This is a genomic window from Sedimentibacter sp. MB35-C1 (assembly GCF_030913635.1).
GTDB lineage: Bacteria > Bacillota > Clostridia > Tissierellales > Sedimentibacteraceae > Sedimentibacter.
This window is the reverse complement of the sequence record NZ_CP133188.1, coordinates 288,357-403,699: the sequence shown is the minus strand read 5'-3', so window position 1 is coordinate 403,699 and position 115,343 is coordinate 288,357. Positions and strand designations below refer to the sequence as shown.

The 115,343-nt window shown below is 36.1% G+C and carries 109 protein-coding genes, 2 pseudogenes and 1 riboswitch (2 of these 112 cut by a window edge); of the genes and pseudogenes, 62 read left to right on the top strand and 49 right to left on the bottom strand.

The annotated features are described in order from the left end of the window. A protein-coding gene (locus tag RBQ61_RS01930) for an acyl-protein synthetase (RefSeq protein ID WP_308138854.1) crosses the window boundary here: on the bottom strand, nt 1-187 show its 5' end (the start). 941 nt of this gene lie to the left of the window's left edge; only the first 187 of its 1,128 coding nucleotides appear in the window; its start codon is at nt 185-187; its stop codon lies off the left edge, out of view. A 220-nt stretch (nt 188-407) separates the two neighbouring features. On the opposite strand from RBQ61_RS01930, the gene RBQ61_RS01925 reads away from it, so the two are divergent. The 3 genes from RBQ61_RS01925 to RBQ61_RS01915 all read left to right on the top strand — a co-directional run bounded on the left by RBQ61_RS01925 (nt 408) and on the right by RBQ61_RS01915 (nt 2,309). Beyond that, nucleotides 408-983: an N-acetylmuramoyl-L-alanine amidase gene (locus RBQ61_RS01925; RefSeq protein WP_308138853.1), complete on the top strand. Its 576-nt coding sequence runs from the start codon at nt 408-410 to the stop codon at nt 981-983. Between the two features lie 240 nt (nt 984-1,223). Next, entirely contained in the window at nt 1,224-1,664 is a 441-nt protein-coding gene (locus RBQ61_RS01920; RefSeq protein WP_308138852.1) for an Lrp/AsnC family transcriptional regulator, read from the top strand. Between the two features lie 12 nt (nt 1,665-1,676). Continuing rightward, a complete protein-coding gene (locus RBQ61_RS01915; protein WP_308138851.1) occupies nt 1,677-2,309 on the top strand; it encodes a LysE family translocator in 633 nt (210 codons plus the stop codon). A 122-nt stretch (nt 2,310-2,431) separates the two neighbouring features. Here RBQ61_RS01915 and RBQ61_RS01910 read toward each other — a convergent pair whose 3' ends face one another. The 3 genes from RBQ61_RS01910 to RBQ61_RS01900 form a co-directional block, all read right to left on the bottom strand. Next, nucleotides 2,432-2,944 (bottom strand): GNAT family N-acetyltransferase, encoded by a 513-nt coding sequence (locus RBQ61_RS01910; RefSeq protein WP_308138850.1) that lies wholly within the window; start codon nt 2,942-2,944, stop codon nt 2,432-2,434. Beyond that, nucleotides 2,945-4,153 (bottom strand): MalY/PatB family protein, encoded by a 1,209-nt coding sequence (locus RBQ61_RS01905; protein ID WP_308138849.1) that lies wholly within the window; start codon nt 4,151-4,153, stop codon nt 2,945-2,947. A gap of 183 nt (nt 4,154-4,336) precedes the next feature. Next, nucleotides 4,337-6,406, bottom strand: coding sequence for a sigma-54-dependent Fis family transcriptional regulator (locus tag RBQ61_RS01900; protein WP_308138848.1), 2,070 nt, complete (start codon nt 6,404-6,406; stop codon nt 4,337-4,339). Between the two features lie 170 nt (nt 6,407-6,576). On the opposite strand from RBQ61_RS01900, the gene lysA reads away from it, so the two are divergent. The 3 genes from lysA (at nt 6,577) to RBQ61_RS01885 (ending at nt 10,077) form a co-directional block, all read left to right on the top strand. Continuing rightward, nucleotides 6,577-7,875 carry a diaminopimelate decarboxylase gene (lysA, locus tag RBQ61_RS01895; protein ID WP_308138847.1) on the top strand — a complete coding sequence of 433 codons (1,299 nt, stop codon included), beginning with the start codon at nt 6,577-6,579 and terminating at the stop codon, nt 7,873-7,875. Nucleotides 7,876-7,891: 16 nt separating this feature from the next. After that, entirely contained in the window at nt 7,892-8,731 is an 840-nt protein-coding gene (gene dapF, locus RBQ61_RS01890) for a diaminopimelate epimerase (RefSeq protein ID WP_308138846.1), read from the top strand. An 89-nt stretch (nt 8,732-8,820) separates the two neighbouring features. After that, complete coding sequence (locus tag RBQ61_RS01885) at nt 8,821-10,077, top strand: dicarboxylate/amino acid:cation symporter (RefSeq protein ID WP_308138845.1); 1,257 nt, start codon at nt 8,821-8,823, stop codon at nt 10,075-10,077. A 58-nt stretch (nt 10,078-10,135) separates the two neighbouring features. On the opposite strand, the gene RBQ61_RS01880 is transcribed toward RBQ61_RS01885, so the two are convergent. The 8 genes from RBQ61_RS01880 to RBQ61_RS01845 all read right to left on the bottom strand — a co-directional run bounded on the left by RBQ61_RS01880 (nt 10,136) and on the right by RBQ61_RS01845 (nt 19,157). Continuing rightward, complete coding sequence (locus RBQ61_RS01880; protein ID WP_308138844.1) at nt 10,136-11,071, bottom strand: EamA family transporter; 936 nt, start codon at nt 11,069-11,071, stop codon at nt 10,136-10,138. Continuing rightward, on the bottom strand, nt 11,072-12,433 hold the full coding sequence (locus RBQ61_RS01875; RefSeq protein ID WP_308138843.1) for a B12-binding domain-containing radical SAM protein: 1,362 nt from the start codon (nt 12,431-12,433) through the stop codon (nt 11,072-11,074). A gap of 9 nt (nt 12,434-12,442) precedes the next feature. Further along, on the bottom strand, nt 12,443-13,765 hold the full coding sequence (locus RBQ61_RS01870; RefSeq protein ID WP_308140084.1) for a radical SAM protein: 1,323 nt from the start codon (nt 13,763-13,765) through the stop codon (nt 12,443-12,445). Further along, the gene (locus RBQ61_RS01865) at nt 13,765-15,129 is read right to left on the bottom strand and encodes a B12-binding domain-containing radical SAM protein (protein WP_308138842.1); all 1,365 of its coding nucleotides are present in this window, start codon (nt 15,127-15,129) and stop codon (nt 13,765-13,767) included. The genes RBQ61_RS01870 and RBQ61_RS01865 overlap by 1 nt, the downstream gene beginning before the upstream one ends. Next, a complete protein-coding gene (locus tag RBQ61_RS01860; RefSeq protein ID WP_308138841.1) occupies nt 15,126-15,746 on the bottom strand; it encodes a class I SAM-dependent methyltransferase in 621 nt (206 codons plus the stop codon). Before RBQ61_RS01860 ends, RBQ61_RS01865 begins: the two co-directional genes overlap by 4 nt. Before the next feature lie 78 nt (nt 15,747-15,824). Beyond that, nucleotides 15,825-17,105 carry a radical SAM protein gene (locus RBQ61_RS01855; protein WP_308138840.1) on the bottom strand — a complete coding sequence of 427 codons (1,281 nt, stop codon included), beginning with the start codon at nt 17,103-17,105 and terminating at the stop codon, nt 15,825-15,827. Nucleotide 17,106: 1 nt separating this feature from the next. Beyond that, nucleotides 17,107-18,084: a hypothetical protein gene (locus RBQ61_RS01850; RefSeq protein ID WP_308138839.1), complete on the bottom strand. Its 978-nt coding sequence runs from the start codon at nt 18,082-18,084 to the stop codon at nt 17,107-17,109. Further along, nucleotides 18,081-19,157, bottom strand: coding sequence for a hypothetical protein (locus RBQ61_RS01845; RefSeq protein ID WP_308138838.1), 1,077 nt, complete (start codon nt 19,155-19,157; stop codon nt 18,081-18,083). Before RBQ61_RS01845 ends, RBQ61_RS01850 begins: the two co-directional genes overlap by 4 nt. Nucleotides 19,158-19,477: 320 nt before the next feature. Between RBQ61_RS01845 and RBQ61_RS01840 the strand changes: the two genes are divergently transcribed. Then, nucleotides 19,478-20,317 carry a potassium channel family protein gene (locus RBQ61_RS01840; protein WP_308138837.1) on the top strand — a complete coding sequence of 280 codons (840 nt, stop codon included), beginning with the start codon at nt 19,478-19,480 and terminating at the stop codon, nt 20,315-20,317. 90 nt (nt 20,318-20,407) lie between these two features. Further along, on the top strand, nt 20,408-21,409 hold the full coding sequence (locus RBQ61_RS01835; protein WP_308138836.1) for a zinc-dependent alcohol dehydrogenase family protein: 1,002 nt from the start codon (nt 20,408-20,410) through the stop codon (nt 21,407-21,409). A gap of 63 nt (nt 21,410-21,472) precedes the next feature. Here the strand turns inward: RBQ61_RS01835 and RBQ61_RS01830 are convergent, their stop codons facing one another. Both RBQ61_RS01830 and RBQ61_RS01825 read right to left on the bottom strand, forming a co-directional pair. Then, a complete protein-coding gene (locus tag RBQ61_RS01830; protein WP_308138835.1) occupies nt 21,473-21,943 on the bottom strand; it encodes an HAD family hydrolase in 471 nt (156 codons plus the stop codon). Between the two features lie 227 nt (nt 21,944-22,170). Then, complete coding sequence (locus RBQ61_RS01825) at nt 22,171-22,449, bottom strand: hypothetical protein (RefSeq protein ID WP_308138834.1); 279 nt, start codon at nt 22,447-22,449, stop codon at nt 22,171-22,173. A 329-nt stretch (nt 22,450-22,778) separates the two neighbouring features. Here RBQ61_RS01825 and RBQ61_RS01820 point away from each other — a divergent pair, with 329 nt between their 5' ends. The 5 genes from RBQ61_RS01820 to RBQ61_RS01800 all read left to right on the top strand — a co-directional run bounded on the left by RBQ61_RS01820 (nt 22,779) and on the right by RBQ61_RS01800 (nt 27,415). Further along, the gene (locus RBQ61_RS01820; protein WP_308138833.1) at nt 22,779-23,435 is read left to right on the top strand and encodes a Bax inhibitor-1/YccA family protein; all 657 of its coding nucleotides are present in this window, start codon (nt 22,779-22,781) and stop codon (nt 23,433-23,435) included. A 197-nt stretch (nt 23,436-23,632) separates the two neighbouring features. Then, a complete protein-coding gene (locus RBQ61_RS01815; RefSeq protein ID WP_308138832.1) occupies nt 23,633-24,667 on the top strand; it encodes a molybdopterin-binding protein in 1,035 nt (344 codons plus the stop codon). A 160-nt stretch (nt 24,668-24,827) separates the two neighbouring features. Further along, nucleotides 24,828-25,664 carry a molybdate ABC transporter substrate-binding protein gene (gene modA, locus RBQ61_RS01810; protein WP_308138831.1) on the top strand — a complete coding sequence of 279 codons (837 nt, stop codon included), beginning with the start codon at nt 24,828-24,830 and terminating at the stop codon, nt 25,662-25,664. Between the two features lie 9 nt (nt 25,665-25,673). Then, a complete protein-coding gene (modB, locus tag RBQ61_RS01805; protein ID WP_213925864.1) occupies nt 25,674-26,360 on the top strand; it encodes a molybdate ABC transporter permease subunit in 687 nt (228 codons plus the stop codon). Then, entirely contained in the window at nt 26,357-27,415 is a 1,059-nt protein-coding gene (locus tag RBQ61_RS01800) for a sulfate/molybdate ABC transporter ATP-binding protein (protein WP_308138830.1), read from the top strand. The genes modB and RBQ61_RS01800 overlap by 4 nt, the downstream gene beginning before the upstream one ends. Before the next feature lie 32 nt (nt 27,416-27,447). Here the strand turns inward: RBQ61_RS01800 and RBQ61_RS01795 are convergent, their stop codons facing one another. Beyond that, nucleotides 27,448-27,792 carry a winged helix-turn-helix domain-containing protein gene (locus RBQ61_RS01795; RefSeq protein WP_308138829.1) on the bottom strand — a complete coding sequence of 115 codons (345 nt, stop codon included), beginning with the start codon at nt 27,790-27,792 and terminating at the stop codon, nt 27,448-27,450. A gap of 301 nt (nt 27,793-28,093) precedes the next feature. On the opposite strand from RBQ61_RS01795, the gene RBQ61_RS01790 reads away from it, so the two are divergent. Further along, nucleotides 28,094-28,966: a hypothetical protein gene (locus tag RBQ61_RS01790; protein ID WP_308138828.1), complete on the top strand. Its 873-nt coding sequence runs from the start codon at nt 28,094-28,096 to the stop codon at nt 28,964-28,966. A gap of 50 nt (nt 28,967-29,016) precedes the next feature. Here RBQ61_RS01790 and RBQ61_RS01785 read toward each other — a convergent pair. From RBQ61_RS01785 to RBQ61_RS01770, 4 genes and pseudogenes are all read right to left on the bottom strand, one after another. Continuing rightward, nucleotides 29,017-29,831: pseudogene (locus tag RBQ61_RS01785) on the bottom strand (transposase). Between the two features lie 168 nt (nt 29,832-29,999). Next, entirely contained in the window at nt 30,000-30,671 is a 672-nt protein-coding gene (locus RBQ61_RS01780; RefSeq protein ID WP_308138827.1) for a hypothetical protein, read from the bottom strand. Nucleotides 30,672-30,770: 99 nt separating this feature from the next. Beyond that, nucleotides 30,771-30,998: a BhlA/UviB family holin-like peptide gene (locus RBQ61_RS01775; protein ID WP_308138826.1), complete on the bottom strand. Its 228-nt coding sequence runs from the start codon at nt 30,996-30,998 to the stop codon at nt 30,771-30,773. Then, on the bottom strand, nt 30,979-31,539 hold the full coding sequence (locus tag RBQ61_RS01770; RefSeq protein ID WP_308138825.1) for a hypothetical protein: 561 nt from the start codon (nt 31,537-31,539) through the stop codon (nt 30,979-30,981). Before RBQ61_RS01770 ends, RBQ61_RS01775 begins: the two co-directional genes overlap by 20 nt. Nucleotides 31,540-32,072: 533 nt before the next feature. Here RBQ61_RS01770 and RBQ61_RS01765 point away from each other — a divergent pair. Together RBQ61_RS01765 and RBQ61_RS01760 are read left to right on the top strand one after the other, a co-directional pair. Continuing rightward, nucleotides 32,073-32,414 (top strand): hypothetical protein, encoded by a 342-nt coding sequence (locus tag RBQ61_RS01765; protein ID WP_308138824.1) that lies wholly within the window; start codon nt 32,073-32,075, stop codon nt 32,412-32,414. Nucleotides 32,415-32,501: 87 nt separating this feature from the next. Continuing rightward, entirely contained in the window at nt 32,502-33,143 is a 642-nt protein-coding gene (locus RBQ61_RS01760; protein WP_308138823.1) for a hypothetical protein, read from the top strand. A gap of 495 nt (nt 33,144-33,638) precedes the next feature. Here the strand turns inward: RBQ61_RS01760 and RBQ61_RS01755 are convergent, their stop codons facing one another. Both RBQ61_RS01755 and RBQ61_RS01750 read right to left on the bottom strand, forming a co-directional pair. Next, nucleotides 33,639-33,815 (bottom strand): hypothetical protein, encoded by a 177-nt coding sequence (locus RBQ61_RS01755; protein ID WP_308138822.1) that lies wholly within the window; start codon nt 33,813-33,815, stop codon nt 33,639-33,641. A 156-nt stretch (nt 33,816-33,971) separates the two neighbouring features. Further along, nucleotides 33,972-34,367, bottom strand: a complete 396-nt coding sequence (locus tag RBQ61_RS01750; protein WP_308138821.1) for a hypothetical protein — start codon at nt 34,365-34,367, stop codon at nt 33,972-33,974. 398 nt (nt 34,368-34,765) lie between these two features. On the opposite strand from RBQ61_RS01750, the gene RBQ61_RS01745 reads away from it, so the two are divergent. Beyond that, on the top strand, nt 34,766-35,143 hold the full coding sequence (locus RBQ61_RS01745; RefSeq protein WP_308138820.1) for a hypothetical protein: 378 nt from the start codon (nt 34,766-34,768) through the stop codon (nt 35,141-35,143). A gap of 212 nt (nt 35,144-35,355) precedes the next feature. Continuing rightward, on the top strand, nt 35,356-36,249 hold the full coding sequence (locus RBQ61_RS01740; RefSeq protein WP_308138819.1) for an MBL fold metallo-hydrolase: 894 nt from the start codon (nt 35,356-35,358) through the stop codon (nt 36,247-36,249). Nucleotides 36,250-36,354: 105 nt separating this feature from the next. Here RBQ61_RS01740 and nudC read toward each other — a convergent pair whose 3' ends face one another. Next, nucleotides 36,355-37,197, bottom strand: a complete 843-nt coding sequence (nudC, locus tag RBQ61_RS01735) for an NAD(+) diphosphatase (RefSeq protein ID WP_308138818.1) — start codon at nt 37,195-37,197, stop codon at nt 36,355-36,357. Nucleotides 37,198-37,444: 247 nt separating this feature from the next. Between nudC and RBQ61_RS01730 the strand changes: the two genes are divergently transcribed. From RBQ61_RS01730 to RBQ61_RS01720, 3 genes are all read left to right on the top strand, one after another. After that, nucleotides 37,445-38,269, top strand: a complete 825-nt coding sequence (locus tag RBQ61_RS01730) for an HAD family hydrolase (RefSeq protein ID WP_308138817.1) — start codon at nt 37,445-37,447, stop codon at nt 38,267-38,269. 54 nt (nt 38,270-38,323) lie between these two features. Continuing rightward, complete coding sequence (locus RBQ61_RS01725; RefSeq protein ID WP_308138816.1) at nt 38,324-38,650, top strand: DUF1904 family protein; 327 nt, start codon at nt 38,324-38,326, stop codon at nt 38,648-38,650. Between the two features lie 84 nt (nt 38,651-38,734). Continuing rightward, nucleotides 38,735-39,943, top strand: coding sequence for a MalY/PatB family protein (locus tag RBQ61_RS01720; protein ID WP_308138815.1), 1,209 nt, complete (start codon nt 38,735-38,737; stop codon nt 39,941-39,943). 73 nt (nt 39,944-40,016) lie between these two features. Here RBQ61_RS01720 and RBQ61_RS01715 read toward each other — a convergent pair whose 3' ends face one another. The 7 genes and pseudogenes from RBQ61_RS01715 to RBQ61_RS01685 all read right to left on the bottom strand — a co-directional run bounded on the left by RBQ61_RS01715 (nt 40,017) and on the right by RBQ61_RS01685 (nt 45,676). Next, on the bottom strand, nt 40,017-41,105 hold the full coding sequence (locus RBQ61_RS01715; RefSeq protein WP_308138814.1) for an NADH:ubiquinone reductase (Na(+)-transporting) subunit F: 1,089 nt from the start codon (nt 41,103-41,105) through the stop codon (nt 40,017-40,019). 9 nt (nt 41,106-41,114) lie between these two features. Continuing rightward, a complete protein-coding gene (locus tag RBQ61_RS01710) occupies nt 41,115-41,705 on the bottom strand; it encodes an NADH:ubiquinone reductase (Na(+)-transporting) subunit E (protein ID WP_308138813.1) in 591 nt (196 codons plus the stop codon). Next, the gene (locus tag RBQ61_RS01705; protein WP_213925872.1) at nt 41,702-42,328 is read right to left on the bottom strand and encodes an NADH:ubiquinone reductase (Na(+)-transporting) subunit D; all 627 of its coding nucleotides are present in this window, start codon (nt 42,326-42,328) and stop codon (nt 41,702-41,704) included. The genes RBQ61_RS01710 and RBQ61_RS01705 overlap by 4 nt, the downstream gene beginning before the upstream one ends. Next, complete coding sequence (locus tag RBQ61_RS01700; RefSeq protein ID WP_308138812.1) at nt 42,329-42,931, bottom strand: FMN-binding protein; 603 nt, start codon at nt 42,929-42,931, stop codon at nt 42,329-42,331. Further along, complete coding sequence (locus tag RBQ61_RS01695; protein WP_308138811.1) at nt 42,928-43,893, bottom strand: RnfABCDGE type electron transport complex subunit D; 966 nt, start codon at nt 43,891-43,893, stop codon at nt 42,928-42,930. Before RBQ61_RS01695 ends, RBQ61_RS01700 begins: the two co-directional genes overlap by 4 nt. A gap of 759 nt (nt 43,894-44,652) precedes the next feature. Continuing rightward, a pseudogene (locus RBQ61_RS01690) lies at nt 44,653-44,748 on the bottom strand (prevent-host-death protein); the annotation flags it as partial. 22 nt (nt 44,749-44,770) lie between these two features. Continuing rightward, nucleotides 44,771-45,676, bottom strand: a complete 906-nt coding sequence (locus RBQ61_RS01685) for a LysR family transcriptional regulator (protein WP_308138810.1) — start codon at nt 45,674-45,676, stop codon at nt 44,771-44,773. 345 nt (nt 45,677-46,021) lie between these two features. Between RBQ61_RS01685 and nhaC the strand changes: the two genes are divergently transcribed. The 3 genes from nhaC (at nt 46,022) to RBQ61_RS01670 (ending at nt 49,993) form a co-directional block, all read left to right on the top strand. After that, nucleotides 46,022-47,458, top strand: coding sequence for a Na+/H+ antiporter NhaC (gene nhaC, locus RBQ61_RS01680; RefSeq protein ID WP_308138809.1), 1,437 nt, complete (start codon nt 46,022-46,024; stop codon nt 47,456-47,458). A gap of 23 nt (nt 47,459-47,481) precedes the next feature. Continuing rightward, a complete protein-coding gene (locus tag RBQ61_RS01675) occupies nt 47,482-48,672 on the top strand; it encodes a MalY/PatB family protein (protein WP_308138808.1) in 1,191 nt (396 codons plus the stop codon). Between the two features lie 220 nt (nt 48,673-48,892). After that, on the top strand, nt 48,893-49,993 hold the full coding sequence (locus RBQ61_RS01670; protein ID WP_308138807.1) for a S8 family serine peptidase: 1,101 nt from the start codon (nt 48,893-48,895) through the stop codon (nt 49,991-49,993). 502 nt (nt 49,994-50,495) lie between these two features. Here RBQ61_RS01670 and RBQ61_RS01665 read toward each other — a convergent pair. Then, complete coding sequence (locus tag RBQ61_RS01665) at nt 50,496-51,206, bottom strand: phosphatase PAP2 family protein (RefSeq protein ID WP_308138806.1); 711 nt, start codon at nt 51,204-51,206, stop codon at nt 50,496-50,498. 285 nt (nt 51,207-51,491) lie between these two features. Between RBQ61_RS01665 and RBQ61_RS01660 the strand changes: the two genes are divergently transcribed. The 9 genes from RBQ61_RS01660 (at nt 51,492) to RBQ61_RS01620 (ending at nt 58,040) form a co-directional block, all read left to right on the top strand. Beyond that, nucleotides 51,492-51,971, top strand: a complete 480-nt coding sequence (locus tag RBQ61_RS01660) for a GNAT family N-acetyltransferase (protein WP_308138805.1) — start codon at nt 51,492-51,494, stop codon at nt 51,969-51,971. A 194-nt stretch (nt 51,972-52,165) separates the two neighbouring features. Then, nucleotides 52,166-52,618 carry a DUF2975 domain-containing protein gene (locus RBQ61_RS01655; RefSeq protein ID WP_308138804.1) on the top strand — a complete coding sequence of 151 codons (453 nt, stop codon included), beginning with the start codon at nt 52,166-52,168 and terminating at the stop codon, nt 52,616-52,618. Nucleotides 52,619-52,630: 12 nt separating this feature from the next. After that, nucleotides 52,631-52,843 carry a helix-turn-helix transcriptional regulator gene (locus RBQ61_RS01650; protein WP_308138803.1) on the top strand — a complete coding sequence of 71 codons (213 nt, stop codon included), beginning with the start codon at nt 52,631-52,633 and terminating at the stop codon, nt 52,841-52,843. 4 nt (nt 52,844-52,847) lie between these two features. Beyond that, on the top strand, nt 52,848-54,347 hold the full coding sequence (locus RBQ61_RS01645; RefSeq protein WP_308138802.1) for a DUF4153 domain-containing protein: 1,500 nt from the start codon (nt 52,848-52,850) through the stop codon (nt 54,345-54,347). A 54-nt stretch (nt 54,348-54,401) separates the two neighbouring features. Next, nucleotides 54,402-54,623: a hypothetical protein gene (locus RBQ61_RS01640; RefSeq protein WP_308138801.1), complete on the top strand. Its 222-nt coding sequence runs from the start codon at nt 54,402-54,404 to the stop codon at nt 54,621-54,623. A gap of 258 nt (nt 54,624-54,881) precedes the next feature. Then, nucleotides 54,882-56,003 (top strand): aminotransferase, encoded by a 1,122-nt coding sequence (locus RBQ61_RS01635; protein WP_308138800.1) that lies wholly within the window; start codon nt 54,882-54,884, stop codon nt 56,001-56,003. Between the two features lie 10 nt (nt 56,004-56,013). After that, nucleotides 56,014-57,204 carry a pyridoxal phosphate-dependent aminotransferase gene (locus RBQ61_RS01630; RefSeq protein ID WP_308138799.1) on the top strand — a complete coding sequence of 397 codons (1,191 nt, stop codon included), beginning with the start codon at nt 56,014-56,016 and terminating at the stop codon, nt 57,202-57,204. Nucleotides 57,205-57,284: 80 nt separating this feature from the next. Next, nucleotides 57,285-57,806, top strand: a complete 522-nt coding sequence (locus RBQ61_RS01625) for an O-acetyl-ADP-ribose deacetylase (protein WP_308140083.1) — start codon at nt 57,285-57,287, stop codon at nt 57,804-57,806. Between the two features lie 12 nt (nt 57,807-57,818). Further along, nucleotides 57,819-58,040 carry a YdbC family protein gene (locus RBQ61_RS01620; protein ID WP_213927242.1) on the top strand — a complete coding sequence of 74 codons (222 nt, stop codon included), beginning with the start codon at nt 57,819-57,821 and terminating at the stop codon, nt 58,038-58,040. 41 nt (nt 58,041-58,081) lie between these two features. Here RBQ61_RS01620 and RBQ61_RS01615 read toward each other — a convergent pair whose 3' ends face one another. The 3 genes from RBQ61_RS01615 to hflK are packed head-to-tail and all read right to left on the bottom strand — an operon-like array spanning nt 58,082 to nt 60,421. Then, nucleotides 58,082-58,441: a hypothetical protein gene (locus tag RBQ61_RS01615; RefSeq protein ID WP_308138798.1), complete on the bottom strand. Its 360-nt coding sequence runs from the start codon at nt 58,439-58,441 to the stop codon at nt 58,082-58,084. Nucleotides 58,442-58,469: 28 nt separating this feature from the next. Next, entirely contained in the window at nt 58,470-59,360 is an 891-nt protein-coding gene (gene hflC, locus RBQ61_RS01610) for a protease modulator HflC (protein ID WP_308138797.1), read from the bottom strand. Beyond that, entirely contained in the window at nt 59,360-60,421 is a 1,062-nt protein-coding gene (gene hflK / locus RBQ61_RS01605) for an FtsH protease activity modulator HflK (protein WP_308138796.1), read from the bottom strand. Before hflK ends, hflC begins: the two co-directional genes overlap by 1 nt. Before the next feature lie 378 nt (nt 60,422-60,799). On the opposite strand from hflK, the gene RBQ61_RS01600 reads away from it, so the two are divergent. From RBQ61_RS01600 to rocF, 5 genes are all read left to right on the top strand, one after another. Further along, nucleotides 60,800-62,245 carry a peptidoglycan-binding protein gene (locus tag RBQ61_RS01600; protein ID WP_308138795.1) on the top strand — a complete coding sequence of 482 codons (1,446 nt, stop codon included), beginning with the start codon at nt 60,800-60,802 and terminating at the stop codon, nt 62,243-62,245. Between the two features lie 119 nt (nt 62,246-62,364). Further along, on the top strand, nt 62,365-63,396 hold the full coding sequence (gene namA / locus RBQ61_RS01595; protein WP_308138794.1) for an NADPH dehydrogenase NamA: 1,032 nt from the start codon (nt 62,365-62,367) through the stop codon (nt 63,394-63,396). A gap of 188 nt (nt 63,397-63,584) precedes the next feature. Further along, the gene (locus tag RBQ61_RS01590; RefSeq protein WP_308138793.1) at nt 63,585-63,869 is read left to right on the top strand and encodes a hypothetical protein; all 285 of its coding nucleotides are present in this window, start codon (nt 63,585-63,587) and stop codon (nt 63,867-63,869) included. A 293-nt stretch (nt 63,870-64,162) separates the two neighbouring features. Then, nucleotides 64,163-64,609, top strand: coding sequence for a hypothetical protein (locus RBQ61_RS01585; RefSeq protein WP_308138792.1), 447 nt, complete (start codon nt 64,163-64,165; stop codon nt 64,607-64,609). A gap of 207 nt (nt 64,610-64,816) precedes the next feature. Then, entirely contained in the window at nt 64,817-65,752 is a 936-nt protein-coding gene (rocF, locus tag RBQ61_RS01580) for an arginase (RefSeq protein ID WP_308138791.1), read from the top strand. 128 nt (nt 65,753-65,880) lie between these two features. Here the strand turns inward: rocF and RBQ61_RS01575 are convergent, their stop codons facing one another. Next, nucleotides 65,881-66,828 carry a 2-hydroxyacid dehydrogenase gene (locus tag RBQ61_RS01575; protein ID WP_308138790.1) on the bottom strand — a complete coding sequence of 316 codons (948 nt, stop codon included), beginning with the start codon at nt 66,826-66,828 and terminating at the stop codon, nt 65,881-65,883. 218 nt (nt 66,829-67,046) lie between these two features. On the opposite strand from RBQ61_RS01575, the gene RBQ61_RS01570 reads away from it, so the two are divergent. After that, nucleotides 67,047-67,703, top strand: coding sequence for an HDIG domain-containing metalloprotein (locus tag RBQ61_RS01570; RefSeq protein WP_308138789.1), 657 nt, complete (start codon nt 67,047-67,049; stop codon nt 67,701-67,703). 34 nt (nt 67,704-67,737) lie between these two features. Here RBQ61_RS01570 and RBQ61_RS01565 read toward each other — a convergent pair whose 3' ends face one another. Then, on the bottom strand, nt 67,738-68,397 hold the full coding sequence (locus tag RBQ61_RS01565; RefSeq protein WP_308138788.1) for a YitT family protein: 660 nt from the start codon (nt 68,395-68,397) through the stop codon (nt 67,738-67,740). A gap of 161 nt (nt 68,398-68,558) precedes the next feature. Here RBQ61_RS01565 and RBQ61_RS01560 point away from each other — a divergent pair, with 161 nt between their 5' ends. Both RBQ61_RS01560 and yyaC read left to right on the top strand, forming a co-directional pair. Continuing rightward, a complete protein-coding gene (locus RBQ61_RS01560) occupies nt 68,559-69,347 on the top strand; it encodes a DUF975 family protein (protein ID WP_308138787.1) in 789 nt (262 codons plus the stop codon). 56 nt (nt 69,348-69,403) lie between these two features. Further along, a complete protein-coding gene (yyaC, locus tag RBQ61_RS01555; protein ID WP_308138786.1) occupies nt 69,404-69,967 on the top strand; it encodes a spore protease YyaC in 564 nt (187 codons plus the stop codon). 81 nt (nt 69,968-70,048) lie between these two features. Here the strand turns inward: yyaC and RBQ61_RS01550 are convergent, their stop codons facing one another. After that, a complete protein-coding gene (locus RBQ61_RS01550) occupies nt 70,049-75,874 on the bottom strand; it encodes an S-layer homology domain-containing protein (protein ID WP_308138785.1) in 5,826 nt (1,941 codons plus the stop codon). 189 nt (nt 75,875-76,063) lie between these two features. Between RBQ61_RS01550 and RBQ61_RS01545 the strand changes: the two genes are divergently transcribed. Beyond that, a complete protein-coding gene (locus tag RBQ61_RS01545; protein ID WP_308138784.1) occupies nt 76,064-76,690 on the top strand; it encodes a TetR/AcrR family transcriptional regulator in 627 nt (208 codons plus the stop codon). Nucleotides 76,691-76,790: 100 nt separating this feature from the next. Here the strand turns inward: RBQ61_RS01545 and RBQ61_RS01540 are convergent, their stop codons facing one another. The 5 genes from RBQ61_RS01540 to RBQ61_RS01520 form a co-directional block, all read right to left on the bottom strand. Next, on the bottom strand, nt 76,791-78,164 hold the full coding sequence (locus RBQ61_RS01540) for a S41 family peptidase (protein ID WP_308138783.1): 1,374 nt from the start codon (nt 78,162-78,164) through the stop codon (nt 76,791-76,793). Nucleotides 78,165-78,323: 159 nt separating this feature from the next. Next, on the bottom strand, nt 78,324-79,496 hold the full coding sequence (locus RBQ61_RS01535) for an amidohydrolase (RefSeq protein WP_308138782.1): 1,173 nt from the start codon (nt 79,494-79,496) through the stop codon (nt 78,324-78,326). Between the two features lie 20 nt (nt 79,497-79,516). Beyond that, nucleotides 79,517-80,686, bottom strand: coding sequence for an amidohydrolase (locus RBQ61_RS01530; RefSeq protein WP_308138781.1), 1,170 nt, complete (start codon nt 80,684-80,686; stop codon nt 79,517-79,519). A 51-nt stretch (nt 80,687-80,737) separates the two neighbouring features. Continuing rightward, nucleotides 80,738-81,937: a hypothetical protein gene (locus RBQ61_RS01525; protein WP_308138780.1), complete on the bottom strand. Its 1,200-nt coding sequence runs from the start codon at nt 81,935-81,937 to the stop codon at nt 80,738-80,740. Nucleotides 81,938-82,106: 169 nt separating this feature from the next. Further along, nucleotides 82,107-83,390 (bottom strand): serine dehydratase subunit alpha family protein, encoded by a 1,284-nt coding sequence (locus RBQ61_RS01520; protein WP_308138779.1) that lies wholly within the window; start codon nt 83,388-83,390, stop codon nt 82,107-82,109. 339 nt (nt 83,391-83,729) lie between these two features. Here RBQ61_RS01520 and RBQ61_RS01515 point away from each other — a divergent pair, with 339 nt between their 5' ends. The 6 genes from RBQ61_RS01515 (at nt 83,730) to RBQ61_RS01490 (ending at nt 91,059) form a co-directional block, all read left to right on the top strand. Next, on the top strand, nt 83,730-85,463 hold the full coding sequence (locus tag RBQ61_RS01515; protein ID WP_308138778.1) for a sigma-54-dependent Fis family transcriptional regulator: 1,734 nt from the start codon (nt 83,730-83,732) through the stop codon (nt 85,461-85,463). A gap of 69 nt (nt 85,464-85,532) precedes the next feature. Further along, nucleotides 85,533-86,495 carry a YybS family protein gene (locus RBQ61_RS01510; protein ID WP_308138777.1) on the top strand — a complete coding sequence of 321 codons (963 nt, stop codon included), beginning with the start codon at nt 85,533-85,535 and terminating at the stop codon, nt 86,493-86,495. Nucleotides 86,496-86,517: 22 nt separating this feature from the next. Further along, entirely contained in the window at nt 86,518-88,530 is a 2,013-nt protein-coding gene (locus tag RBQ61_RS01505) for a DHH family phosphoesterase (protein WP_308138776.1), read from the top strand. After that, nucleotides 88,527-88,973, top strand: a complete 447-nt coding sequence (gene rplI, locus RBQ61_RS01500; protein ID WP_308138775.1) for a 50S ribosomal protein L9 — start codon at nt 88,527-88,529, stop codon at nt 88,971-88,973. Before RBQ61_RS01505 ends, rplI begins: the two co-directional genes overlap by 4 nt. A 22-nt stretch (nt 88,974-88,995) precedes the next feature. After that, entirely contained in the window at nt 88,996-90,315 is a 1,320-nt protein-coding gene (gene dnaB, locus RBQ61_RS01495) for a replicative DNA helicase (protein WP_308140082.1), read from the top strand. A gap of 90 nt (nt 90,316-90,405) precedes the next feature. Continuing rightward, nucleotides 90,406-91,059 carry a hypothetical protein gene (locus RBQ61_RS01490; protein ID WP_308138774.1) on the top strand — a complete coding sequence of 218 codons (654 nt, stop codon included), beginning with the start codon at nt 90,406-90,408 and terminating at the stop codon, nt 91,057-91,059. A gap of 67 nt (nt 91,060-91,126) precedes the next feature. Here the strand turns inward: RBQ61_RS01490 and RBQ61_RS01485 are convergent, their stop codons facing one another. Then, on the bottom strand, nt 91,127-92,674 hold the full coding sequence (locus RBQ61_RS01485; RefSeq protein ID WP_308138773.1) for an SPOCS domain-containing protein: 1,548 nt from the start codon (nt 92,672-92,674) through the stop codon (nt 91,127-91,129). A gap of 352 nt (nt 92,675-93,026) precedes the next feature. On the opposite strand from RBQ61_RS01485, the gene RBQ61_RS01480 reads away from it, so the two are divergent. Continuing rightward, nucleotides 93,027-94,631: a CTP synthase gene (locus tag RBQ61_RS01480; protein ID WP_308138772.1), complete on the top strand. Its 1,605-nt coding sequence runs from the start codon at nt 93,027-93,029 to the stop codon at nt 94,629-94,631. Nucleotides 94,632-94,685: 54 nt separating this feature from the next. On the opposite strand, the gene kynU is transcribed toward RBQ61_RS01480, so the two are convergent. Next, nucleotides 94,686-95,969: a kynureninase gene (gene kynU, locus RBQ61_RS01475; RefSeq protein WP_308138771.1), complete on the bottom strand. Its 1,284-nt coding sequence runs from the start codon at nt 95,967-95,969 to the stop codon at nt 94,686-94,688. Nucleotides 95,970-96,003: 34 nt separating this feature from the next. Next, nucleotides 96,004-97,125, bottom strand: a complete 1,122-nt coding sequence (locus tag RBQ61_RS01470; RefSeq protein ID WP_308138770.1) for a hypothetical protein — start codon at nt 97,123-97,125, stop codon at nt 96,004-96,006. A gap of 407 nt (nt 97,126-97,532) precedes the next feature. Here RBQ61_RS01470 and RBQ61_RS01465 point away from each other — a divergent pair, with 407 nt between their 5' ends. Next, complete coding sequence (locus RBQ61_RS01465; protein ID WP_308138769.1) at nt 97,533-98,906, top strand: helix-turn-helix transcriptional regulator; 1,374 nt, start codon at nt 97,533-97,535, stop codon at nt 98,904-98,906. Between the two features lie 7 nt (nt 98,907-98,913). Here RBQ61_RS01465 and RBQ61_RS01460 read toward each other — a convergent pair whose 3' ends face one another. Together RBQ61_RS01460 and RBQ61_RS01455 are read right to left on the bottom strand one after the other, a co-directional pair. Further along, nucleotides 98,914-100,104 (bottom strand): O-antigen ligase, encoded by a 1,191-nt coding sequence (locus tag RBQ61_RS01460; protein ID WP_308138768.1) that lies wholly within the window; start codon nt 100,102-100,104, stop codon nt 98,914-98,916. Nucleotides 100,105-100,117: 13 nt separating this feature from the next. Continuing rightward, the gene (locus RBQ61_RS01455; protein ID WP_308138767.1) at nt 100,118-101,005 is read right to left on the bottom strand and encodes a DMT family transporter; all 888 of its coding nucleotides are present in this window, start codon (nt 101,003-101,005) and stop codon (nt 100,118-100,120) included. A gap of 183 nt (nt 101,006-101,188) precedes the next feature. Between RBQ61_RS01455 and cls the strand changes: the two genes are divergently transcribed. Continuing rightward, nucleotides 101,189-102,634 carry a cardiolipin synthase gene (gene cls, locus RBQ61_RS01450; protein ID WP_308138766.1) on the top strand — a complete coding sequence of 482 codons (1,446 nt, stop codon included), beginning with the start codon at nt 101,189-101,191 and terminating at the stop codon, nt 102,632-102,634. Between the two features lie 67 nt (nt 102,635-102,701). Next, nucleotides 102,702-103,592, top strand: a complete 891-nt coding sequence (locus tag RBQ61_RS01445; RefSeq protein ID WP_308138765.1) for a diacylglycerol kinase family protein — start codon at nt 102,702-102,704, stop codon at nt 103,590-103,592. Between the two features lie 110 nt (nt 103,593-103,702). On the opposite strand, the gene RBQ61_RS01440 is transcribed toward RBQ61_RS01445, so the two are convergent. Then, nucleotides 103,703-104,398: a 5'-methylthioadenosine/adenosylhomocysteine nucleosidase gene (locus RBQ61_RS01440; protein ID WP_308138764.1), complete on the bottom strand. Its 696-nt coding sequence runs from the start codon at nt 104,396-104,398 to the stop codon at nt 103,703-103,705. A gap of 194 nt (nt 104,399-104,592) precedes the next feature. Between RBQ61_RS01440 and RBQ61_RS01435 the strand changes: the two genes are divergently transcribed. From RBQ61_RS01435 to RBQ61_RS01415, 5 genes are all read left to right on the top strand, one after another. Further along, a complete protein-coding gene (locus RBQ61_RS01435; RefSeq protein ID WP_213927208.1) occupies nt 104,593-104,841 on the top strand; it encodes a GIY-YIG nuclease family protein in 249 nt (82 codons plus the stop codon). Nucleotides 104,842-104,899: 58 nt separating this feature from the next. Then, nucleotides 104,900-105,724 (top strand): DegV family protein, encoded by an 825-nt coding sequence (locus tag RBQ61_RS01430; RefSeq protein WP_308138763.1) that lies wholly within the window; start codon nt 104,900-104,902, stop codon nt 105,722-105,724. 81 nt (nt 105,725-105,805) lie between these two features. After that, the gene (locus RBQ61_RS01425) at nt 105,806-106,669 is read left to right on the top strand and encodes a nitroreductase family protein (protein ID WP_308138762.1); all 864 of its coding nucleotides are present in this window, start codon (nt 105,806-105,808) and stop codon (nt 106,667-106,669) included. A gap of 89 nt (nt 106,670-106,758) precedes the next feature. After that, nucleotides 106,759-107,667, top strand: a complete 909-nt coding sequence (locus RBQ61_RS01420; RefSeq protein ID WP_308138761.1) for a D-2-hydroxyacid dehydrogenase — start codon at nt 106,759-106,761, stop codon at nt 107,665-107,667. Between the two features lie 36 nt (nt 107,668-107,703). Beyond that, nucleotides 107,704-108,726: a P1 family peptidase gene (locus RBQ61_RS01415; protein ID WP_308138760.1), complete on the top strand. Its 1,023-nt coding sequence runs from the start codon at nt 107,704-107,706 to the stop codon at nt 108,724-108,726. A 95-nt stretch (nt 108,727-108,821) separates the two neighbouring features. On the opposite strand, the gene RBQ61_RS01410 is transcribed toward RBQ61_RS01415, so the two are convergent. Then, on the bottom strand, nt 108,822-109,730 hold the full coding sequence (locus RBQ61_RS01410) for a hypothetical protein (protein ID WP_308138759.1): 909 nt from the start codon (nt 109,728-109,730) through the stop codon (nt 108,822-108,824). 114 nt (nt 109,731-109,844) lie between these two features. On the opposite strand from RBQ61_RS01410, the gene RBQ61_RS01405 reads away from it, so the two are divergent. Beyond that, nucleotides 109,845-110,069, top strand: coding sequence for a glutaredoxin family protein (locus RBQ61_RS01405; protein ID WP_308138758.1), 225 nt, complete (start codon nt 109,845-109,847; stop codon nt 110,067-110,069). A 56-nt stretch (nt 110,070-110,125) separates the two neighbouring features. Then, on the top strand, nt 110,126-111,193 hold the full coding sequence (locus RBQ61_RS01400; protein WP_308138757.1) for a 1-aminocyclopropane-1-carboxylate deaminase/D-cysteine desulfhydrase: 1,068 nt from the start codon (nt 110,126-110,128) through the stop codon (nt 111,191-111,193). A gap of 293 nt (nt 111,194-111,486) precedes the next feature. Here the strand turns inward: RBQ61_RS01400 and RBQ61_RS01395 are convergent, their stop codons facing one another. Beyond that, on the bottom strand, nt 111,487-111,672 hold the full coding sequence (locus tag RBQ61_RS01395) for a DUF1858 domain-containing protein (RefSeq protein ID WP_308138756.1): 186 nt from the start codon (nt 111,670-111,672) through the stop codon (nt 111,487-111,489). Between the two features lie 204 nt (nt 111,673-111,876). Here RBQ61_RS01395 and RBQ61_RS01390 point away from each other — a divergent pair, with 204 nt between their 5' ends. From RBQ61_RS01390 to pflA, 3 genes are all read left to right on the top strand, one after another. Then, the gene (locus RBQ61_RS01390; RefSeq protein ID WP_308138755.1) at nt 111,877-112,815 is read left to right on the top strand and encodes a hypothetical protein; all 939 of its coding nucleotides are present in this window, start codon (nt 111,877-111,879) and stop codon (nt 112,813-112,815) included. Between the two features lie 51 nt (nt 112,816-112,866). Continuing rightward, nucleotides 112,867-112,946, top strand: a riboswitch (ZMP/ZTP riboswitch). 44 nt (nt 112,947-112,990) lie between these two features. Further along, entirely contained in the window at nt 112,991-115,216 is a 2,226-nt protein-coding gene (gene pflB, locus RBQ61_RS01385; RefSeq protein ID WP_308138754.1) for a formate C-acetyltransferase, read from the top strand. 1 nt (nt 115,217) lies between these two features. Further along, nucleotides 115,218-115,343: the start of a pyruvate formate-lyase-activating protein gene (gene pflA, locus RBQ61_RS01380; RefSeq protein WP_308138753.1), read on the top strand. The gene runs 603 nt beyond the window's last position; 126 of the gene's 729 nt are visible here — the first part of the coding sequence; it begins with the start codon at nt 115,218-115,220; its stop codon lies beyond the right edge, outside the window.

Here is a 115,343-nt window from a genome sequence, read left to right as displayed (position 1 = left end):
TATATATATCTTCTATGGTTTTAACATCTTTAATTGAAAAACCTTGTTGAGACAATATTTTTGCATAGTCAGTACAATTATTCGTGTGGTGATTTATATTTTCTAAAATTGCATTATGAAACAGACTGTCTGTATCTTTTAAATTATAAATATTTTTTTGAAAGAAAAGTCTGTGACCGAAGCTCATTTTACACCGCCTTTTTTCATGCTTTTATTGAGGCTCTTTATATTGCTTTCATAGTACCATATCAAAGTATTAAAGTCAAAGAGCACACAGGCGCATCAGTGTAAAAGGGTGGAAAATAAACACAGGATTTTTTACAGATGTAAAGCAAAAAACAATTGTGGAACTTATATATAATAACATGAATAATATATTAGCAGTACAATTGTGAGGGAGTGATTTTTTGGCTATTAAAATTTTTGTAGATCAGGGGCATAATCCAACTGGACATCATAACACAGGTGCAAGAGGAAACGGGCTTGTAGAGGAGGATATAACCTACCAAGTCGGACTGTATCTGGCTTATTTGCTGGAAAATGACCCGAGGTTTGAAGTTATGCTGTCAAGACCTACACCCACTACGGTTTTAGGTTATAATAATACGACAAGTTTAGCGGAGCGTGTTCGAATGGCAAACAGTTGGCCTGCTGATTATTTTATTAGTATTCATGCAAATGCAAATGAAAATCCAAACATTAACGGAGCGGAAATGTATATTTATCAGTATGGTACACAGGCGAACTGGCTTGCTCAAAACATTTTGAATGCAATTACTTACTATACAGATTTAAGGAACAACGGAATAAGAGAAAATCGGTCATTGTACGTTTTGCGCAGAACAAGCATGCCGGCTGTTCTTGTGGAAATGGGATATCTGACCAATTATCATGATGCACAGATAATAAGAGATGAGCAGTGGAGAATTGCTTATAGTATCTATGTAGGTATTCTGAACTATTTCGGTTTTGAATCCGTTTAAAATACGTTTCATCATAATCATAAAAATAAGTAGTATATAAGGCACAAGTTAATTGTTTATATCTTTTTATGAAATATCTGCAGGCAGCTTTCTGATTTGAAGGTGCAGGCAAAAAACGGGGGTATAAACTTTTTTATTTTTAAGATATAATTTAAATAACTTAATAATTTATTGTATTTATGTAAAATATATACTTTATATTAAAAATTTGATAAAATATCTTAAAAAGGAGTGTTGAATATGGATTCGATTGATTATGCTATTCTTAATAATCTTAAAGAAAACGGAAGGGCGTCTGCCTCTGAAATTAGCAAAAAAGTAAACCTATCTATACCCGCTGTCGCTGAACGGATTAGAAAGTTGGAGCAATCAGGAATAATACAACAATATACTATTAAGATAAATCGAAATAAAATAGGCAAATATCTTTTAGCGTTTGTATTTGTTAATATAGATAAAACGGAAAATATTGATGGTTTTAGAAATGAAATTGTAAAGCATAATTGTGTTTTAGAATGTCATCATGTTGCAGGTGGATATGACTATTTGTTAAAGGTTGCCGTAGAAGATACACAGGCTTTGGAAAATTTTTTGTCGAAGACTCTAAAGAAAATTAAAGGTATTTCAGGTTCAAACACCATTATTACACTTATTACTTTAAAAGAAGAAATTAATTTTTAGTGAGGCTGCGCTATGATTATGATTATTAAGGGTCTTAAATTTGGAATGTTGCTGCAATTTGCTGTTGGTCCAATGTGCTTGATGGTATTTAATACGTCAGCTTTATATGGAGTTTTTTACAGTTTGTACCTTGTTTTTGCAATAACGCTTATTGATGCTTTATACATCGCATTATCCTGTGTAGGTGTTGCCGCTGTTATCAATAGAGAAAAGGTAAATGCAGTTGTAAAGATGGTAGGATGCTCCGTGCTGGTTTTGTTTGGAGCAAATACAATAGCGAGTGCTTTTGATTTATCTCTACTGCCCAATATTAGATTATTCTCAAGTGCATCAAGCGGAAATTTGTTTATTCAAGGATTACTGCTGACAGCATCAAATCCATTAACCATTGTTTTTTGGAGCAGTATGTTTTCAACACAAATGATGGAAAACAAATGGAACAAAAAACAGCTCTTTTTGTTTGCTGTAGGCTGTATTATGGCTACAATAATTTTCTTAACAGTAATAGCTGTCATGGGAAGTATGTTGAGCAGCTTTTTGCCATCGGCGGTTGTTAGAATTTTGAATGTGACTGTAGGAATATTCTTAATATTTTTTGGAATAAGGCTTTTGCGAAAAAAGCGTAAAGACGAGGTTGCTCTATAAGTCTATATTTAATATAGACTAAGCATTGATGATTTTAAAATACGGGCAGGATAGTTTTATAATGACTTTCCTGTCCGCATTAAGTAGCATACTATTATGTGTTAAAAAATGACTTGATATTTCTATAATTCTAGGTACATATCATACCATACGGCACCGCCGTGACTGGATTCAGACTTACCTTTGTTTATGAATCCAAATTTTTCGTAGTAGCGAATTAGTTTGTCCTTGCATGTAAGAATGACGGCTTTCTTTCCTCTTTTTCTTGATATATCAATCATGTGGTTCATCAATAATGCTGCTATTCCTCTTCGCTGATAATCTGGGTGGACCAAGAGTCCAAATATGGTTTGAATGCTTCCGTCGCTTATATGTTCATTGTCGTCGTGGAACATGGCATCGTAAATTACATCGCTGTTTGTTACACACCCGTTTACTATTCCTATTATTTTGCCGTCAATCCTCGCAACAAAAAAGCTATCAGGAAACCTGGCAATCCTTTTTTTAAAGGAATCTCTCGATGCGGCTTCCGCAGCAGGGAAACATACGGCTTCCAGAGCTGTGATTGAATCGATATCATCTGGAACAGCATTATTTACTTCAATTTTTAAATTATCAATACAGTATTCTTTCATTTATTCTCCTCTTGTATATTTGCTTTTTATGCCTCCGTTTAAATTATTTACAGCTGAATCAAGCTGTTTCATAGCTTTTTCTAATACAGAGCGGGGACATGCTATGTTCATCCTCATATATCCTGACAGGCTTCTGGAGAAATTATTTCCAGAATTAAGCCCTAAGTGTGCCTTGTTTATCATGAAATCATTTAACTCTTCGTTACTCAATCCCAAATCTCTGCAGTCCAGCCAAACTAGGTATGTGCTTTCAGGTTTTGACGGCTTTATTTGTGGAATGTTAGCTTTGCAGAATTCTCTTACATAGTTTATATTATTCTCCAGATATGGTATGAGCTGTTTCAGCCATTCCTCACCTTCGCTATAGGCTGTTTCCATTGCGACAATGCTGAAACAGTTGTTGCGGTGTATCTCTAAATTTTTCCAGAACTTATCAAATTTGTCTTTTAAATTTTTGTCTGGAAATACTGCAAAGGATGCCTGAAGCCCTGCAAGATTAAAAGTTTTTGAGCAGGAGGTGCAGGTAATTGTAATTTTACCGGCTTTTTCTGAAACTGTAGCTGTGGGTATGTGCCTGTTTCCCCAAAGCATTAGGTCGGCATGTATTTCATCTGACGCGATGAGCACATTATATTTGTTGCACAGGTCGGTCATTTTTTGAAGCTCTTTCATTGACCACACCCTTCCTACAGGATTTTGGGGGTTACAAAGTATGAACAGTTTTGTTCCATGCTTCAATTTGTTTTCGAAATCTTCAAAGTCCACTGAGTATACTCCGTCTTTTTCAAGGAGCTTATTTTCAAGCACAATTCTGTCCCATGCTTCAACTACATCATAAAATTCGGGATATACGGGTGTCTGGATCAACACTTTGTCATTTATGTCCGTAAACTCATTGACTATGACAGACAGGGAAGGGACAACTCCCGGGCTGAAGCTTACCAGGTTTCTGTCTATGTCCCAGTTGTTTCTTCTGCTCTGCCAATTGCAGAATGCTTGAAAAAAAGAATCAGGTTTTGAAACATATCCGTAAATACCGTGTGCGGCCCTTTTCTTAATTGCTTCGGTTATAGGCTTAGCTGTTTCAAAATCCATATCCGCAATCCACAGTGGGATTAAGTCGTTAGTTCCAAAATTCCTAATTCTTTCTTCATATTTTACTGAAAATGTGTTGTCTCTGTTTATTATTTTATCAAAATCATACTTCATGGCACTTTCCTTTCAATATTTTTATGCTTAATTGCGTAAATATTGATTGCATAAACCATGCCAGCCGAACAATATATTTTTTGTCCGTTAGTGTTTGAAGGTAACATTATTATAATAATGCTCACCGGTTAATTGGTTAAAGTGAATTAAGCTTTAACCAATTAACCGGTGATTAGACATAGGTTACAAGTTATTATATGCCCTTATACCTTTATCATTGATTTTACTTCCGCCTCTTCCTTGAGATATTTTAACAAGGCCGAGATTGCTTAAATCATACAATATGCTTCGAACCTCCTGTTGGGTCAGGTAGTGCCCGGAGTTCTGGGCTTTTTCTGCTATGGACAGCCTTCCCAGGCTTTTTTTGCTTTTATATCCATCGTAAAGTATGCCCAATACAAGTGTGTAGTCATCCAGTTTATTGCCTGCTATTTTTTTAAGGAGACTTACATCTAAGTCTTTATCATGCCCTCTGCTTTTAAGCGGGGTAATTCTTTTGTGGAAGCTTTTAGGCAGGTCTTCATAGCTGATATAAGGTTTATCAAGATATGTTAAGTATTCAACATAGTTATGAAGCTCCCGTACATTTCCCTTCCAGTCATGTGCCATGAAGGCATTTTTGACCTCTGCCGAAAGCGTAAAACGCCCGTTCAATTCTTTTTTAATGTTTTCAAATAAAAGCATGATATCTCCGCCCCGTTCCCTCAACGGAGGTATTTCTATGGGAAGAGTGTTGAGTCTGTAATATAAATCGCTTCTGAAGATTCCGTCTGCTACGAGATCTTCCAAAGTTTCATTTGACGCAGCAATTATTCTTACGTCGACACTTATAATTCTGTCTCCGCCGACGCGCATGATTTCTCTCTCCTGAAGAACTCTCAGAAGCTTGATTTGAAGCGCCGGGCTCATACCTTCAACCTCGTCCAGGAATATGGAACCCTTGTGTGCAAATTCAAAAAGTCCCAGCTTTCCACCTCGACGGGCGCCTGTAAAGGCTCCCTCCTCATAACCGAAAAGCTCGCTTTCCAGCAGATTATCAGGCATGGCTGCGCAGTTAATTGCTATGAACGGGTTGTTGTTTCTATCAGATTCATTATGTATTGCTTGAGCGAAAAGCTCTTTTCCTGTTCCGCTCTCACCAGTAATAAGCACGGCGGAATTATTTTTTGCCATTTTTTTTGCTATGGCACAGGCTCTTTTTATTGAGTCGCTTTCCCCTGTAATATCATTAAAGGTATATTTTGCCGTATGTCCCTTACTTAACAACTGCATTCGAAAATTATGCTGCTTATATTCTTCTTCTGTAAATTTTTGTATAGTTGCAAATGCGCCTATGTACTTATTTCCCCTAATCACAGGAGCGATGGTGGCATTGATGTCAACATCCTTAAATTTAACCAGCCTGTTTGTGATTTTCCTTTCTGTTGTTTTACATTCTGCGAATGGCAGGAAATGCAGGCAGGATCTTGCGGATTTGTTTATCACTTGTTTTTGGTTTATTCCCGTTATTTCGGCTGCTTTTGAATTATACGATATAACTGTACCGCTTTCATTTACTCCAATTATTCCTGCGTCTATTATTTCCATCAGTATTTCAAATTGGCTTTCCATGTTGAGGGAGCGCCCAAAAATTTGATTGAAGTTATAATTGCTGGTTGCTATGGAATTAAAATATTCTTTGAAATGTTCCTTTTCCAATAGATAGTCCAGCTTAAGCCGTAGCGCGGTTTCTACTATTGTATTAGTATCCGGAATACGATCTCCCAAATCTATTATGTTTTCAGCCTCATCCGGAGCATATCGACCTTCTCCGGCAGTTATTGCAAGGTTGCAGCTTTTGCCCGGTATTGACCCGGGAAAGCATGGAATAAAATTGATGTGGTTTACACCAAGCTGCGAAAGCCTGGCTATGCATTCCCGCACCATTATTTCGCTCAGATTTACAAAATAGGCGCAGGTTCCCTTAGGGATTTTCATTAATGTATCAATGTTTTGAATTGTAAATTCAACATTCAGCTCAATTTTAGGAACATTTTGGGGAATAAATTTTTCACAGTCGTTTATGCTGTCAAAGGCATCGGTTGATACGATAAATATGTCTGCTTTATCTATCTTGTTGACGGAACCGTCCAGTACGCTGTAACAGCTTATACTGATTAAATTGCCAAATAGCTTCTTAAATATGCTTTTGTAAAACAATGAAGCATTTTTGCTTAATGTAATAATGGCTGCTTTCCTTACTATGGCTATCACCCTTTCTTAACTGTGCTTTAATGTTAAAGCTTTTTTAAATATATGTCAAGATTATGGTTAAAAATATAAATTATATCAAAATATTTTGTTTGGCATAATAATTGCAATAAAATTAATTATATATTATATTTAATAAAAAAATATTTTTTTAATAAATTTGAGGAGAAGACATGATAGAAGACATTAAATATAACACGCTTTATTTTGACGGGTGCAATACGGTTGAGTTGGCAAAAAAATACGGTACGCCTTTGTATGTAATGAGTGAAAATGCAATTGAAAATAAGTGCAGAGAAATAAGAGAAACATTTTTGGGCAGATATAAAAGAACAAGAGCCGCCTATGCTGCTAAGGCTTTTTTGACCTTGGCAATGTGCAAAATAATCGAAAAAGAGGGACTTTGCATGGATGTTGTTTCCGGGGGGGAATTGTATACGGCAATCAAGGCTGATTTTCCGCCAGAAAAAATAGAATTTAATGGAAATAATAAATCCGAAGAAGAATTGGAGCTTGCGATTGAATACAATATAGGAAGAATAATAGTCGATGGACTTGATGAGTTGAGCCTTATAGAAGAGATATGCAGCAAAAAAGGCAAAAAAATGAATATATTGTATAGAATAACTCCTGGCGTTAAGAGTGACTCTCATGATTATATAGTTACAGGTAAAAAAGACTCGAAATTCGGCATACCGCTTGATGACGAGGTTATATTTCCCGCAATTGAACAAGCAATAAATTCAAGATATGTTAACTTTATGGGATTTCATTTTCATGTAGGGTCTCAGCTTCATAACAATGAGTCTCATTTAAAAGCTCTTGATGTTGCATTAAAGTTAATAAAAGATACTAAAGAAAAATATAGTTATACTACACCGGAAATAAATATCGGCGGTGGTTTTGGAATAAAATACACAGATGCTGACGATAAAAAGTCCTATGAGTATTTTCTTGACCCTATGATGAAAAAAATTGAAGAATTTTCAAAGAATATGGAGATTGTAAGACCTGAGGTTGTAATTGAACCGGGCAGGAGCATTGTGGGTGAAGCAGGTATAACATTGTACACAATAGGTACCGTTAAGGATATAAAAGGTATAAGAAAATATGTTTCTGTTGACGGAGGTATGACGGATAATATCAGACCTGCTCTCTACCAGGCTAAGTATGAGGGAATAGTAGCGAATAAAGCGGAAGAGGCAAAGACTGACGTGGTTACAATATGCGGCAAATGCTGTGAATCAGGAGATATACTCATAAAGGATGCAAAAATAGCTCCTGCTGAAAGAGGAGATATATTTGCAGTGTTTTCAACAGGGGCATACGGATATACCATGTCAAGCAATTATAACAAGAATCCATTTTTGGCAACGGTGCTCGTTAAAAACGGAAAATCCTGCATAATAGTAAAAAGGCAAAGTTACGACCATATGATAGCTAATGAAGTGATTCCAGAATCACTAAACTAAAAAGAGGAGTGAGATTATGAATTTCACAAAGATGCACGGCGCAGGCAATGACTTTATAATTATAAACAATATGGAGCTGAAGCTTCCTGCTGACAAACTTTCTGTAATTGCAAAAACATTGTGTCAGAGAAAGGTATCAATAGGGGCTGACGGTCTCATGGCTGTTGATTTTCCTGAAGGCGATACGGACTTCAGGATGCGTTTTTACAATCAGGACGGCAGTATAGGCGAGATGTGCGGTAATGGAGCAAGGTGCATTTCCCGCTATGCTTATATAAACAATATAGCCGGAAAGAAAATGTCCTTTGAAACCGGAGCAGGAATTGTAAAATCGGAAGTACTTGAGGGAAGGCTTGTAAAAGTACAATTAAATAGCCCTGAAGTAATTAAGCTGGAAAATGATATTGAAATAGATGGCAAAAAATATGAGTGCTCGTACATAGAGCTGGGAAATCCGGGACTTCCTCACGCGGTAGTCAGGTATGAATTTAAAAATGCCGATGAATTAGAAATGTTTGATATCGGCAGAAAGATCAGATATTATGATGGCTTTCCAAAAGGAGCAAATGTTAACTTTTTTGATGTTATAGATGAAAACACGGCAATTGTAAAAACTTATGAAAGGGGGGTTGAGGATTTTACGCTGGCTTGCGGTACCGGCTCGGCATCAGCGGCAGTTGCGCTTATGCTTAAAGGATATCTGAAGGGCGGCAAAAGGGTTAAAATAATAGTTCCGGGAGGAGAGTTATTTATTGAGGTTGAAAGTAACGGCGAAAAAGTTGAAAAACTGTATCTTATAGGAGATACAAATATAGTTGCAGAAGGTAAAGTTATGGATGAGGATTTGAGGTATTAAGAATTGAAATATTGGAACGACGTGGTATATTTGAAAAAACTGATTAATAAAATATAATTAACATTTCAAATTAAAAAAGGAGTGCTAAAATGAGCCAAACAAAAGGAACTTTTTGGGAAAATTATCGGTTTTCGGTTACATTAATTATTTCTATTGCAATTGGAAGTATAATAGGTCTTTTATTCGGTGAAAAGGCAACAGTGCTTAAACCATTCGGAGATATATTTTTAAACCTGATGTTTACTGCGGTTACTCCGTTAGTATTTATCACAATTGCAAGTGCGGTGGGCAGTATGGTAAATATGAAGCGCCTCGGGAAAATACTAGGAAATATGTTTCTCACGTTTGTTGTTACAGGATTGATTGCGGCAGTTTTAATTATTGTTGTTGTTAATATCTTTCCCCCTGCTGCGGGAGCTAATATAGAGCTCGGTGCGGCAGAAACAGAACTTGAAAAATTGTCTTTTGCAGATCAAGTAGTTCAGGCGGTTACTGTCAATGATTTCAGTAAAATACTGTCTCGTTCCAATATGCTTCCATTGATAGTGTTTTCAATTTTGTTCGGATATTGCGTAAGTGCGGTGGGAGGAGAAGACAATATTGTAGCAAGAGCACTTGAAGCATTGTCAAAAGTTATGATGAAATTAATAGGTGTTATAATGCTGTACGCACCAATAGGATTAGGTGCTTATTTTGCCAGCCTCATAGGAGAATTCGGGCCTCAGCTGCTTGGTGCATACGCGAGGGCCATGGCCGTTTATTATCCTCTGTGTATATTGTATTTTGCCGTTGCATTTACTGCGTATACATATTATGCCGGCGGAATGCGGGGAGTCAAAACATTCTTTAAAAATATAATTGAGCCTGCTGTAACATCAATAGCAACACAAAGTTCCATAGCTACTATGCCTGTAAATCTTAAGGCTGCGTCGCGTATAGGAGTTCCAAAAGATATTCGCGAAATTATACTTCCTATTGGAGCTACTATGCACATGGATGGTACAGTGCTGTCATCCATATTAAAAATATCATTTCTGTTCGGAATTTTCGGGCAGGAATTTACCGGGATAGGTACGTATTTTACCGCAATTCTGCTGTCTATTCTGGGTGGTGTGGTAATGTCCGGAGTACCCGGTGGAGGATTGATAGGAGAGATGCTCATAGTAAATATGTACGGATTCCCTCCCGAGGCATTTCCAATTATTGCAACTATAGGATTCCTGGTAGATCCTCCCGCAACATGCTTGAATGCAACAGGAGATACGGTGGCGTCAATGATAGTTACACGCATGATTGAAGGAAAGGATTGGATGGAGAAAAAACTTACTGCACACGAGGAGCTTTAACTGTGGATGGTTTGAATTTAATATTAGAGACGCTGTGGATAACCACAGCGTTCTTTTATTACAGATCAGTTTTTGCTTCGCTTTTTTTAAAGCGCATGAATATGCTGCCAATATTGAGATTTGTTATTAAAAGTCCCAGCAAAATAATTGATGCACCAATCCACTGCATTGCGGAAAGCTGTTCATTAAGTACTATCATAGCAGAGAAGAGAGTTACAACGGGAACTGCCAGAGGAATTGGTGCAACTTTTCCCATTGGATATTTTCCAATAAGTATGTTCCATATCCCGTAACCCATCAATGTTGCTCCAAAGGCCAGATAGAAAATCGAAAAAATTGAAATTCCACTTAAGTTCGCAACTGCATTAATCAGCGTCTGGGGTGTATCAAGCATTAAGGCTATGCCAAGCAGGGGAATTGGAGGAATCATGCCCGACCACACTACCATGCTTATCATATCAAGTTTTTCTCCTTTAGCAGAAGCTTTGTCAGAGGCAATTCTCGCAACTATATTTGAAGCAGCCCAGAAAAAAGGAGCAAGTATATTCAGAAGTAAAGCTGCAATGGGAACTGAATGTTCTCCACCGCTGCTGTTTTCCATTGCTATGATGGCAAGGCCGACAGCTGCTGTCATAAAGCCTGCAATTTGCTTGGGTTTCAGCTTTTCGTGCAGGAAAATCATAGCCAGTATAGGTGATATAAATGCCTGAATCTGCAGCACTATAGAAGCGATGCCGGCAGGCATACCTATTTCCATGGCATAAAACAGGCATGCAAACTGTCCTACACCTACAAACAGGCCGTACATCACTATATATTTCCATTCGGTTTGAGGTTTTTTAATAAAAAACACAGCAGGAAAAGCAGTGAGCACGTATCTTAGTGCAACAAGCAGCATGGAAGGAACTCCCTCCAGCCCAAGTTTTATAAATATAAAGTTGATGCCCCATATGGTTACAAGAAGCAGCGCAAGTATAATATCTTTCTTTTTCATTTAACTCTCCATCATCAGCGTAATGTATTTTTTAACAGCTTTCAATGAGCCTGCTAAAATTCTTAAAATATTTATAACTCCAAACTTTTTAATCATCTCGGTGTTCTTATTTATAAAAAGGTTTACATACAAATTCGTCTTCAGCAGCTCCCAATAATAATTTCTTAATGATATAACCGAGGGCATTATCATGACTTGACCGAAACTCCATTTTTCAAAATCATCAGCTTCGTATAAAAGCCTGCCTCTATATTTTTCATACATCGAAAGATTTGGAAAAGGAGTCAGCGGACTGATTGAGGTAATTTGAGGCATGAGATTTTTAATGTACTTTCTAAAAGTCTTAAAGTCGTTTTTGCCCCAGTCGGGATGAGCCATAAATGAAGCCCATACATCTATTCCCAAGTTGCTTAGTATTTTGGCGGCCTCAAGGTTATCGGAAGTGCTTGATTTTTTATGGTATTTATGCATTTCATCGTCGCTGAATGTTTCATATCCAACCAGCAGAGCCTTAAGCCCAAGCTGTTTAAGCTCCTTCAAATAATCCCTGTATTCCAGTATACCTTTGACTGAACCGTACATTATAAAATTTTTATTCAGTTTTAAATCATTTACCAATTTTATAAATGCTTCAAGCTTTTCCTCACTTGAAAGAAAATCGTTGTCTATAAACATTATAGTTTGTTCTTCTATGCTTAACAAATCTTTTTTTGTAAGTTCCGGATTAATTAATTTTTCTCTTACTCCTTCTATTCTCCATCTAAGACAGAAATCACATACCTTTTCGCAGCCTGTGCCGAATTCCATAATTGCAGCCGGTCTGTATCCAAAGTAAGAATACTGATTACGATATTTAGCAGTGGATTTTCTGTCAGGGAGCATGTATTCATTTCTTCCTTCTGTGTTAGAAGATTTGTACCCCAGCTCCTTAGATCTGATGCCGTCTACTAGCTCAATTTCACCTGATGATAGTAAGTTGTATAACTTATTGAGATTCTCTGAATTTGTGTATTCAAATATATGATCAACGTCAGCGTGGCAAAAAGCATTCGGGTTTAAATAGGTCTGTGTTCCTCCAACGACGGTTATTATTGAATTGTCTGATTTTTTAATTTGCGAACAAAGCTCAAGAACCTTCTTCACGTCAATGCACAGGCTTGTAAACCCCACAACATCGGCAAGATATTCAGCAGCTTTTTCGGAAAGGTTTTTGCTTTCAATCATCATGTCAAAAATTTCTACTTCATGCTCGGATTTCAAAACATTATAAACCATTTCAAGCCCCAGAGGTTCTGAAAACATAAAATCACTTAGTGTTATGGCCTGCTTGATTCTAGGTGGTCTTACCAAAAGGATTCTCATAAATACCTCTCAAAATATATTTGGTGTAATTCTTTTCTTTATCTGATACCTGTAAAAAAGGTTAACTAAACAGTAAAATAAATATTTTCCTGGATTCTTTAAAAATTCTTTTCTTACAATGTTTCTTTTAACAATTGATTTATAGGTGAACAGAGATTCGTATAAGTCCCAGTATGCTTGAGTCAGTTCTTCGGGAGTCATATTTTTCGGAACGTGAACCGCCTCAGTACCATCAAAGGAATATATATTTTTGTTTATAAGCCTTCCTTCGAATTTAATCTCATCAAAAAATTTAGTGCCCGGTATGGGAGTAAGTATATAAAACCGCGGAACAGAGATTTTGTTATTCTCTATAAAATACTTTGTTGCCTTAATTGATTCAAGAGTATCGCCGTCGCCGCCCACAACCATCTCTGTTGATACATCAATGTTATGGGATTGTATGTTTGCAATGAGTTCGGGATACTTTGCGGGATTTGCCCAGCCTTTGTTCATACCGATTAAGCTTTCCCGGGAAATACTCTCAAGACCGAAACTCAGGGTTGTACACCCGCTTTCAGCCAATTTTGCCAAAAGAGAATTTTCACGCCCTATTCTTATATCACACTGGCTCATCCATTGCATGTTGAGATTTTTAATTTCAATCAGCAGTCTCTCAAGATATTCTCTGTCTGAAAAGATATTATCATCCAGCAGCAAAAATTTTTTGAATCCAAGATCTTTTACCTGCTTTATATCTCTTACGACTTCTTCCAGCGGTTTTTTGATATAGTGTCCCTTGTACAGACATGCTACCGAGCAGAAACTGCATGTATTGGGGCAGCCCCTGCCGGCTTGCACTGGAAGGAAATCTCCTATTTTTTTATTAACAATTAGGTCAAATCTTGGCAGTGGTGTGGACAGTGTTCCTTTTTCAAGATTTTTTTCATATATTTTCTTGAGCTTTCCGTTTTTGTAGTCACTCAGAAGCTCTTTCCACACAAGTTCTGCATCTCCAGCTACAACTGCATCGCAGTATTTTGTGGCTTCCTGTACCATTATGCTCACCATGTATCCGCCTAGAATTACGGTTTTTCCCATTTTTTTAAATTCTGCGGCAATATCCAGTGAACGTATTACGCCGTGCCCCATGGAACTTATACCAATGATGTCGGCATCCGTGTCCCATGGTATGTCTTCCAGTATTTCAAGCACAATTTCGGCTTCCCAGTCATCAGGCATCATGGCAGCCAGCAGGGGCATCGCCAGGTCTACAAAATAAAGACGGCTTTTCTTTATGGGCTTGTGGTCTCTGTCATAAGGGCTGGGTTGTATAAGTAAAATTTTCTTCATCATATACCTCTCAGTATTTTTCGAATGTACTGCCGGCTTACGAGGCTGCTACCACAAAGCATCTTTATATTTGCTTTCAGACCGTAGCGTTTGACTAAATACACAAGATGCTTGGGGCGCATAATTACCTTGTAATATGCCTTCAAAAGCTCGTAATAAAACCTTCGTATGCTCATAAATTCAGGCTTTAAAAGAACATGAGCCATATCCCACAGTTCGAACTTATCTCTTTCATATAACAATTCATTTGTATATAAATTAAAAATATCCGTTCCGGGAAGAGGAGTCAAAGGCTGGAGGTTTACAAATCTTACATCAAGCCTTCTAAGCCATTTTGTTAGTTCCTCAAAGTCACTGACAGTAAAATCCAACGGTATAATTAGCGTTGCATAAAGCTCTATATCCAAAGATTTTAATATTTTAATGCAATTTTCATTTATTTCCGCAGTTGTTTTTTTATTGTAGGATTTAAGATCCTTGGATCTCACAGATTCTATTCCTACAATTACGGCGTTCAAACCCACATTTTTGAGCTTGGCCATAATATCTGCATTCTCTGTAATAAAATCGGCTCTGCCATACACCAGAAATTTTTTCTTAATATTCTTCTTAATAAGCAAGTCAGCAAAATTATTAAGACGTTTTCTGTCAAACAAAAAATCATCATCGACTATATATATTTCTTCCTCCGGAATTGCTTCAAGTTCCTTGATAACATCATCCATATCCCTTGAGAAGTATTTTCCGTCCGTAATTTCTCTGCAAAAGCAGAATGAGCAGCTGTAAGGGCAGCCAAAGGATGTTTTGATCAATGCACAGGGGTTGTGAAACATGTAGTAGTAATACTTTCTGTATTTTGAAACAGATTCCCTGTCTGGATAGTTATAATCAAAGATAGTTTTTTTAGGAGCAGGCTTATCCAGTGCACGGCGAATTTCTTCCGTATTTCTTCCGTCCAGCAGCATTTTTACGGTTAAATTAAATCCGTCAATCCCGTTTCTATCATATACAAAGTCTATATGCTCTGACTTGAAATCTTCCGGTACAACTTCGGCGTGAACGCCTCCGGTTCCCGTCTTGACAGATGGAAGCAGTTCTTTTGAAGCCTTTGACAGCTCCTTTATTACTCCTGCATGAGTTATATATCCGGTAAACAGTATTAAATCTGGGTTTTCTTTTTTTACAAGGATTTCATATTTTTCTGTTTCAATTATCATGTCCAGAATTTTTATGTCAATTTGGTCTTTTATCTCTTCAGGTATATTTGATACAAGGTACTCAAGCTCCAGCGGTTCGCAAATCATAACATGCTGGAGACCTATGGTTTCGCTGTGAGGCCTTGGACGCACCAGTAGAATTTTCATTTTGTTGCCCCTTTCAGCTTGTATAGTGCAATTCTCGGCATAAAAAACTTTTCTTTAATAATTTGTAAATCATCTACGTGAAAGTACGGAGAAACAATTTCTCTGAATTCTCTGTCAGATGGGTAATATGCAGGGCCCGTAGTGAGCTTTACAAAAGACAGCGCAAATTTATCATATACATTGTTACCGCTGGCAAATGCCATCAGCAATATACCGTCATTTTTCAGCAACCTGTTTAATTCATGCATTACTTTTTCAGGACTATTGTAATACGGAAAAGAATGAGAGCATATTATCACATCAAAGTTCCCCTTTAATTTGTCAAGTTCATCTGCATTCAGCTGCATGTGAACCGCACCCGGATTTCTGGATTTTGAAATATCCAACATTTTTTCCGAGAAGTCAACTCCTGTTATTATCGGGCTGCTGAAAAATTCAGACATTTCACTTATTAACTGGCCGGTGCCGCATCCAAGATCCAATACCTTTATATTATTTATGTCCTTACTTTCAGACAGTGCATTCAATATATAATTTCTTGTAGGCTTTAAGGAGTATTTTTGAACCCACAGCCTGTCATACCGTGATGCCCAAAAATTCCATATGCTTGATTTCATAAATTCTCCTATTCTGTTTTTATCTTAAACACAGTATGTTTTTTTCAAAAGCGAGGGGCGTTTGATTTTATACAAAGATTACTTTCCGGTCAAATATTTACGAACCCTGTCTGATTTCACAAGGCGCAGTTGTATTCCGTAAAATATCAGAATATACATCCATTTGGGTAGTGAAGTTTTCAGTACCGGATGAAGGAAATCAAATTTTCTCGGGTCATCGGTCAGAAGCTCATCCTTCATTGATTCATAAAGAGTCGTTCCTTTTAAAGGGGTCAGCATGGATACGGTATATACTTCAATCCCTGTTTTTTTAATAAATTTGTATAGGTTCGTGAAGTCTTTTATTTTGTAGTCCGGTCTGACCATGAAAAGCGCAGTCAAATCAATATTATTTTTTTTAAGTAGAGATATGACTTTAGGATAATCAAGGGCGTTTGTGTTTTTTTCATAGTCATCAAGCTCATGGTTTGTAGTTGCTTCAAAGCCCACAATTGCCTCTACAAGACCCGCTGCTCTTAGAAGCGGAAGCAGGTCGCCGTGTTTTAAGATAAAATCCGCTCTTAAATACCCTATTATTTTAACCTTCAGGCGTTTTTCATTTATAATTTCAATAAATTGCAGCGCATCAGCTCTGCTAGAAAACAAAACATCATCAACAATCCAGAAATAATCAGCACTTATTTTTTCCATCTCATCAGTCATGGCTTCATAATCAGCTGGAATATAGTTTCCGCCGTTCAGCAGTTTGCAACAGCAGTAAGAGCAACCATACGGGCAGCCGGTGCTTCCTTTGATTAATGCAACATTTCTTTTTTCCATATAATGAAGTTTATGAGAAAGACTGCGAAACAAGCTTCTGTCAGGAATCACATTTTCTCTTTCCTTCAGAGCTTTTTGGGGAGATTTATGCCATGCTGAACCAGATGCTACGCCTTTTCTGAAATCAATGCCGTCAATTCGGGTTTCTGTGCCGTGCTTGATGCTTTTAATTAATTCACTGAAGGCGGCCATGCTTGGGGTGTGGCATACATAATCTACAAAATCAGAATGAAAGTCATCTGGATTGACCTGTATATGAACTCCTCCCGCAATAATTTTAGCATGGGGAAATTTCTGCCTGTATGATTTTGCATCGATTAAAATTTGGTTTTCAGCTACATTGTATCCGGTTAGAACAATGGCATCCGGTACGATATTTTGGGGAGGATTCAAGTTGAACAAATCATCGATTATATAGCTTTCAACACCTATATTATTTAAAACGGATTTTAAACAGCAGAGTTCCAGAGGTTCCACAACCACAGGATCAAATGCTGTAAAAATTGTTTTGACTCTTACTTTCTTTAAAAATACAACCATGTTATTTTTCACCTTTGTCTTTAAATACATGATGCTTTACAGGATACGGTCTGTATGAAAACAAAGGCAGCAACATACTGATAAAAGAATTTATCAAGGGGTTGCTGTGGTGGGCAGTCATGTATTTGTATTTTTCCCTGCATCCTATTTTTAATTTGCTCTCCTCCGCCGTCTGTCCAAATTCAATTTCTTCAACACGTTTTTCAATTCCGGTTTCGACTATTTTTAAAAGCATGTTGTAGTATATGTCGTAAGCGGGTATATCTTCTTTTTTGAATCCACCGAATAAAAAATATAGCTTGTTTTTTATTGCCTTCAACTGGATGAAACCTACAACATTATGAGTTTCCCTGTCAGAAAATTCAAAAAGTTCGGCATCATACTCCCGGAAAAACTCAATGGGAAGAGTTTCAAGAGGGTTTTCCGTCCTGCCCATGATACTTAGATACAGGTCGTAATGCACCTTATTAAAATCATACCTGCTCAGTGTTTTGATCACAAGCTTTTCTCTTTCTCTTAAAGCTTTGTTAATCCGCCTTCTATAAGGGCTTCTCAAGGAGCTTAGATATTGGTCGAAATCTTCAAACCTATTCTCGAACACGAATGTAGACAAGGTTTTTCCACCTCCCTTAAAGGGGTGGTCGCTGTTTAGTAAAATCTTAAGTCCCTTACGCTGTTTTATATTTTTTTCGGCTTCAATATAGTTGCCGAAAAAACCGCTCAAGCACACAGAAACAGGAAGTCCTATTATTTGAACATGTACATTTAACGGAAAAATTCTGCGGAAGTTAAATAAATTAAGAGACAAGCGGTAGGAAATAATTACGCTGCCATTTGATACTTCATACTCTTGACCGCAGGGATTTAATTTTTCAAGCAAAGTCAAAAGAGGCAGCAGACTTGCCAGAGTTTCATAACAGGGTAAATTTAATTTATTTATTTCCTTATCTAAGCTGACTGTTGATTTGTGTCTGCTCATGACAACTCCTTGATATATGCTCTGTAGCGTTTTGACTCACAGTCTGCCCACTTTACTCCAAAGTTTTTTGATTTAAAATTATCTGATAATATCCATCCGGATTCCATATAGTCATACCTGTCATTTATACATTCAAAGCAATAATCGAACAACGCAAGTATGGCTCCTCGATTTCTTTCCGAAGGAATCACTCCCATTTCGACTATTTTAAATGTGTTTATACGGTTTCCAAACATAATATTTTTCATTACCGTCCTTAGTCCCGCTGCTTCACCATTGCTCATCAGTTGACTGAAGTCGGGATACCAGAGCATAAAACCCACAGGAACACCATTCTTCTCTACGAAAAGAAGATTTTCCGGTTTCATGAGGTGCTTCATATCCTTAAGCAGTTCATAATCTTCTTCCTGCTCCCTAGGATAGTAAAATAAATGCTCGCTGAATGCCTTATTATTTACATCAGTATATATTCCGCAGTCTCTTTTAAAATTATTAAAATCCGCCATTCTTACAGAGTATCTTTTTTTGAGCCTTGCGATTATATCGCTGCTCATCATGCTGTCAATCGATCTCATATCTTTTTTATAGCTTACCATTTCAATTGTATTAAATCCCGTATTTGTAAAAAAATCGTGATAAAAGGATGGATTATGAGACATTCCGAAGCTCTGCGGTTTATCATAGCCGCTTGCCAAAAATCCTAAGCCGTAATTTACGTGGATATTTAAAGATGCGGTAATTTTAGATGCATTCTTTTCCTTAGCCAGCTGCGTGGCTCTGTTCAAAATCAGTTTAAATGCTTCCATATTCAATTCGGATGCTTCAAAAAAACCAATTTGCACACAGTCAGGCATTCTGTTGGCACATGCAAGCAGGCTTATCATAACTACTTCGTTATTTTCTACTACCATAAGAGGTTCCAGATATACCGACCTGCAAAGCTGAGAATTTCCATACAGAAGCCCTTTAAGTACCCCCGACATTGTGTCGTGTTTTAAGGGACTCGAATATTGTTTTTTATAGAAATTTAAAAAAATTTTTCTGTTTTTTTCGTCAATACTAACAAGTTTCATATAAGTCTCCATAGTATAATATCCCATTATAGTATAAGTGCAAGCCAATTATCGGCTTGCTTCACACCAGTACAAAAGCATCAAATCAGATAAAACTGTTGAGGATTTATTTCATATATTATATTTATTATATCATAGCAGTTCTTCTATAACAACTGTTAAGGAAATCGGTATTAACAAGGGAGAGAATGGCGCAATTTACCGTTACAAGTTCAGATAAAGTGGAGAAATTAATTGAAGGCATTTGTTTTCAGGCTCGGGCTGAATATTAAAAAGTTAAGTGCTTAGAATAAATATATAATTTTCAATCGGAGAGATGAATGAACTTAAAATATCCAAAAAAATCAGGACTTAGATGGTCTAGTAAAATAAGAAACAAGCATTTCGGGCTCGTGTTTCTGGAGTTATTTCTTTATTATCTTACGGTAAATTTAGTGTTTTCAGCAGCATATTTTGCATTTGGATCACTAAAAAATGCGGCGAGTTTTATAGATTATGTGTATTTTTCTTTTGTAACATCTCTGTCCATAGGCTATGGAGACGTGGTTCCTCTAAATACAGCAGGCAAGCTGCTTGTAATAATTCAATCTTCCATAACGGCCGTGTACTTTGCTTTGATGGTATCCGTGCTGTCAGTAAAAATGTTTTATCCGAGAGATCTTGTAAAATTTTCTAAAAAGATAATATATAACCCAAGTACGGATATGCTGATAATCAGGGTTATAAACACAAGCCGGGAAGCCCTTGTAAATCCCGATATAAGAATCAGCATTACGGAACATAATACGGGATGCAACAGTGCCGGCATGTTCGATATCCCTATAGATTACAGGCTTACATATTTGGGAAAATACGATTTTTCATATACATTTAAAAACAGCCACAAGAATTTAAATGTTATGAATGAGGCAGAGCTTGCCAAAAAATATAACAAGTCTTCAAATACTGTAAAAAGCAGATTTAGAATAAATGTATCGTTGACGGGTAGCTACGGATTCAGTCAAACTGCAATTTACAAAAAATATTATGCCGAAGACATACATTTAGGGAAAGCCTTCAAGCCTATTACCTACAACAAAGAGTTTTGCGGTATAAAGGGTAACGTCAGATACAATAAAGCAAAAGATTTTTGGACTGATTTCGAAGACACGGAAGATTAAATAAAAATTGGGAAATATATAATATTTTTTTGTTTATTAAAAATATTTTGGCTATAGGAACTATATAATAATTAAAAAGGGAGTGATGCTATGAAAGCAATGGTAATAAACAAATTTGGCGGACCCAAAGTATTTGAGCTTATGGACATTCCAAAGCCGGAGATAAAACCGGGATATGTCCTGGTCAAAATAGCGGCTAGCAGCCTTAATCCATTTGAGATTAAACTAAGATCCGGATTATTGCCTGAGATTACGCCGCCATTTCCAGCCGTGCTAAATTCTGATTTTTCAGGAGTTGTTGAGAAGGTTGGGGAAAACGTTGAAGTACTGAAACCCGGAGATGAAGTATTTGGGTTTGTGGGCGGAATGATGAACGAATGCGGAGCACTTGCAGAATACGCCCTGGTTGATGAAGAGCTCCTGTGTCTGAAGCCGGCTAATATTGATTTTAAAACGGCTGCGCTGTATCCTTTAGTTGGTATCTCTGCATACAGAGCCATTATGGAAAACTCACATATTAAATCCGGAGACAAAGTGCTGATTCACGGAGCTGCCGGAGGTGTGGGACATATTGCACTGCAATTTGCAAAATTGTTAAAAGCTGATGTTTATGCAACGGTATCAAACGATGAAAAGGCAGAAATAGCAGAGCACCTGGGAGCGAATCATGTAATTAACTACAGGACTACCGATGTAGATGATTATGTAAATATGTACACTGAAGGAAAAGGTTTTGACGTTGTATTTGATACGATCGGTACCACAAACTTGATAAACAGTTTTAAAGCTGTGAAAACAGAAGGACTTGTACTTACAACAAATTCAAGGGTTGAACTTGACATGACACTCATTCACCATAAGTCTATTTCATTCAAAACTATATACATGGTGCTACCGATTCTGACAAATACAAACCGCAATGAAATGGGAAATATACTGTATGAAATTAAAAAGCTTATAGAAGCTGGGAATTTAACTATATACAGGGACAAAAACGAATTTAAGTTTTCTGAAATTACGAAGGCACATGAATATTACGAAGAGGGGAAAACCACCGCTAAAATTTCTCTGATAAATGACCTGAAAACGTAAGAGGTGCTTTGTTTAACGCAAAAAAATCAAAGGCTGTTTCCGTACAGGCGCAGCCTTTGCATATTATCCCCTCAATGTAGCAATGAGAGCAGTTGTATTCAATAACAGGTCTATCCCGTCTTCAATTGATTTAACCAGAATATCAGCTTCGGCAAGCAATTTTGCACACATACCCTCTGATTCTAGGACAGCAATTGCAAGAGAAGATTTTTTAAACATTTTTATATCGTTGTTGCCGTTTCCAAAGCATACAGTTTTATCTTTTCCTAATTCCTCAACTATCTCAGCTTTAAAGTCTCCGCAGTTGTTTTTAGGAAAAGTCTTTAAAGTTAAACCGAGATCCCTGCATTCTTCGGAAGCCGATCCGTATGTGTCGGCAGTAAGCACATATACATTTGCCGAGCTGCACAGTCTGGATATTTTATCTTTTATATTATCAGTAACTTTTCCGTTTGCAGCAATTGTTCCGTTGTAGTCAAACACAATATTTTCTATTGAATAAGCTTTTCCGCCCGGTACTGTTATTTCTATCATATATTCACCTCTCTTAGTTATTCATATATATTATATATTCCTGACTGCGTAAATCAACAGGATTATTAAATATTTTACTGGGAGTTCCTGTTTTAATTACGCTTCCTTCTTCTATAAATACGACCATAACAAAAGAGCATCATTGAGATGCTCATAGACTTGTAAAAAAATAGCTTGTTACTTTGTTCAGGTGGCTAATTCTCATGTGTGTTCAAACATGTATATGTTTAATCTGTTTTAACCTCCATTATTTTTCTTTTAAGTTCTTCGATTTCTTTTTGAGAAGACATAATTTTATTGCAGATTTCTGCTACGGGGCTGTCTGGGTTATCCTTTTCTTTTTCAAATACATATCTGCCTAAATCCAGAAAATATTTGTTTATTTGCTTCTCTTCTGCGGATATAGCCTGATTAAGTTTTGTAGTTTCAGCAAAGTCCTTTGCTTTTTCAGTAGCGGTATCTGCCACCTCGCCGATTTTCTTTCCCAACTTATCTAAAAATGCCATAGTGTCTCCTTTCCATAAATGAATTTTATTAATTTATACCAACTAAAATCTATTTTTAAACAGTGAAATAAATGAACAGCATATAAAAATTTCAACTGCACTCCAGTATATTCTATATTAGAAATTCCGATTTAAAATAATTGCAAATTTTTTAAGATTAGTTAAGGATTACTGTAATAAATTATATTAAGGAAAAAAATCGGAATAATAAATTATATGCAGAAAATATCAAAATAAGAATTAAGATAACCATGCGCAAACCAGGAATTTTGTATCAGTATTACGGTGGATTTGAGCGGTGGTTATTATAATAGCGGAGGAGGATAACCTTGGAGAGATATTATTATGATGAACCTTATAAAAGAGGACTAATAAGCTTGGTGTTAAAAGAGTTTTTTGTGCTGCTGCTGATATGTACCATAGGAATGGTATTCGGTATGATGTTTGTACCGCCGCAATTTGCATTTCTTGCAGGAATAGGATCAATAATAGTGCTGATTGTCGCAGCTGTAACAAGGCGAAGAGAAAACAGATCTCTGTCGAGAGTGAACAGCTATTCTGTGGCGTTTTTACTTGGAATAAGTACATTTCCTACGATATTGTACTACGTGTCTGCCATGGGTTCAATGATGGTTCTTGTGTCATTGGGAATAACAACAACTATATTTGGCGGACTGGCGTTATATTCGTCGCAATCTAAAAGAGACTTTTCATTTCTTGGAGGAACATTATACGCAGGTTTGATTGCGCTGATTTTAATAGGAATAGTAGGGATATTCCTGAAATCAGAAGTGTATAATCTGGCTATAGCCTGGCTTGGAATATTAATATTCAGCGGATATGTGCTTTATGACCTTTCGATAATTAAAAACAATCCCTTTACGGAGGAGGATGTTCCGGGGCTGGCTTTAAATTTATTTCTTGATTTTATAAATATATTTATTTATGTTTTAAGAATAGTTTCAAGGTTCAGCAGCAGGGATTAAAACACTAAAAATGCAGATTAGTTGACTTTTTATTTATTAACATGAAACCCGCTTTTAGCGGGCTTTTTTTAGTTTGACAAAAATTTAATTTACAATAGCTATAATTTAGTATATAATAACATTAGTCGTTATTTTTAACAAAATATAACGAGAGCTGATTATGATATTTAATAGAGATGCATCAACGGGAGGAGCAAATGAAACAAATCAAGACAGTTGACGCAGTAGGGCATGTACTGTGTCATGATATTACGCAAATAATTAAAGATGTTAAAAAAGATGCAGTTTTTAAAAAGGGACATGTTATAAAAGAGGAAGACATACCTGTATTGCTTTCTGTCGGAAAAGAAAATTTGTACGTATGGGAAAAGCAGGAAGGTATTCTCCATGAAAACGAAGCTGCGGAAATACTTTACGGAATCTGCAAAAATGAATATATGAAACCGTCTCCTGTCAAGGAAGGTAAAATAGAGGTAATCGCCGATGCTGATGGATTGTTTAAACTGGATACTGAAAGGCTTTACAAGGTAAACAGTTTAGGAGAAATGATGATTGCAACAAGACACGGCAACACAACGGTGAAAAAAGGAGATAAGCTTGCAGGAACAAGGATAATTCCATTGGTTATTGAGGAAGAAAAAATGAAGGCAGCGCAGGAAATCGGCGCAGGAAAACCTATTATGGAAATAATTCCGTTCAAGCACAAAAAAGTCGGAATAGTTACAACAGGAAGCGAAGTTTTCCACGGAAGGATAAAAGATACCTTTGGTCCTGTAATAAAAGGGAAATTCAGCGAATTTGACACTGAAATTTTGGGACAAACAATTGTTGATGACAATAAAGAGGGAATTACGTCAGCAGTGATGGAATATATAGAAAAAGGTGCCGATATTGTTGTCTGTACAGGGGGTATGAGCGTCGATCCTGACGACTGTACGCCTGGTGCGATTAAAGATACCGGTGCGGAAATCATTACCTACGGTGCACCTGTGCTTCCGGGAGCAATGCTTTTAGTATCTTACTACGATTATAACGGTAAAAAAGTTCCTGTACTGGGACTTCCGGGATGCGTTATGTATGCAAAGCGAACTATATTTGATTTAATACTTCCGAGAATAATGGCTGATGACCCTATAAAAAAATCTGATATAGACAGGCTTGGCCAGGGAGGACTTTGTCTGAATTGTAAGATATGCACATATCCAAATTGCGGATTTGGAAAGGGACTCTAATGACTTTGTCTTAAGTATAATACTGCTGAGAAGTTCGTTCTGTAAAACTTAGAAATGCAGGCGGACTTTTCAGCAGTTTGAAGTATCTTAGTAGATGCTTTACATAGCGTTATATTTATAAAAATCTAACGAAAATAATTATTAAAGGGAGAAAAGAAAAATGAAAAAAATTTTAAGTTTACTTTTGGTTCTATGTATGGTATTTTCATTAGCAGGATGTGCTGAAAAAGCAGCTCCTGAAGATGAAGCAGCAAAATCAGAAGAACCGGCACAGGAAAATACTGAAAATGAAGCAAAAGAGCCTGAGACAACAATGTTACTTGCTGCCGCTGCAAGCTTGAAAAATTGTGTTGATAAGGAATTACTGCCTTTGTTTATGGAACAGAATCCAACTATTAAGGTAAATGCAACTTATGACAGCTCAGGAAAGCTTCAGGCACAGATAGAAGAAGGAGCTGACGCAGATGTATTTATGTCAGCGGCTATGAAACAGATGAACGCTCTGGATGAAAAAGGTCTAATTGCGGACGATTCAACAGTACAGCTTCTCCAAAACAAGATAGTTCTTATTGTGCCGGAAGGAAGCAACAAAGAAATGAGTACGTTTGAGGATATACTTAAGGCTGATACTATAGCAGTTGGAGATCCTGAAAGTGTTCCTGCAGGACAATATGCAAAAGAAGCATTAGATAATCTGGGAATATGGGATCAGGTTTCTGCTAAGGCAAGTTTGGGAACAAATGTAACTGAAGTTCTGAACTGGGTTGCAGAAGGAAGCGCAGATGCCGGTGTGGTATATGCAACTGATGCCGCAAGCAAGGACAACGTGGTTGTTGTTGCGGAAGCACCGGAAGGAAGTGTGTCAAAAATAGTTTATCCTGTTGGTATGGTTAAAGCTTCTAAAAATCAAGATGCTGCAAAATTATTTATAGAATTTCTTCAGAGTGAGGATGCATCAAAAATATTTGAAAAGTATGGTTTCACACCTAACAAATAGGAGATAAACATGGAATTATCACCGATATTGATATCAATGAAAACCGCATCAGTAGCAATAATCATTACTTTTTTTCTGGGGCTTGTTGTTGCAAGATGGGTTGTAAGTATTAAATCCGAAAAAATAAAAATGATTATAGACGGCATACTGACATTGCCGCTGGTATTGCCTCCAACGGTAATGGGTTTTTTCATTCTGCTGGTATTTGGTGTAAAAAGACCGATAGGTAGGTTCTTACTGGAATTTTTAAGTGTAAAAATAGTTTTTTCGTGGGCAGCCACTGTAATAGCGGCTGTCATAGTTTCATTTCCGCTTATGTACCGTTCTGCAAGAGGAGCATTTGAGCAGGTTGATCAGGAGCTTATCTCTGCGGGAAGGACATTGGGAATGACTGAACGCAAAATTTTTTGGACGGTTGTTATGCCGATTGCACTTCCGGGAGTTGCTTCCGGAGGAGTGCTGGCATTTGCCAGAGGGCTGGGAGAATTCGGCGCTACGGCCATGGTGGCAGGAAACATAGCAAACATAACCAGAACGCTTCCGCTGGCAATATATGCGGAGGTTGCTGCAGGGAATATGGACGAGGCTATGAAATATGTATTTGTCGTGCTCATAATATCATTTGTGGTTATAGTATTGATGAACTATTTCACTTTTAGGGGAAGAAAATATTTAAACAAGGATAATGTCAAATGAGCTTAAAAGTAGATATAAAGAAAAAATTTAAAGGATTTCATTTGGAGCTGTCATTTGAAACGGATAAAGAGTATCTTGGATTATTGGGCGCCTCTGGAAGCGGGAAAAGCATGACGCTGAAATGCATAGCGGGAATAGAGACGCCTGACGAAGGTATCATTGAGCTTAACGGCAGGGTTTTATTTGATTCCGAAAAAAAAATAAACTTGAAGCCTCAGGAAAGAAATATAGGATATTTGTTTCAAAACTATGCTCTTTTCCCAAATATGACTGTGGAAGAAAATATAGGAATAGGGCTTAAAATTTCCAAAAAAGAAAAGAAGGCTGCTGTTGAAGATATGCTCAACACCTTTCAGCTTCAAGGGCTGGAGAATAAGTATCCCTCACAGTTGTCAGGAGGGCAGCAGCAAAGAGTAGCTCTGGCAAGGTGCATTGCATATAATCCAGAAGTAATTATGTTGGATGAGCCATTTTCTGCCCTGGATGCGCATTTAAAATCACAGATTCAGACAGATATACTCGAGCTTCTGAAGCTATACAAGGGTGAAGTTTTAATTGTGACTCACAGCATGGAGGAAGCATATAAGTTCTGCAAGAATCTTGTAATAGTCGAGGACGGTAAAGCTGTTCTTTTTGGCGATGCAAAGGAAATATTCAAAAATCCGGAGCTTGCTTCAGTGGCAAGGCTTACAGGCTGTAAGAATATTTCGCGCTGCAGATTATTAACACCTAATAAGGTTTATGCTGAAGAATGGGGCATTGAAGTCAAGTTGAACAAAAGCGTCGATGATGTGAATTTTCTGGGAATACAATCATACAGCTTTGAGATGTCAGATAGTGATTCCTTTAAAAACGAAAGCAATATTATTGAATGCAAGATAATAGATATTATAGAAAAAATTCAAGGATATACAATTATTTTTGAGAATAAAAACAACATCAAGTCTGAAGAACACATATATTTTAATGTCAATAAAGAAAAATGGAACAGCAGAAAAGACAAAGAAAACCTGTTCCTAAGAGTTCAGGAAGATTCAGTGCTTCTGCTGAAATAAATGCTGAAGCCGAAAAGTTTACAGTTTAAAAACTACAGATATTTCTCGAAATATGTATCGAACATTTCTTCCGAAGTGCGTTCCAGCTCTTGGCTGAACTGTTCGTAGATATTTAGAAACTCACTGCATTCAGGTGTTAACGTAGAGCCCCCGCCGTTAGCACCTCCTATTTTTCTGTCCAGAAGTTTAAAACCAAGAGCATTCTCGGTTCCGTTAATCATTTTGTATGCCTTGGAATAAGAAAGATTCATGCTTTTAGCGGCGGCATTCAGAGATTCGTATTTTTCTGTAAGTCTCAATAAGTCTAAGACACCCGGTCCGAAGAATACGCCGTCCTTTGCCAGGCGTATTTTTAAAGAACAATTAAATTTATTCATTTTTATACCTCTGTAATATGCAATTATATAACAATTATATTATATCACAACATGTTCTGTATTAATAAACTTTTTGTAAAATTATCGACACTCCCACGAAACATTCTTTAATTTCTTAAAGATCGCTGTTTTATAAAGGAATTGACAAATGATTCTTCTTTATCTAGTTTTTCTTCCTGCACAAATAAAAAAATTACAAATAATGTTAAAATAAATGTATAATAAAAAAAGGGAAATATGATAGGAGGATATATTTATTATGAGGGGACTGTATAAATTTTTTTTAGTGATATTAATTTTTATGGCAGTTATACTGCAAAGATACTATTTCGAAAACAATAATTTAAAAACAAAAATTATAGAGACAGAAAACAAGTACCAAGATCTAAAGATAAAGAAAATCAACGAGAATTTTTCTAAGGCTACCATAACTGAAATGTCATTGATACGTGAGACATTTAACTGGATGTTTTCCGAAGATGTAAACAGTATAATTTTAGAAAATTATACTGGAAAAACAATAAATTTAAAAGAAAAGTCTCTTTTAAACGAGCAAATATTAGAAGGAATGTATCTAGAAAACAACTTAATTATGCCAAAAAATATAATTGCTATTAAAATACATAACAGTAACAGGTTTTACTATAAGTTGAAATATAACTTTAAGGACACTAGCAACGAAATTTTCATTTTTGATGATGGAACTATAAAATATAATGAGAATTATTACGAATCGCCACTTTTATTAAGCATATCTCAATCACTAATGCCTATTACAGAAAATGTCGAGAAAAATACTAACGGAGCATTGCAAATGATGTTCAATTCATCTTTGGCTACTAATCTATCCTCAGAAACAGGTAAATTAAAAGAAGTGATGTTATTTAATTTATGGGATAACGCAGTAAGATTAAGAGCATCAGCACATTTTATTAATAAAAATATGGTTAAAACAAAAGATATAATATTTGAGACTAGCGATATGAATGTTCTTAAGTCAACAGGATACTGCGAAGGCAAGTCAGTAGATATGTATATTTATACTAAAAACGGCGGAGAGCTAGACCACATAAAGTTAAAATATTATGATACCGAAGAGGTATATAAGCTGAAAGAAGAATTAAAAACGGACCAAAAAATTTTGCATTTTAATAATATATGGACTGCAGATTAAACAAAATAAAAAACCTCAATAGGGGATATCAGCTTGACGACAAAAGGCATTTAGAACGCAAATTCTAAATGCCCTTTTAAATTAATGACGAAATAATGCTTTATATTGAAAATGAAGCTCCAAAAATGAGAATAGATAGGCTTTAAGAGCCCATATTTTTTCTTCTTATTTACTAATTTCTTTAAATTATGATAAACTAATGTAGGCTCGACTTTTATTTCCATCAGGTGTTTACCGTTGTAATTTGTATATCTTAATCCGTAATTTTCCTTGGCATTTGCGAAAAGTCTTTCCATGGTTTCTTTTCTTAAATCATAGATTTTCTTCATACCATTTGTATGGCGTATATCTTCACAAGTCTCAATGTATTCTTCCCAGACGTGTCAAATACCAACTTTACATGTTCCTTGCTGTTTGTGCATTTACTTAGATATGGACAATTTTTACATATGTAGCATTTGCTTTTGTATTCATCTAATATTTTGGTAAATATCTGTTCAAACAAATCCGTACCCTTGAACCTTCTTGAGTAGTTCTTTCCGAATGTGCTAAAATGCGGTACAGGGTCGTACATTGTTAATCTGAGAAACCATCTGTACGCTACGGTTACCTCTATATCCTTAACCGTTTGACGCATGCTTTTTATTCCATACAAATATTGTATGAGTACTATTTTTATCAGTATGATTGGATCCAGGCTGGGCTTGCCTTTTTCTTCAGAGTATTTTTCTTTAACTAAATCATAGATAAATGAAAAATCTATTGCTCTTTCAATGTCTCTTAGAAGATGATTATGTGGAACAATTTCATCCATCGACATCATTTGTACCTGTTCTCGTTTTTTATCAGTTTCTTTGCTCATCATGGTAAACACAGCTCTAATTTTCTTGTTTTTATTTTACCATAAAATTACTTGAAAGCATATATTTTTCAACAATTTTTGAATATCTTTAACGCAACAAAGTCGTAAGATTTTATTCTAATCTTACGACTTTGTTTACAGTCGGGATCCCCTAAATAGGGGATTTTTTATTTATACTAGGCTTGCAAGACTTGACAATAAAATTGTTCTTACATAAATATCTTTTAATGCATAACCGTAATCATATGTGTCATTCCATGTTTGAGATGAACCATCCAAGTCTTGATTTTCATCACCTATGGTGATATAACCTGCATTAACCCCATCTTGTCCTCCAGGTTTTGTTGTTGTTTCTGAGTGATAGTAATTTATTTGAATTACACGTCCATCACTTCCTTTAATAACATTAGAAATGACCATAACATGTCCTGTTAAACCGATAGTACAGCCAGTAACTATGTCCTTGGCTTTTGTTTTAACAGTTCCGTTTTCAGATGATGTCATATTTGATGATGAAACCCCACTAGAATAAGAAGCACCAAATTGGTCCATGACAGCTCCATCAGAAGCTTCGTTAAGAACATAATAAGCGAAGCCGGAACAATCTACACCATAATTGCTCTTATTTGAATTTATAATGGATTGTATCTCGTCTGCTGTTTTTAATCCTCCAGTGGAAGTAAATACGGCAGGAGTACCCAATAATGCATTTTTTATTTGAGCAGGTGTTTTTTTCCCACCATAATAATATGGGACTTTTAACTCTCTAGTAACAGTATTGTAAGTAAGTTTCAAGGGTGTGTACTCTCTTATTTTTGACATTAATGTTGTTTGAAATGACATTTTTAATTCCTCCTAAAATTTATTGTACCAAGATTTAAATTTCCTAGGTTAATTTAAACTTTCATTAATAAGAAACAATTTTAATTTAAAAATGTAAACCTATTTATTAAAAATATTATTTTTAATTTCGCTAATATCAGATTTTATATCTTCTACAATATTTAATTTATCACTTAACATTGTAATTATATTTTGATAATTTTTCTCTCTCTCTTCCTGTCTTGTATCTCTTTTTTCCTGTGCTTTTAAAATATAAAAAATTAAAGAAATAGATAAAACTGCCCATATTCCTTGAGTTGCTGCAACTTCAAACAATTTTTCTTCCATATAATTCATCGCCTGCCTTTAGTATTTCTATTTTCAATAATGCAAATGCTTTCTTTTTTTGTTTATAAATAGCTTGTCTTGAAATGCGTAAAATTTGAGATAATTCAATATCAGAATAACCATAGTAAAATTTTCCTAATATTATTTTTTTTTGTATAGTACTTAAATTTTTTATTAAACTAAAAAGATTTGTTAGTTCAAGACTTGAATAGCAATCATAACAAACAAATTCAGTCTCGTAAGTAGAGATATCAATTTTTTTTCTAATATTGGTTTTTAAAATATTTATATATTTGCTATTAAATGCGGAGTAAATGTAATTAACTATTTCACCATCACCTCTATTTTTAAATTTATTAAGATCAATATTTTTAATAAATTCTAATAAAAAAATGGTTAAATCGCTTTCGGCTTCTTCTTCATAATTTAATTTTCTTCCAAATTTCTTTATCATTGGCAGAAACTTGTGATACAAATAAATTATATATTCTTCATTATTTTTTTGTGATAATTTAAAGTACTCGTATAAACTTCTTTTCATTAGTTATCCCCCCTAATAAATAAGAACAAAATTCGCAAGTAAAATGTTAACCGTTTTTTAAAATTTAAACGAACAAAAATTCGATACAATATATAAATCGACATTCACACGAAAAACTTAAAACAATAAAATCTGTTATCGGGGAAAGCAAAGCCTAACCCGAAAGGGTACGCTCCAAGAGAAAAAAGGACTTGCTAAAATGAAAAAGAAAAGTGTAATTTAAAAAAAACGAATCTTGGCAACTAAAGAAAAAATGAGATACACAAAAAACAACTTACTACAGTTCATAAAGAACAGTATCAGAGCTGGCACAAATAAAATCGAGTTACAAATAACGAGTGAATATATTATGAGTATAAAAGGCACTTAATTTATAAAATTCAAAATGTAATTTAAACAACACGATTTATAGAAAAATGACATCAATTTATAACAACCTGTCTGATTATAGAACCGACTTTATTTTGCTATTAACAAAAATATAACATATAATAAAAATAACCATTAACAATAATTGCCAAAGGGAAATTTAGATGATTATAAATATAACTTTAGAACTAAAAAAGCATATTTTTATAAGTGCAGTAATTATTTTTGTATTAGCAAATTCTATACTTTTAGCAGGGTGCAGTAACGTAGAGTCTAATTCAGATTTAGAATATTATAAAAGTGAAAATGAAGAGTTAAAATTAAAAATTACAGAATTAAAAGAGAGCATAAAAAACTATAATAGCAACAAAAATATGTTAAATAACAATCTAGAAGAAACAAATATAGAGATAAGTAAAATATTACATGTTAAGGAAATCGGTGAAATATACTATATAGTCTTAATGTTTAATAGCAATGATGTTAACGATGTTCAATTATGGTAGTATGCAGAAAATTCTTCTGCCAGGATATTAGCGGAAGGGATAGATATAAATATTGAAGTCAGGGATCAATATCTATATTACAGTGTATTGAAGAATGTAAGAAATGATGAATATGTAAAAGAAGTTTTGAAAATTGATAGCGAACATAATAAAAGCGTGATTTATAAAGGCAAAAATGTTGAAATTAGTTCAAGTCCAGATGGAGAACATTTTATCATTATTGAAAACCCGGGAAATTATATAGAACCAGATGATATGGATTCAAAGAATGTAAGAAACCTGAAAATACTTGACAGACAAGATAATATAGTTTATGACGAGATTATAAAATCTAATTTGCAAACAGAGCTAGAACCTTTAGGATGGAATAATTCTAAGTTTTGGGCTACATTTAATTACGCAGGAGGGCGGCCGGAGTTCTTGGTGTTGGATACTGAAAAATTGCAATATGAAGTAATAGAAAACAATGCTGACTATTTTAAATCTGAATTGAATATAAGAACTGGATGGATTTGCTATAGCGATTTTCCACAATTTCGGGATATTGATGCTTACAATGATTTTTTAGAAAGCACCAAAGAAGTTAATTTATTTTTGTATAATGTTTTTACCAATAAAAAAATAAAAATTGCAACATCTATTGCTAAAACATTTGGCCCAAAATGGATAGATGATTACACATCGAGTATAGCGACCCGAAAAATAATGAAAGAATATCATATAACATAAATTAAATAAAATACATGTAAAATGAAATTCTCTAATTTATTAAATGATCGCTGTTTTATTGAGTACAAATAATGCTGCTTTATTTAGTTATTTTTCCTACACAAAAAAATAATAAATTACTTTAGTTTGGAATAGAATAAAAAATCAAGAATTAGAGAAGATACAGAATTGTAAGAAAGCCATGCTAAGAAAATCAATAAAACTAGTATTAAAGCAGTTCCTATTTTAAAGCCTTTATACCTAAAAGAACAAGAGCAAATTGTTATTCCTATAAAAAGCAAAAGGAGGAGAATAGAGAATGTAATAAGTTCTATTGTTTTTTCTGAATTTATTTTCATCAAGATATGAAGAAGCATTGACATATTTTATACCTCTTTAAAATTAAAAATATAATAGAAAACTCTTAAAACATTATATCATACAAAAATGTAAAATAATAGAAAAATAGAAAGATGCATTTTGCTCCTATTTACTACTTACTACGATTTGTTAAATTTAAACTGTTTCAACCACAAGATGGGCTAGATTGTGGGACCCACAGACCACCATTTTTTTAGTATACTTATATTTCGCCATGATGGCAAGCTGCCTTCCTGATGCTAACGGAGCAATAGCTTCTAGATAATCAATAATTTGAGTTTTGCATTTTGTCTTAAATGAGCTAAGAATCATATTGATTACAGCTCCGCATAGCGAAGTAAAAAATGTAAACCTTATACTTAATACATACCGAGCAAAAGTTCCTTTAATTAACAAAAGTTTGTTAGAGGATTAAAAAAAGAGCTACTGCAATCTAGTATTTTGGCTGCAGTAGCTCCTTTATATTTTTTAATAATCTGTATAATGTCTTGTGAAAGTAGGCATTCCAGTTTGAATCCAACCACCGTCAGAGCCGTGAACAACATATTTAAAATTCTGTGCTACATCATAATATATTACTGGATAAGAACCAAGCATAGCATCTAACGCATCTTCATAAGCATCCTGTAAATCAGCGTTATATTGAGCAATTTTGCCGTTTCCATAATTTAGAACCTCTAATAAAATTGCCGTAGCCACAGCAAGGGGTGATTTTGCAAATGCAACAAATGCGGCACATACAGAAGTGATTCCAATAAATTCATTAGTGGCATCTACTGCATCTTCTGCTGCATTTCTCATTTTCTTAATTCCAGCTTGATACATCATAGTTGTAACTGTTTTTGTATCTCCACTACTAGGCATATTTTTGTCTCCTTTCTTTTATACTTTATAAGGCAAACTTTTAATTCCCGGGTCAATTTTGTCTTACACTATATAAAAACAACTTTCTTGAATTAAATGTAAACCTATTTTTGTAATTTTTTTAGTCTTTTGCCTGCACTAGACATACATACTGGATTATAACTCTTGTCGATCTTTGAATATTGGAAGTATAAAATGTCTTGACAGCCGATGCATTATGTGTAATCATATTGTTATATTTTAGGTAATTATTGGTAGAATGGCATTTTGTGCAAATTATTAAATTTACTAAGGATTTTTTTATTTGTAAAATCACTAAATTTAAAAACTTTCATAATTTATATAAGTGTTTGTAATTCCAGACATTTTAAATTATAAATAGGGGGGTAGAAAATATCGTGTTTAAGAAAAAAAAATTGCTTTTTATTTTAGTAATAATTATTATTTCTCTATGTATTTTATTTCAAAGATACCAGTATAGTATTATAGTTATGACCTCTGGAGGAGCAATAAGGACTGAAGAAAAAATAATGTATGGTGAAGAAGTAATAGAGAAGAAAGAACAGATCAGATATCTAATGGAAATTTTCAATGATAATCAAAAACTTAGAGATATTCGTAGAGAATATTCTAGAATAACAGATACAATGATTCCCGTTGAAGGGAAAGTTGCTTTTGACTATGCAATTGTTAAGCAGCAATATATTGTAGATAAAAAACTTGGCTGGATACCAATTGGATTGCCTGAAATCAAAATATTCGAAAAAAATGATTAGGATTAATAGGCTGATGGAAAAAAGCGAAATGAATTTTATTGAAGTTTTGACATATTTAGTAACTTTATTAAAAATATAATAGAAAACTCTTAAAACATTATATCATACAAAAAATTACTACGATTTCTTAAATGATCGCTGTTTTACAGATGAATGAATTGACAAATGTAGTATAATTAATATCAGCGAGAAAATTTGAATCGGAGAATAAAATGGAAATAATACATGTAAAGGGCGGAACGTACTGCATAGATTTGGAAGAGGCTTATGTACCGTTCTATAAAATAAATGACAGAGATATTGTTTTGATGGATACAGGATATATAGATGACAGAGATAGATTGGAATCGGTGATTGAAAAGCATGATTTTAATTTAAAAGGTATCATTACCAGCCACTGCCATCCGGACCATATTGCAAATAATCAATATTTTAAGGAAAAATACAACTGCATAATAGCCGCACCTGAGTTTGAGGCGCATCTATGCAGCTCATTTATAAATCTTAAGAGCTTGTGCAGCTTAATTACGCTTGCTGAAATTAAAGAGCAATACTGGTACATGTTTTTTGAGACAGATGTATATATATCGGACAAGCAAGAGAGTATAAACTTTTGTGGAGTCGATTTTAAAATAATGCATATTCCGGGACACAGTTCTGCTCAAATATGTATAATTACTCCGGATAATGTAGGTTATGTGGCAGATGCGTTGGTAAGCTATGAATTGATAGAATACACTAAAATTACCTACGGCTACATATTGACTGAGGATTTGAAGAGCAAGCTCAAGCTGCTGGATCTAAAATGCGACAAATACGTAGTTGCTCACAAAGGTATTTATGACGAAATAACGAATCTGACGGCAGATAACATAGAATTCTATAAGCGCAGGGCAGAAAAAATTTATGAGGGTATTAAAGGCAGAATGACAATGGAGGAGATTACTAAGGCCGCTTCGTCCAGTTTTGGCATAAAGCTGAGCAATATATACAAGTATGACTTGGTTTCAAGGATGATTGGGTCATACGTAGATTACCTTGATGAAACAGGAAAAATAAGAGCCGTCATTGACGACGGTTTTCGAAAATATGAAAGAAACGAATAGTGCAACGTTGTAGTGTAAGTTTATTTAAGCCTCAGGCTGCTGCTTCGTCAGCAGACAGTCAATATTCAATTGCGAATGTTGACTGCCTTTTATATTGCAAACTGTTTACAATTCAATAGTGCCTGTCCTGAATGCTTCCATCATTTCTCCGGTGAGGCTTATTTTTAAATCCGCCGGAGGGATGTCTTTTCTGTCAAGCCATTCTCCGACAGCAAGCTCATTTTTATCAAGTGTAATAGTGTCATCACCGTCAAGTTCTGCATAAAATCCTGAAAGGAGAGTATCAGTAAACGGCCATGGCTGGCTTTTATAGAACTTCAGGTTTTTAACCTTTAAACCTACTTCCTCCTGAACTTCCCTGTGAACGGTCTGTTCCAGACTTTCACCTATTTCGGCAAAGCCTGCAATCAATGCATATCTGCTGTAGCTGCGTCCTGCATACTTAGTGAGCAAAAGCTTGCTTCCGTTGTGCACGGCTACTATGACGCATGGAGAAATAGTAGGGTATGTATGAAATCCGCAGGATTCGCAATAAAGCATTCTTTCCATGTCTGATTTTTTAGTAGGATTGCCGCATTTGCTGCAGAATCGGTGGTTGGTATACCAACGGTTAAGTTGGCGTCCCACAGCGCCGGCAAATGAACGCCAGTACTTTGTTTCAGTTCTGAATTTATTTGTGCTTACATAGACCCAACCATCGACCGAATCCAGGCCCTTTTCATCTACCATGAAATAGTTGATATTGTCAATATTAAAAAGAAACTGTGACTTGTCTGCCAGATGTGGAAATTCTTTTTCATAATCAGAAAAAGAAGGATACCACAGCTTGTCTTTGTCCTCTCTGACAAGTACCATATCTTCGTCGTAGGAGAGAAACAAATATTGTGGCTCAGCCTTTTTATTTTTATAATTATTGTAAAAAACTTTTGGAGCTATATCCTGAATCATAATGTACCTCGTTAATTTATGTATATTGCCATTATAGCACAGTTAGTCAATATGTTTGTTATTTATTAAATTTAATTGTTAAATTTTTATGAATATTGAAGAAATATGATATGTTTGGTAAAATATATATAACAGTTTATAATAGACGTTACTTATGAGATAAAATTCAACAAAATGGTGTTTTAGAGTTATTTTTGTTACAATTCTTCCACGCATATAACTAGAATGAAAGGAGTCTTTTCACTGTATGAACAAAAAGCCGATTATTGCAATAATGTACGATTTTGATAAAACATTATCTCCAAAAGATATGCAGGAGTATGGCTTTATAAGCGGTCTTGGTATGAATTCTGAGGAATTTTGGGAAAAAAGCAGGATGAACATGGTTAATCACAACATGGATCAAATACTTGCATACATGCTTACAATACTGCAGGAAGCTGAGGGCAGAATGCTTCTGACAAGAGAGGTTTTCAATGAGCTGGGCAGAGATGTTAAGCTATTTGACGGTCTCGATACATGGTTTAAACGTGTTAATGAATACGGCAGGAGTCTGGGAGTTGTTGTAGAGCATTATATTATTTCCTCCGGATTGAAGGAGATAATTCAGGGAACAGAAATTGCCCGTGAATTTAAGGAAATATATGCTGCTGAATATTGCTACAATGAAAAAAATATACCCATATGGCCGGCAATGGCCGTAAACTACACCAGCAAGACTCAATTTTTGTTCAGAATAAACAAGGGAGTGCTTGATGTAACAGAGCACAAGGGATTAAACGAATCAACACCTGAGGAGAAAAAAAGAGTTCCTTTCAGAAACATGGTATATGTAGGAGACGGTCTGACGGATGTTCCTTGCATGAAACTGGTAAAAAGCAACGGAGGACATTCCATAGCGGTATATTCCCAAGAGAAAAATGTGGCTGACAGTTTAATGGCGCAGGGCAGGGTGGATTTTGCCGTGCCCGCGGACTATTCAAAAAACAGTCAAATTGAAAAAATTATTTTTGCAATACTGGACCAGGTAAGGGCAGTCCACAGGACTATACAGCTTCAGAAAAAGAAGTGAAAATAGAAAGCGGTTTAAAACAATATTAAAAAATATATTTAAAGGAGATATAAAATGCCAGCATTAAAACTAAATGCTATAGATGCAAAAAGAGCATTAACAATAAGTAAAGGGTTGATAGATGAGCTTCAAGAACTGCTTCAGTGCCCTAGAGACTATTTCAGCATAGAGGTTCCTCAGTCCAAGTATATAATGGACGGAAAATTTGTAGGAGGACCGCATATGGTGGAAGTTTATTGGTTTGACAGAGGCCAGGAGGTGCAGGATAAGGCTGCGGCAATAATTACTAAGCACATGAGTACAATAGGATATAAAAGTTTGGATATAATTTTTCATATGCTTGAAAAAAATAAATATTACGAGAACGGGGAACATTTCTAGAGCTTACTCAGTGTTTTTAATTTAGTAATTAACAGCAGATTCAATTGAAGCAACAGCAATATAAAAAGGAAGGGAAGGATTATTATGAAGTATGATTTTACCAGCATTATTGACAGACAGGGAAAGGACGCTATAGCTGTCGATTTGGCACATGGATTAGGCCCTGGACTGCCAAAGGAAGGATTCGATGTAATACCGATGTGGGTTGCAGATATGAATTTTCCTGCACTCCCTGCAATTCAGGAAGCAATAATTGAGCGTGTAAAACATCCGATGTTTGGATATTTTCTGCCGAGGCAGGAATATTTTGATTCAATTATTAATTGGCAGGAAAAACGAAACGGTGTAACCGGATTAGAGGCAAAGCACATAGGATATGAGAACGGAGTTCTTGGATGTGTTATGTCTGCCATCGATTCATTTTCTGCGCCGGGAGATTATGTGCTGCTTCATTCGCCTACATATATAGGATTTACTAAAACTTTGGAAAACAGCGGCCGAAGAATTATTCATTCAGATCTTGTACAGGATGAAGAAGGCGTATGGCGCATGGATTACGAGGACATGGAAGCTAAAATTAAGGCTTACAAGATTCATGCGGCAATATTCTGCTCACCACACAATCCATGCGGTCGGGTATGGGAACGTAAAGAAATCGAGATGGCAATGGAAATTTACAAAAGAAATGACTGCATAGTTATTTCCGATGAAATATGGAGTGATATTACACTTTACGGCAACAAGCATATTCCTACACAAAGTGTGAGCGAGGATGCAAAAAACCGTACTATTGCCGTGTATGCTCCGAGCAAGACATTTAACCTCGCCGGTCTGATAGGCGCATATCATATAATATACAGCAATTATCTTCGTGACCGGGTAAGATCACAGAGCGGCAAATCACACTACAACAGTATGAATGTTCTTTCGATGCATGCACTTATTGGAGCGTACAAACCTGAAGGGCATGAATGGGTTGAAGAACTGAGGGAAGTAATAGCTGAAAATGTTGATTATGCATACAAACATATAGTTGATAATTATAAGGGAGTTAAGCTGTTTAAGCCTCAGGGAACATATATGCTTTACCTTGAATGCGAGGAATGGTGCAGTGAGCATAACATGACATTGGACGAGCTTTACAAGGCCGGAACAGATGTTGGAGTAAGCTGGCAGGACGGACGTCCTTTTAACCACTCGTGCACATTGCGAATGAACCTGGCTCTGCCAAAATCACGAGTAATTGAAGCGTTTGATCGCCTTGATAAATATGTTTTTAATGTAAATAAATAGACTTCATATAAAGAAAAACCCCTGTTGCTAATCTGGCTTCAGGGGTTTTGTACTCAGAGACTACTGACGCAAATCAGAATTTATCGTAATAAATTTTCTCTGATGGTATATCCTTGAGAAGCAGAGCCTGAACTATTGAGTCAATCATTGCAGGACTTCCGCACAGATATGCAGAATAATTTTCGCCCTTCTCTATATATTTGTCAATGGCTGCAGGAACACGTCCTTTCTCACCATGCCACTCTTCGGATTCTTCTCGAGAAAGTGTAGGAACAAATTTAAAGTCATTAAGCTTTTCCTCAAAACCCTTAATTTTATCCAGCAGGAACAAATCCTTCATAGTCCTTGCTCCAAAGAAAAACAGTACTTTTCTGTTAATGTTATTGTCCGCCATAAACTGAAGAATTGACATAATCGGAGCCATGCCTGTTCCTGCTCCGGCAAGTATAATAGGTCCATCGTCCTCATGGTAATAAAAATCACCGTAAGGTCCGTTCACATGCACGTCATCACCTTCCTTCAGGTGGTGGTGTACATATGTTGTTGCAATTCCTCCGGTATAGCCTATCAGCAGTTCTACGGCATGCTTGTCGGTTACGGACGATGCTATTGAATAAGCTCTGTAAACCTCTTCGTCGTTACCCTCGTATGCAGGAGCTTTTAACTGAATATACTGTCCAGGTTTAAAGCTTATTTCTTCATTGCCAAAATTAAATCTCAGCAGTTTTATGGTAGGTGTAAGCTGTTCAGTTCTTTCAACAACCGCAGAATATTCCCTTACATTGAAAAGTTCTTCAGGTATGCTGATTTTTATATTCTGTTTTACCTTGCATTGGCAGGACAATCTTACGCTATCTTCAAGCTCTTCCTTTGTCAGCAAAGGCTTTTCAGTTGCAAGCACAGGGCCTCCGCCTTCGATAACTTTGACCTTGCAGTATCCGCAGGAGCCTTTTCCACCGCATGCGGACGGAATAAAAATTCTTTCTGAACGCAGAGTGTCTAAAAGACTGCTGCCTCCATTGACAACATACTCCTTATCATCATTTATGGTAAGCACTACTTCGCCGTAATTTCCTATTGTTCTGCTGGATATTGTAAGCAGTGCGGCAAGCACAGCGGTAATACAGCTTACAACAATTATAGTGGTTATTATTGTATTCATAGCCGCCTCCTACTGTATTTGTACCATGCCGCTGAAGCCGATAAATGCAAGCGCCATAATTCCTGTAATAACTAAAGTTATAGGCGTTCCTCTAAGGCCTTCGGGTATGGATTTTTCATTCAGTTTTGATCTTATTCCTGCCATAGCTGTTATTGCAAGAGCCCAGCCTAATCCCGAGCCGATTGAATACCCAACTGTCTGCATGAAATCATAGCTTCTTGTAACCATAAACAGTGATACACCAAGTATGGCGCAGTTAACGGTTATAAGCGGAAGAAATATTCCAAGGGAATAATACAGTGTTGGCAGATAACGTTCCAGAACCATTTCAAGGAGCTGGACAAAAGCAGCAATAACAAGGATAAATATTATATACATCAAATATTCCAAATTAAAAGGAACAAGGATTGTCCAATAAACCATGTAGTTTAAAATTGTAGTTGCGGTCATAACCATTGTTACGGAAATTCCAAGGCCTATGGCGGTAGGTATTTCTTTTGATACAGCTATGAATGAACACATTCCCAAGAAGTTTGAGAAAATCATGTTGCTGGTAAATATCGCTGCAAAAAATATTAATATAGGGTTAACTTCTATCATCTTTTCTCAACTCCTTTTCTTTCAAGCTTAAGCCTTCTGTTGTTTGCTGCCCACATAACACCTGCAAGTATGAAAAATGCCGACGGAGGCATTACCATCAGTGTCCATCTGGTTATAGTATCCGGAAGTATTTGCATTCCAAATACTGTGCCGAATCCCAAGGATTCACGCACAAATGAAATTATCATAAGAACTGCAGTATATCCAAGACCGGAAGCAAGCCCGTCCATAAAAGACAACATCGGAGGGTTTGACTGTGCAAAGCCTTCTGCCCTTCCCATAATTATGCAGTTGGTTATAATAAGGCCTACATATGGGCCCAATGCTTTACTCATTTCAGGCATAAGCGCCTTTAAAGAAATATCGACTATTATAACATAGGACGATATAATCAACACCTGAACCATCATACGTATGTGCTTTGGTGTATATTTTTTTAATATAGAAACCGTCAGGCACGAAAAAGCTGTTACCAATGTCAGTGCAATTCCCATTATCAGCGAGTTCATCATCAGATTTGTAACCGCCAGGGCTGAACAAATGCCTATTACCTGAACAAGTATTGGGTTTTCGGTAAGTATTCCCTTTTTAAATATCTTTCTTATTTCAGATTTTTTAGCCAATTATTTCACCCCCTGCATTTCTAAAAAATTATAGAGATCTTCGTTTACGAGTTTAACAACGGCTGCAGAGGTCAGTGTGGCACCTGTAATTGCATCAACATTACTTCCTTCCTTGGGAGAAGATATAATGTAATTTCCATCGGTTACGCCTTGGATTGAAATATTTCTGAACTGATTCTTATAGTCATACTCAGATATTCGACCTCCAAGTCCCGGAGTTTCAGACTGTGTAACAAACTCTATACCTATAATTTTGCTAAAGTCCTTGTTCAATCCTACATATCCGGATATTGTTCCCCAGAGTCCTGGACCATTAACAGGAACCGCATAGGCTGTTTCTGTATTGTTTTCAATCAGTGCATACACGGTAGTATCACCGATCTGTTTCTGTCTTATTTTCTCATCAAATACTTTCTTAATTTCATGTGCGTCATCATTTTCAGGCAAAACATCAAATATGTAAAGAATTTTCTGCCTCAGTTCACTTTCCTGATTAAAAGCAATGGTATCAGCAAGTATATGGTTAAAAGATGCCAGCACGGCAATAAACACAATTGTTATAACAACCATATAAATAATTGGATAGAAGAAGGAATTTTTCATGACAGTACCTCCAATTTTCTTTTTTTCCTGGCTGAATAGTCCTTAACGAAATAATCCATAATCGGAGCAAAAGTATTACCCATCAATATGGCAAACATCATTCCTCCGTTAAATAGAGAGAGAGACCGTATCAGCAGTGTAACCGAGCCTATAATTATCCCGTAAATCCACTTAGCCGTCTTAGTTTTCGGAGCACTTATGGGATCCGTAGCCATGAATACAGTACCGAACAGGAATCCTCCCATCATTATACCGTACAAAGGATTTATTACAGGGACACCAAAAAAATAAAGCACTGCACTTGCGGCAACATAACCCACAGTAGTTGCAGTCATTATCTCCCATGAAGCAACTTTTTTATAAATCAGGTATATGCCTGCCAGAATTATCAAGATTTTTGATGTTTCACCTATTGCGCCGGGTATGTTTCCGATTAAAAGTGATTGGAAATCCAAAAGCTTTGCCGTATTATTGAAAAGTATCATCGGAGTTGCTTCCGATACAGCATCTATTCCCGTTGTAAGGTATGTCCCAAATCCTCCCGGAAAAGAAGAAGCCGCTTGATTCCAAGAAATCGTAAGTGCTTCCGGAAAGTTAACATAGACAAAAACTCTTCCCACAATTGCCGGATTAAAAACATTTTTTCCAAAACCACCAAAAAAAAGCTTGCCGAATAAAAGGCCGAATACTATTCCCATCACAGCAATCCAGACAGGTATAGAAGCCGGCAAAGTCAATGTATACAGCACACATGAGACAAATACTGCCTCAGATGCTTTTTTTCCATAATGCTTTTCCCATAAATATTCCGTAATGACCCCTGCTGCAGTAACTGCCGCCAGCAGGGTAATAACCCTGAGTCCAAACAGATACACGGAAAAAACAGCAATCGGTATTAGAGAAAACAACACTTTTCGCATCATTTTCTGATTAGTAAAATTGCTTTTTAAAAATTGATTCAATATTGCACCTCCATTTATTACACAACTTACATTACTACTTTATACCACAGTTGTGAAATGTCAAAACATTTATATAGTAAGATTAAAATATTTTACATGGAGGTAAAAAAGAAACTTGAGTTCATTTGAAAAAAGGTGGGATGTAAAAGAAAGGCTTGTTTCAACATAAATATTAATTATTATGCATATATATTTATAAACTTTCGTCCTCTAATTGAAAATATGAAACTATGTAATTTCAATGAAAAATGATATTGTAAATTTTGAAAATTATTAAATTTTGCTTCTCGTGTATGTAAAGTGATAGTTTTTGATATTTTATTTTTCAAATTTTTGTATAATATTACATACGCCTTGCCGCAGCTTTATCCTGCGCAGTTATATTATGTCCGTATAATATTTTTGTTACAGAATTCCTGCTACCGGGGGAGAAAGCATAATTTGCGGATGGAGTTAATGATAGTATGGGGAGGTATATATGAAATAAGAAAAATACTGCAAAACAAACATTAATTATATACTCTAGATATTTTTAGACAATTATAATAAGTAAGCCTTTATAGAATAACGGCTAAATTTAGCCGAAAAAATGGGATTGATAATACCTATGAGGAATTGAAGCTTGCAATCATTGATTATTGAATCAAGTTTAGCTTCGATTTATGATCAAGGACGAAAATTAATAACACTAATAAATGCCCATCTGACACAGCTGTTGTATCAAATGGGCATTTATTTTAATAGACGCTATGTTATTGAGTCTTTTATGATAAAGATAGGTTCATTTTTTGTATGGCAAAGTTCAGAAATTTCAGTTGTATTTCTTAAATCTTTTATTGGACTAAGTTGATGAATTTTAAAAATGATTGCTGTAGAGTTATAAATCCGATATGTTCAATAGCGACTGTATGTTATCTTGTTTCAAAATTTCTTGATGTAAAATAGTAAGTAAGTTTTTTATATACTCATTCTCTTTTTGTGGATTAAAAATGGCGTATATGGTTCTTTCAGGCGGGGGAGAACTTAGTTTCTTAGTTGTTAAGTCATTATTCTTAAGAAGAAAGGTTGCAACGGAAACAGGTGCAATAGTCCATACATTTTTTTGTAACATAAACGTTTTGTACACTTCTATGTTTTCCAAATCTGCTTTGAATTTGGGGAAAGAACCAAACCAGTAATTAAACCAAGTGTCTGATTCGATATTCCATTGAATATGAACACAATTTTCTATGATTAAGTTTTCAGGAGATACAATATCCGGATAATCGGAATCCTTGCCACATATAAAAACCATATTTTCCTTGAAGATTGGAAGGATGGTCAGAAATTTTGAAAATTGACATTCGGCTATGAATGCAATGGCGTTAGGAGAATTTTCAACAAATTTATAGGATTCTGCAGAATGTTGATTGCGTAAGACTAGGGTAATCTGCTTGTTTTCGTCTAGAAAATTGTAGTATACATTAGGCATTATACAGGTGTTTATACTTTCCATAGCAGAAACAACAAATTTAATACGTTTATTTTTATTTGAAATATCATTAATTTTAGAGTATAATTCTAACCATTTTTCTGCAATAGATATGAAAGATTCACCTTTTTTGGTTAACTCGATCTTTTTTCTTCCTTTTTTTCGAATAATTAGTTCAAAGCCGAGTTCTTTTTCCAATGATTGAAGGCGCCTAGTCAGCGCAGGCTGAGTTATAAATAGCATTTCAGCAGCTTTAGTTAGATTATTACATTTAATTATTGCAAAAAATGCTTCAATTTCAAAACGAGTCATAATACTAACCTTGTATAATGAAAATACGTGGTTTTCATTACCCTTTCTTTAATGATTTAAAGTATATATATAAAGTAAACATTCGTATTTTAAAATATTTTACTAGCGTTTCAAAGACGTGTGCTAACCCGCCTGTTTTATCCTTGATAGATTCTGAAAAATAATGATACATGGATTTGAGAAAAATTTCTTGATTTTTATTTAATTTTATTAAAATATAAAGCTATATTTATAATTATATACGTTAATTATGCATTTTACAATAGTAAGATAGTAATCTATACTTTAAAAGTAATCGATTGCAGAAAAGTTTTTCTAGTTTATCTAAATTGAAGGAGTGTTAAGATGAAAAAAAGTGTTAAAGCTAAAAGAAAGCCCAAAATGTGGGAGGCGCTTTTACCACTGATAGCAATGCTTGTTATTGTTATTATAGGAAAGGGTGTCTATAATCTGCGAATAGAAATATTGATGCTTTTAGCAGCAGGAATAACTTCTATTATTGCAGTTCGTGTTGGAGTAACTTGGGATGAAATGTTGGAGGAAATAGCTAGCAAAATTCACAAGAGCATGGGTGCATTGCTACTTTTGATTATTGTAGGTACCATTATAGGTAGTTGGATGGCTAGCGGTACTATACCAATGCTTATTTACTACGGTGTACAGATTATAAGTCCACGTTGGCTACTAGTTACAGCTTTTCTGTTATGTGCCATCGTATCCGTTGCAACCGGTTCATCATGGAGTTCTGTAAGTACGGTAGGAGTTGCTATAATAGGTATAGCAACTGGCTTTGGAAGCAATCTTGCAGCGGTTGCAGGTGCAGTTGTAGCAGGTTCATACTTCGGTGATAAGATGTCTCCTTTATCAGATACAACAAATCTATCTCCATTGGTATCAGGAGGAGACCTATATGAACATATTAAGCATATGTTTTGGACAACAATACCTTCTAGTTTAATAGGACTTGTTATATATGCAGTTTTAGGACTTACAAGCCCTTCAGCAGGTAGTGCTACTTCTGAAACAGTAGTTAATATGATTAATAATTTAGATTCTATGTATAACTGGAATATCATTATTTTATTACCTATGATTATAGTTCTTGCTGGTTCTATAATGAAAATGCCGTCTATACCTGTTATGCTTTTATCTTCACTAGTAGCAAGCATTGAAGCAATTGTTATACAAGGAATATCTATAAGTAACGTATTTATTGCAAACGTTAGTGGTTTTAATACAGGTATGATAACAATGGAAACTTTCAACCCTGATTTGTTGATACCAGAAGTAATAAAGTTATTAAACAGAGGTGGTATGATGAGCATTATGGGTACAATTTTGCTTATTCTATGTGCATTTGGCTTCTCTGGTATTTTAAGTAGTGCAGGATGTCTAGAAGTGATCCTTAATAAACTAACATCTTCAGTAAAAACAGAGGGTGGTTTGATATTGTCCACTGTTATATCTACATTTACTTTGGCTCTTACAACAGGTTCTGTTCATCTTACAATTCTTATTCCTGGTGAACTTTTCAAAGATATTTATGCACAACGAGGCCTAGCACCTGAAAACTTGTCGAGAACACTGGAAGATGCGGGTACAGTTACCGTTCCTCTTATTCCTTGGTCTAGCTCTGGCGCATACATGACTGCTTGTTTGGGTGTAGCTACAATGGCATATTTGCCATGGGCATTTATGTGTTATTTGTGTATAGTATTTGCAATAATTTACGGATATACAGGAATAGGTATTAAACGCAACAAGACAGAAAAAATTTCATAATTAATAATAAGTGGGGTATATACATGAATAAATATAATTTTGAAACAGTAAAATCAAGATATAAAAAAGGTTCGGCAAAATGGGACGAGATGGAGAGAGTAAATCCTAATGTATCTAAAAACGTAATTCCATTCTCAGTTGCAGACATGGAAATAATGACAGCACCTGAAATTGTAAATGCATTAAAAGAGTTCTTGGATAATGAAATACTTGGTTATGCTAGTGCTAGTGATTCATATAAAGAAGCTGTTTGTGGCTGGTTAAGACGAAGACATAATTGGACTATTGAAGATGATTGGATTTGCAACACTCATGGTGTAGTTGATGCATTTTACACAGCCATTAAATCGTATACGAGTGAAGGTGAAGGCGTAATGCTAATGACACCGGTATACTACCCTATGTATCGTGCGATAGATGCAAATAAACGAGTTCTCGTTGAAAATAAGTTGAAACCAGTTGGAAATACATACGAGATAGATTTTGAAGATTTTGAAGCAAAAGCAAAAGATGAAAATACAAAGCTATTGATATTATGTAGCCCTCATAATCCATGCGGCAGAGTATGGACAAAGGATGAATTAATAAAGATAGGTGAAATATGTTTAGCAAACAATGTAATTGTTGTGTCGGATGAAATTCATTTTGACTTTGTGTCCCCTGGATACTGTCATACAGTTTTTGCTACACTCTCAAAAGACTTTGAACAGAATTGTTTAGTGTTAACAGCACCAAGCAAAACTTTTAATATAGCAGGTCTGCAGACATCAAATATCATTATCCCAAATGCAATGCTTAGAGAAAAATTCATTGCAGAGTTAAAGACAACATCTGTAAATCCAAAGTGTAATATTTTAGGATATGAGGCTTGTAAAGCTGCATACAATGAATGTGATGAGTGGCTTGAACAGTTGAAGGCACTAATTGAGAAAAACAGACAGACTATTGTCGATTTCTTTGCAAAAGAATTCCCTCAAATTAAAGTATATGATTTACAAGGTACATATTTGTTGTGGATGGATTTTGGTGCTTTAGGAATAGAATGTCATGAGCTTGAAAAAATTCTTCATATGGAGGCTGAAGTATTTTTCGATGAAGGCTACATATTTGGTGAGTGTGGAGAAGAATTTGAACGATGGAATTTGGCATGTCCTAATAAGTATATTGTAGAGGCTTTAGTGCGTATAAAAAAGGCATTAAATAAACATATATAGCAATAATTTTGAGATAGGATATTCTCTTTTTAAATTTAATATTTAGCTAACTAAGAAGCTTGGAAACATGCTTCTTTTTTAGTGCTAAAACTCATTCTTTAAATCAAATTAGCCAGATTACGGAAACAAATGCAAATGCGGCAGTTATTAGACAAGCATAAATAACAAGCATAAACTGCAGTATGGAGTAAATAAGTTTTTTCCAAAAGGAGAAATGATTATGAAGTTATTAGACGAATACATTGTTAAAAAGAAATTTGACGATGCAAACTTTGGAATAGATGATTTAAAATTTTTAGAATACAGTGGGCGTCAATCATTTTACTCACAGGGATACTACGGTCAGGGAACAATTTGTGCTGTAATTGATACAGGAGTATCAAAGCATGAAGAATTTGAAGAAAGGTTACTTGAGGGTAGAAACTTAAATAAAAGTTATAATGATGCATATAATTGGAAGGATGACGGAGGTCATGGTACGCATGTAGCATCAAGCATTGCAGGAAAAAATGTGGGAATTGCTCCACAGACCAAAATATTGCCGGTTAAGGCACTCGATGAAAATGGTTGTACAAATCGAATATTGGATGTAGTAGATGGTGTTAAATGGGCCAGAGAGTGGCGAAGTACAAAAGGTGAGAAAGTTGATGTTATATCAATGTCGCTAAGCGGGACTAAGAGTATTTTTGGAAGCTATCTAAGTCGCTTTGAAAGTGAAATAAACAAATGCGTTGAAGAGGGAATTCTCGTAGTTTGTTCAATGGGAAATACAGGAGAAGAAGAGAAAAGGTATCCTGCATATTTCGATGAAGTAGTAGCTGTAGGTGCTGTTGATGTAAATCAAAAACAAGCTAAATTTACAACTACCGGAAACCATGTTGATGTATGTCAAATAGGGGTAGACATAATCGGTGCAAATAATGGCGGAGGATATGTATCACTATCAGGAACAAGTATGGCAACTCCGTTAGTGTCCGGAATAGCTTGCTTGCTAGCCAGCAGGCATAAAATCAAGTTTGGAGAAAGAATATCAGAGCAAAAATTATATGAGCAAATTAAAATGAATACAAAAGACTTAGGAATTGAAGGCGCCGATAAAATATACGGCGTAGGATTTGCATCAGTACAGCCGCTGTCTATGGATATTGAGCTTACAATCGGATCGGATAAGATGACTGTTAATGAAAAAGAAATTGTTTTGGACTCACCTCCTATTTTATATAACGACAGGTTTTATGTTCCGCTTAGGTGGTTAATAACATTTTTGGGTGGATATATAAAATTTGATAAAAAGACCAGCAAAGCTGTGTTTAGAATGTAATGAGCGCACTTTATGTACAACGTAAATAGATATGCAATATATATTTATTGGCGTTAATAACAATTATGGCTAGAAGTATCGGGGAGCTTTTGTACTTATTCACTGAATTTCAGCACCTATGTTGTCAAGGTTATAAGTAAGGAGGCTCTCCCTGACAAGAAAGGATATAGCCATTATACTTATCATTTTTGCTTTCTAACTTATGTTTAAATGTTTTTTTGGTACAATCTTTTTACGACAATATTTAACATAATATTAAAAAATGGATATTTTGCAGTACATTAATAGTGAAACATAAAATAACCTATATCATTTATAGGTTATCCTAATCGTTAAAATATAGACTCCAATTCCTTTCTTATTTCTTCTCCTGCAGCATTTATACCATTATCAATATTTATATAGCATACTCCATTTAGGTCAGATTGAATATCGAGAGTACCTTTATACAAATGTAAATAATTTGTCATGGGTAAATTTGCATATGTGCATTTTCGGTGGTTCACTGCGCTCGCCCATATGCTTTCATGCTCGTAATATATGCTTTAAATTTCTCTCCGTAAACTGCCTTGTATGCTAAAAAGCAAACAGGCAATGCCGCAAAAACATCTATGACAGAATGTTGTTTAAGAAATACTGTGGATATGCTGATTAAAAGGGTGGCTGTGAGAAAAAGGGCGCGCCAGGCTGCGGTGCTGAAATGTCTGCTGTTCCACGCTGCAAGCATGACGGCAACGGAACCGATTACGTGGAGGGACGGACACACATTTGTGTTAGTATCCAATTCATAAAAGATCCCTATTAAATATGTGAATATATTAGTCCTTTCAAAAGATACCGGTCTGAGTTCCTGTGCTGTAGGGTATAAGAAATAAATAAGTATTGTTATGGAATATGTGATTATTGTATAGTACATAAAATTTTTAAACGCATCTATATCAAACAGAAGTGAATATATCATAATTCCCAAAATAAATATAAACCAAAACAGATATGGAATCAAAAAATATTCGCAGAATGGAATTATATCATCCAGTGCACAGTGTACGATGTGAAAATCAGATGTAATGCTTCCTCTCTCAACCAAGAAAAATAATATTCCAAAAATCGGCCAAAACAATAAAAGAATTAAATGCCTGTAGCTTTCTGATGTTAAATTGCTCCACCTTAGAGGTCTGTAATAGTTTAATCTTGAGTATATACTATTAATCATTATAATTATCTGTTCTCCTTAATGATGAAATAATGTGAGAGCGTATCAGTAGTGTAAAAATAAAGAAAGCTCACAGTAAAATTAATTGCCATAATAATAATATAAATCATAAATTTAATATGTCAACAAAGATTTAACTTCAAATTGACAAAAATTTATTTTGTATGGAGCGGATGGACGGTATGTGATATAATTATTATGACAACCATGTTGAAACAGCTTTGTGTAAGGGGATTTTGTACCATTCGGAACAATTCAAATATATTTATTAAATTGGAGGATGAAATGGCCGGCGTTGTAGAAATAAAATATGTTACGGGTACTAAGTTGGTTGAGGATGTCGGCAGATTATTTCTTGAATATGCCGGAACACTCGGTATAGATCTTTGTTTCCAGAATTTCAACGAAGAATTGGAGAATTTGCCAGGCAAATACAGCTATCCGGATGGAGCTCTGCTTATTGCACTGGTTGATGGAAAAGATGCCGGATGTGCCGCCCTACGCAAAATATCCAACGAAGTGTGCGAAATGAAGAGACTCTATGTTTCTGATAAATACAGAGGGTTCGGTATAGGCAAAATGTTGCTGTCTGAAATAATTGACAGAGCGGTCAAGCTGAGATATGAATTTATTAGGCTGGATACTCTGCCGGATATGAAATCTGCTCAGAAAATGTATGAAAGATTTGGTTTTTATGATATAGACCCATATGTGTATAATCCTGTAAAAGGAGCAAGATATATGGAGTTAAAGCTTGTAAAATAAACAGAAGGTTATTATTTATTAGAATATTTAGCTGTCTGCCATTATGCGGTTAATGGATGAAATATCATCTTGATGCTGTACAATGGCTTTTTATTAATATTCAACAATTATTTATCGTAAAACAATAAATAATTGTTGACATAGATAAAATATTTGTTATAATTATGATTATAAAAAGACAATCGGAGGAACTTATGTATCAAAAAAGTGTTGTTCATTATATTACTAAGGTTTGTGTGGATATTTTATTTTATATAGGAATTGCCTGCTGTATTTTGATTCCTTTTTCGTCATCGATATTGCTTAAGTATTTTAATGCGTCAGACAGTGCAGCTTTGTTTATTAAGGTTGTATTGGAGGCATCAGGGATTTGTTCTGTATATATTATGTGGCAGCTGAAAGTAATATTTAAAACATTGATGGACGGAAACCCGTTTATTCATGCTAATGTTGGTGCGTTGAGAAAAATAGCAATGTCCTGTCTCGTAATTGCGCTGATATATGTTTTAAAGCTTATTGTCATGCCTACTGTTTCAACTGTAGTAATTATTGCAATTTTTGTTATAGCATGTCTTTTGTGCCTTACACTGAAAGATTTGTTTAAACAGTCAATTTACTACAAGGATGAAAATGATTTAACGGTATAGGAGGTTGTGACCATGTCGATAATTATACAGCTTGATGTTATGATGGCCAAAAGAAAAATAGGGCTTATGGAACTGGCCGAAAAAATAAATATTACTCCTGCAAATCTTTCAATATTAAAGAATAACAAGGCAAAAGCCATAAGACTTTCAACTCTTGAAGAAATATGCAAGGCGTTAGAATGCCAGCCCGGCGATATTATTGAATATGTGGAGGACGAGAAATAAGATTATGGAAGGCAAAATAAAATTAAGATTATCATTGTACGGAATCATGTCCGCTGTTTCATATGTTTATTTAGTTATGACACCAGATCCGGGAATAAGTATTTTCTTATTCTTTGTATTGCAGCTTGCTGCTTTGGCCTTTATTTTAAAGGACAGAAGGGAAACTTTGAATTTCAAAGGCCTTATGCTGATGATACCAATACTTGTCATATCTCTTAACAGATTTATAAGTGCAAATCATATGCTTAAAGATACAAATTATTTGGCAATTATATTTTTATACAGTGCAATGATTTTGCTGTTGTCAGATCGCTTGAAATTAAGAATGCTTAATATTAGCGAGTTTATTAAAGTAATTGCTAATATTTTTAAGCCATTTACAAATTTCAAGGTTCCAATTAAATGGGCAGAGGAAAGAGCAAAAAATAAGGAAAAGAATATACTCGTCAAGAGAATACTGATTGGAATAGGTATATCAATTCCCAGTGTAATGTTTCTGACAATTATGCTTTCTTCTGCGGATATGATATTTTACAGAGGGTTTATCTCTATTAATAATTGGTTTGCAGAGCTTATTGATTTCTTCTTTATCTATAAAATGGCTATAGGGGTATTTGTGGGGCTATATTTGTTTGGACACTTGTTCTCTGTTTTTGACTGCGGAGATGCCAATGGATTCAAGAATATCAATAAGCTTGCTTCTAAAAAGATCAACGGAGATATAATTGTAATAAATATTTTTTTGGTATCTATACTTGCAATATACACGCTGTTTATGGCAATTCAGTTTAAATATCTGTTTTCTTCCGGAGAGATTCCGTATGGGCTTAATTATTCGGAATATGCAAGACGTGGATTCTTTGAACTTGTTTTTTTAAGTGTTTTGAACATAATTATTATATTGCTGATTACAAATCTTCTTAAAGATAAGATATATTTTGAAAAGAGCAAGTCTGCTGTTGTTTCAAAAATGTTTCTCATTTATCTGTGTTTGATAACTGGTGTATTGCTGGTGTCTTCTTTTTACAGGATGTCACTGTATGACAGCGCTTACGGGTTTACGAGATTAAGAATACTGGTGTATATTTTTCTGATATTTGAGGCTATAGGACTGTTGGCAACCATTGTATATATTATCAAGTATAATTTTAACATATTTGTTGTTTACGCATTAGTGATCCTGATGTTTTATATGACTCTAAACATTGTCAGAATCGATGAAATAGTTGCAGAGAGGAATATTGATATGTATTTTGCCGGGCAGACGGATCACCTGGACATTGAATATCTAATGAGCTTGTCGGCTGATGCGGTTCCTCAGATTATGAGGCTGTTAGATAATGATGTTGAAATTATAACCAGAAATAGGGCAAGAATATACATTGAGGATGTGAAAAAAATGTACAGTGATTCTGATTACAGCTGGAGAAGCATAAACTTGCCTGAGGAAAGCATAAAAAGACTGATATCGGAAAATAAGGATAAAATAGAATTTAATTATTAGAATTTCTCAAGAATTAATTAACTGTAAGGGTAATAAATAGATCGGAGGAAATTTATGTTCAATTTAGATAATGTGCTATTTATGGCTTTTATATATTTATCTCCGATATTATTTGCTTTATCAATTATACCATTTGTGATGAGTGTTATTCTTAGAATAAAGAGTGGAAGATATAAAAAAATACTGAAAGCAGGATTTATATTTCTAATAATATCTTTTTTTATTTTTATTATTCCTGCAGTTGTTATTGGAGTCGTCGGTGTTGTGCCTGAATAAAAGGAGATATATATAGGTTTTAAAATAAATTTGTTGTTTACAAAACTAAGTTTTGGTTTTAAACAAAAATAAAGCAAAGCCATAAGGAATGGGAATTTCTTTTGGCTTTTTCTAGTTTAAATATTATATTTCATAACATATAAAATGGATCAAAAAAGAAAACAGTAAGCTTTATTATAGTCTAACATACAAATATTTATAGATAAACAGCTAAAATTGTAATATAATTAGTAAAACTAAATGAGCAGGAGGGTAGATATGAAAATAAAGACATTTAAGGTCGAGCAGTGGATGAATGAATTTGAAAATGATGCAGTTTATAATTTAGGCGAAACATGTATTGATTCTTTGACGTTGGGTGAGCTTATTGAGCTGTCAGGGCGTGATCCGAGTGAATATCTTGCATCTCTTAAAGATACAAGAATGACATACAGCCATATTTACGGCTCGCCTGATTTTTTAAACGGGGTAGCCGGTCTGTACAAAAGTATTAAACCACAGCAGGTTATACCGACTCACGGGGCAATAGGCGCAAACAACATGGTCATTGTTTCCATGCTTGAACCCAGCGACAATATGGTGTCGGTAATGCCCACATACCAGCAGCATTATTCTATTCCGGAATCCATAGGAGCAGAAGTACGAATACTGCAATTGACTCCGGAAAACAAGTTCTTGCCGGACATAGAGCTTTTAAAAAGTCTGGTTGATAGTAATACGAAAATGATAACAATTAATAATCCTGACAATCCTACAGGATCTTGGATTCCTGAAAAGGAAATGAAGCAAATTGCAGAAATCGCCGAAAGTGTTGGTGCGTATATATTATCTGATGAAGTGTACAGAGGGATTTCTGAGGATGGAAGCTATATGACGTCAATTACGGATTTATATGAAAAAGGAATATCGGTGGGAAGTATGTCGAAAATTTTCTCCCTGGCAGGACTGCGCATGGGCTGGATAGCATCCAGAAGTAAGGAAGTAATAGATGCATGTTTGGAGAGAAGAGATTACGATACTATAAGCTGCGGAGTTCTTGATGACTTATTTGCTTCCATGGCTCTTACGAACAAGGAAAAAATATTTGAGAGAAATAGAAATATATTGTTCAAGAACAGAGAAATACTTGATCAATGGGTGCAGGATACACCGGAAGTTTACTATATAAAGCCTGTAGCCGGAACTACAGCTCTTGTATACTATAATAAGGAACTTCCGTCATATGAATTGTGTGTAAAATTGCTCAGGGAAAAAGGAGTTTTGTTTACTCCAGGTTCATGCTTTGAAATGGAAGGGTGTGTAAGGATAGGGTACGCTTTTGATTCGAAGACATTAAAAGATGGATTAGATAAATTTGCTGAATTTTTAAGAGAAATATAGCGGTGAAAAAATGAAGCGCAAATTTATTGCTAAGAGATATTGGAGTGAACAGTCAACTGCAATGGGACAGTCAGATGAATTATCTAAAACATTTGATGATTGCATTAATTTAAGTCTTGGTGACCCGGATCTGATTACTCATGATATAATTATTGACAATGCCTTTAAGGATGCAAAATCTGGACACACAAAGTACACTGACTTTAGAGGTGACGCTGAACTTCGCAGAGAAATATGCAAATTCTACATGGACGAATACAGCATGAAGGTGAAGGATGAGGAAGTGTTTGTATCAACGTCGGCGTGTCATGGCATGTACTTGGTTCTTGAAGCGGTAATTGATGACGGGGATGAGGTAATATTGCAGGCACCGTTTTTTACGCCGTATCCTCAGCAGGTAAAGCTAGCAAGAGGAATACCTGTTGAACTTCCCACATATGAAGAAGAGGATTTTCAGATAAATGAAAAGAGGCTGGAAAATCTGATTACTGCAAAAACTAAGGCGTTGATAATAAATACCCCGTCTAATCCTACAGGAAGCTGTCTGACAGATGCATCTATGAAAGCAATAGCAAGAATAGCTGAAAAGTACGATTTAATTGTTATAGCGGATGATATATATACTGCATTCAGCTATGATAGCCCGTTTATCCCTTTTGCATCACTGAACGGCATGAGGGAAAGAACCATAATCCTGAATTCATTTTCAAAGAATTTTACGATGACGGGATGGAGAGTTGGAAGTATAATTGCTCCGGACTATATAATAAATGTTATAAGCCAGATTAATGAAAACGTGGTTTTTACGGCGCCGTCTGTTTCGCAGAGAGCTGCGATTCATGCTCTCAGGAACAGAAATATAATTCAGCCTGAAATGATAGAGGAATACCGAAGCAGAACGTTGTATGCAGCTGAAAGGATTAACAAGATTAATAATATGCACGTTATTTATCCGCCGAAAGGAACTTTCTACTTATTTGTAAACATTAAGCAAACAGGACTTACATCGGAGGAAGCTGCCAAAGTAATTCTACAGCAGGCTCATGTTCTTGTTCTGCCGGGAAATGCCTTTGGAGAATGCGGCGAAGGGTATCTAAGAATTGCATGTACGGTAAACAAAGACATATTGAAAGAAGCATTTGACAGAATAGAAAATATTGGTGTTTTCAATAAACAGAGTACAGATATTGCATCAAAATAAATAGTGAAATAATTACAATATTGGGTTAAAATTATTGTGGATAAGAAACTCAGGAAAAAGTACAATTAATTGGAGGTGAGATTGTGGAACTGGAAATTTTGTCAGGAGATATTACAATGGTAGAGGCAGATGCTATTGTTAATGCAGCAAATAATTCATTGCTTGGAGGAGGCGGAGTTGACGGAGCCATACATCGCGCAGCGGGATCGGAGCTTCTGCACGAATGCCGGGCTCTTGGAGGCTGTGAAACCGGAATGGCAAAAATAACTAAAGGATACAGGCTGCCGGCAAAATATGTTATACATACTGTTGGACCTATATGGCATGGAGGAAGCGATAATGAGGAAAGTCTTCTGGCGTCCTGTTACAAGAACATCCTGCTTCTCGCCGAAAAATATAATTGCCGTTACGTTGCATTCCCTTCAATCAGTACGGGAGCATATGCATTTCCCTTAGAAATAGCATCAAAGATTGCTGTAAAAGCCATAATAGAATTTCAAAGCATTGAAAATTCAGTAGAAAAGGCATCAATTGTGTGCTTTGATAAAAAAACGAAAGAATATTATGATAAAGCATTAAAAGAATACTTAAAAATTGACTAGAAGGAGAAAATCATGGCAGGAATAAAATATGAAATAACAGAAGAATTAGCTATTCTTTCAGAATCATCAAGAGGATGGACTAAGGAGCTTAATATGGTAAGCTGGAATGACAGAGAACCTAAATTTGACATAAGGGAATGGTCGCCTGAACATGAAAGAATGGGCAAAGGAGTTACGCTGAGCAAGGAAGAAGCTAAGCTTCTCAGAGATATTTTGAATAAGATGGATATATAACTAGCTGGGACCGGTCTTTGACCGGTCCCAGTTTTGCTGTACTATTTTTTTCGTTTGAATGATTTACCTGTATATAGACCAAAGTCTGAAACAGTGATTATAAGAATTATATACGGAATGTAAAATACTTTGAACCCATCTCGGCTCATTGAGAATATAAGAACAAGAACACCTGGCAGGCTGAGCCATGGAAGGAATATAAAAGTTTTAACCGGTTTCCATATTCCTATGATTATTCCAAGCACACCATATATAATCAATACAACCAGTACCGTCACCAATCGTTCATAACCTGAGCCGTCGGAAAAAACAGATTTAAATACTCCGAATATTGCTATAAGTAAACCTGCCAGTGCTGTTACAAGATGAGGGAATGCCTTTTTTTTATATTCAAAATTCATTAAATCACCTCGGTTAGCTTAGTATATTTTAATTTCCGTTCAATACTTTCACTATGAAACTGTCTGCAGGAAGTATAACTGTTTTATCACCCCGCATAGTGGTTTTAAGAGCTTCAAGGCTTCTTATAAACTCATAATATTGTACCCTGTCTTCTGTTGAATATGCAGCGGCAATTATCTTCATATATTCGCTTTCGCCCTGGCCTTTCAATTCTTCGGCTGTCGCCTTTGCTTTTGATAGCAGTATTCCAACTTCTTTGTCGGTTTCATTTACAACCTTACTTGCTTCAAGGTTACCTTCGGCTCTGTAGCTTTCAGCCATTTGAGTTCTTTCCGAAATCATTCGGTTATAAACGGCTGTTTCGTTATCGTTTGGCAGATCCAGGCGTTTTATTTCAACTGCTATTGTGGAAACACCGTAGTTTTTGAGCTGACTGTTTACAGTATCAGTTATTTTTATATTTATGTCATCAATTGAGCTGTTATCGGAATTTATAATTTCAGTTTGGTTCATTGTACCTAAAGTATTTTTAACTGCATTGTAAACAACCGCATCTATTCGGTTTTCCATTTCAGAAATTCTGCTTACAGTTCTCATAAATGTTTGGGGATTATCAATTTGCCATACTGCGAAATTGTCGACTACCAGCGTTTTTTTATCTCCTGTCAGCACTTCTGACGGAGGTATGTCATACTTCATTCTGTACTGAGGAATTTTTTCGACTTTATCAAACACGGGAACTTTAAAGTGCAGTCCTGCAGTGTCTTGAATTTTGACGAATTTGGAGAAACGGGTTATATACGCGTATTCATTTTCTCGTACTATGTATGCCGTGCTGGCAAAAGCTGCAACAAGCAATAGAATTATCAAAACTCTTAAAAATGATCCTAGATTACTTTTTTTCTTAGTTTCCTGCATTATTGTTCACCTCCGGTAGTTTCCTCAGATTCGGAAAAGCTCTTAAGTGGCAGAAGTTTCTGCACTCCGCCTTCTGATGAGTCTATGTATACTGTTATGTCAGGCAAAATTTCCTCGATGGATTCCAAGTACATTCTTGTTCTGGTTATGCCCTTGTTCTTGGCATATTCCTCGTACATTGCATTAAACCTTGCAACCTCGCCGCTTGCTTGGTTAATTTTAGATTCTTTGTAAGATTCCGCGTCTCTTATTAATTTGTCTGCTTTGCTTTCAGCATCGGGCAATGTTTTATTTTTGTAAGCCAGAGCTTCATTAATTCGTGTTTCCTTTTCCTGCTTTGCGGTTTCAACCTCTTTAAACGCTTTGATAACATCGGCAGTAGGAGGTTCACTGTCCTGGATTTTCACATCAAGTATTTGGACTCCCAGGTCATAGCTTTCAAGTTTATTTATTATTTTTTCTTTTATTTCTGCCTGGATAATTGATTTTTCGGTTGTCAATACTCCGTCTACATTTTTAGAACCTATTATGCTTCTTGCAGAGGATTGAGATATCATTTTCAAGATGTGGGAAGGTTCATCAGAATTATAAAGAAATTTAACAGGATCTGAAATTTTCCATTCTATGAAAAAGTCAATATTAACAATATTAAAATCACCTGTTATCATTTTAGATTCTTCCGTAACAGTAGAACCATCAATTTTAGATTCGCTTCCGCTTGCATATCCTATTTGCAGTTTTTGTGTTTTGTTTACTGCTACCTTTGTAACATTCTGAACGGGATATGGAAGCTTAAAATGCAATCCGGCTGTCTCAACACTTGTAACTTTACCAAGAGTTGTTACAACAGCTTGTTCAGATTCTTCAACTGTATACTGGCAGGACATAACGGCGTAGACTACTAATATCAGAAGAGGAAGTATAAGCAGTGTCTTAGTGTTTTTTTTCTTTTTAGGAGGTTTTTCATTAAAGCCCTGATCTCCAAACTCAAACTGATTATTCGTTTTTTTTGAATTATCGATTAAGTTTATTAATTTTTCAATAAAATTATTCATTTTCATTTTTGCTCCTTTATAAAATTTGAGGAGTAGGTATACCCCTCAGATTGATGGCAAAGCCATCAAGATTGAAGGTTGTTTCTTTGAAATATAATACCAAATGCACAATCTTCTAATCAGTTTGCTTGGTATATATGCGAATACTAGATTGTGTAAACTAACAAGGTTTTGTTCTGTCCGCCACATTTATTATATCATAATGAATTAATGCAAACAAGACAGTTGTTGAATGCTAATTATTTGCCGAATGTAAATTCTTACTCCTTAAGGTAAAACTTTATGCTTAATTATAATCAAAGTCAAAATTTTAGCATATATTAAGTATTAGAATACAATGTGTTTTATTTTATATGTATTGATGTGACAGGAATGGGAGAAAATATGTTTAAAAATAATTTGAAAAATAATGCAATAAAGTATTTGAATCAAGCAGCACAAGACTTAGATAATTTATACAACATTACGATTCCAAACACTATAACTGTTCATTTGGGTAACCCTAATGAGGAAGCTGAGGATGTAACCGTTCCTTTTCTGTATTACATTAAAAATGTTGCATCCAGCGAGTTATATCCAACATGGCCGGAATCTGCTTTAAAAGCTAACGTGCACGCAATTACATCGTTTGCTCTAAACAGGATTTATACGGAATGGTACAGATCCAGGGGATATGATTTTGATATTACAAGCTCTCCCCAATACGATCAGGAGTTTATCCTAAACAGAGGATTGTTTGACACAATAAATGCTGTAGCTGATGAGGTTTTCACTCACTATATTGCCAGGGATGGCCAAATGCAGCCACTATATGCCAAGTTTTGCGATGGGAAAATATTACAGTGTGAAGGCTTGCAGCAATGGGGAACAGTTGACTTGTCAGCTGCAGGTTATTCGCCTATAGAAATATTAAGATACTATTATGGAGAAGATATAAATCTTGAAACTGGTACACCCATAGGAAATACCGAAAATTCTTTTCCCGGTGAAGTATTCCAGCTTGGAGATTCGAATATCTATGTTTTAAGAATGCAACTTTATTTGGACAGAATAAGGGTTAATTATCCTGGAATTCCTCAAATTAAGCCTATTACAGGGAGTTTTAACCAATCCACAGAGGATGCCGTAAGGGCTTTTCAAAGTATATTTAATCTTCCTGTTACCGGAGATATAGATAAAGCTACGTGGTATATGATAATGCAAAGATATACTTCGATTACAAGGCTTGCTGAGCTTACGACACAGGAAAATTTAATAAGCCAGATGGATGGAATAACAGAGGAGGCATATCTTGAGGGAGACATAAGGGCGGAAATAGAATTAATACAATATGCTTTAAATGTTTTATCGGCCTATTATCCATCCATACGCAGTGTTCCTATAACAGGGTTTTTTGATGAACGAACGAGAAACTCGGTTATGGATTTCCAAAGATCAATGGGCTTTGAACCGACAGGTGTTGTTAGCAGAGAAACTTTTGACACCTTGATGTCCAGCCTGTTTGGTATACTTGACTCATTACCTGAGGAAGCTGTATATCTTCCAAGATTTAGATGGCCCGGTGTTGAATTCAAACCAGGTGATGAAAGTCCTCTGATTTATATTATTCAGGAAATGCTGTATTATATTTCGCTGATCATTCCTGCAATTCCTCCATTTGAGCCAAGCGGAGTATATGATGAAAATACACGTCGTGCTGTGCAGGATTTCCAAGGGACACAAGGTATGGAACCCACAGGAATTTTAGACGCAGATACATGGAACACCATCGTGGAGGTATACAGAAGTCAAAGATACGGAGCATTGTCCGGGGGGCAGCCGATTATATAAGTGCGGAATACTTTTTTTACGGTATATCAGCCACGTTATATTTTTGCTGCCCGGATACCGTAATATAAGTGGTTTAGGTTGCTCTTTATTTGGTATAATATATATAAACGGAGGATAAAATGTCGAGATTATTTTCAAATTACATAATTAAAAATTTAGAATTAAAGAATCGGATTGTCATGGCGCCGATGTGTATGTATTCTTCAGAAAATGACGGTAAGGTAACTGAATGGCACGTTTTACACTACGCAACGAGAGCTGTGGGAGGAGCAGGGCTAATTATTCAGGAAGCAACAGCAGTTGAACCCGAGGGAAGAATTTCCTCATCTGATTTGGGAATTTGGGAGGATTCTCAAGTCGAAGGGCTAAAAAAGATTGTGGATGCATGTAAAAAATATGGCGCTAAAATCGGAATTCAGCTTAATCATGCAGGGAGAAAGTGCGAAGCTGAAAATGAAAGAATAATTGCTCCGAGTTCAATAGCATACAGTGACAGATACAGAATTCCAGCTGAAATGACGACGGAAGAAATACATGAAGTAATTAAATCATTCGGATATGCAGCAGAAAGGTGTGTTAGAGCAGGCTACGATGTAATAGAAATACACGGTGCCCACGGGTATTTAATAAACCAGTTCTTATCACCGTTAACAAATAAAAGAACTGACGAATATGGGGGAAGTAAAGAGAGAAGGGCAAGATTTCTTAAAGAGGTTATAAGAGAAGTAAGAAAAGTGTGGACTGAAGAAAAGGCGCTTTTACTGAGAGTTTCTGCTGAGGAATATGATGAAGAAGGCAATCGCCCGGAAGACCTTGCGGAGATGATAAATATGGTGAAAGACGAAGGAATCAATTTGATAGATGTAAGCTCCGGAGGGGTTGTGAACATCGTGCCCGAGAGATTTCAAGGCTACCAGATCAGGCTTGCGGAAAAAATAAAAGAAAAAACAGAACTTCCTGTAATAACTGGAGGTTTGATAATTGAGCCACAAATGGCCGAAGAAATATTGCGTAACAGAAGAGCTGATCTTGTATTTATAGGCCGCGCATTTTTAAAAAACCCGTATTGGCCTCTATATGCAGACGAAAAGTTAAGCAATATAGCAACATGGCCAAAACAATACGAAGCTGCCAGAACCGGAAAAATATAGAGGCTATGATTAGTAATCAGTAAAGATTACCTGGAAATAAGATCCCAACATATGTTTGGGATTTTATTGATTTATAAGAATATTTATTTGAATAACCGGCAATATTTTAGTAGATTTATAAATGTTTCTGTTATATAATGTTAAAGTATTTTGTTGATTATATAATCAACATCTATATTGGAGGGAATATGAGTATTTTTGAAACATTAATGCTTCTTTGTTTCGGATCAGCATGGCCATTTTCTATTTACAGATCCTACAAATCAAAATCAATAGAAGGAAAGAGTCCGGTATTTTTGGTAATCCTTCTAATGGGATATACTTTTGGAATTTTGCATAAACTTTTCTATTCTTACGATAGTGTTGTTTATTTATACGTCATTAACTTTATTATGATAACAATAGACTTTACGCTGTACTTGAGAAATTCTAGACTTAAGAAGCATGAAGAAGATTCGACTGTACATTGGTAATATGCCGATAAAAAAATATCGAGCACAATTATAAAAAAAATTCAATAGGGCACTCTAATAAGGGTGCTTTTTTTATTCATAATTTTGTTTGGACAGAATAATATAGTGGTATATATAGCATACCTCAGACTGCTGAAAAAGCCCGCTGCTGCATTAATGTTCAGTCAGGTACTATGCATGTTCGTGTGTGTTTTGGCTGCATTTATTCCGCATTGCAGGACGAAATTTTCAGATATCCTGTCATGAGTAAGACATATCTTTAACTTATAATGGCTGAAAGGAAGAAAAGACAAATGAAAAAATCAATTAAAATTCTGGTGAAATTGTCATGCTATCTTATGTTCTTTGCTGCCATATTCGGTGCTTCGGCTTACGGCGGATATTTATATATAACACCATCAAGCTATATAAGCTTAAACAGCAATCCTTCCGTTAAATATACGGTAAATAGGTTTAACAGAGTAATTGAAGCAGAGATCGGCAGCAGTTCTGAACTTAAACTGCGTAATTTAATGCATAGAGATATTACAGATGCAATAGCACTAACCATAGACGAATTTTATGATAACGGAGAAGTGAGTGAAATTCAGGACATTGATTTTGTTGTATCTGTCGTAAATTTAAAGGCTTCAGAAGATAAGGCCAATTCCTTGGCTGAGAAATTAAATAATGAAATTAGACTAAGATATGGGAAGTCTTTAGACGAAAAAACAAAAGGAATGTCTGTGTTAAAAGAATAAAGTTTAAAATTATACCATCATTGATAGAAGGTTCCGGCTGAAATAAAGCCGGGATTTTTTTGTATATAGAAACTTCTTTATATAATATATTTTATGCAATACTATGAAAAAACTAAGTGCAGGTGAAAATATCTTGTGTTGATGTTGACATAAATATACAAATAATTTATAATTATAAATGTAATTCAAATAAAGGGAGGGTGTTGCATGAAATTTAATTTAATTAGCGTACCGATAAACTACGGCTGTGATAGAGAGGGAGCCCAGTTTGGTCCGGAAACATTCAAAAAAAATGGAATTGTAGAATTAATTAAAGAGGAAGGCCATGATGTATGCGATAAGGGAGACATTGAAATACCTTTTGCCTCACCTGAAGAAAAATATTCAGGAAGCAGTAAATTAAAATACCTTAATCCGATTGCAGAATACAATAATAATCTTGCGGAGGCTGTGTACAGCTCAATAAGCGAAGGAGCAATTCCTTTTATAGTAGGCGGAGACCATTCGCTTGGAATGGGAAGCATTGCCGGAACAAGTAAGTACTTTAAAGAAATAGCAGTAATATGGGTTGATGCACATGGTGACATAAATACAGAAGACACATCGCCTTCAGGCAACATTCACGGAATGCCTCTTGCAGCGTCAATGAATTTTGGAAATCCTGCACTGACAAATATTTATTACAATGGACAGAAAGTTAAGCCGGAGAATGTTTATATTTTAGGGGCGAGAGATATAGACCCAGGTGAATATGAACTGGCAAAAAAATCTAAACTAAATTTGTATACAATGGATGATGTGCGCAAAAACGGGTTAGATAATACTCTTAAGGAAATTACAAACAAAATAAAGAATTCCGGTGTGGATGCAGTACATCTCAGCTTTGATATAGATGCGCTGGATAAATCATTGGTGCCCGGAACCGGAACAGCTGTTTCAGAAGGATTCAGCCTGGAGGAAGGCGAAAATATTTTTGCACAATTAATAGGCGGTGTACACATAGCTTCAATGGATTTTGTGGAATTGAACCCTCTAATTGATGATGAAGATAAAAAGACCGTAAAAAATTGTTTCAAGCTGCTTAAAAATATATTTAGGTTATTTAAGAACCAAGAAGAAAAATCTGTTGAATATGCTATTTAGTCTATATGAAATATGTCAGTAATCCCTCTAAAATTAATAAAATATAACCTATTGATTCTGATATATTCATATTTCATATAAAAAAGTTCCGAAATTTTTTTCGGAACTTTTTGCATTCAATGCCAAAATTATTTGTTCATTACATTTTGAGGCTTGCCGTTTAAGTATGCTTTTATATTTTCAAATACTATGACAGCTCTTTTTACAAGAGCTTCTTTTGTTGCAAAGGCAATATGAGGTGTGGCTACGAGATTTTTTGCCTGTAAAAGAGGATGACTCTCAGAAATTGGAGGTTCGGTTTCAAAAACATCTATACCTGCACCTGCAATTTTTTCGGTATTCAAAGCTTCTGCAAGGGCATCACTGTCAACAACAGGCCCTCTGGCAGTATTTATCAATATGGTGCTTTTCTTCATTAATGAGATTTTTTCTCTGTTTATTAAATGTTTTGTAGAATCGTTCAGAGGAACATGGAGTGAAATAATGTCGCAGGTTGACAGCAATGTGTCCAAATCAACATAGTGTACTCCGTCAACATTTTTTACTGTTCTTGAGTAAGCATATACCTGGCAGCCAAATGCCTTTGCTATTGCACATACTCTGCTTCCTATAGCGCCTGTTCCCACAACTCCGAATTTTTTGCCTTCAAGCTCAAAGCCTACCAGACCATCCTTTGTTCCTGATCTTCTTACGGCTTCGTTGCATTGAATTATATTTCTGTATATAGAAATTATCAGCCCGAATACCAAATCACTTACTGCGGCATTTGAATAACCGGCACAGTTGCAAACCGTAATATTTTTTTCTTTGCAGGTATCTATAGCAATATGATCCACACCTGTAAATGCTACTGCAAGCATTTTTAGATTGTTGCATCCGTTTATTACTTCACTGTTTAGAGGAAGGTTGGAAACGGCAATTATATCGGCATCTCTGCCTCTTTTAATCAGTTCATCGGTATCTGTTACTCTTGTGTCATAATAAACAATTTCAACCTTGTTGCCAAGTGTATCTTCTGCCATTTTGATAAGAACGTCTCTTTCTACACCCAATGGTTCAATTATTACTAATTTCAAATTTATCGTCCTTTCTGTTTTTATTATTTGCAAAACTCTACCTTATATAATAGAATTATTTTAATTGCACGTCAATCCCCGGTGTCATATAAAAAACATTTAACTTAATTTTTATTGAATCGGTGAAAACTTTCTGGTCTCACTGCCAATTTTAGAACCGTATATTTTAAAAGTGGGGTGGAAAGATAAAATATTATTAAAATTATCAGAGGTATTATATGCAACTTAAGCAAAGAAAAATTAATTATGATATTTATAATGTGGAAATCAAGGAACTGATGATGTTTGAAATAAACAACCATTTGCTGTTGGACAGCAAGCCGTCAGAATATTTTAACAGTATTTTTGATGCTCCTGCATTTGAAAACTATCCGTTTAACATGCTTTGGGATTTAAAAACTACAGAGCAGTCTCCTGTCCATCACCCGGAGGGTAATGTGTGGAACCACACAATGCTTGTAGTCGATTATGCCGCAAAAGAAAAACATAGAAGCAGTGACAGCAGAGTATTTATGTGGGCAGCTCTTTTGCATGACATTGGAAAGACGCCTACAACAAAAAACAGAAACGGAAAAATAACTTCGTATGATCACGAAAAAATAGGTGCTGCCATGGCAAGAGAATTCTTAAAAGAATTTACCACAGATGATAAATTTATTGACAAGGTGTGCTCGCTTATCAGATGGCATATGCAGATACTTCATGTTGTGAAGGATATGCCATTTGCTGATATAGAAAATATGAAGAAAGATACGGATGTGAATGAAGTTGCACTGTTGGGCTTATGCGACAGAATAGGAAGAAAAAAGCCTGATATTGAAAAAGAAAAACAGAATATATTATTATTTTTAAAGAAGTGCAAAGAGTATAAATAATAAAATGCTCCGGAAATTAAATCGGAGCATTATGCTATTCTGACTGCGAGGCCTGGAGGATTTTTTTCATATTGCCAAATGTTTTAAAAATACTTTCGTGGATTACGGATTTTATGTCGAACTTCAATAATTTAAATGTATATTGAAGTATAAACCCAATTCCGAACACCGCAATAACGGTTCCAAGTCCCACTTTTGCACCTAAAAGAAAACCTATGAGAAGTACTGTGCCTTCAATAGTTCCGCGTATTGCACCGATAGGTGCATTTGGAAGCAGCTTGCCTATTGCAACCATAAGAGTATCACGTGGACCGCAGCCCAAACCGGGGCTTATGTAGAAATATGTAGCGAAGCTTATTACTACTTGGCTCAGCAATAGCATAAGCGTTCCGAGAATAAAGTTGGTCATAAAAGGGATAAGCTTTACAGACTGCATTATATCTACCATTAAACCTATCAGAAGCGTGTTTAAAATTGTGCCTATGCCTATTTTTTCGCCCATAAATCCTGCAACAATTATTAATATAACAACTCCTGTCAATATGCTTACGTTGCCGTATGATATTCCTGTAACGTTTGAAATACCCATAGTGAATGCATCCCAAGGAGCGAGACCTACATTAGCCTGAATGCACATTGTAAGTCCCATCGAATAAAGAAACAATCCAAACAAAAGCCTGGCGACCTTTTTCAAGTAATTTTCCACCATAACACCTTACTTTCAAATATAATGGATTTATTATATTGGTTTTATTTGTCTGTGTCAATTATATAAATAATTTGTAAAAATAAACATATTATGGCATACAATGTAAGTGTGTGGTATAATGTTTAAAATACTATTGGAGGTATAATATGTGGACGAGAGCAGAGCTTAAGTCATCGGCAAGAGAATCGCTTAAAGGAAACTACTGGAAGGCGTTTTGGATAAGCATGGTTCTTGTGCTGGCTACAGGCGGAGACGGCGGAGGCGGAGGAAGTTCGGGGCCGGTGAGTGACCGAGTAGGAGAATATGTTTCAGGTTACCCGGATGCATTAATTATTGTTGGCGCGTTAGCTATATTAGCTATAGCGTACAGGCTCCTTCTGGGATACTCGCTGGAAGTGGGTTCTAGAAAATATTTTGTGCAGCTTGCCCAGGCAAAAAATACGGACGGTTGTTACAGCTATGCCTTTGATGGCTCAAATTACAAGGGAATTATAGCTACCATGCTGCTTAGAGGTATATATTCTTTTTTGTGGACTCTGTTGCTTTTAATTCCGGGAATTATAAAAGCATATTCATACAGAATGGTTCCTTACATTTTGGCGGACAATCCAAACATAGGAGCTGATAAAGCAATAACTCTGAGCAGAAAAATGATGGATGGAAATAAATTTGACAGCTTTGTATTGGACTTGTCATTTTTAGGGTGGTATTTGCTTGGAATACTTGCTTTTTTAATAGGTGTGTTTTTTGTAAACCCATATGCTTATACAACAGAAGCACATCTTTACCTAGTTCTAAGAAAGAATGCTCTTGAGTCTGAATTCTGTGATTATGAGGATTTGAATTTGAAGAGAGATACGAATTATTTCAATGACACCATTGACTATTATAATTACAATGATCATGATAATGATTTCGGAAATGATGACAATTAAATAAGGAATGAAACACCCCCTCTTTGTATATACTATTAAAAATGGGGGTGTTTCCTTTGAATCCAATAGAAGTTCATTACAAGAACAGTTTCGCCGCAATTAAGATAGGTCATTACCTGGGGGAACAGATTAACAATAATTCAGCAATAGTATGTATTGGTACAGATAAATGCATTGTTGACAGTTTAGGGCCGCTGACAGGAACATTGCTGTCAAAAAAAAATATATCAGCGGACATATACGGAACTCTTGACAAACCTGTTCATGCAGTGAATATAAATGATTATGTAAAAACAATAAAGAAGAAAAGATATGATAAAATCATTGCAATAGACGCATGCTTAAGCAATAAAAAAAATCAAGGAGTTATTGAGGTTAGAGAAGGGTCTATCACTCCGGGAAAGGGAATAGGAAAAATACTGCCTGAAATAGGTGATGTTTCAATTATAGGAGTTGTTGATTCCAGCGACAGGGATTTCCATGACCTTGTACAGGATACGAGGCTCTCACTTATTTATGAAATGGCAGAAATAATTTGTGAAGGAATAATAGCAGGTTTTAATATAAGGACGATGACAGAAGAAGGCTTCAGACAACAGGCTTCTATTAGCAGTATATAGTGTGAAAATTAAAAGTGAAAAATAACAGTGCACAGAATGGTGAAATTCAGTCTGTGCACTGTTTTATGTCTAATGACTATTTTATTTTCTGGCACCATTTTCGTCTACTTCATAGCTGCCAACCTTGGTGCTTTTGGCAAGGGAGCCGTCGTCGTAAAAGTAATACCATTTATCGTCTATATGCATCCACTTGCCTGATACCATATTGCCGTATGTATCGAAGTAATATGTCTTTTTCAAATTGTCGCTTTTAATGTTCTGCCAGCCTGTAAGCATTTTATTTCCGGAAAAATAAAGCCAGTTATCGCTGTATTTTACCCATCCGGTTTTTAGAGTGCCATCAGCTCTGAAGAAATACCTTGTTTTATCGATAGTTTTCGTTCCGGTGAGAGCTTTGCCATCCTTGTAGCAGAACCACTGTCCGGCATCGTTCAGTGACCAGCTGTTGGCAGTTGCAGGATTTACGGTCAGCTTTATGTAACGGTGAAGCATTGTAGAAACCTCCGCGCGCGTGGCACCGGATTTGGGATTAAAATTATTCCCGCTGCTGCCTGTCATGATTCCTGCTTGCCGCATAGCCGTCACTGCTGTTCTATACATGCTGTCGATGCTGGCAGTGTCCATATAGGACGCTGCTTCACGAATGACGGGCAGCTGGTAGTCGGTGGCCCTTGCATAGTTTGCAAAGATTGCTGAGATTTCCTCGCGGGTGATGGCGCGGTCAGGGGCGAACTGCTGATTGCCGATGCCCTGCACGATACCTTCGCTATATGCCCATTCGATGTATGGTCGGAATGGGCCGTCAGCCTTTACGTCGGAGAAACTGTTTGTATTGAAGGCTTTTGGATCTACACCTGCTAATCTGCCCAGGGATGTTACCAGCATTCCACGCGTCATGGTGCTCTTAGGATCGAATGTGGTTTCTGAGGTGCCGGATAGCAGTCCTCTGCCGGCTACATAGTCAATGGATTCCTTGCCCCAATGGGTGCTGATGTCGGTAAATTTAGCACTTGGTGCAGTATAGCCTATGCCGTAGATGGATAGGTGCCCTGAGAAAATTAACATCGCTTTTGTATCTGAATCATAAGCGGAATCGTAAATGCGTATGGCGTTACTGTTGTCATCTACATATACGCCATAGAGATAGCCTGCTGCTTCGTTGCTTTCCGGAATATAAGGAATTGCAATAGTTGCAATGCCGCCGTTTAGTGATGAAATTGTAATGGGGCTGCCGTTTTTAATATAACTGATTGTAATGTCATAAGCCGGCCTTGCATTTATCATGGTATGTGCGTGGGAAGAAAGGTTCCGTGCCGGGGTAATGCTGATAGTTATATCTCCGCTGGTTTGTATTTGAATTTCCTGTAATGCTTTTTGATCAAAACCTACCGATACAAGCTGGCTGTTGACGGTAAAGTTTTTTACAGCTGCGCTGACAAGACTATTCAAAGAACTTCGTGTCAGCTTTGCTGTCAGAGAGGTTGCGCTATTTTGCGTTGTGATATCCAATTCTACGGCAATGCCATTGGCAATTTTGCTTTGCATTTTTGCATTGGACTGTGCTTTGGCAATGGCGTGGAGTATAGCTCCATCTGTGATAGATGCAATTGCAGTGCCGTTTTGCCCATATATAGCTGTAATAGGGACCGCTGCCGTTACAGGCTGGCCGGGGCTTTTTTCCGGCATTATTTTAACCGGTGGGGTTTTTATGGTTTTTGACGTTACCAGAGGAATGTCCGTAGTAATTGTGAGCTTTTCGCTGAATGCAGAAGGCTCTATTATTTCTGTCCCTGCAATGCGTTGGTACAGATCGTAGGAGGTTCCCTCTGCCAGCTCGGTGAACAAAGGACTATTCTGGAACGCATCTGAAAGTCCAAGCAAAGCAGTATCGCTTCCTGCCGAAAGAATGGCGTATTCATATCCGGCTATTGATTTCAGCGCAATACTGGTTTCAGTTTTTGATTCAAGCTGAGGAGCACTGGGTATTGCTGAATTTTCTGACCGCAGTACCGTTTGTCCCGCAGATTGTATTTTATCTGTATAATTTTGTGCCGTAACAACTACAGACACAATTTTGCCGATATCTTCTGCTGTCAGTTCATAGTCCACATTGTTTGCTCCGATTATAGGAGCGCTGTCCATCATCCACTGATAGGATAGTTTTCCGGTGTCGGGTGATGTAATAGACGGCATAGCAATGAGCGTCTGTCCGTATCTGAACACACCGCTTACGTTTACTGTTCCCTCCAAATCACCGTTAACCTGTATTACTGCTTTTTTGCCCGGCAAAGAGGGAAACATGGATGGCTTTGCCGTTACCGTAATAGTGCCGGCAAAACCGGCAGGTACGGTAAGCTTTGATGAATATGTGTCCGCTGCCGTATTAAGGATTCCGTCTGAGGCTTCCCATACAAGATTTGGCCATGCCGTATCCTTGAAAGAGCCGGAGGCAGTTAAATCCACCGAATGACTTGAGGACGATTTTAGGAGCAGTGTAGGCTGAGCGTCCAGGGTAATATCACTTGAATCTGCTGCCGGAAAAGTATAGGCTTCCAAATAAAGGGTCGGAGCGTATTCGGGAAAAGCAGATAGATATGGCAGCCGGCCGTTTGAGATGTTCCATGCTGTTTCGTCAAAGCCTAGCGCATCCCGCCAAAATGAAGTTGTAAAAAGTAAAGCGGTACTTGCTCCCTCGCCGTCGTTATTATCTGGTGTTCCGTCAGATATTCTGCTGCCATTTACTTTCATATTTATAAAAGAATAGTTATTAGTTAGGTTGACCATCGAACCAGATATACGTCCTAAATAGCTGCCGGTAGCACTTATGGAGGTGCTTAAAGCAGCACAATTTTGAATGTGGCCGACAGTGTATGTACCTCCTACTATGCCCCCCACATATTTGTATCCGATGACACTGCCGGTTACCATGCAGTTTTGTATCGTGAAGTTATTAATAGTCCCTGTTATACCTCCGACGTTTTCACCGCTGCATGTAACACTTCCGGTGTTGATGCAGTTTTCTATTTTAGAACTTTCAATATCGCTGATAGTATATACATACCCCGCTATGCCTCCGGCATCGCTGTCGCCTTTGACATTTCCGGTGTTGATGCAATTTTGTATTGAACTTAAGCCAGTTCCTATAATACCACCAATACTGTAGCTACCAGTGATGCTGGAGTTGCTAACGCAGTTTTGTACCAGACCCTCACAGGCACCTGCTATTCCGCCGACGCAGTAAACGCCGGATATACTGCCCGCTGTGCGGCAGTTCTGTAACGTTCCATTAATATAGCCTGCTATACCGCCAACATAGTCACCGCCTGTAATATTGACATTTATCATTTCAAGCCCTTTAATTGATCCATTTACAACATTTCCAAAAAGTCCTGAGGCATCATTCCTTTCGTTGTTAATATACAGACCGTTAATTATGTGTCCGTTTCCGTCGAAATGACCGCCAAATACATAGTCGTTATAAGAATCATTCCCAATAGGCATCCATCCCTTTCCGCCGTTATAGTCCTTACCGTATGCCGAAAGATCTATGTCGTTTTCTAGGCGAAAGTACTTACCGCTGAATTTTTCTCCGCTATTTACCATATTTGCCAGCCATTTTAAGTCATCTGCAGAATAGATGAGGTAAGGGCTGCTGTTGCTGCCCAAACCAGCGAGTCCTGTAATATATGCTGGCAGGGAATCTATCTGTCCGGGTAAACTGGTGAGCACCGGCATCTTGCCTTCTGCCAAAGTCCACACTGACGAATCCCAAGTGTTCAACCCGCCGGAAATCCACAGTGTTTGGATGGCTGTGGCATTTGCGTCAGCTCCGTTTGTTCCGGATGCACTTCCTGATACAGTGCCGTCGTTAACAGTCATGCTACTCCATGCGTAATTGTCTAATAGGGTGGATGACCCAGCATAACCTGCCACACGTCCAACAAGGCTGTCTTTGGAGTTGATAGATGGGTTCAATGCGGCGCAGTGTTTTATTGTACTGTTGCGAGCTATCCCCACAATGCTTCCAACATATTGAAAAGCCCCGATACGGCCGGTATTTATGCAGTTTTGAATTGTGCTAGAAAAAGCATTCCCCGTTATGCCTCCTATAGAACCGAATTTACCATTGATGCTGCAGGTGACAGCACAGTTTTGAACCGTATTATAGTAAGAAGATCCTGCTATGCCGCCAGTTCTATTAGAGCCATTGATGCTGCCGCTAACGGTACAGTTTTTTACAGCTTCATACATAATATTTCCAGTAATACCTCCGACATGATTTTCCCCTATAATATTGACGTCTTGCAAGAATAGATTTTGTACTATACCTCTGTAAATCATACCAAACAAGCCGACATAGTCAGTATCATCTCGATTGATATAAAGTCCGACGATTGTCTTGCCGTTACCGTCAAAGGTTCCCATAAAGGCACTACCTTCAAAGGTTCCCATAAAGTCATTGCCGCCTTTTCCAATTGGCGTCCATCCCCTGCCGTCTTCATAACTTTCACCGTAGGCAGAAATGTCTATATCGTTTTCTAAACGAAAGAATTCACCGCTAAATGTTTCACCGCTGTTAACTGCATCTGCCAGCCATTTTAAATCTGCGGCAGAATTGATGAGGTAAGGGTCGCTGCTGCTGCCAAAACCAGCAAGCCCTGTAATATAGACAGGCAGGGCATCACTTTGGTTGGGCAGATCTGACAGTACCGGAAGCTTACCGTGGGCAAGTGTCCACAGGGATGAGTCCCAGGTGTTTAGTGGGCCGTCTGTCCACAGGCTTTGTATGGCAGTTACATCTGCGTCTGCACCGTTTATACTGTCAGCATCGTTGCTGGATACGGTGTGGTCGTTCACCATCATTCCGCTCCATGCGTAGTTGCCTGAAAGTATAGATTCGTGGTAAGCACCCACTATTCGACCATTATTACTGCTTGTAGTGATAATCGAGAGATTCAGTGCAGCGCAATCCTGAACTGTGCTACTATTGATAACAGCTCCCGACACGCAGCCGACAGCTGTGCCACTGCCGCTTACATCGGCGGTAACAATACAATTTTGCATAGTTCCGCCTTCAACAACAGCCCCTGCTATGCCGCCTATAAAGATGCCGCTGCCACTTATACTGCCGTTAAAAACGCAGTTCTGCACAGTCCCTCCTTCAACAGCTCCAATCACGCCGCCGATAGATTTGCCTCCACTGCTGCTGACGCTTCCGCTGACTGAGCAGTTTTGTACAGTGCCGCCATTGACAACATCCCCTGCAATGCCTCCGATAAAATGGCTTCCGCTGGCGTTCACATCCGGCAGAATCAGGTTTTGCACTGTGCCTGCGTTAATACTGCCAAACAAACCTGCATGATCGGTGTTGTCTCGATTGATATACAGTCCGGTAATTACTTTGCCTCCGCCGTCAAAAGTTCCCATAAAGGGTTTGCTGTCAAGGCCGATTGGCATCCATCCATTTGTTCCATCATAGTTTTTACCATATTCGGACAAATCTATATCGTTTACCAGCAGCAGATGATACTGTTCCGGCAATGTGTCGGGAAGCAATCCACTGTTCAAACACCGTGCAAAATCAGCAAGCTGTGCTGCTGTTTCAATGCGCAGGGGATATTCCTCGGTGCCGAGTCCAAGCACTTGCGTTTCTGCGCTGCCGGTGGAAAGTAAAGTAAACATCCCCTCTAAGGCAGGTATAGGAGTGCTGATGGCTGTACCGCTGACCGTATTAGCAGGCTCTAAATCGTTTTCATCTAAATCTGATGCTTCGCCATCCTCTGCTGCGGCAAGCACCGTTGATGTCAAAATTGGCTTCGCTGCTGCTGAAACAGGTATCATGCCTACAGCCATAATGACAGACAGCACAATAGCTGTAGCCTTTTGGATCATTTTGTTTCTGCTCATGCAATTTCCTCCATTTTTCATTTTAAAAAATTTATATATGCTAAAAATTTGGATATTTTATACTGAATACTTGAATTTAAGACTAGTGAATGCTATACTAAATTATAGAAACTCTATTTAGTAAACGCGTTTAGTAACTTGGGTAATTATACTATGCTTTACGAAAAGATTCAATAGAGGAGATGGAATATGAGAGAAAAAAAACCCGATAAAAGAAAGATTCAGGGAGCTGCGACTAAAAAGAAACTATACGAAATTGCTGAAAAATTGTTTGCGGAACATGATTTTGAAGCTGTCAGCGTGGGGGACATTACCGACGAGGCAGGCATTACGAAGGGTGCTTTCTATGTGCACTTTGAGTCTAAGGATGCACTGATTGCTCAACTTATTGCGGATCATGTTGCCCGCGTCGATACGGAGTACAAAGAATTTTTGGAAAAGTTACCGACGGACATGCCTGCTTCTGAGGTGATGCTTGCATTAGTCGAAAAAATAGCCGATGTGCTTATAAGTATCATCAGCTATGAAAATATGAAAAAAATTTACCAGATGCTTCTGGCAAAAACCGTGGATACCGAAGCGGTAAAGGGATACGACAGGGAGCTTTATGCGCTGATTCACAGCGTATTGAGCAGAGGAGTACAGAGAGGAGAATTCAAGTCTGATATGTCTTTGGATATCCTGTCCAGGCATTTTGTCATGGCAATTCGAGGAGCCAGCTATGAGTGGTGTGTCCGTTATCCGGACTTTGATTTGAAAGACCAGGTTGTGGGGCAGTGTCGTCTGTTGATAGAAGGGATTATGTTGCAAAAATAGAGACAAAACGTGGGGAAAGTGGTAATGCTTGATGAGGGGGTTAGGCATTATTATTTTAATAAAAACTGCTCCTGTTTATTATTGGGAGCAGTTAATTTTTTTATTTGTTCAATGCTTCTATGGCGGCCTTTAGCTGAAGGTCATCTGTGTTTTCATGAGTATAGTTAACCAATGCGCTGTACAGAGTATTTTGAGTTGTAATGTCAATACTTCCATATGCATAGAGATAGTTGTCTTGCTGAAACTTTACTATTTGTTCGTATGACTTGCTGTCATATACTCCGTCCGGTTCATCAACGTCATATCCCAATGTATCCAGAATCATTTCAGCTGCCAGTACATCCAGGCTTACGCTGCCTAAAACAGACTTCTTTGTCTTACTGAATTGAGGATAAATAGAAAGATCTGTTTTTTTGTTTTCTACTTCTATGTCGGGGGCGACTCCTACTTTATGTACCGGTGTTCTGTCTACAGAAAAATATTCCGCAGTGGTGAATTTTACTCCGCTGCCGTTTTTTAACGGATACAATGTTTGAACTATCCCTTTTCCGAAAGATTGGGTTCCGACTATTATACCTTCATTCTTGTACTTTACAGCTCCCGCAAAGACTTCTGTTGCGCTTGCACTGCCTCCGTTAATTAATACAGCAATTTCATATTTCTGCTCTTTCAGTTCGCTTTCATAGATGTCTTCCTTACCTGTGGCGTAATCCACGTATACTACCGGCCCTTCGGTTACAAAAAGATTAAGCATATCAACTGCAGAATTTAAAGTGCCGCCTCCGTTGTTCCTCATATCTATAACTAGCTTCTTAATGTCGCTTTCATCAAATTTATTAAGTTCCTTTTTTACAAGCTCCACAGTATTGTCGGAGAAATCCGTTACTTTTAAATAGCCTGTATTTTCATCCAAAATTTTTCCTTCTACAGTGCTTGTTAGAATTGTCTTTCTTATAATGTCAAAGTTTATTTTTTCTGTTCCTCTTATGATTCCCAGTTTAACATGAGTCCCTTCCTTACCCTGTATAAGCGATGCCGCCTGAGATATTGTAAGACCGGTAATATCTGCATCATCTACGTACTTTATAATATCACCTGATTTTATACCGGCCTCCAGTGCTGGAGAGCCGGTCAAAGGAGTAATAACCAATATCTGGCTGTTGTGATCTATTATCTGAACACCTATTCCAGTATATTCTCCGGCTGTTGTATCAAGCATGGCTTGGTATTCATTAGGAGTGTAATATACGCTGTAATCATCTAAAACACTGAAAAACCCGTCATAAAGTCCATCCAGTATATCTTCTTGGTCTACCTCGTACTGATAATAATCAGTTACAAAATATATTACATTTCTCATAAATTCAAGATCTGATTCGAATTTATCCTTATTTATGTCAGCGGCAAAGGCCGTTGAAGCAAATGAAGATAAAATCATTAACATTGTCAATATTAAACATATTTTTCTTTTCATAGTCCACCTCTTTGTCTTAGTTCTTAATATAAGTATATTTCATATAGATTCCTGTGTAAAGGACTATATTAAGAATACATATTCAGGAAATAAAATACAAAATAAAACGGACGATGAAATCGGAAATAATTCTGATTTCATTGCCCGCAAATTGTAGCATTAGTTATCTGAATTTAAAAAATCATAAGCGAATTGTGCAGCTAATGCGGAGGCCATGTGAAGAGTGCTCTCATCAATTTTGAAAAACTCGCTGTGATTATTGTATACTGCACCTATTTTTTCATTATAGCATCCGATGAAGCCGAAGAAGCCCGGAACATTTTCCTCAAGATGCGAAAAATCTTCCGCTCCCATAACTTTTGGAATAGAAGCTAGGGATTCTTCACCGTACAGTTTGATTGCAGCATCTTTAGCAATTTTATTTAGATGCTCATTTTCATTTATGATTGGGTCTGTTAAATAGTTGTATTCAAGTTCTGCTGTAACACCTAATGCTTTAGCTGTGTTTTCTGCTATTTTTCGCAGCTCGCCTTCAATTGCATCCCTTGTATCCTTATTGAATGCTCTTGTAGTACCTTCCATTTCAATATTGTTTGCAATAATGTTAAATCTCTGTCCTCCGTTCATGGTTCCTACGGTTACAACCGCAGCATCCAGAGGATTTTTTCGCCTGCTTACAAAGGACTGAATGTTCATTACTATTGAAGCTGCTGCATAAAGTGCATCATTACCTAAGTTTGGAGCCGATCCGTGAGAAGAAGAACCTTTAACTGTAATTTTAAATGTATCACAAGATGCCATTCTTTCACCAGGTTCTAGATTAAACTTGCCGGCCTCAACTTGGGACCATATATGAGTTCCATAAACTGCATCAACATCGTCAAGATAACCATTATCAACGTAATATTTAGCGCCTATACCTACTTCTTCTCCTGATTGAAATAAGAGTTTTACAGTTCCGTGAAGTTCATCTTTTAGATCTTCCAGGATTCTTGCGGCTCCCAACTGTACAGACATGTGAGTATCATGCCCGCATGCGTGCATATTGCCGTTTGTCGCTGCATAGGGCAGGCCGGTTTTTTCTTTAACAGGCAGCCCATCTATATCTGCTCTGAGCATTACTGTTTTCCCGGGTTTGCCGCCTTTGATAATTCCGATGCATCCGTTGTAGTCTGGGAATGAAATTACTTCTATTCCCATTGACGTTAGTTCTTTGATCAGTTTTTTTGTGGTTTTTATTTCGTTCAAGCTCAATTCAGGCATTGAATGCAATAATCTTCTCTGTTCAATAATATAGTCGTTATATTTTTCTGCTAAGTTTTTTATGTTCATTTTTATCTCCAATCATCATTTTAGTTTTCATCAAGAAAGTCACAGGCAAATTGCGCGTAAAGGGCAGAGCCTCTGTGAAGCACATCTTCGTCTATCGTAAACTTATCGTTGTGATTGGAATAAATCAGTCCCTTTTCTTCGTTCCTTGTTCCTATAAACCCATAAAATCCGGGTGCTTTCTCCATGAGATATGCGAAATCTTCTGAACCCATAAGTGTAGGCATGTGAATCAGGCTTTCGTTTCCATATAATTTAATTGCTGCATTACGTACAATGTTATTAATTTTTTCGTGTTCATTTATTATAGGAGCGGCATAGTATGAGTATTCCAATTTTGCTTCACATCCAAGTAGCTTTGCAGTATTTTCAACTACAGAGCGCAGGTTTGCTTCAACAGAAGACCTTATTTCTCTGGAATGTGTCCTTACAGTTCCTTCCATTTCAACATTATTAGCAATTATGTTGAATCTTTGTCCTCCCTTTACTGTACCGATTGAAATAACCAGAGGATTAAGAGGATCATTCACTCTGCTTACAAGAGTCTGCAGATTCATAATTATCGAAGATGCCGCAATTATTGCGTCTTTTCCCAAGTGAGGGGCGGATCCATGTGATGAAACACCTTTTACTGTAATTTTGAAATTGTCTACAGATGCCATTCTAACGCCGGATTCAAGATTGAAATAAGGAGCGTCAAGAGATCCCCAAATGTGCATTCCGAATAGAGCATCGATGCCGTCTAATACGCCGTTATCAACATAATATTTTGCTCCGTGGCATGATTCTTCTGCTGCCTGGAAAAGCAGCTTAACAGTTCCGTTTAATTGGTCCTTCATGTCTACAAGAATTTTTGCTGCTCCCAGAAGCATAGATATATGAGCATCGTGACCGCATGCATGCATATTTCCATTGCTGGATGCATAAGGCAAATCAGTGTGCTCCTCAACAGGAAGAGCATCTATATCTGCGCGAAGCATAACTGTTTTTCCTGGTTTTGCTCCTTGAATTGTACCTATAAGTCCGTTGTAATCATCAAAAGTTTTAACTTCAATTCCCATTTCCTTCAAATCCTGTGCCAGCTGCTTAGTGGTGTTAACCTCCTCAAAGCTGAGCTCTGGAACGGAGTGGTAGTATCTTCTTCTTTCAACAATGTAATCATTATATTTTTCTGCTAAATTTTTTATGTCCATAAAACACCTCATTATATTTTTTGTAAATAATTATAAATTTATCTATGCCTTCTACAGCATATTAATAAATATACCAGCTACTATTACCGATGTAATTGTTACGGTTATAAAGCCGCCGACTATCATCATCGGTAGAAGTCTGTCCATGAGGAATTTATGTTCTTCTTCTGTGTTTGTAAGTGCTTTAACACATTCTTCTGTCAATATATAGTTCGGCGGGAAGCCGTAAAGTGCTGTAAGTGAAACTGCGTATGCCATATTCCAGCTTATACCGAGAATTTTTCCGGCTATCATGGATGCTATACCCATTCCAGCAACACCGACTATTATTATTACTGCCATTGGGCCGGCTGCTTCAAGCAATATTGCAGGAGTTGCGTCCTTAAGTCCGGAAAATACATAAACCATAAGTACGAACATTAAAAATCCGTACGAATTTGCTTTGTTTAATGAATCTTTATCAAGGAAACCTATCTCAGTTAATACTATACCAAGTATCAATGCCCACACAGCTTGATTCAAACCTGTAATTGTACCCAACTTGTTAGCAATAAATACAGCAATCATTAGCTTCAGAAGTACAAATGCTGTTGTCATGTATTTCTGAGGCATAGGTGGGATAAGTCTCTTTTTTTCGCTTTCTTTAGTTTCCAAATTTCCTGCAGATGCATCAATGTCTGTTACAGATTCTTCTGCTTTAATAGCACCTGATCTAAATCCTTTAAGGAGTTTTTTTCCTTCTTTCTTAAGCAGTATCGCTGTTAAAGGATAACCTGCAAAACCCTGGCATACATACATTGCAATTGCTAAAACAGCTGCAGAAGTAAGTCCTTTTTCCAATGCTGCCTGGTTCATCATTGTTGCTGCAACTATACCTCCTGTCAACGGTGGAAGACCTGAAACCACATATTCCTTTCCTACCGTTGGAACACATATCAGCCAGCAGGCAGCTACCATACCTACCAGACCGGCAAGGGTTATAACTATAACTTTCCATTGCTCAAGCAGCTGCTTAATGCTTATAATTGTACCCATGTGGGTAATGCAGAGCATAATTACCAAAAGACCTCCCAGCGGAGCTCCGAGTCCTGCAAGAGTTACAATGTCTTTTGGGAAGAATGTCCAATATCCTATAAGGAACAAAATAGCTGTTACGAATACGGAAGGGATCCATGCTTTAGTTTTTGTTCCCACAAATTCGCCTATGTAATAGACAGCCGAAATAATTAAAAGTGCCAAAATGTTGCTCATCTGTTTCCTCCTGATGTTTTAAATTATTAAGGCATTTGCTAAATTAAAAATAATACTGTTTAAGCGCGATTGATTTTATAAGCCACCACCTTTGGACTATTTGAGTGCTACTCTTTGCTACAGCTTAATCATGTGATTTTTTATTTATGCAATTACCTGTTGATTTATGTTAACATTTGTTAAGCATAACCGAAAGAATTGTAGCATCTGTATCTTTCATACCCACATTTGAAACGAGAGAAAGATTCTCTATTGTCTGTTCAGGGGTTTTTCCCAGAATGCCGTTATTATTTGGTACAAATATATTTTGTAAAGCCATCTGCGAAGCATCTACAGCTGCATCGACGGATATTGAAAGCTTGTAGGAGCATCCTATTTTAGCTCCGTCGCACAGCATACCCGAAACTCCTGCAACCATATTATTAATGGATGCTTCTATTTGGGATAAAGAGCCTCCCAAGAGATAAGTCAGTCCTGCAGCACACCCAACACCTGCAGCCACACCGCATCCACATACTGGCGATAAGGCGCCGATATGAATTTTTACAAGAATGGTTACAAGGTGGCTTAATGCAACACTGCGTATTATTTTTTCTTCGGGTATATTTTTATTATTACCAATAAAAGATATAGGTATTATGGCTACCAAACCGTGATTTCCAGAGCCGGCGCTGCTCATTACCGGGAGAGGATATCCTGACATACGCGCTTCTGAAGCGGCAGCAGTATAAGCCTTTGCCTTTGAAAATACGTCATCTGCACTGTTGAAAAAATAATTTGCCATGCCTATTCCTTCATTAGATTTAAGACCTTCGTTAGCTATTCTTAAATTCATTTCAATTCCGTTTTTAATAAAGCCAATTTTATCTATCGGAACATGATCTGCAAAGTTCACTAAATCTTTTACATAATAATCCTTGATCTTGTATTTAATTTCATTCGCAGAAATATTATCCTTTTCAGAATACTCCTTTCCGGAGTCTGAGTCAAACATTATATTATTATTTTTGCTTATATAAACAATATTTGTGTGTGAGTTTTTTATAATAACACAAGAATGATCATTTTTTGATTTTGCAGTAACCTTAATAAACAATCCGTCAACTTTTTCGTTAAGTGTTAGTTTGATTATGCCTGAATTAACAATTTCAATAGATTTTTCTATACTTTTGTTATCCACATCTTTGAGCACCTCAAGTCCGTACTCGGATTTGCCTGTGACAAGGGATAGCGCAGCGGCAAAGATTATGCCGTGTTCCTTGGTTCCCGGAATACCTACACTCATTCCATTTTTTAAAATATTTTTATCAACTTCAATGCTGAGCTCATTAACTTTGTCAGGTAATACCTCCTTAGCTTTTGCTACGGCATACGCTACTGCACCTGGTTCAGTGCAACCAAGAGCAGGAGCAACTTGATTCTTTAGTATGTCAATAAGAATTCCATCATTCATATTTAATACTTCCTCTCATAAAATTCTTTTATTAACTGTTATTGCAAATTTTATGCCAAGTTAAAAAACCGCACATAGGTTGAAAAACTTATTTTTAAAGAATTAACCTTATAATTAATTTATCATATATAATAAATGTAAAATATATTAAGCGGTATACAGTGTAAAAACTAAGCTTAGAGCAATTTATCAACTATGAAGTTCATTTATCATTTTTGATAAATAAAATATAAAAGATAAAAATTCTATGTACTTTTACGTTGTTATACTATAGAATTATGAATAATAAGGTATCAAATGCCATCATTCCAAAAACAGGTAAAAAGGAAGTGATATTATATGAGTTTGCTTATGGACATAAGGACAGAGCTGATGCATGTTGTTGAAGCGCTTCACGCGGTGACAAATATTGATATAATAGTGGTTGATAATAATCTTGAGAGAGTAGTATCCACTGTTAAACACAGTGATAGGTTTGTAACCAGTGCTCCGGAAAATTCCGCATTTCACAAATGCTTAATAACAGGAGAGCATTATTTTATTGAAGATCCCAGAAATGATCGTGTTTGCATGGAGTGCACAAATATGATTAATTGTAAGGAACTCATTGAATTTTGCCTTCCTATTAAATATGATGGCAATATTATAGGGGTGTTGGGAATGTGCACCTGCGATGAAACGGCTAAGAGAAGCCTTATGCTTAACAGGGGAAGCTATGTGAATTTTGAAAGCAGGCTCAGTGAATTGATTTCCACTATGCTGAACGAAAAAAGTGTTATGAGGATGTTGGAATATCGATCGTCTGAAATGGGAACATTAATTAATTCTCTTAGCAATGGTATAATTGTAATAAATAATAATAAGCATATTGTAACAACAAATAAATATATTAATGAAAAAATGGATGTAGATATAAAGAACCTTCCTTCATTGAAAGAGCTTATTACAGAAAGGGCATACAGTTTGCTTTCTTCAAAAAATTTTAATTCGGTTGAAGGACCTTTCAAAATGGGAGACATGCAATTTATAATAAGTGCAAATCCTATTATAGTAAATGAAAAAAAAGAAGGTACAATTCTTGTGTTGTCTGATTTTGAAAAAATGAAGGAATCCGTGCTTGAGTCCAACAGAAAAATGGACTTGATAACATTCGATGACATAGTTGGCGAGAGCGAGGTGCTCCTTCAGGCAAGAAGAGAAGCGGTTCAGGTTGCAGATAACGATGCATCTGTTTTAATTTATGGAGAGACAGGCACCGGTAAAGAGGTGTTTTCAAGAGCTATACATAATCTTAGCAAAAGAAAAAACAATGCTTTTATTGCACTTAACTGCGGTGCAATTCCGGAAAATTTAATAGAAAGTGAACTTTTCGGCTACGAAAAAGGATCTTTTACAGGGGCGAGTTCAACAGGAAAGATGGGAAAATTTGAATTGTGTAAGGACGGAACATTATTTTTGGATGAAATAGGAGACTTGCCATTTTTGATGCAGGTAAAACTTAACAGAGCTCTTGAGGAAAAAGAAATCCTGAGAGTCGGCGGCAGTATGCCTATTAAGGTGAATCCCAGAATAATATCCGCAACGCATAAAAATTTGAATTCCATGGTTGAAAAAAAACTTTTCAGAGATGATCTGTTTTACAGACTGAATGTGGTGCCTATATATCTTCCTCCGCTGAGAGAAAGAGGATATGACGTAATAATATTGTCCAGATATTTTTTGAATCATTTTTCGAAATCGTACTGCAAGGATATAACAGGTTTTTCTACGGAAGCAGAGGCGCTTCTTTTGAAGTATAAATTTCCGGGGAATATAAGAGAACTCAGAAATCTTGTAGAGTATGCCGTAATATTTGAACATGGAAGCAAAATAGGTGCGGAAAATATTAAAAAGAAAATAGGAGCTTCTTCTGATGCTGATACTGCCAAGCTTTCTGATTTAACCAGAGCTTTTGAAAAGTCTGTTATTGAAAATAAAATTAAAAAGCTGGGAGATGATCTTGATGCAAAAAAAGAAGCAGCTAAACAGCTTGGTATAAGTATTGCTACATTGTATAGAAAACTTGAAGGCTAAAATATATTTTTTGACTTTATGCTGCTTTTAGGTTAAAATTATGTAATTAGATATTATATTGAGGTAATAATGAATAGAAATAAAAAAACATCAAGTATAACAGAAACAGCGATGATAATTGGAATTCTTGTTATTATATCACTTATTTCGTCATTTGTTCCAATAAGCATGATTTTTTATCCAACCCCAGCAATAATACTTGCAAAAAGAAGGGGCATTAAATATTCAGCACTTGCGCTGCTGGCAGCAGATATTATAATTGCATTATTTTTAGGGGCAGCCACAGGATTCATGTACTTGGTTTTATACACTCCGTTTTCCATAGCTCTGACTTATGGTGTGTATCGTGATAAAAAGGCCGAAAAGACTTTGATGTACGGTGCTGCTGCATACATGTCCTCGTTTGTTTTGCTGGTATTGATGATGGATTCGATAATGGGGATTAATCTTGTTGAACAGCTTAAATTGATTTATGTAGAAGGCTATTCAAAGGTTGAAGAAGTATTTTCCTCCATGCCCAGCGGATTGAGTGTTGATGAGAACTTGGATAAATTGGCGGCAATGAAGGAAACTACGGAATTTATGCTTTCAAATTTATTTCCTGTTATGGTTGTAACGGCATCTGTTGCAGGATCGTATTTTAATTACTTGATTGCTGAAAAGTTTTCGAAAAGATTTTCAATAGGAATTAACAAGCTTGTAAAATTCAGCTATTTTTCATTTCCGAGATCGTTTATGATGGCAATGGCAGCACTGCTTTTGTGCTCATATCTTCTCACTGTTTTGAATTTCAATGTCGGGGTAATACAGCTTAATTTGTTTGCCCTGGTTTTTATATCAATGACAGTGCAAGGATTTTCGGTCATTAAATTTTTTCTGGATAAATATCAGAGATCCAGGGCCTTGAAAAATTTTCTTATAGTTGTGGTTATATATATGACATTTGTATTTTCAGGTTTTATGTTAATGGTTGTGCTTGTGGGACTTTTGGATTTAACAATAAATTTGAGAAAAATAAATAAGACAGTATAAATCGTATGTGGAGGTAATAAATTTGGATAATAAGACAACTCCTAAATTTTTGAAAGATGACAGTTTAATTTATTTTTCGGTTATTATTCTTTTAATAGTTGTTTTCTTCATTGAGCGCATGTTTATATATGCAGGGATTGCAGGACTTATTTTGATGGGAGTGTCTGCTTTTGCTCTCAGAAGACAAGTGCAAAGAGAAAAAGATCTGAAAAATTACATAATAGACTATACAAAAAATATTGAAAATCTATCCGTAAATTCATTTTATTATTCTCCAATGCCTGTAAGCATAATAGGACCATACGGTAAAATTTTCTGGTTCAACAATAAGTTCAAGGAGCTTGTGGGAGATGAGCTGGAGAATATTGAAAACATTGATGAGTTTATTGCAGATTTTCCTACAAAAACATTTGAAGGCAATACGGAAGGAGTCATAAATAACATAGAATTAACCGATTCCGGGAAAACTTTTACTATAATGTACTATGGGCTTGAAGAGGGAAGATTTGGAGAAAGTCTATCATATGTGTGTTATTGGAATGAAAACACGGCGTTTGCAAACCTGAAGACAAAGTATAATGATGAACGTCCTGTGGTAATGCTTGTACAGATAGATAATTACGATGAAATATCAGAAAAACTTGACAAGGGTGAAAAGTCCGCCATGACTGCGGAGGTTGAGAAAATACTTAACAGATATGCTTCTGAGATGAATGGATTTGTTTTGCGATATGATACGGCAAAATTCCTGATGATGATAGAGCACAGCTTCCTAGAAAATTTGGAAGCAAAGAAATTTTCGATGCTGGAGGATGTTAAGTCGCTTAAAGGCGGAGGAGACTTTAATTTTACCCTTAGTATAGGTACGGGCGTATTGGCAAAAAATCTTACACAGCTTATTGAATACGCAAAGGGCGCTTTGGATGTTGCATTGGGCAGAGGCGGCGACCAGGCCGTTGTTAAAAGAATAAATTCTGTTAAATTTTACGGGGGTAAAAGTAAAGCTGTTGAAAAAAGAACAAAGGTAAAGGCAAGAATTATTTCCTATGCCTTGAGGCAGATAATTGACCAAAGTTCAAATGTTATTATTATGGGACACAGGGTTGGTGATATGGACAGTCTGGGCGGTTCCATAGGAGTATATGCAGTTGCGAGAAGCAGGGGTAAAAAAGCATATATAGTTTTAAATAATGTAAATTATGCATTGAAAAATATGCACGAAAGAATGAAAAATAATGAAGAAAGCCATTATATTGAATCCTTGATAAGTACAGAAGCTGCATTAAACATAGCAGATCAGAATACGCTTGTTGTTGTTGTTGATACACACAGACCAAGTTATACAGAAGCACCTGAGCTTTTAAGCAAGGTGGATAAAATTGTGCTGATTGATCATCACAGAAGAAGTGAAGAATATATTGAAAATCCGCTTCTTGACTATATAGAGCCATATGCGTCCTCAACCTGCGAGCTTATATCAGAACTTGTGCAATATATGGAAGACCACATTAAACTCACTAAATTTGAGGCAGATGCACTTTTGGCGGGAATTGTACTGGATACAAATTCTTTTACGTTTAAAACGGGAGTAAGAACTTTTGAAGCTGCGTCGTTCTTGAGAAGAAACGGTGCTGACACATCAGATGTAAAGGAACTTTTCTGCGAAAGTCTGAGCTCCATGAAAAAGAAAACGGAGATAATTGAAAAATCTGAGATAATACTAGGAGATGCAGCGATTTCATATATAGATGAAATTTCAGAAAACAGCAATGTTATAGCTGCACAGAGCGCTGATGAGCTGCTTACCATTAAAAATATTAAAATGAGCTTTGTTCTTGTAAGGAACAAAGATTATATAAATATAAGCGCCCGTTCCACAGGACCTATTAATGTTCAGGTAATTATGGAGTATTTAGGCGGAGGCGGCCACTTAAACATGGCCGGAGCCCAGGTACAGACACAAGATATGAACGAGGCGAAAGAAATGCTGATAGAAGCGATATCTCATTATAAAAAGGAGAGCGAGAAAGAATGAAAGTAATATTATTGGAAGATGTTAAAAATGTTGGAAAAAAAGGAAACATTATCAATGCGAAAGACGGATATGCAAGAAACTTTCTTTTTCCAAAAAATTTGGCTATAGAAGCTACACCATCAAATCTAAAAAATTTAGAAAATGCCAGAAAAAAACAGGAAGCTAAAGAAAATGAAATATTTGAAGAAGCGAAGAAGTTAGAAGAAGAGCTTACTAAATTAACTATAGTAATTAAGACAAAAGCGGGTGAGAGCGGAAAGCTCTTTGGTGCTGTAACAACAAAAGAGATTTCTGAAATTATTGAAAAAGAGCATGGATTTGCCATTGACAAGAAAAAATATGATTTAGATGAACCTATAAAATCTGTAGGGGAGTACTTTGTAAAAATTAAGCTCCATCCTCAGGTGAACGCTAAAGTAAAAGTTATTGTAACGGAAAAATAAGAGGGGTAACATGTCTGATTTGATGAATTTGGGAAAAGTGCCGCCTCATAGTGCCGAAGCAGAACAGACTGTCCTTGCATCTGCTTTGATTGACCATATTGCTGTTGAAAAGCTTATGAATCTTTTGACTTCAGAAGATTTTTACTTTGAGGCAAACAGGGAAATATTTGATTCAATAAAACAGATTCACATCCAAAATATTCCCGTGGATGTACTTACACTTACAGAGGAGCTTAAAAAAAGAGGCAGAATAGATTATATAGGCGGATATGAATATTTGGCCCAATTAACTGAAAATATAATAACCTCTAAGAATGTTGAGGCATACTGCAATATCATAAGAGAAAAATCAACTCTGAGAAGGCTCATAAGTGCATCAAGCGAGATAATTGAAAAAGGATACAAGGAAAGTGATGATGTCCAGAAGATTATAGAGCTTGCGGAATCTAGAATCTTTTCAATTTCACAAAATCGAAGCATAAATTCTTTTACTGAAATTAAGGATGTCTTGATGACCGTATTTAATACCCTTGAAGAGAGAGCTATGAATAAGGGCAGCATTACAGGGCTTACAACAGGTTATGAAGATTTGGACAGAATGACTTCCGGACTTCAGAAATCAGATCTCATACTTCTGGCTGCTAGGCCTTCCATGGGAAAGACGGCGCTTGCGCTTAATATAGCTATGAATGCGGTTAAGACCGGCGCATCGGTGGCTTTGTTCAGTCTCGAGATGTCCAAGGAACAGTATGTTCAAAGAATTATAAGCATGGAATCCATGGTGGACAGCTCTAAGCTCAGGACAGGCAATCTGGACGATGAAGATTGGACAAGGCTTATTTCAACCATGAGCACCATTTCCAATTTTGATGTTTTTATAGATGATACGGCTGCAATTTCAGTGTTTGAGCTGATGTCTAAATGCAGAAGACTAAAAATAGAAAAAGGGCTTGATTTGATAGTTATTGACTACCTTCAGCTTATGTCTGACGGAACAAATTCCTCCAACAGACAGCAGGAAATTTCTAATATTTCCCGAGGATTGAAGGCTTTGGCAAGAGAAATGGACTGCCCTGTAATAGCGCTGTCGCAGCTGTCACGTGCGCCGGAGCTCAGACAGGATCACAGACCGATTATGTCTGACTTGAGAGAATCAGGAGCAATAGAGCAGGATGCCGACATTGTACTAATGCTGTACAGAGACGAATACTACTTCAAGGAAGAATCCGAAAAAAAAGGAATAACAGATGTTATTATTGCCAAGCAGAGAAACGGACCTGTGGGAACGGTTGAGCTTGCATGGATAAGTCAGTACACAAAATTTGGAAATATTCAGAAATAATACTAAATTAAAGGACGTTGATGTCTTTGTAATTAATCTGAGGGCGCACGAGATGCGCCCTATTTTTTAATAATAAACAGAGGAGTATGTATGAAAAAAGGAGATTTAATTTGGGGACTGGCTTTAATTGCCTGGATTATTGTACTTGTTGTACCTCAGTCAAGAGAGGCATTCATGTCTGCTACCGGTACGCATCCGTACATAGGAGGCTTTTTCAAATTCTTCATATTGGCAACCATGGGAGACTTATTGGGAATCAGGCTAATAAAGGGAGACTATTTAATACATGAGGGTGTCGTCTTAAAAGCTGTGGTATGGGGAATTATTGGTATGATGGTTACGCTTATGTTTACGTTATTTATGGGAGGAGCAGCTTCTGCACAAAACGCGGGCTTACTTCCTTTCGCAGGAGTGACCATTGCCCAGGCATTCTTTGGAAGTGCAGCAATGAACTTGACATTTGGCCCAATGATGATGTTTTTTCACAGAATAATGGACTTATGGATTGATTTGTCATATAAAAAAGAAGATAAGGTATCTTTGAGCGGCCTTGTTGATAAAATAGATTGGCATTCGCTTGTGGAATTCAGCTGGGCAAAAACATGTCTGTTTTTCTGGATACCTGCGCATACAGTGGTTTTCATGCTGCCATCGGAATACAGGGTGCTTGTTTCGGCATTTTTGTCTATAGCTCTCGGACTTCTTTTGGCATTTGCGAAGAAATCACAGATGACTAAGGCCTAAGCATTGTAAAGAAGATAATAATAAAAGAGCGGAGTATTTTCCGCTCTTTTATGTAATTATTAACTATCTAAACCATTCTGGCAATTATGAGCTTTGAACCCGGAGTTAATGCGTTTTCGGGAGGAATATCGTTTAGTTCTTTTAAATAGTTTATTGATAAATTATAATTTTTAGCTATATCCCATACTGTTTCGCCAGGTTGAACAACTCTGAAAACCAGGCTGGGCATCTTGCTCCTGTCAATAGGTCCTTCTTCGGTAATGTTTGAGATTATTGTTACCTCATCGTTGTTTTTAAGCTTCATTCCAACGTTTATATCACAGTTAACAATTACGGAATTACTGCCTTTTCTATAAGCTCCGCATTTAGTTATGCTTACATTTGATGAAATATCTGAATTTAGTTCATCTTCTTTAAGATCAACTGCAGCCGTAAAAGGAAGAGAAGCATATGCTTTATCAATTTTATTTATGTCTCCGTTTAAATAGAGCAGATTTACATCAAGATAACCGTCAACAACATATTTGTCATCATAAACTTTTCTTTCGGAAATTTTAGGGCTTACATCTACTGTATAAATATCCTTAACACTGCCAGAAACAACATCGAAGTTATTTTCATACTTTACAGTTTTGTTTACAATGTCATTTATTGATGTGAGATTAACGGTGTCAGATTCTAAACTAAGCAGGCTGTTAGTGGAATAGCAGTCTGTTATTATATTTTTTTCTTCTGTGTCATATAAAACAGCATTAATTGTAAATGGAAGGTTGAATTCAATCAGTTTTTTCTCATTGTCATAGTTCTCGGCAATATTATATGTCATATCGTTAAGAGAAACACCGATTTCTTTAATCATGTTATCGCTTAAATTTTTGACTTCAAGATAGTGAGTGAACGGGAATTCTTCTGACACATGGCCTGTAGCGCTAATATTATTGTCTTCTGTATAAAGGAATCCAACCTTGCAGTTACCTTCAACTAGCATTTTATTGTCCAGGACGTCAACATTTGTTATAAATATTTCAGATTCCGACTTTAAGATTTTAGCTATTTCGCCGGAACTTTTATTCAGCTCAACGGCATCGTTGATGTTTACTTCTTCTGCTAATTCTGCAGTTTTATCGGTGTATTTTATGTTTTTTGTTTTTGCTTGGAATGTTCCGTCTGATTCAAGATTTGAAACAAAATTTACAGGATGTTTGTTTATAACATCAGTATCCAGCAATACAACAGCTTTCACAATGAAGTTTCTTTCTTCAAGCGGTTCTGCTTCTATGTAATCAATATAAGCGCTTGTCAGTGCCTCCATTCCGAATTTTGCTTCTTCAAATGGCATTTCTTCAGTAAAATGAATTTTATCCGACATTGAGCTTACAGAAACATCTTCGTCATTTGAACGGTAGATAATGTTATAGACTAATGTTCCGTCCACAACAACAGAACCGTCGTTAACCTCAGAATTGTTTATTTTGACCTTACCTTCTGTTGATATAATTTTTTCTATATCCGGAGAATTATCAGGAAGTGCAAACTCGCTTTCTAACAAAACTTCAGTAGAACTTGAATCAATAATCTCATTAATATTAAAAGTATCCCCAATTAATTTAAACAAATTAAAATCCTCCTTTAAAAACAGATAGAATCCCATTCTTTTATAAATGTATATGCGACATAAGTTTCGTTAGTACAACTTCTATACAAAAAATTTTAAAAAATCATTGACCTTTTCCTTTTTTTAATATAGAATTGGAAGGTAAATTAATTATCTAAATTTGTTGTTTTTAAATTTTAATTTCTTTACAAACTGTATATATTTAGAGATAATAGAGACTAAAAAAAAAACCCCTTTTTTGTCTCTGTTTTTATGTTTAAGGGGAAAGTACTTATAAATAAAAATTTAATTGGTACAATTAAAAATATAAGGAACGGTATAACGGTATAATAGGATATTACAGGAGGAAAAAATGCCAAAATACATTTTTGTAACAGGAGGAGTTGTATCATCACTGGGGAAAGGAATTACAGCAGCATCATTGGGAAGGTTGCTGAAAGCAAGAGGGTTAAAAGTTACACTTCAGAAGTTTGATCCATATCTCAACGTGGACCCAGGAACAATGAGTCCTTACCAGCATGGTGAAGTGTATGTTACTGATGACGGTGCCGAAACAGATCTGGACTTGGGGCACTACGAAAGAATAGTTGATATAGATTTGACAAAATATTCAAGTATAACATCCGGTAAAATTTACTGGTCTGTTCTGAACAAAGAGAGAAGAGGAGACTACCTTGGAGGAACTGTACAGGTAATTCCTCACATTACAAACGAAATTAAACACATGTTTAAAAGAGTTGCAGCTGTTAATGATGTAGATGTTGTTATAACAGAAATAGGCGGCACAGTGGGAGATATTGAAAGTCAACCATTTTTGGAAGCTATTCGCCAGATCAGATATGAAGTTGGCAGAGAAAATATTATGTATATACATGTTACACTGCTTCCTTATCTGACAAAAGCCGGAGAACTTAAGACAAAACCAACGCAGCACAGTGTTAAGGAGCTGCTGAGTATAGGAATACAGCCTGATATTTTGGTGTGCAGGTCAGAAAAAGAAATAAGTATGGATCTAAAGGCTAAAATTGCACTGTTCTGTAATGTCGAAAAGCAAAATGTAATACAAAACAGTGATGCTGATTCACTGTATGATATACCATTGCTGCTGGAGAAGGAAGGTCTTGCAAAAATAGTTTGCGAAAAATTCGGACTGAATTGTAAGGAACCTGACTTGACAGAATGGAACGATATGGTTCATTGTTCTAAGAATGCTAAGCATAGCGTGAAAATTGCGCTGGTGGGAAAATATGTTGAACTGAAAGATGCGTATCTTTCGGTTGCTGAGGCATTGAGACATGCGGGTATAGACAACTCTTCAGATGTTGAAATTAACTGGGTTCATTCCGAAGAAGTGAATGAAGAAAATTACAAACAGATGCTTGAAGGCAGTGATGGAATATTGGTTCCAGGCGGATTTGGAGACAGAGGAATAGATGGAAAAATACTTGCTGCAAGATATGCTCGTGAAAACAAAATACCATTCTTAGGTATATGCCTTGGAATGCAGATGGCAGTCGTTGAATTTGCAAGAGATGTTTTAAATTACAGCGATGCGGACAGTACAGAATTTAACGCAGAAACAAAGTATCCATTAATAGATATAATGAATGATCAGAAAGATATTGAAAACAAAGGCGGAACCATGAGATTGGGAAGCTATCCGTGCAGACTTACTGAAGGTACAAAGACTAAGGAAGCATACGGCGGTGCGGATATGATAAATGAAAGACATAGACACAGGTACGAGTTCAACAATGAATACAGAAAAGTATGTGAGGAAAACGGCCTGATAATTTCAGGAACATCTCCTGACAATAAGCTTGTTGAAATTGTGGAACTTAAGGATCATCCGTGGTTTGTTGCTGCACAATTCCACCCTGAATTTAAATCAAGACCTACCAGAAGTCATCCTTTGTTCAAAGGGCTTATCAAAGCATCAATTGAAAATAAAAAATAGTTAAAACAAAAAAATTCAGGCTCAGCCTGAATTTTTTATATTTGCAACAGAAAGCTATTTTACAGAGTTTTTTCCACATTCTTCGCTTTCATATTTTTCATATTCTTTATTTTCCATGATTTTTATGATTCTTTCTGTCATTTCGAAAACATCTTCATAAGAGACATATAAAGGTGCAGGTGCCAGTCTTATTACGTTTGGATATCTGAAATCAGGTATTATTTTGTTGGCCTTAAATGCTTCGTTAATTCTTAAAGCATCGGCATGCGTTAAAGCAACATGCCCACCTCTAACTGCATCTTTTCTTGGGCTGCCTACTCCAAAACCATATTTTGCAAGCTTTTCATCAATTAAATACATCATGTAAGCTGTAATTTTTAATGATTTTTCTCTGATAGCTTCAGGCCCTGCTTCGTTTATTATTTTTAGTGAGCCTTCAATAGGTGCCATGGATAAAATAGGTTGAGTGCCAATCTGCCATCCTCCTGCGTATTCTGCATGCTCAAAGTCCTGAGACAGGTTGAATTGAGTTTCCTTTTTGTTTCCTTGCCATCCGGCAAGACCAGGCTTCATGCCGAAATGATTTTTGTTTATATACAATCCCGCTATGGCTCCTGGACCGCCGTTTAAATATTTATAATCGCACCATATAGCAAAATCGGGGTCAATTTTCTTAAAATCATGGGGTACTGCACCGATTGAGTGACAAAGGTCGAATCCTACATAAATCCCTCTTTTGTGGGCTTCTTTTGATATTCTTTCCATGTCTACAAGCTGAGCAGATCTGTAAAGCACTGAAGGAAGCAATACTATGCAAACATCATCAGTCATAGCGTCGATAATATCATCTTCATAGATGTATTCTCCGTCACGGCTTTTCACTACCTTTAGGCATTCATTCGGATCATATCCGCGAGCTCTGATGTCACTCATTACGGCATATTTATCCGTTGGGAAATTAATATCATCCATGATGATTTTGTTTCTCTCAGGTGTCGGTTTGTAAAATGTGTGAATGCACTGATGTATATTAACCGTAGTGCTGTTTCCGCATGTAACTTCTTCAGGATCTGCATTTATAAGTGGAGCCATCATAGCCCCCAGTTTATCCTGGTATAAAAAATACCCGCCTTCAGTCCAAACACCTATCCCCATTTCCTTCCATACTTTTAAAGCTTGAAATAAGGTTTCTTCTGCATCCTTGCTGCACAATCCGCATGAATTGCCATCCATATAAATTTCACCTTCATTGATATAGAAGCGCTCTTTGTATTTTGACAGTTTATCTTCCTTATCCATTTTCTTTGCAAATTCTCTAGTAAGTTCAAAATTATACATTATCTTTTCCTCCTAATTATTATTAATAATATATTTAAATGTTTCTTTCACCTATTGTAGTTAAAAATTCCTCATAACTTCTTTTTTTGATATATTTTGTATATACCATTCCGGCAAATATAATAAGTCCTACATAACCGGAAATAGGATAAATAATTCCAACCATAGTTGAAAATGACAGCTGACCGCCGAAGAAACCCGCTATAGCGGTCACAATTGCAGCAATTCGATATTTAATGCTTTTTTCATTTTCTGATACCTTGTTACATGCCGTAAACATCATTGGAACTGCTGTGGTGTAAATTCCCAATATAAGCATAACAGCAAATATTTTACCAAATACAGGGCTGACTTGAGCGGCTACGTAAAGCGAAGGTATCTCCAAGTTGTAGACACTGTCAATATTAGCAAGAAGTCCAAAATTTAAAATCATAACAGCTATCAAAAATGCGATGCTTCCGAAAAGACCGCCGATAACGGCATTCTTTTTGCTTGTTGCCGTAGTAGCTCCTATACCTGCAAGATAAGGAACCACACCTGTTACGGTGTAAGCTGCATACAATAATCCGGAAACGATCCAGTTGCTGAAATTGCTGTGAACTTCTATTGTGTTAAGAACTTGATCAGCTTCTTTGATGCCTTGGGGGTTTTTTACTATGGCAAGAATGCCTATTATTATAGTTCCTGTCAAAATAAACGGTGAAATATATCCTACAATTTTAACTAAATTTTTCAGCCCAAGGAGAACTGTTGTCAATGAAGCTGCTATCATTATAATTCTTCCTATATTACCGTTAAAACCGTAGTATTCTTCAAACGTTGAACCTGCTGCCGAAATCATTAGTGCATATACAAGAAACAACATAATAGGTGTAAACCATTCGCAAAATTTCCCCAAATATTTTCCTAAGTAAAATTCAAACATTTTATTTGTTTGAGCTAATTTTAAATTTCTTCCATCCTCAATAATTACTACACAGAACCATGCGTACAATATAACTGCTATTATACCTGCTCCAATACTTCCCCATACTCCATGTCCTGAAAAATATTGCATGCATTCCTGCCCTGATGCAAAACTTGAACCGATTACAAACCCCATGAATGCCCCGCCTATTGCTATAACTTGAGGGATGCTTATTTTACTGGTATTCATCTGCTTCCTCCTTTTAGTTTTAAGATTTTTGAGGAAAATTATCATTTAATATAAATTGCATACGTTATCATTAAAACAACAATCAGTGCTTATGGTTATAACCTGTCTGAGCAGCACTTTTAAATGAATTTAGCTTATTGTAATATAAAAAAATAAGTACCCTGGATTTCCTCATGTTTTTATGCTAACATATAAGTGAATTGAATTCTATGGAACTAATATGCATTAAATTGAATTCAATTTTTTCAATAATATAAATTTTATTCATTAATTATATTTTTATGGTATAATAGGGTTAATTTGATATGCATGTATGTATCATTAATTATTTGTATATAAACACAGAAAACATTTTTATTATAAATTTGTATTGGGTGAAATAATTAAATTGAAAGGAAAGTATTGTTATGAATAACCAGTTTGGGAATTTATTAAAAAAGTTGATAACCGAAAAAGGAACAAAAGAAAAAATTATTTCTCAAAAGCTTGGGTACGATCCTACATATTTAAGTAAGTGGATTTCAGGCAAAAACCTTCCTTCACAAAAAAGCATTGATTCTATTTGCGAAAAGCTTTCAGGCATACTTTCAGAGGGAACAGATACGGATGAAATAAAAATTAATTTAAAAAATGCTTATTATTCAGATCTGGGATTTTCCAAGATGGAAAGCAATATGAGTAAAAGCATTTCCGTGATTACTTCGGATTCGGATGTAACGGATTTAATTGTTGAGGTGCTGCAGCAGCTTGAATATTCCGGAATTAGGAATATAACTATCAATACTACGCTTAATCTTTTTCAGAGATTTGAATATCACATTGAAGATATTATTACCAAGCTGCATAAAATGAATCTGGAAAGCTTAAAAATAAACATGTGTGCCTCATTTGACGGGTATCCTTATGACCCTTTAATATTTTGCAATAACTTTATTTCTTTAATTTCGCGAAATTATTTTATTGATTTCAATATATATAAACAAAAAGAAGAAATACCTCAAATTCTAGTCATTAACGACGCCATTGCTATGAATGTGGTTAGTCTGGAAAACGTGGTTTTCTTGTGCTACTACAGCTTTAATGAAAAATATATTCAATCCATTTCCAGTAGTTATAATTTAATTGTTCGCCACATGGAGAAAATATTAAGCTATGCCATGCCGATTTCCCTGAGGAAAACAAATGTACAGATGAATCAGTTTATGCAGGACAACCAGAGCATATTGTTTTCGGAATCCCCGGCAGTTTTTATTCCAAAGAACGTTATATGTGGTTTAATTGAAAATAACGAACTTAATATAAAAGGCGAAGAGTGGAGTGAGCATGTGGAATATCTCGAGCAAGTGAGCAATATTTTTGATAAATATACCAGGCATTATAATATAAAAATACTAGTTTATGAATCTCTTCTTTCACACTATATCAATACCGGGCGCATAGAAATAGGCGGGAAAAAACATGTGTTTACCAAGGATCAGGTTAAAGAACATATTTTGAACATATGCAGCTGTATGAGGGAAAATGAAAATATTGAATTCTATTCCATTTCAGACACTATTGATTTTAACAGGTTATGTTGTGAAACGCCATCTGTGTTCCTTACTCCCACTTCGATTGCGGTAGGTAATACAAATATTTATACCGATGAAACATCATATAATTTCTATTATTCTACAGAAAAATCTATAATCAAAATATTTGAAAGATACATGGATTCAATAATAGAAAAGTCCTCATGTATTAAACTGTCAGCAGACAGACTGTCAGCATATATTGAATGAGGATGTCTTAATTTATAAGAGGTAATTTAATGCTCTTATTAGAGCGTTCAAATGTGTGCAGTGAGCTTATAATTCCTGCATATATGCTCAATATCATCATAATTTGAGGCGTGAGAGGTACGGAATCAACCAGACCGTGAATCATTGTCATTACAAATACAGAAAATGCAGTAATGAAATGAGAATTATGTTTCTTAAATAAATTGTTTTTAAAAAATTTGATAATATTTAATAATAAAATTATAAATAAAGAAAAACCCAATATTCCGGTTTCGGTAAAAACTTGTAAATAAATGCTGTGGCTGTGCTCTATTCCCGTGCTCACAACAGTAGAATAATCAGCAATATGTTTGGACAAGGTTCCGAACCCTATTCCTGATATAAAATTATCCTTTATTATTTCAATGCATGCCTTCCACACTTCTATTCTGTATAAAAAAGAACTGTCTGCTACTGCATTTGAGGGGTTTGCCCGACCTGTTCCCAGAAGTGCATCGAGGCAAAATATTGCCAAAGAAATTATCAGTGCAAATTTTAGGCGCTTTCTGTTAAACAGGGAAGTAATAATTAACGCGGCTACAATAGATATCCACGCGGTTCTTGAAAATGTCAAAAATAAGCAGAATATACCTGCCGAAAATATTATCAGCTCCAGACCTGGCTTTTTAAAGTTAAGTTTTTCTATACTCAGCAATATAATAAAGTTTATATAAAATCCAAAAACATTAGGATTAAAAAAGGTTGAATAAATTCGTTTGTTAACGCTATAGCTACTTGAAACCCACTTAGACGGTATGGTGAATTCCGGATTTATATATTGCAAAACACCTATAAAAAACACAACCATTGATACAAGATAAAATAATTTTACAGCTGCTTCCATGCAATCTGATTCCGCTGCGCTAAACAAATTATAAGAATAACAGCATAAAAAAATTAATAGTACAAAAAATGCGGATACTAATTTATACTCAGATGCTGTTAAACCAATTAACATATATGCATATATTAAAAGTGATGAAAACTGTTTATTAATACTGACTTTTTTGCTCAAAAGCTCTGATATAAGAATAGCTGAAACATATACATAAGCAGCAGGAATGAAAATAGTTGATAAAATTAACAGTAAAAGCTGTTTTAAATGCAATTTTGAAGTTGCTTTTTCTGTAACGCGTAGGTTTGTAATTTCGTAATTCATTTTAGTTCCTTAGTTAATCTGTTGATTTAATTTCTTTATTTTGTGCCGTAAGGTAATAAAATATTCCGTATATAATTATTATGCCTCCTGAAAGGGTATAAATAGAAGGCATTTCATTGAAAATGAACAATGCTAGTATACTTGCAAAAATAGGTTCGCTCAGTGTTGAAACAGAAATCAAAGTTGATGAAACATACTTGATCATGTAATTGTATAGGGTATGCCCAAGTATTGAACAGAAGAATGCCAAAGCCGCAAACAGAAGGAATTCTTTTGGAGCGTATGGATATATGGGTGTTTTAGAAACCATACACATGAAAAACAAAACTAATGAAGAAGATGTATAAACAATGAATACATATACTCCGGCGCTTATGTTTTTTCTGACAATTCCGCCTATGACAAGGTAGAAGGCTACAAAGATTGCTCCCAGGAATGCAAGTATGTTTCCAAGCATGGTACTGCCGGCAGCATCGCCTGATGATCCAAGGGCTATTATGATAGTGCCTGCCAGTGACAATGAGATGCCTATATACATTTTCCTGCTGAGTTTCTCTTTAGTTATAAAGTAATTTGCCAATGCTACAAATATCGGACTGCATGAAACAAGTATTGTAGAGTTCGCAATAGTGGTCATCTTAATAGATGTAATCCACGAAGCAAAATGAAGTGCCAAAAAAATACCGCTGACGGCACATAATCCGTATTCTTTTTTTGATATTTTTTTAAATTCACTTCTGCTGTTTATGATTACGGGAATAAGAAGCATCAGCGATGTAAAAAGCATCCTATATGCGGAAATAACCAGCGCAGGAGCATCTGAATATCTGATTATGATTGATGATAGAGATGTAAAAAATGTTCCTATCAGTACTATGTATTTTGAGGGCGTTTTTTTCACGGTATACCTGCCTTTTATATGAATTTTTAATTATTGCGTCAAAAATCGTATTGTGTACAGCATGGTTTTTTGTTGGTGCTAAATGTCATATTAGCATATAAAAGTTTAAAATTCAATATCTAACAAAAAGTATATTGTGCAGTATAAGAGAAATAATAATCAAATAAAATGAAGGAGGCAGTTATGTTTGATCTTTTCGGGTCGTTTTCAATAATATATCTTATCAATATTGCAATGGCTGTTGTTGTAATTTTTTTAGAGCGAAAAGATCCTACTGCGACACTTGCATGGGTCTTGGTGCTGCTTATTTTTCCCGGTGTCGGTTTTTTGTTTTATCTGCTGCTTTCACAAAACTTCAGCAGAAAAAAATTATTTACTATGAAAATTTATGCTAAGAAGACATTTGGCGATTATATCAGGGTACAGCAGAAGCTGTTTAATAGCGGAGAGCTTGTTTATAACGATAAAAATACGGAAGCTTTCAAGGATTTAATAAAAATGAATCTTTTCTTTCATGATTTTTCGTACACCCAGAATAATGAAGTGAAAATTTATACTGATGGGCAGGACAAATTTTATGATTTAATCAATGATATACAAAATGCAAAGCATCATATTCATATGGAATACTACATTATAAAAAATGATAATTTAGGAAATGACATTTTAAAGCTGCTTGCTAAAAGAGCCTCAGAAGGAATAGAAGTCAGGCTGTTATATGATTCAATGGGAGGAAGGCATCTGCCCGATGAAACTATTGAGAAGGTAAGAAACTCTAAAGTAAAAATCGCAATATTTTTTGCAAGCAATTTTCCACTTTTTAATTTTAAAATAAATTACAGAAATCACAGAAAAATTGTTGTAATAGATGGCGAGACGGCATACATTGGAGGATTTAATGTGGGAGATGAGTATGTAGGGCTGAATAAAAAAATAGGATATTGGAGAGATACACACATTAGAATTTCAGGAGATGCTGTCGTAGATCTGCAGACCAGGTTTTTTCTGGATTGGGGCTACGCGTCAAAAGAGGATTTAATGTTTCTGCCTCATTATTTTCCGGATACAAAACAGAGAGGCAACGTAGGCATACAGATAATAAACAGCGGACCGGACAAACTAGATGAGGCAATTAAAAGCAATTATGTAAAGATGATTAATTCAGCAAAGGAAAGCATACTTATCCAGACGCCGTACTTTATTCCGGATTCATCGGTGTTTGAATCATTGAAAATTGCCGCCATGTCCGGAGTGGATGTTAAAATAATGATACCATGTAAGCCTGATCATCCTTTTGTTTACTGGGCGACGTACTGGCATTGCGGAGGGCTGCTCCGGTACGGTGTTAAGGTATATACATATGAGAACGGATTTATGCATGCTAAAACTCTGGTAATTGACGGAAAAGTTGCATCTGTAGGTACGGCAAACTTTGATATGAGAAGCTTCAAACTTAATTTTGAATGCAATGCAATAATCTATGACACTGAGACATCATCCAAACTTTACAATATTTTTCTTAATGACTTAAACTACTCCCTTGAGCTTACCAGGGAAATATATTTGGAAAGAGGGATTTTAATAAGATTCAAAGAATCAATTTGCAGGCTACTGTCTCCACTGCTATGATATTGATTTTTTATTTAAATGTGATAAGATATACTTTAAACATAACAGGTGATGAAAAAGGTGAATTATGAAAAAATATTTTGTTATATACAATCCCACTTCGGGAAAGGAGCTTGCGGGACAGAAAATATTCAGTTCTTCGCAAATTGTAATGGAAAATGAAGCTGTGGAATTTACTTTTTTTGCGACGAAAAAAAAGGGCGACGGAGAGACTGCAGCCATAAGAGGTTGTGAAGAGGGTTACGATATGATCATTTCTTGCGGCGGAGACGGTACGGTTCATGAAGTCTTAAACGGAATAATGAAAAGTTCGTGCAGAACAAAGCTTGCGGTGATGCCAGCAGGAACTGTTAATGATTTTGCCGCTCAGCTGAAGATTCCCAAGGCATATGCAAATTTTGCATCTCTTTTAATGAAACAAAATTTTAAAACAATTGATGTAGGTAAAATTAATGATAACTATTTTGTTAACGTTGTGGGCGGCGGTGCCTTCATGAACATTCCTCATGATGTGACAGTTGAGGCAAAGACAATTCTAGGTAAGTATGCTTACTATTTTAAAGCGGCATTTGAAGTGCCGGGACAGCTTGTAAACACTAACAATATAAATTACAATATCGATGGAGTGGAATACAATATAAATACGCTGCTTTTTCTTGTAATTAACTCATCAGGAGCCGGAGGCTTTAACAAGTTATGTCCAAAAGCAAAAATAGATGACGGGCTTTTGGATATAGTTATTTTTGAAAAAGCGAACAATGCGGATCTTCTGCAGATATTTACCAGAGTGTTTAACGGACAGCACATAACTCATCCCAAGGTGCATTACATGCAGGGTAAAAATATAAAAATAGACTGCGAGAAGAAAATACCCATTGATACTGACGGAGATATTGGCGGGGTTGTTCCAGCCGAAATATCTTCAGTGCATAACGCAATTGAAATATTGGTGCCGTAGTTTTTAATTCGCGAAATATTTTAGGCTGCTGAAAAATTTGCCTTTATTTACAACGGGGCAAAATCTTTCAACAGCCTTTTATATAATTAAATTATTGTTCGTTTGACAGTCTATACGAAATTTTTTAAAAGAGTGTTTATCATTTTTGTGGATTTCTTTGCTGCTATTTGTACAAATGTGGGGAAATCCATATGAGCCGAACCGTCTGCCTTATCAGATATTGCTCTTACAATGCAAAAGTCCACATTGTTCAAGTAGCAAACTTGTCCTATTGCAGCGCCTTCCATTTCTGCACAGAGAGCGTCAAAATTTTTTACAATATAGTCTTTTTTATCCTGATTGCATATAAACTGATCTCCTGATGCTATGGTGCCTGTAAAAACATTTGTGTTTTCAATACTTTTTGCAGATTTTTCTATTTGCTTAACCAGTTCCTTTGAACATGGGATGTTTATTATATTCATCCCCGATATAAAGCCTACGGGATCTCCAAGACCAGATGTATCCATATCGTGCTGAACAACATTTTCTGATATTACAATATCGGATATGTCGAGTTTTGAACTTAGGCTGCCGGCTACCCCTGTATTAATTATAGCATCAGGCTTGTATTTAAGTATCATTGTCTGTGCGCATACAGCCGCATGAACTTTTCCGACTCCGCATTTTGCGACAACAACATTTTTGCCCTGCAGCTGCCCTTCATAATATACAACTGAACTGATAGTTTCTTTATTTATGTTTTCCATGGATTCGATGAGTTCTTTAACTTCTATTTCCATAGCTCCGATTATTCCTATTTTCATCTCTGCCCTCATTAGTTTTTTTAATTATTTTATTATAGCAAAGAACAAATGTCAACGGTGGAACTGCTGTTAAAATACACAATGCATAAGCAAAGCATATTAGATTAGGAAACAGTATCGCAAATAAAATCTTCAACTTATATTTATTTATGATAAAATAATAACTACAATTAAGAGGAGGGTGACACATAAATATGCATTATATATATATAGTCGAATGCAGCGATAAAACTTTATACACGGGGTATACAACAGATGTTGAAAAAAGAATAAAAACACATAATGATAAGAAGGGTGCTAAGTATACAAGAGGAAGAACGCCTGTTGTTTTAAAGTACTCTGAGCAATTTGACAACAAGGTTGATGCTATGAAAAGAGAAGCCCAAATAAAAAACATGAACAGAGAAAAAAAGCTGAAGTTGCTAAATAGTAGCAAAATTTAATTGTATACTGTGTTAATGTTTGCTATAATTAAAAAAACAGATGCAAGGGGAGATTTGTATGAAAAATAACTTGATTGTTGACAGTTGCACTGACTTTGATAAAGAAACCGAAGAAATACAAAGAGTGCCATTTAGAATACTTATTGATCACGAAGAAATCATCGACGAGGACTTAGACATAAATATACTAATAGAAAAAATGAAAAATACAAGACAACAAATAAAGACTGCATGTGCGCCTCCTGATGATTTTATAAAGAAGCTGAAGGGTGGAGCAAATAATTTTATTGTTACTATTTCAAGCCAGCTAAGCGGGTCTTATAACAGTGCTATGGTGGCGGTAGAACAATTTAAAGAAAAGTTCCCGGAAAGCTTTGTACATGTTTTTGATACAAAAACTGCAAGTGCAGGTGAAACTCTCATATCTATTAAGGTAAAACAATTGATTGAGGGTAATTTTAATACATCGGAGATTATAGAACATACCAACAAATACATTTCTAAGGTCAGAACTCTATTTATACTTGATTCTCTTGATAATCTTGCAAAAAATGGAAGAATAACTAATTTGAAGGCTATTATAGCAAATATAATGCATATTGTACCCATAATGGGAGAAGACGGTGAAGGAAGAATAGTCCTAAAGGAACAGGTGAGAGGCAAAAAAAGAGCATTTGCCCGACTTATTGACATGATAGGCGAATACAATGTAGATTTTGAAAACACAATACTGGGAATAACGCATGTTAATTGTCTGGAAAAAGCTGAAAAGCTGAAGGAAGATATAAAAGCCAGATATCCATTTAAGGATGTCAAAATTTTCAAATCTTCCGGATTAAGCACTGTATACGCTGATGACGGAGGAATAGTTATAGCATTTTAATCAACAATTTAGGGAAATTTATGTTATAACATATGAAAAGTGGGTATAAATAGCATGTAAATAACTTTATGGAGGGAATAGATGGAATACAAAGACTTGATAGCAAAAATTAAATCAGTAAGGAACTATAAAAAAGAAGAAGTAGATCCTGAAACTATTCAAAAATTAACAAAATATTTCGAAGATAGCAAAAGGCTGGTTAAGGATATCGGAATAGAAATGATCCTTATGACCAGAGACGAAGTATTTGACAATATAAAAAATATTGCCGGATATAATGACATTATGTTGGATGCTCCGCAATACTTGATTTTTTTATCGGAAGAGAAAGATCATTTTCTTGAAAATACAAGTTATGCTGCTGAGGATATAAGACTGAAGGCATTTGAGCTTGGTGTCGGATCATGCTGGATAACAATCGGCAACGGAGATGCTGTAAAAGAAAAGCTGAACATTAAATCAGATAAAAAGCTGACAGCACTAATTGCTATTGGATTTGATGATAACAAGAATAAGGTAGTATACGAAAATGTTTCTGCATATAATCCATCAAAGGCAAATGTGAAAATAGTTGAGGATAATACTACTGAAAGACTAAAAATCAGCGAAGTTGTATATATGAATAAGTGGGGTAATAATGCAGACCCGGACGATTTGGCAAACCTTGGCCTTCTGGAAGCATTTTTCTATGCAAGACTTGCACCTTCAACAAAGAACAGACAGCCATGGAGATTCATATATGATAACGGAATGGTAATGCTGGTGTTAAGAAAAGATAAGGATATAAATGAATACGAAGAAAAAATCGATATGGGAACAGTAATGCTTTACTTCCAGCTTATTGTTGATAATACGTTGTTTGATTTGGAATGGAAATTCGGAAAACCTGACAAGGATTATGAAGTGCCTTCTGAGTACAGCATAGTGGCATACTGCGTAAGTTAACATTATAATATTGCTGTTAATGACAGACAGGTTTTTTCAATAGCCGGAGGGTGCGTGATGCGCCCTTTATTTTTTAGAAAGGAAAGCTTATGAAAATAATAATAGACAAAAAATTTCATGAAATAATATCAAAAGAGTTTCCTGAAATACAATTTTATACTGAGCCTGATCAATGCCCCGAAGCTTTGGCACTCATAGGTCAGCCTGAAATTATGAATGTCAAAATACTGGAAAAGCTTCCTAATCTGAAGTGGATTCAGCTTTTCAGAGCAGGTTATGATATGATAGATACGGATTATATCAGAAAAAGAGGAATAACACTTACAAACGGCAAAGATATATTTTCCATACCTATAGCGGAAGATGTAGTATGCAAAATTTTGATGCATAATACTAATGCATTGAGGTATTTAGAAAATAAAAAAGTGCAAATGTGGGATAATACTCTTAGGAGAACTGAGCTTAAGGGACAGACAGTCGGTATTATAGGAACAGGTTCAATAGCTATGGAAATTGCAAAGAGACTTCAGCCTTTTGGAGTTAAAATGCTTGGATATAAGAGAACACCCGTATTGAATGTTCCGTATTTTGAAGAGATATACTCAGGAAAGAGAGGACTTGACCATATAATGTCTGTCAGCGATTACATAATTGTTACGGCAGATTTAAACGAAGAAACATATCATATGATAAATAAAGAAAATTTAAAGTTGATGAAAGAGACAGCTTCAGTAATAAATATTGCAAGGGGAAGTATTATAAATCAGAAGGATTTAAAGGATGCCTTGAAAAACAAATTGATTTCTTATGCGGGACTTGATGTGTTTGAGATTGAGCCCTTGCCAAGTGATGATGAGCTTTGGTCGATGGACAATGTTTACCTTACTCCTCATGCTTCGGCTCTCGTTAAAAACAATAAGGCGAGATGGGTAAAGCTTATAGTACAAAATATAAAAAACTTTGCAGATAATGAAAGGCTGATAAATATAATAATGTAGTTTGTTGCTAAGAGTTTTTTTCATAATGGAGGAATAATGGGTTTAGACAAGGACAGCGGAATAACTATCGGAAGCATAAAAAAAGGAAAAAGAAATTTAATAACAGATGTAAAAGGTGTAAAAGTGGGTCATGTAACTCTGGACAATGGCAGCATTAAGACAGGAGTTACAGCAATTATCCCAAAAGAGGGAAATATTTTTAAGGAAAAGGTGATGGCGTCCTGCCACGTAATTAACGGCTTTGGAAAAAGCGCTGGTATTTTGCAGATTGAAGAGCTTGGAACTATTGAAACTCCTATAATTATGACAAATACACTGAGTGTTGGAACTGCTATGGAAGGGCTGGTTCGATACATGTTGAGGGAAAACGAAGATATAGGCAACTCAACAGGCACGGTCAACTGTGTGGTTACAGAGTGCAATGATGGAAAATTAAATGATATAAGAGGGCTCCATGTAAAAGAAGAACATGTTTTTGAAGCAATAGAAAATGCCGGTTCAGATTTTCAGGAGGGGGCCGTGGGATCCGGTACGGGAATGGTGTGCTTTGGGTTAAAAGGGGGTATAGGATCATCCTCCAGAATTGTGGAGATTGATGGAAATGATTATACAATTGGTTCAATTGTAATGTCTAATTTTGGTTCTAAGAAATACCTTACGATAAACGGGGATAAAGTAGGCGAGAGAATTAAGGAAGCACAGGAAAATGATCAGGATAAAGGTTCGATTATTATGGTTATTGCAACGGATATACCTCTGAGCGAAAGACAGCTTAAGCGTATTTCTAAGCGTTCTACAGTGGCTCTTGCAAGGACAGGATCGTATCTTGGCAACGGAAGCGGGGATATATGTATTTCGTTTACAACTGCAAATAAAGTAAATCACTATTCAGATACGAAAATAGTTGATATAAAAATGATAGACGAAAATGCTATTGAGCAGGTTTTTAAGGCTGTTGCAGAGACAGTGGAGGAATCAATTATTAGTTCTATGTACCATGCAGATACTACGACAGGAATAAACAACCGAACAATAAAAAGCTTGAGAGAATTCTTATAATAGCCAGTCCATATATTAAAATAATAAAAAATGAAGGTATCTCCTTCATTTTTTATTATTTAAGGGGGTTACGTCTATGTATATGAAATGTATTGCTATTCAACAATAAGGCTGTAAACACAACTTACAGGACACTGGGTGTATTCAGAATTATTTACGCAGTTTGAATTAAGTTTATTTCTTAAGCTGTTTTCTGATTTTACATTATCTTTTGCTTTGACCATGTAGCCTATGCGTTTTGATTCAGCCGGCTTCAGACTGCCTACATCCCATTTAAGTATGGTTTTTCCGTTAAAAGTATACACGTTTTTTGGCTGCAAATTGCTTGAATCTCCCACAAATTCCAGACCTTCGTCAAGTATGCTTCTGACATAGACGCTTCTGGCCATGTCGTATTGACCTGCATTGCAATGAATATAAAATTTGGTTGTTTCTCCCTTTTTTATTTTTTCATTGTCACATTTAACAACCATTTCATAGTCACATGCCACGGATGATGAACTGCAAGAGTCGGTATAGTCTTCACAAATAAGGTGCGCATAGTAATTTATCTTGCTTTTATGCAATATTTTATCACCTGAGTTTTCTATGCTTTCGTCAGTTAATTTATCACACAAAGCTATATCAAAGGTCAGGGTATTTACCGAATCCGGCGATAAATTTATGTTGTTGGCAAATACAATAACATTGTTACTTCCTATTTCTGGTGATGGATTTATAGCAGTAACTTTTTCCGCGAGTCCCACATCCGGACCCGAGTGTGATAAATTATTTAAATAGCGTATTCCATTCCCCATGGTTGAACTGAATGAGCACAATTTTGTGCTGTTACTTTTATTTGTAAGAGTAATATTGAGTTTATATATGTAAGCGGGAATAAAAGAAGTATTTGGAATACCTGCTCCTTTTAAAATTCTTCCAGGAGCATTTATGGAAATAGTACATTCCTTCATTACATCATTCCTTTCATGATTTGTCTTAACTGCATAATCTATTTTATTCAACTTGTAATTTTTTGTGAAATGTTTAAATGAAATATTTATGGTACTTTATATAGATTTATGATAAAATATATCAAACGTTAGAATACTTATGATGATTTGAACTCGGGAGGAAATATGAAAAATATCAAAATATATTCAAGTTCAACATGTATGAACTGTACAGCAGCAAAGGAATATATAAAAGAAAAAGGTTATGAATACGAAGAAAAAAATGTATCTTTAGATTCGGAAGCTAAAAAGGAGCTTTTATCGATGGGTTACATGGGAGTTCCGGTGATTTTTGTTGATGATGAAGTGGTTGTAGGGTTCAACAGAAGCAAGTTGGATGAATTGTTGTAATAATACACAGGCAGCTTCCAATCAGCTTTGGAATCTGCCTGTTTTTTGGAGGAAGTATGAAATTAGAAAATTTAAAAAAAATTGAAACAGGCATGTATAAAACACCCATACACAAGCTTGAAAATTTGAGCAAAAAATACGGCATAAACATTTACATAAAAAGAGATGACATGACAGGATATGCCTGCGGAGGAAACAAATTAAGAAAGCTTGATTATTTATTGAAAGATGCATTAGACCATGACTGCACCGTTCTTCTTACTTACGGGGGACCTCAGACAAATCATGGAAGGCTTACTGCTGCAGTGGCTGCAAGATTCGGTCTTAAATGCGGAATAATAATGGATGGTCCTGCTCCTGAAAAGGCAACAGGAAATCTGATACTTGATAAAATGATGGGTGCGGATTTATTTTTCATGGATGATACAAGCTTCCGAAACCAGCCAAGTGAAGTAAGAAAATCAAAATACAAAGAGCTTGTAAAAAAAACAACCGATGAGGTTGTCAGCATGTATGAAAAGCAAAACGAAAAGGTGTACTTAATTCCAATCGGAGGGAGCAGTCCAGTTGGAACTGCGGGCTATGTGACCACGGCAGGAGAAATAAAAGATCAGCTTGAAGAAATGAACATAAAGATGGACTATGTTTTTACGGGATTTGGCTCTGTAGGAACTTACGGAGGTTTGTATCTGGGAGCAAAATACTTTGATGCAGGATTTACTCCCGTAGGCATAAGTGTTTCACATAAAGATGAAGAAGAAATGCGGGAAAAAGTGGAACTGATAGAAGAAACAAACAAATTTCTTGGACTTGACGTTAATGTGTCTGCCGATGATATGTGGATTGAAGACGGGTATGTTGGAATTTCATACAATGTTCCAGATCCGGTTACAAGAGAATACATGTATATGATGGCAAGAGAAGAAGCAATCATACTAGACCCTTGCTACACGGGCAAGGTGTTCAGGGGAATGATTGAAATGATTCAAAAAGGATTGATTTCTAAAGACAAAAATGTCATGCTTCTTCATACAGGAGGAATTCCCGGCATATTCTCAGAAGGACATGAAAATGCCATGCAGGGTGAATTATGGGGGAACAAACAAGTTGAATTTAAACTTTAATTCAATTTAACAATATTAGCTAATTTAACTAAAAATATTATATACTATAAATCTGATTTTTGTAAACAATATTGACATAAGCAAATAAATTAAACAGCTGTTAATTTGTTGCTTTTAAAATAGAAAACCGGCATATATTGCAGTTCAGTATTTTCATTTTATAATGAAAATAATTCGATCAAAAGGGTCCGCTTGAAATTTTTATTTCAAATAAGGATAACAGAAAATAATCGAAATCTGATCTGGAGTATTGCCGGTTTTACTTTTCGCTTAAAAAGGAAAATCCAATGGTTTTATTTATTTAATGCATCCAGCAGTTTGTTCAAATCCATTGCATGAACCGCTGCGGCTTCTTCCAATGTTTCCATCTGAGAAGCAGGGCATCCGACGCATCCCATTCCGAAAGACATTAATATTTCTGCAGCGTCAGGGCTTGCCTGCACTACTTCACGAATAATCATATCTTTAGTTATAGCCATAATGTGCCTCCTTACAAGATTATTAAAGACATTATACATTATATACCCTGCTTATTCAATAAAAAATAATAAAAATTACTAACGTATTCCTGTTTGCAATGGGTAAAAACTGTTTGAATCGATATATTATGTATGATATAATTAAAAAAATATATAGTCTTAATATATTGAAAATACTTGACAGCCTATTAAAGGAGAACTGATATGCAACGTGATTGTAATGATAGAATCAGTTATGTAAAAAAATGCATGGAAAAAAAGAATAAGCTAAAATTGCTTTTGAAACATACTGAACAAGATATGATAAAGGAGAAGCTGCTTTTAAACAAATTGTCCGAGGAACTGGAAAAGGAAAACTCTGATGTTTTAAAGCTTGAATCTTCAAATATGACTTCATTATTTTACGCCATATTAGGAACTAAAGAACAAAAACTTGAGAAAGAAAAACAAGAGCTGCTTAAGGCAAGGCTTAAATATGACCAATGCAAAAATAATGTTGATTTCCTTGCTAAGGAATCCAAGGTAATTATGGATGAGCTTAATCAGGTCGAAATTTGTGAAACAGAATATGAAGATTTACTGAATAAGAAGCTGAAAGAGATTAATCTTGAGGACAGAGAAACAAGCGAAGAACTTAAGCATATTATAAGAAGAAAAGAAAGTATGAATGCTAACATCATTGAAATTGATGAGGCTATAAAAGCAGGAGAAGATGCGCTAGATTACATTGAAAAAACAATAAAAGAATTGGAAAATGCTCAAAATTGGGGGGACGGAGACGGAATGATCGGCAAAATTATCAATCCTTCAGCAAAGTATGAGCATGTCGACAAAGCAGGGCAGTATGCGGAATATACCCAAAGATCACTTGGAAGATTCAAGAGGGAACTTTCTGATATAAAAATGATTACCGGTAAAAGAATAGCTATAGGAATATTCGATGCATTTTCTGATTATTTTTATGACGGCCTTATATTTGACTGGGTTGTGCAGTCAGATATAGGTAAATCTCTGGATGCTGTGAAAAATACTAAAAACCACATAGATAAGGCAATGTCTAAGCTTTATGAAGAAAAAGTAACAGAAGAATGCATGATTAAGCAGCTTGAAGATCAGATTAACCATATAATAGAAAATGCATAATGTTTTGATAATCATAATGTATTGACAATAACAAAATTTTAATATAATATAACATTGTCACATGACTGGCGGAAGTGGGATACCACGAGGGAGTGTGATTAATTTGGAAGTCGACCGCCTGGGCTGAGCTCAGGCGGTTTTTTTATTCTCTTCTGAGCTGAATTTAGGAGGATATATGAAAGCATGGACAAATTTTAAAGAAGGAAGCTGGACAAACGACATTGATGTAAGAGATTTCATTCAAAAGAATTACATTCCTTACGAAGGCAATGAAGATTTTTTGGCAGAACCCACTGAAAGAACAAAAAAATTGCTTGATGAGGCATCAAAGCTTATGTCGGAGGAAATGGAAAAAGGTGTTTATGATGTGGATACCGAACATATTTCAGGTATTGACAGCTTCGAACCCGGGTATCTTGATAAGAAGAATGAAATAATCGTTGGATTTCAGACAGACGCACCTCTGAAAAGAATGATTAATCCATTCGGAGGAATCAGGATGGTTGAACAGTCCCTTGAGGCATACGGATATGCGATGCCACGTGAGCTGAAGGATGTGTTTCACACGTATAGAAAAACACATAATCAGGGTGTTTTTGATGTTTACACTCCGGAAATTAAATCTGCAAGGAGTGTGGGATTGCTGACAGGACTTCCTGATGCTTACGGAAGAGGCAGAATAATAGGTGACTTTAGAAGAATAGCCTTGTACGGCATAGATTTTTTGATAGAAAAAAAGGAAGAAGAGTATAAAGGAATTTCTTTGCCTATGACAGAGGAAAACATCAGAATGAGAGAGGAGATTAAAGAACAAATAAGAGCTCTCAAATCTATGAAATCTATGGCTGCAAAGTACGGTGTAGATATATCACTGCCAGCGGATAATGCACAGCAGGCGGTGCAGGCAGTTTACTTTGGATATCTGTCTGGAGTTAAAGAAAACAACGGTGCTGCAATGTCACTTGGCAGAGTGAGCACTTTTATTGACATATATATTGAGCGAGATTTACAATCAGGTGTACTGACTGAAATACAGGCTCAGGAAATAATCGATCAGTTTGTCATGAAACTTAGAATGGTAAGGCATTTAAGGACGCCGGAATACAATGAACTATTTGCGGGAGACCCTAACTGGGTAACAGAATCATTGGGAGGAATGTCTCAGGATGGCAGAACACTTGTTTCAAGGACTACTTTCAGATTTTTGCATACATTGACTAATTTGAATCCTTCTCCCGAACCGAATATGACCATTTTGTGGTCAAAAGATCTTCCGGAGTGTTTTAAAAAATACTGTGCAGAGATGTCCATAAAAACCTCTGCAGTTCAATATGAAAATGACGACTTGATGAGACCGATGTACGGCGATGATTACGGAATAGCATGCTGTGTTTCAGCAATGAGGCTGGGTAAGGACATGCAGTTTTTCGGAGCAAGATGTAATCTGGCAAAATCTCTGCTCATGGCAATTAATGGCGGCGTTGATGAGAAAAGAAAAATAAAAGTTGTAAGAGATATAGAAAAAATAACCTCTGAGTTTTTAAGTTATGATGAAGTATGGACAAATTACAAGAAAGTTTTGACATATGTTGCGGAGCTTTATGTTAATACAATGAATATAATTCACTATATGCATGATAAGTATGCTTACGAAGCAGGACTTATGGCGCTTCACGACTGCAATGTAAGAAGGCTTATGGCATTCGGAGTTGCGGGGCTTTCAATAGTTGCTGATTCACTTAGTGCTATAAGATATGCAAAGGTGAAGCCGGTTTATGATAATGACGGAATAGCGGTTGATTTTAACATTGAGGGAGACTTCCCCATGTATGGTAATGATGATGACAGGGTTGATTTTATTGCCGAAGAAGTGCTTGAGTTTTTTTCCGGAGAACTTAAAAAGCACAAGACATACAGAGATGCAAAACACACACTTTCTGTATTGACCATAACTTCTAATGTTGTTTACGGTAAAAAGACAGGAGCTACACCGGACGGAAGAAAATCAGGTGAGCCGTTTGCACCGGGAGCTAATCCCATGAACGGAAGAGACAAAAGCGGTATACTGGCCTCTCTAAACTCAGTAGCTAAGTTAAAATATAAAGATGTGTGCGAGGATGGTATTTCAAATACTTTCACAGTAGTTCCGGAGACTCTTGGAAAGCTGGATAGACATAGAAAAGATAATCTTTCAGGCATACTGGATGGATATTTTACACAGAATGCTCATCATATCAATGTAAATGTACTAAGCAGAGATACGTTGCAGGATGCAATGAAAAACCCTGACAAATATCCTAATTTGACGATACGTGTTTCAGGCTATGCCGTAAACTTTAACAGGCTGACCAAAGAACAGCAGCTGGATGTTATTAGCAGAACATTCCATGAAAGGATGTAGCATGAAAGGATATATTCACTCGATAGAAACGCTGGGAACTCTGGATGGACCCGGCATACGCATGGTAGTGTTTATGCAGGGATGCAGGCTGAGATGCGCGTACTGCCACAATCCTGACACTTGGTCT

Coding starts and splice junctions, on each gene's coding strand:
- RBQ61_RS01775 (WP_308138826.1), bottom strand. CDS start 30,998: ATGGAAGAAAAATTGTTTGAAGTTGCAGCAACTCAAGGAATATGGGCA.
- RBQ61_RS01700 (WP_308138812.1), bottom strand. CDS start 42,931: ATGAAAAATTCCTTCTTCTATCCAATTATTTATATGGTTGTTATAACA.
- RBQ61_RS01440 (WP_308138764.1), bottom strand. CDS start 104,398: ATGAAAATAGGAATAATCGGAGCTATGGAAATAGAAGTTAAAGAACTC.
- RBQ61_RS01665 (WP_308138806.1), bottom strand. CDS start 51,206: ATGATTAATAGTATATACTCAAGATTAAACTATTACAGACCTCTAAGG.
- RBQ61_RS01615 (WP_308138798.1), bottom strand. CDS start 58,441: ATGAATTTTGAATATAAAAAAAAGGCATTCCCTCATCTTGTAACAGCA.
- RBQ61_RS01885 (WP_308138845.1), top strand. CDS start 8,821: ATGAGCCAAACAAAAGGAACTTTTTGGGAAAATTATCGGTTTTCGGTT.
- nhaC (WP_308138809.1), top strand. CDS start 46,022: ATGAAAAAAAGTGTTAAAGCTAAAAGAAAGCCCAAAATGTGGGAGGCG.
- RBQ61_RS01540 (WP_308138783.1), bottom strand. CDS start 78,164: ATGAAAAGAAAAATATGTTTAATATTGACAATGTTAATGATTTTATCT.
- kynU (WP_308138771.1), bottom strand. CDS start 95,969: ATGTATAATTTTGAACTTACTAGAGAATTTGCAAAGAAAATGGATAAG.
- modB (WP_213925864.1), top strand. CDS start 25,674: ATGGAATTATCACCGATATTGATATCAATGAAAACCGCATCAGTAGCA.
- hflK (WP_308138796.1), bottom strand. CDS start 60,421: ATGAAAATGAATAATTTTATTGAAAAATTAATAAACTTAATCGATAAT.
- RBQ61_RS01510 (WP_308138777.1), top strand. CDS start 85,533: ATGAATAGAAATAAAAAAACATCAAGTATAACAGAAACAGCGATGATA.
- RBQ61_RS01645 (WP_308138802.1), top strand. CDS start 52,848: ATGGAAGGCAAAATAAAATTAAGATTATCATTGTACGGAATCATGTCC.
- RBQ61_RS01685 (WP_308138810.1), bottom strand. CDS start 45,676: ATGACTCGTTTTGAAATTGAAGCATTTTTTGCAATAATTAAATGTAAT.
- RBQ61_RS01850 (WP_308138839.1), bottom strand. CDS start 18,084: ATGAGCAGACACAAATCAACAGTCAGCTTAGATAAGGAAATAAATAAA.
- RBQ61_RS01875 (WP_308138843.1), bottom strand. CDS start 12,433: ATGAGAATCCTTTTGGTAAGACCACCTAGAATCAAGCAGGCCATAACA.
- RBQ61_RS01860 (WP_308138841.1), bottom strand. CDS start 15,746: ATGAAATCAAGCATATGGAATTTTTGGGCATCACGGTATGACAGGCTG.
- cls (WP_308138766.1), top strand. CDS start 101,189: ATGTTTGATCTTTTCGGGTCGTTTTCAATAATATATCTTATCAATATT.
- RBQ61_RS01465 (WP_308138769.1), top strand. CDS start 97,533: ATGAATAACCAGTTTGGGAATTTATTAAAAAAGTTGATAACCGAAAAA.
- RBQ61_RS01620 (WP_213927242.1), top strand. CDS start 57,819: ATGGCAGGAATAAAATATGAAATAACAGAAGAATTAGCTATTCTTTCA.
- modA (WP_308138831.1), top strand. CDS start 24,828: ATGAAAAAAATTTTAAGTTTACTTTTGGTTCTATGTATGGTATTTTCA.
- RBQ61_RS01430 (WP_308138763.1), top strand. CDS start 104,900: ATGAAAAATAACTTGATTGTTGACAGTTGCACTGACTTTGATAAAGAA.
- RBQ61_RS01825 (WP_308138834.1), bottom strand. CDS start 22,449: ATGGCATTTTTAGATAAGTTGGGAAAGAAAATCGGCGAGGTGGCAGAT.
- RBQ61_RS01855 (WP_308138840.1), bottom strand. CDS start 17,105: ATGGTTGTATTTTTAAAGAAAGTAAGAGTCAAAACAATTTTTACAGCA.
- RBQ61_RS01770 (WP_308138825.1), bottom strand. CDS start 31,539: ATGAAAAGAAGTTTATACGAGTACTTTAAATTATCACAAAAAAATAAT.
- RBQ61_RS01780 (WP_308138827.1), bottom strand. CDS start 30,671: ATGTCATTTCAAACAACATTAATGTCAAAAATAAGAGAGTACACACCC.
- RBQ61_RS01650 (WP_308138803.1), top strand. CDS start 52,631: ATGTCGATAATTATACAGCTTGATGTTATGATGGCCAAAAGAAAAATA.
- RBQ61_RS01730 (WP_308138817.1), top strand. CDS start 37,445: ATGAACAAAAAGCCGATTATTGCAATAATGTACGATTTTGATAAAACA.
- RBQ61_RS01520 (WP_308138779.1), bottom strand. CDS start 83,390: ATGAATGATGGAATTCTTATTGACATACTAAAGAATCAAGTTGCTCCT.
- RBQ61_RS01390 (WP_308138755.1), top strand. CDS start 111,877: ATGCAACGTGATTGTAATGATAGAATCAGTTATGTAAAAAAATGCATG.
- RBQ61_RS01720 (WP_308138815.1), top strand. CDS start 38,735: ATGAAGTATGATTTTACCAGCATTATTGACAGACAGGGAAAGGACGCT.
- RBQ61_RS01815 (WP_308138832.1), top strand. CDS start 23,633: ATGAAACAAATCAAGACAGTTGACGCAGTAGGGCATGTACTGTGTCAT.
- RBQ61_RS01425 (WP_308138762.1), top strand. CDS start 105,806: ATGGAATACAAAGACTTGATAGCAAAAATTAAATCAGTAAGGAACTAT.
- RBQ61_RS01845 (WP_308138838.1), bottom strand. CDS start 19,157: ATGAAACTTGTTAGTATTGACGAAAAAAACAGAAAAATTTTTTTAAAT.
- RBQ61_RS01915 (WP_308138851.1), top strand. CDS start 1,677: ATGATTATGATTATTAAGGGTCTTAAATTTGGAATGTTGCTGCAATTT.
- RBQ61_RS01445 (WP_308138765.1), top strand. CDS start 102,702: ATGAAAAAATATTTTGTTATATACAATCCCACTTCGGGAAAGGAGCTT.
- RBQ61_RS01740 (WP_308138819.1), top strand. CDS start 35,356: ATGGAAATAATACATGTAAAGGGCGGAACGTACTGCATAGATTTGGAA.
- RBQ61_RS01630 (WP_308138799.1), top strand. CDS start 56,014: ATGAAGCGCAAATTTATTGCTAAGAGATATTGGAGTGAACAGTCAACT.
- RBQ61_RS01725 (WP_308138816.1), top strand. CDS start 38,324: ATGCCAGCATTAAAACTAAATGCTATAGATGCAAAAAGAGCATTAACA.
- nudC (WP_308138818.1), bottom strand. CDS start 37,197: ATGATTCAGGATATAGCTCCAAAAGTTTTTTACAATAATTATAAAAAT.
- RBQ61_RS01470 (WP_308138770.1), bottom strand. CDS start 97,125: ATGAATACCAGTAAAATAAGCATCCCTCAAGTTATAGCAATAGGCGGG.
- RBQ61_RS01920 (WP_308138852.1), top strand. CDS start 1,224: ATGGATTCGATTGATTATGCTATTCTTAATAATCTTAAAGAAAACGGA.
- hflC (WP_308138797.1), bottom strand. CDS start 59,360: ATGCAGGAAACTAAGAAAAAAAGTAATCTAGGATCATTTTTAAGAGTT.
- RBQ61_RS01570 (WP_308138789.1), top strand. CDS start 67,047: ATGCAACTTAAGCAAAGAAAAATTAATTATGATATTTATAATGTGGAA.
- RBQ61_RS01545 (WP_308138784.1), top strand. CDS start 76,064: ATGAGAGAAAAAAAACCCGATAAAAGAAAGATTCAGGGAGCTGCGACT.
- RBQ61_RS01525 (WP_308138780.1), bottom strand. CDS start 81,937: ATGAGCAACATTTTGGCACTTTTAATTATTTCGGCTGTCTATTACATA.
- lysA (WP_308138847.1), top strand. CDS start 6,577: ATGATAGAAGACATTAAATATAACACGCTTTATTTTGACGGGTGCAAT.
- RBQ61_RS01835 (WP_308138836.1), top strand. CDS start 20,408: ATGAAAGCAATGGTAATAAACAAATTTGGCGGACCCAAAGTATTTGAG.
- RBQ61_RS01600 (WP_308138795.1), top strand. CDS start 60,800: ATGTTTAAAAATAATTTGAAAAATAATGCAATAAAGTATTTGAATCAA.
- RBQ61_RS01515 (WP_308138778.1), top strand. CDS start 83,730: ATGAGTTTGCTTATGGACATAAGGACAGAGCTGATGCATGTTGTTGAA.
- RBQ61_RS01435 (WP_213927208.1), top strand. CDS start 104,593: ATGCATTATATATATATAGTCGAATGCAGCGATAAAACTTTATACACG.
- RBQ61_RS01400 (WP_308138757.1), top strand. CDS start 110,126: ATGAAATTAGAAAATTTAAAAAAAATTGAAACAGGCATGTATAAAACA.
- RBQ61_RS01675 (WP_308138808.1), top strand. CDS start 47,482: ATGAATAAATATAATTTTGAAACAGTAAAATCAAGATATAAAAAAGGT.
- RBQ61_RS01755 (WP_308138822.1), bottom strand. CDS start 33,815: ATGATTCTTAGCTCATTTAAGACAAAATGCAAAACTCAAATTATTGAT.
- RBQ61_RS01640 (WP_308138801.1), top strand. CDS start 54,402: ATGTTCAATTTAGATAATGTGCTATTTATGGCTTTTATATATTTATCT.
- RBQ61_RS01800 (WP_308138830.1), top strand. CDS start 26,357: ATGAGCTTAAAAGTAGATATAAAGAAAAAATTTAAAGGATTTCATTTG.
- RBQ61_RS01750 (WP_308138821.1), bottom strand. CDS start 34,367: ATGCCTAGTAGTGGAGATACAAAAACAGTTACAACTATGATGTATCAA.
- RBQ61_RS01715 (WP_308138814.1), bottom strand. CDS start 41,105: ATGAATACAATAATAACCACTATAATTGTTGTAAGCTGTATTACCGCT.
- RBQ61_RS01905 (WP_308138849.1), bottom strand. CDS start 4,153: ATGAAGTATGATTTTGATAAAATAATAAACAGAGACAACACATTTTCA.
- RBQ61_RS01790 (WP_308138828.1), top strand. CDS start 28,094: ATGGCAGTTATACTGCAAAGATACTATTTCGAAAACAATAATTTAAAA.
- RBQ61_RS01480 (WP_308138772.1), top strand. CDS start 93,027: ATGCCAAAATACATTTTTGTAACAGGAGGAGTTGTATCATCACTGGGG.
- RBQ61_RS01420 (WP_308138761.1), top strand. CDS start 106,759: ATGAAAATAATAATAGACAAAAAATTTCATGAAATAATATCAAAAGAG.
- RBQ61_RS01910 (WP_308138850.1), bottom strand. CDS start 2,944: ATGAAAGAATACTGTATTGATAATTTAAAAATTGAAGTAAATAATGCT.
- RBQ61_RS01670 (WP_308138807.1), top strand. CDS start 48,893: ATGAAGTTATTAGACGAATACATTGTTAAAAAGAAATTTGACGATGCA.
- RBQ61_RS01415 (WP_308138760.1), top strand. CDS start 107,704: ATGGGTTTAGACAAGGACAGCGGAATAACTATCGGAAGCATAAAAAAA.
- RBQ61_RS01635 (WP_308138800.1), top strand. CDS start 54,882: ATGAAAATAAAGACATTTAAGGTCGAGCAGTGGATGAATGAATTTGAA.
- RBQ61_RS01870 (WP_308140084.1), bottom strand. CDS start 13,765: ATGAAGAAAATTTTACTTATACAACCCAGCCCTTATGACAGAGACCAC.
- RBQ61_RS01840 (WP_308138837.1), top strand. CDS start 19,478: ATGAACTTAAAATATCCAAAAAAATCAGGACTTAGATGGTCTAGTAAA.
- rocF (WP_308138791.1), top strand. CDS start 64,817: ATGAAATTTAATTTAATTAGCGTACCGATAAACTACGGCTGTGATAGA.
- RBQ61_RS01490 (WP_308138774.1), top strand. CDS start 90,406: ATGAAAAAAGGAGATTTAATTTGGGGACTGGCTTTAATTGCCTGGATT.
- RBQ61_RS01710 (WP_308138813.1), bottom strand. CDS start 41,705: ATGATAGAAGTTAACCCTATATTAATATTTTTTGCAGCGATATTTACC.
- RBQ61_RS01405 (WP_308138758.1), top strand. CDS start 109,845: ATGAAAAATATCAAAATATATTCAAGTTCAACATGTATGAACTGTACA.
- pflB (WP_308138754.1), top strand. CDS start 112,991: ATGAAAGCATGGACAAATTTTAAAGAAGGAAGCTGGACAAACGACATT.
- RBQ61_RS01590 (WP_308138793.1), top strand. CDS start 63,585: ATGAGTATTTTTGAAACATTAATGCTTCTTTGTTTCGGATCAGCATGG.
- RBQ61_RS01395 (WP_308138756.1), bottom strand. CDS start 111,672: ATGGCTATAACTAAAGATATGATTATTCGTGAAGTAGTGCAGGCAAGC.
- namA (WP_308138794.1), top strand. CDS start 62,365: ATGTCGAGATTATTTTCAAATTACATAATTAAAAATTTAGAATTAAAG.
- dnaB (WP_308140082.1), top strand. CDS start 88,996: ATGAATTTGGGAAAAGTGCCGCCTCATAGTGCCGAAGCAGAACAGACT.
- rplI (WP_308138775.1), top strand. CDS start 88,527: ATGAAAGTAATATTATTGGAAGATGTTAAAAATGTTGGAAAAAAAGGA.
- RBQ61_RS01550 (WP_308138785.1), bottom strand. CDS start 75,874: ATGAGCAGAAACAAAATGATCCAAAAGGCTACAGCTATTGTGCTGTCT.
- RBQ61_RS01795 (WP_308138829.1), bottom strand. CDS start 27,792: ATGAATAAATTTAATTGTTCTTTAAAAATACGCCTGGCAAAGGACGGC.
- RBQ61_RS01880 (WP_308138844.1), bottom strand. CDS start 11,071: ATGAAAAAGAAAGATATTATACTTGCGCTGCTTCTTGTAACCATATGG.
- RBQ61_RS01530 (WP_308138781.1), bottom strand. CDS start 80,686: ATGGACATAAAAAATTTAGCAGAAAAATATAATGATTACATTGTTGAA.
- RBQ61_RS01460 (WP_308138768.1), bottom strand. CDS start 100,104: ATGAATTACGAAATTACAAACCTACGCGTTACAGAAAAAGCAACTTCA.
- RBQ61_RS01655 (WP_308138804.1), top strand. CDS start 52,166: ATGTATCAAAAAAGTGTTGTTCATTATATTACTAAGGTTTGTGTGGAT.
- RBQ61_RS01830 (WP_308138835.1), bottom strand. CDS start 21,943: ATGATAGAAATAACAGTACCGGGCGGAAAAGCTTATTCAATAGAAAAT.
- RBQ61_RS01865 (WP_308138842.1), bottom strand. CDS start 15,129: ATGAAAATTCTACTGGTGCGTCCAAGGCCTCACAGCGAAACCATAGGT.
- dapF (WP_308138846.1), top strand. CDS start 7,892: ATGAATTTCACAAAGATGCACGGCGCAGGCAATGACTTTATAATTATA.
- RBQ61_RS01765 (WP_308138824.1), top strand. CDS start 32,073: ATGATTATAAATATAACTTTAGAACTAAAAAAGCATATTTTTATAAGT.
- RBQ61_RS01660 (WP_308138805.1), top strand. CDS start 51,492: ATGGCCGGCGTTGTAGAAATAAAATATGTTACGGGTACTAAGTTGGTT.
- RBQ61_RS01535 (WP_308138782.1), bottom strand. CDS start 79,496: ATGAACATAAAAAACTTAGCAGAAAAATATAACGACTATATTATTGAA.
- RBQ61_RS01560 (WP_308138787.1), top strand. CDS start 68,559: ATGTGGACGAGAGCAGAGCTTAAGTCATCGGCAAGAGAATCGCTTAAA.
- RBQ61_RS01585 (WP_308138792.1), top strand. CDS start 64,163: ATGAAAAAATCAATTAAAATTCTGGTGAAATTGTCATGCTATCTTATG.